At 60.1% G+C, this 96,495-nt stretch carries 78 protein-coding genes and 2 pseudogenes; 34 read left to right on the forward strand and 46 right to left on the reverse strand.

Translation table 11 applies throughout. The features are described 5' to 3' along the window. The 6 genes and pseudogenes from N5D22_RS22255 to N5D22_RS22280 all read left to right on the forward strand — a co-directional run. Positions 1 to 826 (forward strand): annotated as a pseudogene (locus tag N5D22_RS22255) (ice nucleation-like protein); the annotation flags it as partial. Positions 827 to 928: 102 nt separating this feature from the next. Then, positions 929 to 1,894: a glycosyltransferase family 2 protein gene (locus N5D22_RS22260; protein WP_279657547.1), complete on the forward strand. Its 966-nt coding sequence runs from the start codon at positions 929 to 931 to the stop codon at positions 1,892 to 1,894. A gap of 222 nt (positions 1,895 to 2,116) precedes the next feature. Continuing rightward, a complete protein-coding gene (locus N5D22_RS22265; RefSeq protein WP_279657548.1) occupies positions 2,117 to 4,162 on the forward strand; it encodes a glycosyl transferase in 2,046 nt (681 codons plus the stop codon). A 102-nt stretch (positions 4,163 to 4,264) separates the two neighbouring features. After that, positions 4,265 to 5,422: a UDP-galactopyranose mutase gene (gene glf, locus N5D22_RS22270; protein ID WP_279657549.1), complete on the forward strand. Its 1,158-nt coding sequence runs from the start codon at positions 4,265 to 4,267 to the stop codon at positions 5,420 to 5,422. 258 nt (positions 5,423 to 5,680) lie between these two features. Next, entirely contained in the window at positions 5,681 to 10,873 is a 5,193-nt protein-coding gene (locus N5D22_RS22275; protein ID WP_279657550.1) for an ice nucleation-like protein, read from the forward strand. 122 nt (positions 10,874 to 10,995) lie between these two features. Then, on the forward strand, positions 10,996 to 11,838 hold the full coding sequence (locus N5D22_RS22280) for an oxidoreductase (protein ID WP_279657551.1): 843 nt from the start codon (positions 10,996 to 10,998) through the stop codon (positions 11,836 to 11,838). Positions 11,839 to 11,932: 94 nt separating this feature from the next. Here the strand turns inward: N5D22_RS22280 and N5D22_RS22285 are convergent, their stop codons facing one another. From N5D22_RS22285 to N5D22_RS22315, 7 genes are all read right to left on the reverse strand, one after another. Beyond that, a complete protein-coding gene (locus tag N5D22_RS22285) occupies positions 11,933 to 12,433 on the reverse strand; it encodes an AraC family transcriptional regulator (protein WP_279657552.1) in 501 nt (166 codons plus the stop codon). Then, a complete protein-coding gene (locus N5D22_RS22290) occupies positions 12,331 to 12,831 on the reverse strand; it encodes a hypothetical protein (protein WP_279657646.1) in 501 nt (166 codons plus the stop codon). The genes N5D22_RS22285 and N5D22_RS22290 overlap by 103 nt, the downstream gene beginning before the upstream one ends. Positions 12,832 to 13,024: 193 nt before the next feature. Next, entirely contained in the window at positions 13,025 to 14,617 is a 1,593-nt protein-coding gene (locus tag N5D22_RS22295; RefSeq protein WP_279657553.1) for an MFS transporter, read from the reverse strand. Next, a complete protein-coding gene (locus N5D22_RS22300) occupies positions 14,614 to 15,684 on the reverse strand; it encodes an HlyD family secretion protein (protein ID WP_279657554.1) in 1,071 nt (356 codons plus the stop codon). The genes N5D22_RS22295 and N5D22_RS22300 overlap by 4 nt, the downstream gene beginning before the upstream one ends. A 4-nt stretch (positions 15,685 to 15,688) precedes the next feature. Further along, on the reverse strand, positions 15,689 to 16,444 hold the full coding sequence (locus tag N5D22_RS22305) for an SDR family oxidoreductase (RefSeq protein ID WP_279657555.1): 756 nt from the start codon (positions 16,442 to 16,444) through the stop codon (positions 15,689 to 15,691). 288 nt (positions 16,445 to 16,732) lie between these two features. Next, complete coding sequence (locus N5D22_RS22310; RefSeq protein WP_279657556.1) at positions 16,733 to 18,301, reverse strand: winged helix-turn-helix domain-containing tetratricopeptide repeat protein; 1,569 nt, start codon at positions 18,299 to 18,301, stop codon at positions 16,733 to 16,735. Positions 18,302 to 18,589: 288 nt separating this feature from the next. Further along, positions 18,590 to 19,036, reverse strand: coding sequence for a MarR family transcriptional regulator (locus N5D22_RS22315; RefSeq protein ID WP_279657557.1), 447 nt, complete (start codon positions 19,034 to 19,036; stop codon positions 18,590 to 18,592). Between the two features lie 148 nt (positions 19,037 to 19,184). Here N5D22_RS22315 and N5D22_RS22320 point away from each other — a divergent pair, with 148 nt between their 5' ends. After that, positions 19,185 to 19,949, forward strand: coding sequence for an alpha/beta hydrolase (locus N5D22_RS22320; RefSeq protein WP_279657643.1), 765 nt, complete (start codon positions 19,185 to 19,187; stop codon positions 19,947 to 19,949). A 71-nt stretch (positions 19,950 to 20,020) separates the two neighbouring features. Here the strand turns inward: N5D22_RS22320 and N5D22_RS22325 are convergent, their stop codons facing one another. Beyond that, positions 20,021 to 20,308: an ester cyclase gene (locus N5D22_RS22325; RefSeq protein ID WP_279657558.1), complete on the reverse strand. Its 288-nt coding sequence runs from the start codon at positions 20,306 to 20,308 to the stop codon at positions 20,021 to 20,023. 198 nt (positions 20,309 to 20,506) lie between these two features. Between N5D22_RS22325 and N5D22_RS22330 the strand changes: the two genes are divergently transcribed. From N5D22_RS22330 to N5D22_RS22340, 3 genes are all read left to right on the forward strand, one after another. Beyond that, complete coding sequence (locus N5D22_RS22330) at positions 20,507 to 21,055, forward strand: TRAP transporter small permease subunit (protein WP_279657559.1); 549 nt, start codon at positions 20,507 to 20,509, stop codon at positions 21,053 to 21,055. Between the two features lie 18 nt (positions 21,056 to 21,073). After that, a complete protein-coding gene (locus tag N5D22_RS22335; RefSeq protein ID WP_279657560.1) occupies positions 21,074 to 22,579 on the forward strand; it encodes a TRAP transporter large permease subunit in 1,506 nt (501 codons plus the stop codon). Positions 22,580 to 22,647: 68 nt separating this feature from the next. Then, entirely contained in the window at positions 22,648 to 23,760 is a 1,113-nt protein-coding gene (locus N5D22_RS22340; RefSeq protein WP_279657561.1) for a TRAP transporter substrate-binding protein, read from the forward strand. A gap of 66 nt (positions 23,761 to 23,826) precedes the next feature. On the opposite strand, the gene N5D22_RS22345 is transcribed toward N5D22_RS22340, so the two are convergent. The 8 genes from N5D22_RS22345 to N5D22_RS22380 form a co-directional block, all read right to left on the reverse strand. Further along, positions 23,827 to 24,459, reverse strand: a complete 633-nt coding sequence (locus tag N5D22_RS22345; protein WP_279657562.1) for a response regulator transcription factor — start codon at positions 24,457 to 24,459, stop codon at positions 23,827 to 23,829. Continuing rightward, entirely contained in the window at positions 24,456 to 25,853 is a 1,398-nt protein-coding gene (locus N5D22_RS22350; RefSeq protein ID WP_279657563.1) for a cache domain-containing protein, read from the reverse strand. Before N5D22_RS22350 ends, N5D22_RS22345 begins: the two co-directional genes overlap by 4 nt. A 115-nt stretch (positions 25,854 to 25,968) precedes the next feature. Next, a complete protein-coding gene (locus N5D22_RS22355) occupies positions 25,969 to 26,388 on the reverse strand; it encodes an SMI1/KNR4 family protein (protein ID WP_279657564.1) in 420 nt (139 codons plus the stop codon). A 74-nt stretch (positions 26,389 to 26,462) separates the two neighbouring features. Beyond that, positions 26,463 to 27,374 (reverse strand): HNH endonuclease, encoded by a 912-nt coding sequence (locus N5D22_RS22360; protein ID WP_279657565.1) that lies wholly within the window; start codon positions 27,372 to 27,374, stop codon positions 26,463 to 26,465. Positions 27,375 to 27,453: 79 nt separating this feature from the next. Beyond that, positions 27,454 to 29,403: an ABC transporter ATP-binding protein/permease gene (locus N5D22_RS22365; RefSeq protein WP_279657566.1), complete on the reverse strand. Its 1,950-nt coding sequence runs from the start codon at positions 29,401 to 29,403 to the stop codon at positions 27,454 to 27,456. 47 nt (positions 29,404 to 29,450) lie between these two features. Beyond that, a complete protein-coding gene (locus tag N5D22_RS22370) occupies positions 29,451 to 29,651 on the reverse strand; it encodes a hypothetical protein (RefSeq protein ID WP_279657567.1) in 201 nt (66 codons plus the stop codon). A gap of 124 nt (positions 29,652 to 29,775) precedes the next feature. Beyond that, entirely contained in the window at positions 29,776 to 31,134 is a 1,359-nt protein-coding gene (locus tag N5D22_RS22375; RefSeq protein ID WP_279657568.1) for an ATP-binding protein, read from the reverse strand. Continuing rightward, positions 31,134 to 31,793 carry a response regulator transcription factor gene (locus N5D22_RS22380; protein WP_279657569.1) on the reverse strand — a complete coding sequence of 220 codons (660 nt, stop codon included), beginning with the start codon at positions 31,791 to 31,793 and terminating at the stop codon, positions 31,134 to 31,136. Before N5D22_RS22380 ends, N5D22_RS22375 begins: the two co-directional genes overlap by 1 nt. Before the next feature lie 124 nt (positions 31,794 to 31,917). Here N5D22_RS22380 and dsbD point away from each other — a divergent pair, with 124 nt between their 5' ends. Both dsbD and N5D22_RS22390 read left to right on the forward strand, forming a co-directional pair. After that, positions 31,918 to 33,729, forward strand: coding sequence for a protein-disulfide reductase DsbD (dsbD, locus tag N5D22_RS22385; RefSeq protein WP_279657570.1), 1,812 nt, complete (start codon positions 31,918 to 31,920; stop codon positions 33,727 to 33,729). Positions 33,730 to 33,832: 103 nt separating this feature from the next. Next, on the forward strand, positions 33,833 to 34,441 hold the full coding sequence (locus N5D22_RS22390; RefSeq protein ID WP_279657571.1) for a DsbA family protein: 609 nt from the start codon (positions 33,833 to 33,835) through the stop codon (positions 34,439 to 34,441). Between the two features lie 67 nt (positions 34,442 to 34,508). On the opposite strand, the gene prpB is transcribed toward N5D22_RS22390, so the two are convergent. Genes prpB through N5D22_RS22420 form a run of 6 tightly spaced genes read right to left on the reverse strand, consistent with a single transcriptional unit; the run spans position 34,509 to position 40,558 of the window. Further along, positions 34,509 to 35,426 carry a methylisocitrate lyase gene (prpB, locus tag N5D22_RS22395; protein ID WP_279657574.1) on the reverse strand — a complete coding sequence of 306 codons (918 nt, stop codon included), beginning with the start codon at positions 35,424 to 35,426 and terminating at the stop codon, positions 34,509 to 34,511. Between the two features lie 5 nt (positions 35,427 to 35,431). Continuing rightward, positions 35,432 to 36,961, reverse strand: a complete 1,530-nt coding sequence (locus N5D22_RS22400; RefSeq protein ID WP_279657576.1) for a tripartite tricarboxylate transporter permease — start codon at positions 36,959 to 36,961, stop codon at positions 35,432 to 35,434. Beyond that, positions 36,961 to 37,398 (reverse strand): tripartite tricarboxylate transporter TctB family protein, encoded by a 438-nt coding sequence (locus N5D22_RS22405; protein ID WP_279657577.1) that lies wholly within the window; start codon positions 37,396 to 37,398, stop codon positions 36,961 to 36,963. Before N5D22_RS22405 ends, N5D22_RS22400 begins: the two co-directional genes overlap by 1 nt. Positions 37,399 to 37,409: 11 nt before the next feature. Then, positions 37,410 to 38,405: a tripartite tricarboxylate transporter substrate-binding protein gene (locus N5D22_RS22410; RefSeq protein WP_279657578.1), complete on the reverse strand. Its 996-nt coding sequence runs from the start codon at positions 38,403 to 38,405 to the stop codon at positions 37,410 to 37,412. A 60-nt stretch (positions 38,406 to 38,465) separates the two neighbouring features. Continuing rightward, positions 38,466 to 39,890, reverse strand: a complete 1,425-nt coding sequence (locus tag N5D22_RS22415; RefSeq protein ID WP_279657579.1) for a sensor histidine kinase — start codon at positions 39,888 to 39,890, stop codon at positions 38,466 to 38,468. Beyond that, positions 39,887 to 40,558: a response regulator gene (locus tag N5D22_RS22420; protein ID WP_279657580.1), complete on the reverse strand. Its 672-nt coding sequence runs from the start codon at positions 40,556 to 40,558 to the stop codon at positions 39,887 to 39,889. Before N5D22_RS22420 ends, N5D22_RS22415 begins: the two co-directional genes overlap by 4 nt. A gap of 447 nt (positions 40,559 to 41,005) precedes the next feature. On the opposite strand from N5D22_RS22420, the gene N5D22_RS22425 reads away from it, so the two are divergent. From N5D22_RS22425 to N5D22_RS22440, 4 genes are read left to right on the forward strand one after another with little or no spacing between them, the layout of a single operon-like run. Beyond that, positions 41,006 to 42,601: a peptide ABC transporter substrate-binding protein gene (locus N5D22_RS22425; RefSeq protein ID WP_279657581.1), complete on the forward strand. Its 1,596-nt coding sequence runs from the start codon at positions 41,006 to 41,008 to the stop codon at positions 42,599 to 42,601. A 54-nt stretch (positions 42,602 to 42,655) separates the two neighbouring features. Beyond that, the gene (oppB, locus tag N5D22_RS22430; protein WP_279657582.1) at positions 42,656 to 43,579 is read left to right on the forward strand and encodes an oligopeptide ABC transporter permease OppB; all 924 of its coding nucleotides are present in this window, start codon (positions 42,656 to 42,658) and stop codon (positions 43,577 to 43,579) included. Next, the gene (locus N5D22_RS22435) at positions 43,572 to 44,702 is read left to right on the forward strand and encodes an ABC transporter permease subunit (RefSeq protein ID WP_279657583.1); all 1,131 of its coding nucleotides are present in this window, start codon (positions 43,572 to 43,574) and stop codon (positions 44,700 to 44,702) included. The genes oppB and N5D22_RS22435 overlap by 8 nt, the downstream gene beginning before the upstream one ends. Before the next feature lie 3 nt (positions 44,703 to 44,705). Further along, positions 44,706 to 46,316, forward strand: a complete 1,611-nt coding sequence (locus tag N5D22_RS22440; protein WP_279657584.1) for an ABC transporter ATP-binding protein — start codon at positions 44,706 to 44,708, stop codon at positions 46,314 to 46,316. Positions 46,317 to 46,420: 104 nt separating this feature from the next. On the opposite strand, the gene N5D22_RS22445 is transcribed toward N5D22_RS22440, so the two are convergent. The 12 genes and pseudogenes from N5D22_RS22445 to dnaK all read right to left on the reverse strand — a co-directional run bounded on the left by N5D22_RS22445 (position 46,421) and on the right by dnaK (position 62,164). Next, positions 46,421 to 48,688 (reverse strand): FdhF/YdeP family oxidoreductase, encoded by a 2,268-nt coding sequence (locus tag N5D22_RS22445; protein WP_279657585.1) that lies wholly within the window; start codon positions 48,686 to 48,688, stop codon positions 46,421 to 46,423. Positions 48,689 to 48,969: 281 nt separating this feature from the next. Next, on the reverse strand, positions 48,970 to 49,770 hold the full coding sequence (locus N5D22_RS22450; RefSeq protein ID WP_279659063.1) for a family 1 encapsulin nanocompartment shell protein: 801 nt from the start codon (positions 49,768 to 49,770) through the stop codon (positions 48,970 to 48,972). A gap of 1 nt (position 49,771) precedes the next feature. After that, positions 49,772 to 50,851, reverse strand: a pseudogene (locus N5D22_RS22455) (Dyp-type peroxidase). Between the two features lie 232 nt (positions 50,852 to 51,083). Then, positions 51,084 to 51,353: a DUF2171 domain-containing protein gene (locus N5D22_RS22460; RefSeq protein ID WP_279657586.1), complete on the reverse strand. Its 270-nt coding sequence runs from the start codon at positions 51,351 to 51,353 to the stop codon at positions 51,084 to 51,086. A gap of 98 nt (positions 51,354 to 51,451) precedes the next feature. Beyond that, a complete protein-coding gene (gene clpB, locus N5D22_RS22465) occupies positions 51,452 to 54,055 on the reverse strand; it encodes an ATP-dependent chaperone ClpB (protein WP_279657587.1) in 2,604 nt (867 codons plus the stop codon). Between the two features lie 56 nt (positions 54,056 to 54,111). Beyond that, a complete protein-coding gene (locus N5D22_RS22470) occupies positions 54,112 to 54,645 on the reverse strand; it encodes a DUF1269 domain-containing protein (RefSeq protein WP_279657588.1) in 534 nt (177 codons plus the stop codon). A 183-nt stretch (positions 54,646 to 54,828) separates the two neighbouring features. Next, entirely contained in the window at positions 54,829 to 55,212 is a 384-nt protein-coding gene (locus N5D22_RS22475; protein WP_279657589.1) for a hypothetical protein, read from the reverse strand. 228 nt (positions 55,213 to 55,440) lie between these two features. Further along, positions 55,441 to 57,459, reverse strand: a complete 2,019-nt coding sequence (locus tag N5D22_RS22480) for a HAMP domain-containing sensor histidine kinase (protein WP_279657590.1) — start codon at positions 57,457 to 57,459, stop codon at positions 55,441 to 55,443. Further along, the gene (locus tag N5D22_RS22485; RefSeq protein ID WP_279657591.1) at positions 57,452 to 58,849 is read right to left on the reverse strand and encodes a sigma-54 dependent transcriptional regulator; all 1,398 of its coding nucleotides are present in this window, start codon (positions 58,847 to 58,849) and stop codon (positions 57,452 to 57,454) included. The genes N5D22_RS22480 and N5D22_RS22485 overlap by 8 nt, the downstream gene beginning before the upstream one ends. 4 nt (positions 58,850 to 58,853) lie before the next feature. Further along, complete coding sequence (locus tag N5D22_RS22490) at positions 58,854 to 59,138, reverse strand: chaperone modulator CbpM (protein ID WP_347881157.1); 285 nt, start codon at positions 59,136 to 59,138, stop codon at positions 58,854 to 58,856. Beyond that, positions 59,135 to 60,034, reverse strand: coding sequence for a J domain-containing protein (locus N5D22_RS22495; protein ID WP_279657592.1), 900 nt, complete (start codon positions 60,032 to 60,034; stop codon positions 59,135 to 59,137). The genes N5D22_RS22490 and N5D22_RS22495 overlap by 4 nt, the downstream gene beginning before the upstream one ends. Positions 60,035 to 60,265: 231 nt before the next feature. Continuing rightward, the gene (dnaK, locus tag N5D22_RS22500) at positions 60,266 to 62,164 is read right to left on the reverse strand and encodes a molecular chaperone DnaK (protein WP_279657593.1); all 1,899 of its coding nucleotides are present in this window, start codon (positions 62,162 to 62,164) and stop codon (positions 60,266 to 60,268) included. A gap of 549 nt (positions 62,165 to 62,713) precedes the next feature. Between dnaK and N5D22_RS22505 the strand changes: the two genes are divergently transcribed. Genes N5D22_RS22505 through grpE form a run of 4 tightly spaced genes read left to right on the forward strand, consistent with a single transcriptional unit; the run spans position 62,714 to position 64,524 of the window. Continuing rightward, positions 62,714 to 62,908, forward strand: coding sequence for a hypothetical protein (locus tag N5D22_RS22505; RefSeq protein WP_279657594.1), 195 nt, complete (start codon positions 62,714 to 62,716; stop codon positions 62,906 to 62,908). Positions 62,909 to 62,951: 43 nt separating this feature from the next. Further along, positions 62,952 to 63,323 carry an AtpZ/AtpI family protein gene (locus N5D22_RS22510; RefSeq protein ID WP_279657595.1) on the forward strand — a complete coding sequence of 124 codons (372 nt, stop codon included), beginning with the start codon at positions 62,952 to 62,954 and terminating at the stop codon, positions 63,321 to 63,323. Continuing rightward, positions 63,324 to 63,914, forward strand: coding sequence for an HdeD family acid-resistance protein (locus N5D22_RS22515; protein ID WP_279657596.1), 591 nt, complete (start codon positions 63,324 to 63,326; stop codon positions 63,912 to 63,914). A 19-nt stretch (positions 63,915 to 63,933) separates the two neighbouring features. Further along, positions 63,934 to 64,524, forward strand: coding sequence for a nucleotide exchange factor GrpE (gene grpE, locus N5D22_RS22520; protein WP_279657597.1), 591 nt, complete (start codon positions 63,934 to 63,936; stop codon positions 64,522 to 64,524). A 264-nt stretch (positions 64,525 to 64,788) separates the two neighbouring features. Here grpE and N5D22_RS22525 read toward each other — a convergent pair whose 3' ends face one another. From N5D22_RS22525 to N5D22_RS22555, 7 genes are all read right to left on the reverse strand, one after another. Beyond that, the gene (locus N5D22_RS22525; RefSeq protein WP_279657598.1) at positions 64,789 to 65,517 is read right to left on the reverse strand and encodes an SDR family oxidoreductase; all 729 of its coding nucleotides are present in this window, start codon (positions 65,515 to 65,517) and stop codon (positions 64,789 to 64,791) included. Between the two features lie 52 nt (positions 65,518 to 65,569). Beyond that, positions 65,570 to 66,694 carry a sn-glycerol-3-phosphate ABC transporter ATP-binding protein UgpC gene (ugpC, locus tag N5D22_RS22530; protein WP_279657599.1) on the reverse strand — a complete coding sequence of 375 codons (1,125 nt, stop codon included), beginning with the start codon at positions 66,692 to 66,694 and terminating at the stop codon, positions 65,570 to 65,572. A 4-nt stretch (positions 66,695 to 66,698) separates the two neighbouring features. Further along, on the reverse strand, positions 66,699 to 67,532 hold the full coding sequence (locus N5D22_RS22535; RefSeq protein ID WP_279657600.1) for a carbohydrate ABC transporter permease: 834 nt from the start codon (positions 67,530 to 67,532) through the stop codon (positions 66,699 to 66,701). Beyond that, positions 67,529 to 68,467 (reverse strand): sugar ABC transporter permease, encoded by a 939-nt coding sequence (locus N5D22_RS22540; protein WP_279659065.1) that lies wholly within the window; start codon positions 68,465 to 68,467, stop codon positions 67,529 to 67,531. The genes N5D22_RS22535 and N5D22_RS22540 overlap by 4 nt, the downstream gene beginning before the upstream one ends. A gap of 145 nt (positions 68,468 to 68,612) precedes the next feature. Further along, positions 68,613 to 69,899: an extracellular solute-binding protein gene (locus N5D22_RS22545; RefSeq protein WP_279657601.1), complete on the reverse strand. Its 1,287-nt coding sequence runs from the start codon at positions 69,897 to 69,899 to the stop codon at positions 68,613 to 68,615. 115 nt (positions 69,900 to 70,014) lie between these two features. Continuing rightward, positions 70,015 to 71,031, reverse strand: a complete 1,017-nt coding sequence (locus tag N5D22_RS22550; protein WP_279657602.1) for a hypothetical protein — start codon at positions 71,029 to 71,031, stop codon at positions 70,015 to 70,017. Positions 71,032 to 71,225: 194 nt separating this feature from the next. Continuing rightward, the gene (locus N5D22_RS22555; RefSeq protein ID WP_279657603.1) at positions 71,226 to 71,420 is read right to left on the reverse strand and encodes a hypothetical protein; all 195 of its coding nucleotides are present in this window, start codon (positions 71,418 to 71,420) and stop codon (positions 71,226 to 71,228) included. Positions 71,421 to 71,528: 108 nt separating this feature from the next. Between N5D22_RS22555 and N5D22_RS22560 the strand changes: the two genes are divergently transcribed. The 3 genes from N5D22_RS22560 to N5D22_RS22570 are packed head-to-tail and all read left to right on the forward strand — an operon-like array spanning position 71,529 to position 74,463. Further along, the gene (locus tag N5D22_RS22560; protein ID WP_279657604.1) at positions 71,529 to 72,797 is read left to right on the forward strand and encodes an ADP-dependent glucokinase/phosphofructokinase; all 1,269 of its coding nucleotides are present in this window, start codon (positions 71,529 to 71,531) and stop codon (positions 72,795 to 72,797) included. A 10-nt stretch (positions 72,798 to 72,807) separates the two neighbouring features. After that, on the forward strand, positions 72,808 to 73,581 hold the full coding sequence (locus N5D22_RS22565) for an SDR family oxidoreductase (RefSeq protein ID WP_279657606.1): 774 nt from the start codon (positions 72,808 to 72,810) through the stop codon (positions 73,579 to 73,581). Between the two features lie 60 nt (positions 73,582 to 73,641). Further along, positions 73,642 to 74,463: a DeoR/GlpR family DNA-binding transcription regulator gene (locus N5D22_RS22570; protein WP_003504407.1), complete on the forward strand. Its 822-nt coding sequence runs from the start codon at positions 73,642 to 73,644 to the stop codon at positions 74,461 to 74,463. A gap of 25 nt (positions 74,464 to 74,488) precedes the next feature. Here N5D22_RS22570 and N5D22_RS22575 read toward each other — a convergent pair whose 3' ends face one another. The 4 genes from N5D22_RS22575 to N5D22_RS22590 form a co-directional block, all read right to left on the reverse strand. Beyond that, on the reverse strand, positions 74,489 to 76,093 hold the full coding sequence (locus tag N5D22_RS22575; RefSeq protein ID WP_279657607.1) for an FGGY-family carbohydrate kinase: 1,605 nt from the start codon (positions 76,091 to 76,093) through the stop codon (positions 74,489 to 74,491). Positions 76,094 to 76,191: 98 nt separating this feature from the next. After that, on the reverse strand, positions 76,192 to 77,007 hold the full coding sequence (locus tag N5D22_RS22580; RefSeq protein WP_279657608.1) for an ATP-binding cassette domain-containing protein: 816 nt from the start codon (positions 77,005 to 77,007) through the stop codon (positions 76,192 to 76,194). Continuing rightward, positions 77,004 to 78,089: an ABC transporter permease gene (locus N5D22_RS22585; protein WP_279657609.1), complete on the reverse strand. Its 1,086-nt coding sequence runs from the start codon at positions 78,087 to 78,089 to the stop codon at positions 77,004 to 77,006. The genes N5D22_RS22580 and N5D22_RS22585 overlap by 4 nt, the downstream gene beginning before the upstream one ends. Positions 78,090 to 78,360: 271 nt before the next feature. Further along, entirely contained in the window at positions 78,361 to 79,326 is a 966-nt protein-coding gene (locus N5D22_RS22590; RefSeq protein ID WP_279657645.1) for a substrate-binding domain-containing protein, read from the reverse strand. Positions 79,327 to 79,689: 363 nt separating this feature from the next. On the opposite strand from N5D22_RS22590, the gene N5D22_RS22595 reads away from it, so the two are divergent. Further along, positions 79,690 to 80,931: an ROK family transcriptional regulator gene (locus N5D22_RS22595; RefSeq protein WP_279657610.1), complete on the forward strand. Its 1,242-nt coding sequence runs from the start codon at positions 79,690 to 79,692 to the stop codon at positions 80,929 to 80,931. An 18-nt stretch (positions 80,932 to 80,949) separates the two neighbouring features. Here N5D22_RS22595 and N5D22_RS22600 read toward each other — a convergent pair whose 3' ends face one another. Further along, a complete protein-coding gene (locus N5D22_RS22600) occupies positions 80,950 to 81,963 on the reverse strand; it encodes a nitroreductase family protein (protein WP_279657611.1) in 1,014 nt (337 codons plus the stop codon). A 391-nt stretch (positions 81,964 to 82,354) separates the two neighbouring features. Here N5D22_RS22600 and N5D22_RS22605 point away from each other — a divergent pair, with 391 nt between their 5' ends. From N5D22_RS22605 to N5D22_RS22650, 10 genes are all read left to right on the forward strand, one after another. Further along, positions 82,355 to 83,128, forward strand: a complete 774-nt coding sequence (locus N5D22_RS22605) for an aspartate/glutamate racemase family protein (RefSeq protein ID WP_279657612.1) — start codon at positions 82,355 to 82,357, stop codon at positions 83,126 to 83,128. Between the two features lie 24 nt (positions 83,129 to 83,152). Then, positions 83,153 to 84,085 carry an ABC transporter permease gene (locus N5D22_RS22610; protein ID WP_279657613.1) on the forward strand — a complete coding sequence of 311 codons (933 nt, stop codon included), beginning with the start codon at positions 83,153 to 83,155 and terminating at the stop codon, positions 84,083 to 84,085. Next, positions 84,085 to 84,888, forward strand: a complete 804-nt coding sequence (locus tag N5D22_RS22615; RefSeq protein ID WP_279659067.1) for an ABC transporter permease — start codon at positions 84,085 to 84,087, stop codon at positions 84,886 to 84,888. Before N5D22_RS22610 ends, N5D22_RS22615 begins: the two co-directional genes overlap by 1 nt. Positions 84,889 to 84,943: 55 nt before the next feature. Beyond that, entirely contained in the window at positions 84,944 to 86,047 is a 1,104-nt protein-coding gene (locus tag N5D22_RS22620) for an ABC transporter substrate-binding protein (protein WP_279657615.1), read from the forward strand. A 65-nt stretch (positions 86,048 to 86,112) separates the two neighbouring features. Further along, positions 86,113 to 87,171, forward strand: a complete 1,059-nt coding sequence (locus tag N5D22_RS22625) for an ABC transporter ATP-binding protein (protein ID WP_279657616.1) — start codon at positions 86,113 to 86,115, stop codon at positions 87,169 to 87,171. 99 nt (positions 87,172 to 87,270) lie between these two features. Then, complete coding sequence (locus N5D22_RS22630) at positions 87,271 to 88,812, forward strand: hydantoinase/oxoprolinase family protein (protein WP_279657617.1); 1,542 nt, start codon at positions 87,271 to 87,273, stop codon at positions 88,810 to 88,812. Positions 88,813 to 88,822: 10 nt separating this feature from the next. Then, positions 88,823 to 89,911, forward strand: a complete 1,089-nt coding sequence (locus N5D22_RS22635; protein WP_279657618.1) for a DUF917 domain-containing protein — start codon at positions 88,823 to 88,825, stop codon at positions 89,909 to 89,911. Position 89,912: 1 nt separating this feature from the next. Continuing rightward, positions 89,913 to 91,001, forward strand: a complete 1,089-nt coding sequence (locus tag N5D22_RS22640; RefSeq protein ID WP_279657619.1) for a DUF917 domain-containing protein — start codon at positions 89,913 to 89,915, stop codon at positions 90,999 to 91,001. Positions 91,002 to 91,175: 174 nt separating this feature from the next. Continuing rightward, entirely contained in the window at positions 91,176 to 93,836 is a 2,661-nt protein-coding gene (locus N5D22_RS22645; protein WP_279657620.1) for a LuxR C-terminal-related transcriptional regulator, read from the forward strand. Positions 93,837 to 94,091: 255 nt separating this feature from the next. Continuing rightward, positions 94,092 to 96,495, forward strand: a 2,404-nt coding sequence (locus N5D22_RS22650) for a TonB-dependent receptor (protein WP_279703371.1), incomplete at its 3' end; no start/stop codon positions are given.

Raw genomic sequence — 96,495 nt, forward strand, 5'->3', positions numbered from 1 at the left:
CCTGACCTCCGATACTCTCGCCACCTTCTCCACCGACGAGATCAAGGCCATCAGCGCCAAGGCGCTCGCCGGCCTCGATGTCACCAAGCTGAGCACCGGTAATGTCGCCGCGCTGAGCAAGGCACAGGCCACCGCACTCTCTTCGGCACAGTTCGCAGCCCTGTCGACCGACCAGATCAAGGCCCTCGGTTCCGATCAGGTCGCCGGCCTCAGCTCCGCCCAGATCGCCACGCTGAGCAGCGACGAACTGGCGCTCTTCTCAACCGACGAGATCAAGGCCATCAGCGCTAACGCCATGGCCGGCCTTTCCGCTGCCACCCTGACTGCTCTCAGCACCGAGAATGTTGCGGCACTGACGAAGACGCAGATCGCAACGCTGTCTTCGACGCAGCTGGGCGCCCTGACCTCCGATGCTCTCTCCACCTTCTCCACCGACGAGATCAAGGCCATCAGCGCCAAGGCGCTTGCCGGCATCGACGTCACCAAGCTGAGCACCGGCAATGTCGCCGCGCTGAGCAAGGCACAGGCCACGGCGCTCTCCGCGGCGCAGTTCGCAGCCCTGTCGACCGACCAGCTCAAGGCCCTCGGCTCCGATCAGGTCGCAGGCCTCAGCTCCGCCCAGATCGGGACACTGAGCAGCGACGAACTGGCGCTCTTCTCCACCGATGAGATCAAGGCCATCGCCGCTAACGCGGTCGCCGGTCTTTCCACGGCCGCCCTGGCTGGTCTCAGCAGCGCCCAGGCCGGTGCACTTTCGGCCCAGCAGCTGAAGGTGATGAACGATGCGCAGGTCGAAGCGATCATCAAAGCCTATAAGGCTGTGTAAAAATTAAAGAACCGAGCAAATTGCGACGCGGCCCCCGGGCCGCGTCGTATCGTAGATACATTCAAATTGCAGAATGCTCCAAAAGGACATTCAGTATCTCTCATGGCAAAAATATCCATCATCATTCCGGCCTTCAACATGGCCAATCTTATCGGCGAGACACTCGACAGTGTTCTGCGCAATGAAACCGAGATGGATATCGTCGTCGTCGACGACGCCTCCACCGACCATACCTGCGACATCGTTGAGCAATACATGGCGCGGCACGCCAACATAAAGCTGATGCGCAGCGAGACGAACACCGGGCCGGGCGTTGCCCGCAACAGGGCGCTGGCGACCATCGACAGCGAATATTGCCTGTTTCACGATGCCGACGACCTTCTGCATGAAGGAGCCGTCGATACCGTTCTGCCCCTGATGGATGACACGGATATCGATGTCGCGTCCTTCAGATATAGCGTGCTGAGAACGGCAGGAGGCGATGCCGGCGAGATGCCGCCCATCGACAAGAATATCTGGGATACCGTCCTCGGCAACCGCGATACGGCGCTGATCGATCTCGATTCGACCGCGCAGTTCCTGGTGACGATCAATTACCCCTGGAACAAGATATTACGGACATCTTTCATTCACCGGACGAACTGGCGTTTCTCCACGGCGCGGATCAACGAGGACATCCTGCCGCATTGGGCGGCCTATATGAATGCCGGGCGTTTTCTCGCCATTAACAGCAGCCTGACAACGCACCGTCTCGTCCCCGGACGCGAGCAGCACACCAGCACTTTTGACGAACGCCGGCTTGAAATGTTCGCAGCGCTGAAAGACACCGAGAAGCTTTTCCTGGAAAACCCGATCTTCAGGGCGAAATATTACCCGATCTTCGTCGTCTTCAAGGCAGGTCTGCTGGAGTGGGCCGGCAAGCAGATGCGGCAGGACCTGCACGGCCTTTTCCGCGAATATGTCGCGCATTCCTATCAATACTTCACGGATGAAGATTTCGACAGTGTCTATCGCATCAATCCGTCAATTGCTTTGGCGAGCTACAGGATGAAACATTCCCGCCGCTAGAACAGGTAAGCAGTCCCTGCTTCCGGCGTGACAGCATCAATACCTCAGGAACCGGCGTCTGACTGGGAAGAAACTTCGCCCCACCCGGCCGCCGGCTGATCTGCACAGGCAATCCCGCCTCAAACACATCCAGCCACAGGCAAGTTACCTGCGATAGCAAAGGACGGCCCATCAACAGGCTGTTTCCATCTTCGACCCTTTGTCGCCTTGCCGCAGGATGTCATGACCGCCAACCACGTCTCTCCTTCAAACGACGCCGCCGCTCCCAGTGCACTCGATCTCGCGCGGAGCCAACGGTTGAGTCTCATGGACCTGCTGAGTGTGACGGAGGCGCTGAATGTTGCCGGTCAGCGAGCCGCGGCCGCCGAGCTCTACAAGACCTGGGTCGCATTCAACGACAACAATCCCACAATTCATCTCGCCTACTTCAACTATGCCGTCGTGCTCAATCAGCTTGGCGATCGCGCGGGCGCCGTGCAGGCGTTCCGCGCCTGCCTGAAGGCCAATCCGGAATTCGCTCCCGGCCACATCAATCTCGGCCGTGCGCTTGAAGACGCCGGGTTGATCGGCCAGGCGGTGGAGCAATGGTCGCATTATGCCGAGGCGACGAAACAGCTCGACGCCGAGGCGGTCGGCCATCGGCATATGACCCTGCAGAACATCGGCCGGGTGCTTGAGGGCGCCGGAAGGCTTGATGACGCCGAAAACGCCTTGCTGCAGGCGTTCGAGCTGCGGCCGGAACTGCCGGAATCCGGCCAGCACTGGGTGTCGCTGCGACAGCGCCAGTGCAAGTGGCCAGTGCTTGCGCCGTCAAGCCATATCCCCGTCCGCAAGATGCTCGACGCCATGTCCTCGCTGACGCTGAGCTGTTATGCCGACGATCCGATGTTCCAGCTGGCCAAGGCATATCGCCTCAGCAAGACGCTGATCGGCGCGCGTCCGGACCTCAGCCGTTTCCCGCGCAGATCGCCGAAGCAGAAATCCGGAACCGGCGAGCGCCTGCGCGTCGGCTATCTCTCCTCGGATCTTCGCGACCACGCCGTGGGCTTTGCTCTCTGCGAGGTTCTGGAACTGCATGACAGGAACAGTCTTGAGGTTTTCGCCTATTACTGCGGCAATGTCCGCAGCACTGACAGTACGCAGGAGCGCATCAAGGCAGCGGTTCATTGCTGGCGGGATATTCACGGTCTGGACGATGCCGCCGCCGCCTCGCAGATCATCTCCGACGAAATCGACATACTGATCGATGTGAACGGCTACACCAAGGATGCGCGCACAAAGATTTTCGCTTATCGCCCCGCGCCGGTCATCGTCAGTTTCTGCGGTTACCCCGGATCGATGGGGAGCCCGTTTCATCAGTACCTGATCTCGGACGGGTACATGATCCCGCCGGAGAACGAAATCTACTATTCCGAAAAGGTCCTGCGCATCGCCTGCGACCAGCCGCTCGACCGGAAGCGGCCCATTGCCGCCCGGCCAAGCCGGGCCGAGGTCGGACTGCCGGAAGATGCGTTCGTATATGCCAGCTTTAACGGCATGCAGAAAATTACCGAAAGCTGCTTCGCACGGTGGATGACGATCCTGCTGCAGACGCCCGGCAGCCTTTTATGGCTGCTGACGGGCGATGACGACGTCAATCAACGCCTGAGAGAGCTCGCGGAAAAAAGCGGCGTCGCAGCCGAACGGCTGGTGTTTGCACCGAAGGCTCCGAATCCGCAGCACATTGCCCGCATCGGCGTTGCCGATCTGTTTCTCGACACCTTCCCCTATGGCGCACATTCCACGGCAGCGGATGCGATAACATCCGGCCTGCCTGTCCTGACCATGTCCGGCAAGACCTTTGCCGCACGTTTCTGCGGCAGCATCGTCACCGCAGCGGGCGTTCCGGAAATGCTTTGCGCTTCGCCGGAAGATTATGTCGCCCGCGCCATCGGTTTCGAACGCGACCGCAAGAGCCTTCTGGCGGTCAGGGAATCGATCGCCCGGCAACGCGAGACGAGCGTATTGCGGGATATTCCCGCTCTGGCGCGCCGCCTGGAAGAGCTGTTCTGGCAAATGCAGGGCGAATGCGAACGCGGCGAGACCCCGGTGCCGGATCTCAGCAATCTCGACATTTATTATGAAGTGGGTGTCGAAGCCCTGCTGGAAAACATCGAGTTCGAAGACGAACAGAGCTACCGGAACCGCTATCTGAAGAAACTCAATCAGTGGCACGACTATGCGCCGATCCCCTATGACCGTCGTCTCTGGCAAAAGCCGGAGAACTGAACACGAGATATTCGCGTTCGGGCCGGGCATGCGTTCAGCGGCAACTCTTCGATGCAAATCTTGACCGCCCGCAGGGCGGCATATGAACAGGACTGATTATCAATGTTCGCCGACGAAAGAATTGTCATTGTTGGCGCCGGGCTTTCCGGCGCGGTCATCGGGCGCGAACTCGCGCTGGCCGGCCATATGGTCGACATCGTCGATGCCCGCGATCACATTGCCGGCAATTGCCACACCGAACGCGACGGCGAAACTGGCGTCATGGTGCATGTTTACGGTCCGCATATTTTCCATACCGACGACAAGGAAGTCTGGGACTATGTGAACGGTTTCCAGACCTTCATGCCTTACAAGAACCGCGTCAAGACGACGAGCAGCGAGCGCGTCTACTCCCTTCCGGTCAACCTGCACACGATCAACCAGTTCTTCGGCAGGAACTTCCGGCCCGATGAAGCCCGAACCTTCATCGAGGAAAAGGCCGACAGGTCGATTACCGATCCGCAGACCTTCGAGGAGCAGGCGCTGCGCTTCGTCGGACGCGATCTCTACGAAGCCTTCTTCAAGGGATATACCGAGAAACAATGGGGCTGCTCACCGACGGAGCTGCCAGCCTCCATCCTGAAACGCCTGCCCGTGCGCTTCAACTACGACGACAATTATTTCTTCCACAAATATCAGGGCATGCCGGAAACCGGCTATACCGACATGATCGAACGCATCCTCGATCACCCCAACATAACGGTGACGCTCGGCACGCATTTCCGCCGCGCCGAAGCGCCGGCATCCAGACACGTCTTCTATTCGGGTCCGCTCGATGGTTATTTCGACTTCGAATTCGGCCGCCTGGCATACCGGACGCTCGATTTCGAACGCTTCACCTATGACGGTGACTATCAAGGCTGCGCGGTGATGAATTACGGCGACGTTTCCGTACCCTTTACCCGCATCACCGAACACAAGCACTTTTCCCCGTGGGAAGAACATAAAGGCTCGGTCTGCTACAGGGAGTTCTCCCGTGAATGCGGCCCGCAGGACATTCCCTATTATCCCATCCGGCTGGTCGAGGACAAAGAACAGCTTGCCGAATATGTGGCGCGTGCCGAACGGGAAGCGTCGGTCACCTTTGTCGGGCGGCTCGGGACGTATCGTTATCTCGATATGGATGCGACCATCCGCGAAGCGCTCGACACCGCCCGCCTCTATCTCGCGAAGCTGTCAGGCGGCGGCACGATGCCGGCCTTCCTGCATTCGCCCGTCTGAGCCCGATCCCGCATTTTATACACTTGCGATGAACGCATGCGGCACGCGCAGCCAGCGGCGGCTTGGCGCCTCCGATGTTTTGCGGCGTTAATGGCAGTATCGTTAAGGGAGATCGACGGCGACATAGCAACTTCAGGTTCAGGCAAGCCCGATTGCGTACTCAATATCTGAAAAATGGTGGAGTTGAGTGACCGACGCCCTTCGGGGCCCTGGGCAGAAAATCCATCTGTCGCGCTTAGGCTTTAGGATTTTTCGGACATGACGTCGATCATCTCTTCCCTGAATGTCAATCAGATCAGATATCTCTCGACAGAGGCGGTCGCAGCCTGGACGACCGAAGACGTGGCGTCGCTTTCCACAGCCCAGATCAAGGCGCTCTCCTCGGCTCAGATCGCCGCATTGGATACTGAGGACGTCAAAGTCCTCAACTCTCAACAGTTGAGCGCCATTTCACAGGGCGCCATCGTTGGTCTGACGCTGGATCAACTCAATATTCTCGATCAATACGCCATCAAAAGCCTGAGCTCGATACAGGTTTCCGCACTGACGACCACCCAGCTTCATGGCCTGACGACGGATCAGGCGGAGGCCTTGACCTCCTCCCAGGTGCGTGTCCTGAGCGCGGTGCAGCTTGCGGCCCTGAGCGTGGAGGATGTCGCAACATTTTCAACCGCCGACATGGCGGCGATTACGGCCAGAGCCATGCCGGGCCTCAGCACGGAGGTGATCGCAGGGCTGACCCCGGACCAGATCGCCGCCCTCAGCCCAAGCACTGTTGCCGGCCTGACGACCGATCAGATCGCGGTGTTGAGCCCGGATCAGGCCGAAGCCCTGTCGCCGGCGCAGATCAGGGTATTGAGCTCGTTGCAAATCGCTGCCCTCGGCACGGATGATATCGCCACCTTCTCGACGGCCGACCTTGCCGCGATTTCCATCAAGGCCATGCCTGGCCTGAGCATCGCAGCAATCGCCGATCTTGCTCCGGAGCGTATCGCCGCCCTCAACGCAAGCGCGATTGCGGGCCTGACGACCGAGCAGATCGAGACCTTGAGCACCGATCAGATCGCCGCATTGACCACGGCCCAGATTGCCGCACTCAAGACGACACATATCGCCGCCCTTAGCACGAACCAGGTCGAAGCCCTGTCTCCGGAACAGGTGAGATCGCTGAATGCGGCGCAACTTGCGGTCCTGAGTGCTGACGATATCGCAACTTTCTCGACCGCCGATATCGCGGCGATCACGAGCGGGGCGATGCCGCGTCTTGGCACGGAGGCGATCAGCCTGCTCACGAAAGATCAGATCGCGGCGTTGACGACGGGCCAGATGCGCGCGCTCGGCGCCGCGCAATTCCAGGCCTTGAGCGCTGGTCAGATCGAGGCCCTGTCAGCCGCCCAGATTGTCGCCCTGAACACCGGCGTGATCGCGAGCCTGATCGCCGATCAGATCGAGGCCCTGAGCACCCAACAGGTCGAAGCCCTGTCTGCAGCGCAGGTGAAGGTGCTGAGCACGATGCAACTCGCAGCCCTGAGCGCCGAAGACATAGCGACATTTTCGACCGCCGATATCGCGGCAATCACCGGCAAGGCAATGTCCGGTCTCAGCCCGGATGCAATCGCGGCGCTGACCACGGCGCAGATCGCCGCCCTGACCACCAGCGCCATCGCCGGGCTGACGGCCGATCAGATCGAAGCCCTGAACACCCAACAGGTCGAAACCCTGTCGGCGACACAGGTGAGGTCCCTGAGCTCAGCGCAGCTTGCGGCGCTGAGCGTCGAAGACCTGGCGACATTTTCGACCGCCGACATCGCGGCGATCACAAATAAGGCCGTGTCGGGCTTGAACACGGATGTCATCGCAGCGCTTACCGCGGCTCAAATCGCCGCTCTGAGCACCAGTGCGGTTACCGGTCTGACGCCCGACCAGGTCGAAGCCCTGAGCGGTAATCAGGTCAGCCTTTTATCCTCCGCGCAGATCAAGGCGCTGAGTTCGGCGCAAGTGGCCGCCCTGGGTGAGGATGTTGCAGTCCTGTCCACCAGCCAGACCGCCGTGTTGAGCGCATTAGGCGTCAAGGGTCTGACCCTTGACCAGATTGCAGCCCTGCGCATCGACCAGTTCGCGGCCTTGACCACCGTTCAGATCGCGTCCCTCAGCGCGGGACAGATCGCGGCCATGGGTACGGGGAACATAACATCGCTTTCAGTAACCCAGATTGCAGCCATAAGCACCTCCGGTATCGCCGGACTTTCAACCGGCCAGATCGCCGCCCTCGGCACCGGCCAGATTTCCATGCTGTCGACCAGGCAGATGGCGACGTTGACCGCAGCACAAGTCGCTTCGCTTGGAACAGACGACATAGCCGCTCTTTCAACGGCCCAGATTGCCGCGCTGGGCACCGCAGGCATTGCCGGACTTAGCGCACAACAGCTTGCGACCCTCAGCACCGCGCAAGTTGAAGCCCTGACGAGCACGCAGATCCTCAATCTCGACTCCACACAGATTTCAGCATTGGGGACGGAGGACCTGGCACGCTTCACGACCAAGGACATCGCCGCGATCAGTTCGAGTGCGATCCCGGGATTGTCGGCGGAGATCATCGCGTCACTGACGACAGCCCAGATTGCCGCCCTGAATACGCAAAGCGTCGGCGCGCTGAGCACCGCCCAGATCGCCGCATTGACGGCAGCTCAGGTCGAGGCCTTGACCACCACCCAGGTTGGCGCTCTCACCTCGAAACAGATAGCGGTCCTGAGCGCGGACGACATTGCGACATTCTCGACCAAGGACATTGCCGCAATCAGCTCGAATGCGATACCCGGCTTGTCAACGGAGACCATGGCGTCGCTGACAGTGGCGCAAATCTCAGCCCTGAGCACAAGAAGCATCGGAGTGCTCAGTACCGCGCAGATCGCCGCCCTGAGCACCGCTCAGGCCGAGGCCCTGACCACCGCACAGGTCGGTGCGTTGAGTTCGGCGCAGATAGCGGCTCTGGGCGCGGATGATATAGCGACCTTCTCGACCAGGGACATTGCGGCGATCGGTTCGAATGCGATACCGGGTCTTTCAACGGAAACCATAGCATCACTGACGACAGCGCAGATCGCGGCGCTGAGTCCGGCCGGTGTGAGTGGACTGGGCACCGGGCAGATCGCGGCGCTCACGAGCGACCAGGTGAACGCCCTCACCAATACCCAGATCGGCACCCTCACCTCCCGGCAGGTTGCGGCGTTGCAGGTGACCGACATCGCCTCGCTTTCCACAACCCAGATCGGCGCCTTTAGCGCTGCGGGCATCACGGGCCTGACCACCGATCAGATCGCGGCCCTCAGCACCGATCAGGTCGAGGCGCTGAACAGTAATCAGGTCGGCGCGCTCAGCTCGAAACAGATCGCGGCCCTGGGTACGGACGACATTGCGACCTTCTCGACCAGGGACATTGCCGCACTCGGCTCGAGTGCTATCGCGGGCCTGTCTGCGGAAACCATAGCGTCAATGAGCACGGCCCAGATTGCCGCGCTGAGCGTGGCCGGCATTGGCGGGCTGAGCACGGCGCAGGTTGCCGTCTTGACCGGCGATCAAGTGGACGCCCTGACCAGTGCGCAGGTCGGCGCTCTCACCTCGAAGCAGCTTGCGGCGCTGAGCGTGGCGAGCATCGCCTCGCTTTCAGCAGCCCAGATAGCTGCGCTCAGCGCGGCGGGCATGGCCGGCCTGACCACCGACCAGATCGCCGCCTTGAACACCAGCCAGGTCGAGGCCCTGACCAGTGCCCAGATCGGCGTTCTCAGCTCGAAACAGATCGCGGCGCTCAAGGCCGAAGGTCTTGACACCTTCACCGCCGCAGAGCTGGCCGCAATCAGCGCCAGTGCGGTCGCGGGCCTGTCGACGGCGATGATCGCTTCACTGACAACAGCCCAGATCGCGGCTCTCGGCACGGCGGCGATATCGGGCCTGACCACCGACCAGATCGTCGCCCTCGGCACCGGTCAGGTGGATGCCCTCACCACCGCACAGGTCGCTGCACTCACCTCCAGGCAGGTTGCCGCCCTCAGTCCAGCCGACATCGCCTCCCTGGCAGCGACCCAGATAGCCGCACTCAGCACGGCAGGCGTGGCGGGTCTGACCACCGATCAGCTCGCGGCCCTCAACACCGAGCAGGTCGAGGCCCTGACGAGCGCGCAGATCGGTGCGCTCAGCTCGAAGCAGCTTGCCGCACTCAATGCCGATGATCTTGATACGTTTACCGCAGCAGAGCTGGCTGCAATCAGTTCCAGCGCGGTCTCCGGCTTGTCGCTGGCAGCGATCGCTTCTCTGACGACGGCCCAGATCGCGGCCCTCGGCGCGGCGGCGATACCAGGTCTGACCACCGACCAGATAGCGATCCTCAGCACCGGCCAGATGGACGCGCTGACCAATGCCCAGATCGGTGCGCTCACCTCGAGACAGGTCGCAGCCCTGAGCGAGGCCGGCATCGCCTCCCTCTCCACCGCGCAGATCGCCGCCCTGGACGCCAAGGCTGTTGCCGGTCTCGGCAGCGCCCAGACCGGCGCCTTGAGCGCTGAACAGGTCGAGGCATTGTCCACCCGTCAGATAGGCGCATTGAATTCGGACGCGCTTAAGGGTCTGTCCACGGAAATGCTGGGAACCTTCTCGGCGGAGGAGCTTGCCGCAATCGGCTCAAGCGCGATAAAGGGCCTGTCTACGGACTTCGTTGCCGCTCTTTCGACCGCAAAGGTCGCAGCGCTGAGCACGGCTGGCGTCGCCGGACTGACCAGCGATCAGATCAGCGCCCTTGGCAAGGACCAGATCGAAGCTTTCTCTACCAGCCAGATCGCCGCAATGAGTTCGGCTGGACTTGCCGGACTGACGACGGAAGATATCGCGACGTTCTCGACCGGGGAAATCGCTGTCATCAGTTCGGCGGCGATCAGGGGACTGTCCACCAGCGTCGTGGCGTCGCTATCCCCGGAGAAGATCGCCGCTTTGACGACGGGTCAGGTGGCCTCGCTGAGCTATGGCCAGGTGGCGGCAATGGGCGCCACACAAATCGGAGCATTGTCCCTGTCGCAGGTCGGTGCCCTCAGCTCGATGCAGGCGGCCGCGCTTGGCGGCGACGATCTCGCAGCATTTTCCGCCGAGCAGATCATCAGCCTGAACTCGAGCGCGATCCTGGGATTGAGCACCGGTACGCTTGCGGCCTTGACGTCATCCCAGGCGGCCGCCTTCACGCCCGGACAGGTCGCCGCCATGACTTCGGCGCAGGTTGCGGCATTGAATAGCAGCAAGTCCGCAAACAGCTCGGTCCAGGATATCGCCTCCCTTCTCTCAGCCGCCGGACCGGAGGCTGCGGCGCAGGACAATACGAGCGAGAGCGACGGGCAGGTGGACGCTTCGGCTGGGACGCAGGCGTCGCCTGACGTAACCGCCACCATTCTGTCCTATCTCGACGTGTGACGGTCGCCGACATCGTTCAATTGCGCAATATTGCGATAGTCGCCGAAATCTGCGAACGGCGTGCCTGAGCCAGGTTCGATAGTAATTTCTGAGCAGCAAGGTGCTGCAAAGGAGTACTCATCATGAAAACCTGGTTCATAACGGGCGCATCGCGGGGGTTCGGCCTTCGCATCGCGAAACTGGCATTGGAGCGCGGCGACAATGTCGTCGCAACCGCACGGCGCGCCGACGCCGTGATCGAAGCTCTCGGCGAACATCCCCGGCTGCTTGCCGTCCCGCTCGACGTCACGGATGAAGCGCAGGCGCAGGAGGCGGCAAAGGCAGCAATCTCACGCTTCGGCCGCATCGACCTGCTCCTGAACAATGCCGGTTTCGGCCTTCTTGGTGCTGTGGAGGAGGCAACGGCAGAAGAGGTGGAGAGGCTGTATCGCACGAATGTCTTCGGTTTATTGGCTGTTACCCGCGCCGTTCTTCCGCAAATGCGCGCCCAGCGTTCGGGACGCATTCTCAATATCTCGTCGATCGGCGGTTATCGCGGCGCGGCAGGCTTCGGCGTCTACAGTTCGACCAAGTTCGCGGTCGAAGGGTTGTCCGAGGCGCTACACGCCGAACTGGCCCCGCTTGGGATTCATGTGACGGTGGTCGAACCCGGCTATTTCCGCACGGACTTTCTGGACTCCACGTCATTGTCCATCAGCGGAAATGGCATTCCCGACTACAACGGCACGGCTGGACACGTCCGCCAGATCGCGAGCGATCTCAATCACGGCCAGCCCGGTGATCCGGACAGACTTGCGAAAGTTCTCGTGGAGTTCGCGGATGCACCGAATCCCCCGGTCCGTCTCCCGCTCGGCAGCGATACAGTGCAGGCCATCGAGGCCAAACACGCAGCCGATGCGGCAATTCTGGCGGAATGGCGCGAGACATCGATTTCGACTGACTTCGCGCCATTAAGGGCCATGTAGACCGACGAATGTCCAATCGGGGACTCCGATCAGGAAGGTTCCCAGCGAATGCCCGCCTCGGCGCCCCGCACGGGCGCCGTTGCCCTTCGTCTTTCTACATAATCTGCCGACGATATTCGCTTGGTGTCATTCCCACCAGTTTTCGGAATGCTGCGGCGAAGGACGACGGGGTCTGATACCCCACCATCAGTGCAATATCGGTAACAGCCAGCATTCGTTCATTCAGGTGGCGTCGAGCCTCCTCAATCCGCAATGCGACAAGCCAATTATGCGGCGTATGGCCGGTTGCCTTCCGAAAGGCGGTACAAAAATGAAACCGGCTGAGGCTCACCAGCGCAGCAAGCTCGTCCAGGCCAATCTCCTCACCAAGATGTTCCTGCATATAGCGTGTGACCCGCCGCACCTGCCAGTCGGCAAGTCCGCCGCGCGGCGCTTCTCGTTCCAGCGCGTTGACGCTGCTGTGGGCGCGCACGAGCTGGATGCAAAGCAGGTCTATCGCCTGATCGACAAAAAGTCGCGATGCTGGATCGTTGCGAGACGCTTCGCGGCCGAGCAGCTCCAGAATGCGTGCGGCACAGGGGTCTTCAAATCCCACTCTGCCAACAAGTTCAACGCGGCCACCGCCGGTGAATTGAGCGGCGCCAGCCTGAAGCCGGTGATCGGGAAGATAACATGATTGACCTCGATGGAGCCGCCGATGTCCCAACGCCCGTCATGCCCTTCAGGAATGAGCGTGATCGTGCCGCTACGCGTTCGAGACGCCAGCCGCTTCCCCTCGGTGCGCCAGACAATATCCCGGTCAACGCCATAATAGGTCATGATGACATGTTCAGGCAGGGCCGGCAGGGAATCATGAAGGGCACCGTGTCCCCATCGGTTCGTAACGCGAACTGCATCCCTGAACGGCTCGCCAGCGATTTCCGGCGGACGATCGAGAATACGCCCTATCCCGGCAACCGCATCGTCCACTGAAATATGGGCCGTGACAGCCAATCCGCCCTCCATCCACAATATAGGTCTACGAACTCGTCCGGTTGCAGTGTATGCGAAGCGAAACCGACAGGCACTTGAAAAAAGCCGTTCTTCGTCACCGGGAAAGAATACGCTCCGTCGATGACGGCCATGCCGGGAATCTTCTCCCGCAGATCAAGTTAAACGCCGGTGAGGACAACCGTTCATGAAACCATCAGGAAATGGCCGTTGACTGCGCCCGGTGGTCACGTTTGGCGAGCGCGATCTTGATTGCAACCAGCACCGGCGCAGCGACGAGAAAAAGAAGCGCGACCGCGGCGAAAGCGGTGTCGAAGGCAATCACGATCGACTGGCCGGTCACGCTGCGCCCCAGAAGGCCGGTCGCTGCCCGGCCGGCGGCAGCGGCATCCAGGCCCTTCGCGCTGAACAGCGCCGTCATCGCGGTCAACCGATCCAGGACCGCGGGCGTTCCCGCGGTGACGCTGGCGCCGAGCACCGTAGTGTTCGCCACCGTTGCGTGGTCGATCAGCGTCTGAAGCCCGGCTACCCCCATAAGCCCGCCAAGCTGACGGCCGGTATTGAAGAGGCCGATGCCGCCCGCAAGGTTCCGGGCGTCGAGCTTGCCGAAGGCGATCAGGTTGATCGACAGGAACAGGAAGCCGAGCCCGAGGCCGCGCAGCAGGATCGCCGCCATCATGTCGCCCGCACCGCTCTCGCCGCTCGAGCCCGACAGCATCCACATCGCCGCCATGATCATGAGGATGCCGAACGGCACGGTGGCGAAGGGCGCCACGCCCCGGGCCTGTATGAGAAAGGCTGCGAGAAGCAGCGCGGCAACGAACAGCGCACCGCTCGGCAGGAGGAGTGCGCCGGCATCCGTGGGCGTGAAGGCAAGCACGGAGACGGCAAAAGACGGTATCAGGAACGCGCTGCCGAAGAGCGCGGCGCCGGCCACAAAACTCACGATGAAGGCAAAGGTAAAATCCGACGATCCGAACAGGGTGACATCGATGAGACCCCGACCTCCGGCAAGCACTTGCCGGCCAAGGAACGCCAGCAGGGCGGAAGCGGCTATGACCGCCAGCCACAGGATATGCCGCGCCTCGAACCAGTCCCATCGGCTGCCCTGGCTGAAGAGATAGGTCAGGCAGAACAGCGCCACGGCGAGGAGCGTAAAACCTGTCCAGTCGAACGGGCGCGACGCGGGCCCGGCCGGGATCGGATCATCCGCGTAGACCAGAATCCCGGCCGCCGCCAGGGCGACGGGAACCACAAAGAAGAATATCCATGACCATGACTGGCTGTCGAGCAGCCAGCCCTCCAGGGCCGGCGCGACCGTCGCGGGGGCGACAACGGAGCCGATGGCGAACAGGCATTGCAGGAAAGGCTGGCGAGACGCCGGATAGGCGAGAAAGATCGCGGCCTGACCCGCCACGAGCAGGACACCGCCGGAAAAACCCTGCATGAGCCGGAGCGCGATCAGCAGATCCAGGCGCGCCGTGACGGCGGCGAGACCACATGCGCCGCCCATGACAAGGGTCGCGCCGAGAACCAGGTTGCGCGGACTGGAACGCGCCATCAATCCGGCCGCTGCCATGAACCCGATCAATTTGAACGCGGTATAGCCGATATCCAGCCAGGCGAATTCATCGGGTGTAGCATGGGTATCGCCGGCCATGTCGGCGCGCCCGAGTGCAAGGACGGTGCTGGCGACCGCCTCGGTGAGGGCGGCCAGCACGATGCCGGTGATGAACAGCGGCCCGGCCGCCGACCGCTCGCGCGGCGCTTCTGCAACGATGACGGTCATTGCCCGCTCCTGAGATCGACTTCGACGCGGGCGGACAGGCCAGGCACAAGCCGGCCGGGCAGCGGATTGCCGGCAAAGCGGATTTTTACCGGAACACGCTGGACCACGCGAACGAAGTTGCCGGTGGCATTATCAGCGGGAAGCAGGCTGAAGGCCGAACCGCTGCCGGGAGCAAAACTATCGACCACGCCTTCCAGTGTCTCATGAGGATAGCCGTCGACGGTGATGTGTACACGCTGGCCCGAGCGGATCTGTTCAAGCTGCGTTTCCTTGAAATTCGCCACCAGCCAGACGTCATTGACGGGAACTATATCGAGCAGTGAAACCCCGGGCGCAACGAGCCGGCCAACACGGACCTGCCGATTGCCGACGACGCCGCCAACCGGCGCGCGGACGACGGTGCTGTCGAGGTCGATTTCGGCGAGATCGCGCGCGGCCTTCGCCTGCGCCACGGCGGCAACCGCCGCTTCGCGCTGGGCGGCAAGCACGGCGGTACGCTGCTGCTGGGCTTCGACCGTCGAGGTCGCCGCGGCAAGACTTGCCTCCGCCCGCGCCAGCGCCGAATCGCTCTCATCGACGCGGGCCTGGCTGACAGCACTGCTGCGGATGAGGCTGCGTTGCCGGCCGAATGCCTTGGTCGCCAGATCAAGCTCCGCGATCGCCGCGCGACGCTGAGCCTCGGCCTGCCGGATGAGGACATCCTGAAGCCGAACCTCCGCATCGACATTGGCCAGCCGGGCGTCTGCGGCGTCGACATTCGCCGCCGCCTGCGCCAGCCGGGCAAGATAGTCCCGGTCATCGATGCGAAACAGCACGTCGCCTGCGCGAACCGTCTGGTTGTCACGAACATCGACCCCGGTTACATAGCCCGAAATCTTCGGCGCAAGAGAAGTGACGTCGCCGCGCACATAAGCGTTGTCGGTGGATGCCGCATCGCCCGCGCGGCTCCAGGCCCATCCGCCCGCCCCAACCGCGACGGCGGCAAGGCAGAGGAGCAGGCCGGCGATCTTCCTGCCTCTGCTCGGCTTCACCTTCTGCGTGGCGGTCGCTTCCTGATGTGGGTCCATGGTCTCAGTTCCCCCGCGCCTGCTGGTCAAGCCAGTCGGCAAGGTCGATCGTGCCGAGACGCGGGTTCTCGCCCGGCGTCAGCGAGCGGTCATCGAGAATAGCGCCGAAATAGCGGGCCCGGATATCGGCCACAATCCTGCGCGTGTCTCCCGTCGCCTGCGCGAAGCTTCGGACCGCCTCGTCGAGCGGAATGGCGCGTGGGCCGGCGACTTCGACGATCCCGTTCAGGGGCGGCGCCAGCGCAAGATCGGCCAGCGCGGCGACGACATCGTCGGATGCAATCGGCCGGAACAGCGCCGGAGACACGCGAATTTCGTCACTGCCGGGAGTAGGTTGGGCGATGCCGCCGACGAATTCAAAAAACTGCGTGGCGCGCAAAATGGTGTAGGCGATGCCGGCAGCCTTGATAAGATCCTCCTGAGCGACCTTCGCCCGGAAATAACCGCTGCCCGGCAGCCGCTCGCTGCCGACAACCGACAGGGCGAGGTGATGGCGAACCCCGGCGGCTGCCTCCGCTGCGAGGAGGTTGCGCCCTGACGTCTCAAAAAAGTCGAGCACGGCCGCATCCTCCCAGACCGGCGCATTGGCCACGTCGACAACGACGTCGGCGCCGTCAAGCGATTCTGCGAGGCCTTTGCGGGTAATGGTATCGACCCCTGTTCTGGGCGAAGCGGCAAGCGCCTCGTGGCCGCGTTCGCGAAGGGTTTTCACGAGTTTCGATCCGATGAGGCCCGAGCCTCCGATCACGACGATCTTCATGGTTTTTCTCCATCCTGTGCCGACCGCTGGATTGCTGTCGAGATGACGGGAGAATGCCGGCCGGCCGCCGTGAAGTCCTTGGCGCCGGCTTGAATTGAACTTGAAGCAATCTTGATTCTTCGTCCAAGGCGACGTTTGTTTTTGCACCCGCCTGCCCGGCAACCCGCGCCCGGAGCCGGCCGGCACGATGCGGCCATGACCGCCTGACACAGCCGGAACAGCTGGCAACGCCACCCTCTGCCTCTTCGCTTCATGTCAACGCGGCGGCCTTACGCAGCCGCTGGCGGTTCATTCGGGCAGGCCCGCCTTGCGCAGACCATCGGCGAATTGCGCAAGATCTTCGGAGCGATGGATAGGAAGCCACTCCTTGAGGTTGGAGAGGCGCGCGGCGGGCAAGACCCCGTTCAATCGCTGCATCACCTCATGCGCTTCCGCCAGCCGGCCCGCAAGCGCATGGCTTGCCGCCAGAAGGGTGAGGGCGATCAGGAGATCGGGCAGGTTTCCCAGGGCTTTTTCCGCGGCGATGGCGGCGGCGTCGAAACGTCCGGCGCAGAAATGCGCCAGTGCGATGCCAGCCTGCATGCGAAACATTTCCGGATCGAGTGGACTCAGACGGACCGCATGGGCAAGATCTTCCAGGGCATTCTCGGTCTCGCCGCGGAAAATGCGCAGAAAGCCGCCGAGGAACCAGGCCGGGGCGAAATTGGGGTTGAGCAGGCGCGCCCGATCGATGAGCGCGATGCCACCATCGAGATCGCCAGCGAGATGGCCGAGCGCATGCCCGGCTCTGGTCAGGGCCACGGCGTCATCCCGCCCGAACTGCACCGCCAGCCGCGCCAGCCGCACAGCCTCGGCGGTTTCCTCGACGGGATTATCCATCCAGCCGTTCAGCTTGCGCCAGAAATGGCACCAGGCCGCGCCGCTATAGGCCGACGCAAATTCTGGGTCGAGTTCCATTGCCCGATGGAACAGGGGCAATGCCGCTCCAATGGCGTCGCGGGTGCCGTTGTGCAGCCTGGCCATGCCCCGCAGATAATAGTCATAGGCATCGAGGCTGTCCGTCGGTTTGCGCTTGGCACGCTCGATCTCGGCCCGTTCGAGTTGCGGCGAGATCGCGCCAACGACACTTTCGGCGATCTGGTCCTGGAGTTCGAAGAGGTTTCCGAGCGTCCCCTCGAAACGTTCGGCCCAGAGATGCGCACCGGTCGAGGAATCGATCAGCTGCCCGGTGATGCGCACCTTGTCTCCCGCCTTGCGCAGGCTTCCCTCCAGCACATAGCGCACGCCGAGCTTGCGGCCGACCTCCTTCACATCGACCGCCTGCCCCTTGTAGGTGAAACTGGAGTTGCGGGCGATGACGAACAGCCAGCGCAAACGCGACAGCGCAGTAATGATGTCCTCGACCACGCCGTCAGCGAAATAATCCTGTTCCGGATCGCCACTCAGATTTTGAAATGGCAGAACGGTGATGGAGGGCTTGTCCGGCATTGCAAGCACCGGATCCGGTTCGCCGAACCCGGTGCGGATATGGTCACCGGCCTCGGGCTCATTTGTCGCGATGTCGCCGACGAAGCGGAACCCCTTGCGCGCGACCGTGCGAATGAGGCGTTGTTCCTCACCATTGTCGCCGACCGCCTTGCGCACGGCGTTGATGTGACTGGTAATGGTGGATTCCGAGACAATTCGCCCACCCCACACTGCCTCCAGCAAATCATCCTTGCTGACGACGCGATCGCGGTTCGCAACAAGGTACAGCAGCAAGTCGAAAACCTGCGGTCCGACAGCCACGACCTCGCCGCGCCGGGTCAACTCCCTCCGCTGTTGGTCGAGCAGGTAGTCTCCAAATATAAAATCCATGATCGGCCCCCTTGCACGATGGCCGTCCGCGCCCTGCCATGTGCAGGCAATCCTCCGGCATTGTTAGCATATTATCGCGTAGCGTGCCCGTCCGCCCACGGCAAGGGTTTCGGTCGTGCCAAACGGGCGGCTCCATAATTCACCCATTTAATTCCACAACGGCTGTTGCGGGCAAGATCAGGCACAGGAGGCAAGCCCTGGACCAACCGGCCGTTCGCGGTCACGTGAAGGATGGGACGGGTGTCGTCAACAGCGTGTATCGGCGCTTTGGCGCCGATGAAGGTGGTCTCAGTCGGCCAGAGGCGCGGCGAGCGCATCGCGAAGCTTCTGGATGCGGGTGTTGAGAGCGATGATCTCTTCCACCGTCATGCCGGAACGCTGCAGCAGCGTATCGGTGAGGCAGCCGGTCTTCGCCTGCAGGTCTCTTCCCTTGTCCGTCAGGTGAACGCCGACGAGCCGTTCGTCCAGCTTCGAGCGCTGGCGGGTAACGAAGCCTCCCGCTTCAAGCCGCTTGACCAACGGCGTGATGGTGCTCGGCTCCAGAGCCAGGCGATCAGCAATCGCCGAGATCGTCTGGCCATCCCCCTCCCATAAGGTGCTCAGCACGAGATATTGCGGATAGGTAACGCCGAGTGCGTCAAGCATCGGCTTGTAGGTGCGATTGATGGCGATGCTCGTGCCGTAAAGCGAAAAGCAGAGCTGGCTATCGAGAGGGATCGGCTGCGAGTCGGTCATGGCGGTCTCTGATTTATTGTCCTGAGAACACCATATCACAAAATTCATTATCGCAATAAAAAATATCTGGACAAAAGTTTTCATCGCTGCTACGTTTAATTATCGCGATAATGGTTATCGCAATAAAACAAGGAGAGATACAATGTCCATGCTCAACACCCTGCTCGCTTCCGCAGCCTCCCTCGTCCTGGCCGCCGCCGTCGTACCGGCAGCCCAGGCGCAGTCCGCCCCCACCAAGTCCATCGTCCTCGTCCACGGCGGTTTCGTCGACGGTTCCGGATGGCAGGGCGTCTATAATATCCTGAAGAAAGACGGCTACGACGTCACCATCGTCCAGAACCCCACCCTCTCGCTGGCCGATGATGTCGCCGTCACCAAACGCGCCATCGCCGCCGCCAAAGGCGATGTCATCCTCGTCGGTCATTCCTATGGTGGCGTCGTCGTTTCCGAAGCCGGTACCGATCCCAAGGTAAAGGGTCTCGTCTATATCGCCGCCTTTGCACCCGACGCCGGCGAATCCATCGCAAAGCTCATCGCCAACCCGCCGGAAGGTGCGGCCGTTCCCCCGATCCTGCCGCCGCAGGATGGTTTCCTGTTCCTCGACAAGCAGAAATTCGCGGCTGCCTTTGCCGCGGACGTCGAGCCGGAACTCGCCGCCTTCATGGCGGACTCGCAGGTTCCGTGGGGTGTCGAAGCCCTTCAGGGTGAAGTGACCGCTCCGGCCTGGAAGAAAAAGCCCAGCTGGTATCTCGTCGCCACCGAAGATCACATGATCCCTCCGGAAGCCCAGCGCGGCATGGCGAAACGCGCCGGCGCAACCGTCGTCGATCAGGCCGGATCCCACGCGGTCTACGTTTCCCAGCCGAAAGCAGTCGCCAAACTCATCGAGGATGCGGCTGGCGGCCTGAAATAAACCGCCGAATGCCGAGTGAATGACAAAACCCCGGCTGCGGAGGCAGCCGGGGTTTTCTGTTACGCACCACCTCAAAGGAGGCGCAGGAGCCCCATGACCGACACACCGATGACGAGCCCGAGGCCAAGTGCGAACCACACCCGATATCCGGCAAGCCACATGGCGGCGAGCTTGCCCATGCTAAAACCCCGACCGCCGATCTGGGCCATCAGCGTCAGCGTATCCGAGCAGATCCATTCCTCGACAATTTTCCCGTCGGCGATGCGGTAAATCTCGCTGCTCTCATACTCCACATGCTTGCCCTTAGGCTGAGCGCCGAGGAATTTGCTGCTTTCACAGGCACTAACAAGGGACGCCAAGGATGGCTCCGGAGTGATGCTGGAAGCGAAACTATCGGCTCAATTGTGGGTTTTGATCTGGCCCATACCCAGTTCTCGGTACGCCTGGGGAAATTCGCCCGCGCTCGCCCTTGAGCTGCAGGCCGCCGTGGTTATCCTGTCCTGATTATGGCGGCCACACGTATTGAGGAGTACGCGGCCGCTTCCGGGGAGGATATCATGAAGTTTCTGCTGGCCGTTTCGCGCGCCATCGACGCCGCCAATTCAGCCATTGGCAAAGGTATTTCCTGGCTGCTTCTCGCGGCCATTTTTATCAGCGCCATCAACGCCGTCATGCGCAAGGCGTTTTCGATGAGCTCGAACGCCTGGCTTGAATCGCAGTGGTATCTGTTTTCCGCCGTGTTTCTGATCGCCGCCGCCTACACGCTTCTTAACAACGAGCACGTCAAGGTCGATCTGGTCTATGGAAATCTCCCGCGCAAAGGCCAGCTGTGGGTCGATATTCTTGGGACCATCTTCTTTCTCATGCCCTTCTGCCTCATCACGGTCTATCTCTCCTGGCCGGTGTTCCTGCAGAAACTTGCTTCCGGTGAGGTTTCAAACAACACGGGCGGCCTCATTCAATGGCCCGTCTGGGCGCTGATACCGATTGGCTTCAGCCTTCTCGCCATTCAGGGCGTTTCGGAACTCATCAAGCGTATCGCGATCCTGCGCGGCGATATCCCCGATCCGGTTGCAGCGGCCGATGCCGCAGCGGCACTGCTCTGATCGAAGGAAAAAACAACAATGGCATTCATTGCGGAAAATCTCGCGCCCATCATGTTCGCGGCGCTCATCATCGTGCTTTTGCTCGGTTATCCCGTGGCTTTCGCCCTGGCCTTTGTCGGCTTCTTCTTCGGTTTCATCGGGATTGAACTCGGGCTGCTGCCGGCGACGTTGTTCCAGGCCATCCCCGACCGCATATTCGGCCAGATGTCGAACGAAACGCTACTGGCCATACCGTTCTTCACCTTCATGGGGCTCATTCTTGAAAAGAGCGGCATGGCGGAGGATCTGCTGGACACGATCGGCCAGCTGTTCGGACCGGTCCGCGGCGGCATCGCGTTTGCCGTCATCTTCGTCGGGGCAATTCTGGCCGCTACCACCGGCGTCGTCGCCGCCTCGGTTATATCGATGGGCCTCATCTCGCTTCCGATCATGTTGCGCTACGGTTATGACCGCAAGGTCGCCGCCGGCACGATTGCGGCTTCCGGCACGCTGGCGCAGATCATCCCGCCCAGTCTCGTTCTGATCGTGCTGGCTGACCAGCTCGGCCGTTCGGTGGGGGATATGTACAAGGGTGCGCTCGTTCCAGGCCTGATGCTTGTGGCGGCCTATGCGCTCTATATCATCGTGACCTCGATCATCAGCCCGACAAAAGTCCCGGCCCTGCCGCTGGAGGCGCGGACCCTGCGCGGCACCAAGCTGCTGCTCAAGGTCATCACCTCGCTCGTGCCGCCGCTGGTCCTGATATTCCTCGTGCTCGGCACGATCTTCCTCGGGATCGCCACCCCGACGGAAGGCGGCGCCATGGGTGCTGTCGGCGCGCTCGCGCTTGCGCTTGCCAACCGCAAGCTCAATTTCGGCCTGATCCAGCAGTCGCTTTACGCCACCGCAAAGCTGTCGTCCTTCGTTCTGCTCATCCTGCTCGGCGCCCGCGTCTTTTCCCTGACCTTCTACGGCGTGAACGGCCACGTCTGGGTCGAGCATCTGATGACATCTATTCCGGGCGGCGAGATCGGCTTCCTGATCGTCGCCAACCTGCTGGTCTTTTTCCTGGCCTTCTTCCTCGACTATTTCGAGCTGGCCTTCATCATCATCCCGCTGCTGGCGCCGGTCGCCGATGCGCTTGGCATCGACCTGATCTGGTTTGGCGTGATGCTGGCGGTCAACATGCAGACGTCGTTCATGCACCCGCCCTTCGGTTTTTCGCTGTTCTTCCTGCGATCCGTCGCACCGACGCGTGCCTATAAGGACCGGATCACGGGACAGACCATCCAGCCGGTCACCTCGTCCCAGATCTATCTGGGCGCCATTCCCTATCTGTTCATCCAGCTGACCATGGTCGTCATCATCATCGCCTTCCCCGGCATCGTGATGCACTACAAGTCAGGCGCAAAACAGGTCGATCCTTCCGCCGTCCATATCAATGTACCGATGCCCAGCATCGGCACGGACGCCGATCCGTTCGCCAATCCTTTCTCGACACCCGGCAACAGCGCACCGAGCTTCGGAAAGCCGGCCACCCCATGACAATCGGCCGGGCGCAAAAGCGCCCGCCGCAACAAAGATCGCTGACGTTCAATAGGAGGAGGTAAACTATGAAGGTCAACCCAGGTCGCAGACAACTCTTGTCGGGCGGCGTACTTGCAGGGGCGGCCGCGGCTGCTTCGGCACTTGCGACACCCGCCATAGCCCAGTCTTTGCCAACTATTCGCTGGCGTCTTACGTCCGGCTTCCCGAACAATCTGGACACGATCTATGGCGGCGCCGTCGTCATGGCCAACGCATTGAAGGCGATTACAGGCGGCAAGTTCGAGATCCAGGTCTTCCAGGCCGGTGAAATCGTTCCCGGCGCCCAGGCCATCGACGCCGTAAAAGCCAATACCGTCGAGATTTCCCATACCTGCGGCTACTATTTCACGGGGAAGGATCCGACATTCGCCATCGGCTCGACCATCCCCTTCGGCCTGAACGCCCGCCAGCAGAACGCATGGCTCTACCATGGCGGCGGCAACGAAGCTTACAATGAATTCCTTTCCGACTACGGCGTCATCGGCATTCCCGGCGGAGCGACGGGCGCCCAGATGGGCGGCTGGTATCGCAAGGAGATCAAGAGCGTCGAGGATATCAAGGGCCTCAAGATGCGTATTGCCGGCGTTGCCGGGCAGGTGCTCGCCAAGCTTGGCGCCGTGCCGCAGCAGTTGCCGGGCGGCGACATCTATCCGGCGCTGGAACGCGGCACCATTGATGCCGCGGAATGGGTCGGTCCCTATGACGACGAAAAGCTCGGCTTCTACCAGATCGCGCCATACTACTATTATCCGGCGTTCTGGGAGGGCGGACTGACGATCCACTTCTTCGTCAACAAGGATCAATATGCCGCACTGCCTGATGAATACAAGGCAGCGCTCGACACCGCCTGCAAGGCCGCCAACATCAACATGCAGGCGCTTTACGACGTCAAGAACAAGGATGCGATCCGCTCGCTGGTTTCCAAGGGCACGCAGCTTCGCCCGCTGCCCCGCGATGTGCTCGACGCCGCCTATAAAGCGACCTTCGAGCTTTATGACGAGTACACGCAGAAGCACCCCGCATGGGCCAAGATCTATCCGGGCTGGAAGAAGTTCCGCGACGAGAGCTTCGAATGGTTCCGCGTCGCCGAATATACCTATGACAGCTATGGCTATGCCATGCAGACGGCCGGCAAATAAGCCGACATAGACTTTACCGAGGCCCCTGGATGGCGACATTCCGGGGCCTCGGGCCTTTGGCCGCTGCTATTCTTTGATAAGCCCGTTATCGATCGCATAACGGATGAGACCGGCAGTCGTCGCTATATCCAGTTTCCTCTTGATGTTCTTGCGATGGGTTTCCATCGTTCGCTCGGCGATATCAAGCGCCAGGGCAGCGTCCCGATTGCTTTTTCCGCGCGCGATCAGCAGCAGAACTTCCTGCTCGCGTGTCGTCAGCGCCTTCAGGCTGCCGGATGAACCCTCCATCAGAACGTCACGAACACCCGAGGAAAAATAGGTGCCGCCGGCAGCCACGGTTTCGATTGCGGCGACTATTTCTTCGGTCGCCACATCCTTCAGAATGTAACCGGCCGCACCATACATCACCGAGGTCGATATATATTCCCGGCTGTCATGCATCGACAGCATCAGCACCCGGGCGGAAAGCTGCTTTTCCTTGAACAGCTCCAGGGCATCGATGCCATTGATCTGCGGCATGTTGATATCCATCAGCACCACATCGGGCCGCGTGGCGACAGCCGCGTCGATACCGGCCATGGCGGATACCGCCGTTCCGACGACGGCGAGATGCTCGTAAGTCTCGAGGACGGCCCTCAACCCATCCAGAACCAGAGGATGGTTGTCGATCAACAACACACGGATCGGATGAACGGTCACTCGGCGGCCTCCTGCAAGCCGCGATTGCGATCCTTCATGGCGGTGATGGGCAGCACGGCCCGTAGAACGGTTCCCCTGGCGGAACTTTCGACATCCAGCCTGCCTCCGAAATGCGTCATACGCTCCTGCATGTTTCTCAAACCGAGCCCCTTGCTAGCCGGCATCCCGTTCTCCGTGCGAACGGCCGGAAAGCCGCGGCCGTTGTCGCTGACATCCATCTGCACCCGTTCATCGCGGCTGGAAAACCGGATGGCGACCTGCGTCGCACCGGCATGGCGCTCGATATTGGTCAACGCTTCCTGTGCGACACGGTAAAGGGCAACGCGCGCCTCCGGGACAAGCATATGCTTGAAGGCCACGGATTCAAGCGTCGCCGCGATTCCCGTGCGTTCGGAAAAACTCGAGATCAGGGATTCCAGAGCCGCCGTCAGCCCCAGATCGTCGAGGACATGCGGGCGAAGATCGTGCGAGATGCGGCGGACTTCCTTGATCGCTTCGTTGAGCGCAATGGCGCCTTTGCCGATCGCCTCAACGGCGCCGATATTATCCGGCGTAACCTTGCGCCGCGCGAGATCGATTGCAAAACGCACGCCGACGAGATTTTGGGAAATGCCGTCATGCAGCTCCCGGGCAATGCGCAGGCGCTCCTCCTCCTGGGTATCGATGATCCTTTGCATCAACTCCTTCAGCCGGCCATCCGCCAGCCGCTGCTGGCGCAGATTGAGCAGCATGCAGGTGGCAAACACCAGCAGCACGGCGGGAACCGCAAACAGGGCGACGATCAGGAAGTTCCAGGTGATTGAATGCCGCAACTCCTCCTTCGCCGCCGCTGTGGTAGCAAAAACATCATCGAGATAAACGCCGGTACCGATCATCCAGCGCCATTTGTCGAGGCCGGCGGCAAAGGAAAGCTTGTCGGCCATTTTTTTGGTGGAAGGCTTTTCCCACTTGTACTGAACGAGCCCTCCCCCCTTTTTCGCCTCGACGATCAGATCGTAGATCACCCGGTTGCCATCGGGATCGTAAAGATCCAGCCAGTTATTTCCCGGACGGAAATTCTGTCGCGGATGGACCACGTTCAGCCCGTCATAGTCATAAACGAAGAAATAGCCGTCAGTGCCATAATCGAGACCGGTCAGGATGCGCTTGACCTCCTCCTTCGCGGCCTCGTCATCGGGCCCTGCCCGATCATAGACGGAGCGGATCGCCGAAAGGGCAAGATTGGTGAGGTTGAGGAGTTCAGCCTCTTTTGCAGCGAGCATGTTTCGTTCGAACGCATCGATGCTCGTGCGCGCCAGCGTCATCGACTGCCAGGTGATCAGCGCGGTGATGACGATAATCGCAAGAACGAGAGGCCCGATGGCCAATGCGAGAATCTGGCTCCTGAGTTTCATGCCCCCTCCGACACATTCATCGTTTATCGTTCCGGCAAAGTCCCCCTACGCCGGAAAAAAATGGGGCGATGGCGGAAGCGCCGAGCACCCATGTGATGTGTTGTATTTACCTATGTCAGGTTTTTCGCCGCAAACCAGAAAGAAATTCTGCAAAATCTACAGCGATACGACGAATGTATTGGTAGGAATTCGACTCCGGATCCGGCTCCTCACTCCAGGCCCAATAGTAGATATGGCCGCTGTCTCTTCCGCTCAACGAGATGACAATGCGGTCGTGGTTGGCAACCAGCGCGATTGGCAGGAGGTTGCGCGGCAACAATTGGCTCAACGATATCTGTTCATATTCAGACGCATAGCTGGTATCGCCATCGGATTGCACAGGGAAGAACTCGGTTATCCAGCCTGCAACTTTGTGATCCTGTGTTTCGAACATCACATTCTCATCCGGAATGACACCGCCGAGCAATGCTTCTCGCAACCGGGCGGGCAATTCCAGTGTGAACCGGCGCTCGAATTCCTGGATTGCTTTCTCCATTCCGTCCTGCTCTCTCGGATTCGATAGCCTCGCAGATGCCCGGCTCGAATGCGATGCCGGCCATGATGAAATATTCAGGCCTTGAAGCAGTTTTGTCTATGCCATTGGAGAAAATGAGGATGCGGGCGCTCAAATGATCGAGACGGCACAATTGCTCTTCCCGTCTTGTTGATCAAACCGCGGATGCTTTCACGGTCATTGGCTTGCCGTGAGATCAGTATCTCAAGTTCGTCGGAGAGACCGATCAGCCCACGATCAAACATCCAGTGTGCCGTACCCGAGAGAGCGATACCATTGCAAAGTATATCAGGACCATTTGCCTCCACGGGACGGATATGCGCAGCATCGACTTCCGCGCGTCCACCACCATTGATAAGCTTCAGGCCAGTGATTGCGCATCTTTTGTCGTAGGCCTGCAGAACGAGTTGGCGAAACAAGCGATTTCGTACAATCCGGGACGAAAGCTGTGCGACGCGCTCACGCTCTTTCTCGAACGCAAAGGGTTCCTGATCCCGGTCGTCAAATCTGTCTGGAACTCGCGTTTCTCCAGGCTCATCCAAGCGAGGCAACTCAGGCTCAAGCTCATCCAGGCCAATCGACACGATACGGTCGAAATCTGCCGCGGATATCGGGCGCACTGCCGCCTGTGCTCTGCCGGAAATTCGGCCCTTTTCGTTCAGCAACCCGCGCTCAACGATGCCGTCCGGCCCACCGAACGGTACAGGATTGATAAAATCAAGATAGCTTCCCGGCTCGATCAACGCCAGATACATGCCGGCCACCTTCGGGTCCGGAATCACCTGCGCGACCTTGGCGATAGCAAAATAGCCGCGGGTAAACGCCACCTTGCGTGGCTCATAATAGAGGATCCAATCGCCAAGACAGGCTTGCACACGACCGAGATATTGGCCAGGAAACTGATACTGCTCCGCCGGACTGTCGTCGTAAATTGAATCTGAACGATGAATGAAAACCCCGAATCCCATGTCTGAATATTAGCATGATCAGGGTACTGCAGCGCAAGACACCTTCGCCGATCCTGATGCCCGGTTCGCCTGTGACGGTTTACCGCCGTTTGACCATGCGACGGAGCAGCGAGCGGGATCGGGCCTTGCGGGGAACGAGGTCGATGTCGCTGACCAGCTTTGCCCCACCTTCCCGGCGTTCCAGGGTGATCTTCCGGCTGTGAAAGGCTTCAAGTTCGGCACGATGCGCCACGCTGACGATTGTTGCACCGGGCAATTCATCGACCACCGTCTGCATCATCCTGTCCTGACTCCTGTCGTCCAGAGCCGCGGTCGCTTCGTCCATGACGATGATGTCGGGATCGTTCAGCAACAGGCGGGCAAAGGTCAGCCGCTGTTTTTCGCCGCCCGACAGCGTCTGGTCCCACGGCGCCTCCTCTTCCACCTTGTCTTTGAGATGGCCAAGTCCAACCTTGTCGAGAGCCGCCCCTATCTCGTCGAGAGTCCAGCTCTCGGCCGGTTGCGGATAGCAGACCGCCCGGCGCAGCGTGCCGGACGGAATATATGGCCGCTGCGGCAGCATGAAAAGCCGGCTGCCGGCGCGAAAACCGACACTGCCCCCGCCCCATGGCCACAGGCCGGCAATCGCCCGAACAAGCGTGCTTTTGCCGGACCCGGATTCCCCCGCCACCAGCACCCTTTCTCCGGGCCCGATTTCGACATCCGTCTCTTTGACGACAGCCGTTCCATCGCCCAGCGAAACGGAAACATCCCTGAGGCTCAGCATCGTGTCGCCTTCGGTTTCTCCGCGCACGATCCGGCCAAGCGTATCGCTCTGCTCGGCCCGCTCGAGACCATCAAGCGACATCATCAGGGATGCGACGCGCCGAGCGCAGGCATTCCAGTCCGCCAGCCGCGGATAGTTGTCGACCAGCCAGCCGAAGGCGGACTGAACGATGGTGAAGGCGGAAGCGGCCTGCATGACCTCACCGAGGGACATGCTTCCATCGAGAAATTTCGGCGCACAGAGCAAAACGGGCACAACCGGCGCAATCAGCATCGATCCATGCGATACAACGGTGGTGCGCATATATTGCTGCGCCATCAGCCGCCACTGCCGCCGGACATTGCCGAACCGCTTGTCGAGGTCGCTTCGCTCCTCCTCTTCGCCACCGAGCAGGGCGATACTCTCGCCATTTTCCCTGACACGCGTCAGCGTGTAGCGGAACTCCGCCTCGAGCTGGTTCTTGACCTCGGATACCCTGACGAAGTTCCGGCCAATCAACGCTATGGAGCTCGATGTGATAAGCGCATAGATCACCGCCGCAACCACGAGAAAGCCGGGTATGGTGATCCATACCCCTCCAATCGGCAGCGTCAGCGCCCCGCCGATCGTCCAAAGGACGACGATAAAGGTCGAAGCCGACACGAAGGCGGCGATGACGCCTGCGATGAAATCCACGGGTGCCTCGGTGGCGATCCGCATATCTTCCGAAAGCCTCGCCTCGGGATTTTGATGGTCGCCGTCGATCAGGTTGAGCTGATAATAGCGGCCATTTGCAATCCATCGCGAGACCAGCACCTTCGTCAACCATGACCGCCAGCGCCGCTGGATCCGCATTCTGACATAGACCTGCGACGTCACGATCAGGACGCTTCCCAGAACGAGCGGCGGGAATATGGAGCCGAGAAAATAAACCGTGGAAGCGTCCCGCTTTTCAATGGCGTCGAAAATCCCGCGGTTCCAGACATTGATGCCATATTGGAAACCGACATTGATGCCGATCATCGCCAGCAGCCCGATTGAAAACGGCCATGCCAGCCCATCGCCACGGCGGCTCCAGAAACCTCGCGCACTGATCCAGAAACGCTTCAGCAGATATCGCTTGCGAGCCTGTTCAGCCTCTTCAGGCGTCAAACCCGCGGAGGGCTCTATTTCCTCCGGCGGCAGGGGTTCATCAGCCTCATGGGCATCGGTCGCCTGTGCATTTTTTGCACCGTTCTGGCCGGTGCCATCGACTGGTTTCGGATTTGCGTCAGCATCGGTCATGGATGCTTAAACGAATGAGGATTTGAAAGGTTGCCGGGGACGCCGCCCTAGCGGCCTCCGGTTTTCCGCCACTTCAGCAGATAGCCAAATCCCGGCCCGATCAGAACGCCGGCAATGACCCACTCCATCAGGCTGAGTGGACGCTCATCCGGATCGTGGCCGGTGAGATAGAGAAAGAGGAAAAAAGCCATCACGCCACCGATGATGAGGGTGGCGGCGATCATCAGGCCTCGGGAGGAATTCGACATGGCATTCGTCTCCAAATGGCTGCATCTACCGTTCATCTAGCACATTCAGGCCGCGTTGATTCACGCCCCTGGTTCCGGTGTGAATATTTTCGTTTCACTCGTCGGGCCGCATGCGGGCCCGCGGTCACGCCCGTGGCAAGATAAGCGTCACGACAAATCCGGAATCGGCCTGGCGAAAGGCGAGCTCCCCGCCAAGCTTGCGCATGGCCATGTCGACGATCGCAAGGCCGAGACCGCTACCCTCGCCGCGGGCCGAATGTCCCCGCTTGAACCGCTCCCTGACTGTCACCTGATCATCCGGATCTATGCCCTGTCCCTGATCCTTCACCTCGATTTCGATCCTCGGCCCGTTCCCCAGGACAGAGATCTCAACGCCCGAGCCGTCGGGCGAATACTGAATGGCATTCTCGATCACGTTTCGCAGGGCCAGACGCAGGAGATTGACGTCTCTCAAGGTCACCATTTCATCCGGTCGCAGGCAAAACGTCACGGGAATGGCGCGCCTGCTGCTCAGGGCCTCAAGGTCGGAACGGATATCTTCCATGATCCCCGCAAGCCGCACCGTCTCGCGACCGCTATCGCGGTCGGTCGAATCGACCAGCGCCAGATCGATAAGCTGACGGACAAGACGCCCGGTCCGGTCGACGCTCGTCGAAATATGCGCCAGCGCCTTGTCCCGCACATTGTCCTCTTTGCTCCGCAGCGCCACCTGTGCCTGGGTCTTCAATCCGGCAAGCGGGGTCTTCAACTCATGGGCGGCATAGGCAATGAAGGTCTTTTCACGCTCGCGCGCCGCCTCCACCCGCAGGAAGAGGGAGTTCAAGGAGCTGAGCAATGGCTTGATTTCGCTGGGCGTATCCCGGTTCTCTATGGCATGCAGTTCGTCTGCAGACCTTAACCCCAGCGACATGGCGATCCTCTTGAGCGGCCCTAGCCCCTGTCCTACGCTCAGCCAGATCAGCACCGCCAGGATCGGCAGGATAGCCAGGGCCGGAACGAGCTGTCCCTTGACCACATCGGCAACCAGCCTGTCGCGTATCTCCAGGCTGTCGCCTATGAGAACGCGGAGATTGAGCTCCGGATTAACAACCGCGAAAACACGCCAGCGAACGCCATCGACGCTGGTTTCGCTGAAGCCGTCGCGGCTGTCGGTAAGCGATTCATGCGGGGCACTTTCCGACCGGCTGACAAGCTGCCCCTGGAGCGACCAGATCTGGCAAGAGAGCTGCCGCCTGTAATCGCCCTGGAGATCGAATGGCAGGCCGGCGTCATCGGCTTTCGTATTGTCCACGGCGCCGGCGACCGCGATATGGTGGTTGGTGAGGAGCGAGCTGACCATGCGGGCGGCTTCCATCAACCGCGCATCCAGCACCCGTTCAACCTGATGCTGCACGCTGAAATAGGTCCACATGACGGCAAACAGCCAGACGGCGCCCGTCGTCGCCAGCAGGATCGCAAAAAGGCGCAGGCGGATCGAACGCATCAGGGCATCCCCAGCCTATAGCCGACCCCGCGCACGGTTTCGATGGAAGCGCTGCCAAGCTTGGCGCGCAGCTTGTGCACATGCACTTCTATCGTGTTGCTCTCCACATCCTCCTGCCAGCCGTAAAGGCGCTCTTCCAGCGCCTGTTTGGAGTGAATTGCCTGGGGGTTCGCCATGAGCGCATGAAGGATCGAGAACTCGCGGCGCGACAGGATTATGGCCGAACCTTCCCGAAGAACCTGCATGGAAGCAGGATCGAGCGTCAGTCCGCGCAGGCTGATCTGCGCACTCGCCCGCCCGGCGGCGCGGCGCGTGATCGCGCGCAGGCGGGCGGCAACCTCATCCAGATCGAAGGGTTTGCCAAGGTAATCGTCGGCACCCGCATCCAGACCGTCGATACGATCTCCGACTTCATCCTTGGCGGTCAGCAGCAGCACAGGCACCCGGTTCCCGGCACGGCGTATGCCGTTAAGGACATCCAGCCCCGAGCCATCCGGAAGCATTCGATCAAGAACCACCGCATCGAAATTACCCGTCGCGAGCGCCTCTGATGCATCGGCGGCCGTCGTCACGCCGTCAGCGACAAAACCGCCCAGCTTCAAACCTTCCCGCAATCCGTCGAGCAGGATCGGATCATCTTCGACAATGAGAATTCGCAATCGCGCCTCCGTAAAAGGTCTATCCAGTTTCGTCATGCGATCCCCAGCTTAAGCCTGCCTTAAGCTCCCGACGAGATCAGTCCGGCACAGAAGAATACACGAAAGGCTATGCCGGATGCGCATATTGACGTTCACACTTGTGATTCTGGCGTTTTTCAGGGCGCTCTCCCCGGTATCGGCGGCCGAAACCCCGCTTGCCATGGATCAGGCGTTCAGGGCGACCGTCGAACGGGGACATGACGGCCGCGCAATCATTCGCTGGGTAATCAATGACGGCTATTACCTCTACCGGGATTATCTGAGCGCGGAAAACGACGGCGGCCGCAAGCTGGAAATCCAGTCCCTCCCCGGCGAGATGAAAGAGGACCCCAATTTCGGCGTCACCGAGATCTACTACAAGACCGCGACGGCATCGATCGCCGAAGCTCCGGCAAAATTTCGCCTCACCTATCAGGGCTGTCAGGACAAAGGGCTCTGCTATCCGCCGACCACCAAAGCGGTCGATATGGCAAATCTCACCATAAGCGCCGGAGGCTTGTTTTCCCAGAACAGCCTCGCCGGCACCATAGAGGCTCCGTCCGGCTTCTCCAGCGTCGCCACGCAGGAAGAATTCTCACTGGCGGATGACCACGCCCAGACGACGGTCGATCAACTGCTGGCGGATGGCGGACTGATCCTGCTCCTTGCCGGATTTCTCGGTTTCGGATTGTTGCTCGCCTTCACGCCATGCGTTTTCCCGATGTATCCGATCGTTGCCGCCATGCTCGCCCGGGACGGTGAAAAACTGACGGCCCGACGCGGCTTCCTGCTGTCCCTGTCCTATGTGCTGGCGCTCGCATCCGCCTTCGGGCTGATGGGCATGGCAGCCGCATGGTCGGGGCAAAACCTGCAGATCGCCCTGCAGTCAACCTATGCCGTCGCGGCCATATCCATCCTGTTCGCGGCTCTTGCCCTTGCAAATTTCGGGCTTTTCCACATTCAGCTTCCGGCCTCGATCTCAGCCCGGTTTGCGAAATCGCCGCAAGGCGCGAGCACGATACCGGGCGCAATGCTGCTCGGCTTCTCCTCGGCATTGCTTATCGGACCTTGCGTCACGGCTCCCCTGGCGGGCGCGCTTCTCTATATTGCCCGCACGGGCGATGTCGTTGTCGGCGCCGCCGCACTATTTGCCCTTGGGTTGGGTAAAGGGATCCCGCTCGTCATCGTGGCGACGGCAAGCGGCAAGACCTTGCCGAAAGCAGGGCTGTGGATGGAAAAGATACGCCAGATTTTCGGCTTCCTGTTCCTGGCCACCGCCCTTTGGCTGGCAACACCGCTCATTCCGGAACGGTTGATGGTGCTTGGCTGGGCAGTGCTTGCGCTTTCCTTTGGTGTTTTTGCCTTCAGCGCAGCCGCCGGCAATTCAAAGTCGGGCGTAAGCGTGCTTTCCCGAACGACGGGTCTCGCATCCATCATCTGGGCAATTCTGATCTTTGTCGGTCTCGGCATCGGCGCGACGGACCCGCTCACTCCCCTGAAGCCGCTGAACGCCGGCAATGGGGCAGGATCGCTCGTCTCGATAAAGAAAAGCGACTTCCAGAAGCTCTCTTCTATCGCAGATCTTCGCCTCCGGCTCGACAACTCGGCGCCCAGGGAACCGACACTCCTCTATGTGACAGCGGACTGGTGTGTGACCTGCCGTACAATCGAGCGCTCGCTTCTGACCTCGCCGGACGTGGTTGAAGCGCTGAAGGGAATGAACCTCGTCAGCCTGGACCTGACGACACTCGATGAAGACAAGCAGGCGCTGCTCTCGACATTGAAGGTGGTCGGGCCGCCGACGATGGTTTTTCTCGACAGCAACCGAAAGGAGCCGGAAGCAACGCGGCTGATCGGCGAATTCTCGGCGATAGATCTCGCGGCATCGGCCCGCAGCGCGCGGGCATCACCTCCATGAACGATATCCTGATCGTTGCTGCCGCATTCGGGCATGCGGCTGCCGGCAATCGCCGGCATTCCCCGCAGGCCCCCATTCCAACAACCCAACAGGGAGAATTTTGATGTTTTCACGGCGCGATTTCATGATCGGCGGCCTGGCGGCTTTCAGCGGAACGCTGGTCTCTGCGGGCGAAAGCTTCGCACAGCAAATCAGCACGGAAGAGGTGTTCTTCGACAAGGATGCACCCGTGCTTGGAAATCCCAAGGGCAAGGTCACCATCGTCGAATATTTCGATTATCAATGCCCCTACTGCAAGACATCCCATGCCATGGTGAAAAAGGTTGTCGCAAATGATGGCGACGTCAGGCTTGTCCTCAAGGACTGGCCAATTTTGGGGCCTGCATCTGTCTTTGCGGCACAGGCGGTTCTGGGCGCCGCCCAGATCGGCAAATATCAGGTCGCCATGGAAGCGCTGATGAAAACCAAAGCGCGCCTTTCCGAAGACGAGATCAAAGACGCCTTCACCGGCGCAGGGTTGGCGATGAAGGACATCGCCGCAGCGGTGAACCGGAACAACGGGAAGATCTCCGCCCTGCTCGATCGCAACTATCGCCAGGCGCTCGCCTTCAATTTCGTCGGCACGCCCTCATTCGTCATCGGCAAGACGATCTACCCCGGCGTTCTGGATGAAAAGGGCCTTGTGGCCGCCATCAAGCAGGCCCGGGCATAGGCCGCCTATCGCTCCGAAACAACACATCCCCTCACCTTGATTGTGAGGGGAGCATCAGCCGAAACCTTTACCGGGACCCTGTCGACGGGAGGCTGCTTGCAACGATACTGGCATCGAGCGCTTCATAACCCGCGAGGTCGATCAGACCGTAGAGTTCGGCACGGGTCTGCATCCTGTGGATGGCGTCCGTCACCGCGCCTTGCCGGGCAAGCTCGGCATAAAGTTCCTGCTGCGCCCTGTTGGCGACCCGGAGCGACGACACCGGCCAGATGACCATGCGGTAACCGAGCGCCTGCAGCGCATCGGCCGCCAGGGGAGGGGAACGGCCGAATTCCGTCATATTGGCCAGAAGAGGCACACCGTTCATGGCGGCGGCAAATTCGGCGAACATGGCCTCGGTCGTCAGGGCCTCGGGGAAGATGGCGTCCGCCCCGGCCTGCACATAGAGGCGGGCACGGTCGATCGCCCGTGCCATTCCTTCATCGGCTACCGCGTCCGTCCGCGCGACGATCACAAGAAATCGCCGGGCCCGGGCCGCCGCCGCAATCTTGGCGGCCATGTCTTCCGGAGCGGCAAGCTTCTTGTCGTTGAGATGGCCGCATTTCTTCGGCAGCACCTGATCTTCGATCTGGATGGCCGCGGCACCGGCCTCCTCGAGACAGTGCACCGTGTTCATGACATTGAGAACCTCACCAAAGCCGGTATCTCCGTCCACCAGCAGCGGAAGGCCCGAGGCCCTGACGATCTGTCGGGTGAAGAACAATACGTCTTCCAGCGTCAGGATACCGAGGTCGGGAAGCCCCATGGATGCGCTCATCGCCGCTCCGGACAGATACAGCGCCTTAAAACCTGCTGCTTTTGCCTGGAGGGCCGCAAGGCCGTTATGCGCGCCCGGCATTCTGACAATGTCAGGCACGCGCAGGAGGGTTCGTAACCTTTCGCCCGCCGGCGTTCGACCCTGATCTGTGGGAATGAGATAATTCATTGCGGTCAATCCATCTGGAGCGATGTTTTCTGCCGCCACTTCGCGAGCCTCGGCAGAAGCAGCGGAACGAGAAGAACTGCGGCGGCCATGCCCCAAAGGGTGATGGAAATCGGACTTGACCAGAGAATGGCAACATCTCCGGCAGAAAGGGACAGGGCCCGCCGCAGGCTTTGCTCCAGTATCTTGCCGAGCACGAGACCGAGGATGAGCGGCGCCATCGGCACACCCAGACGACGCAGAACATAGCCTCCAACGCCGAGGGCCACCATCAGCACAAGGTCAAAAGTCGTGGACTTGCCCGAATAGACACCGATCGCGCTGACGACGACGATGAACGGCACGAGCACCCAGGCCGGAACGGAAAGCATTCTGGCAAAAACGCCAACGAGCGGAATGTTGATCGCCAGAAGGATGAAGTTGCCAATGAAGAGCGAAGCGATAAGGCCCCAGACCAGATCAGGTTGCGAGCGGAAAAGTGCCGGACCTGGTGTCAGATTGTAAAGTGTCAGAACGCCAAGCATGATTGCCGTCGTACCGGAACTGGGGATGCCCAGCGTGAGCATGGGAATGAAATTGGAATTGGAAGCGCTGTTATTGGCTGCCTCAACGGATGCAAGACCGCGCATGTCACCCTGGCCGAAGCGGCTTCCTTCAGGATCGTTCTTTTCAACCACGCGCTTTTCTGTCGTATACGCCAGCGCGGAGGCGACCGTGCCCCCGGCGCCCGGCAGGATGCCCACGAAAAACCCGATCAGCGATCCGCGAAACGTGGCCATATTGGTGAAGCGCATCTCGGCCCGATTGAATAGCGAGCGACCCAATTGCTCGATACGGACAGTCAGGCCCCCATGCATGGTGTCGAGCATGATCAGCAATTCGCTGATCGCGAACAGACCAATGACCACGGTCGCGAACTGGACGCCATCGACCAGGTTCGGCGAACCGAACGTATAACGATAGACCCCGGAATTGGCATCGATGCCGATCGTGGAGATCGCCAGACCCAGCCCGATCGCAAGCATCGCCTTCACCGGCTGGTCGGTAAGCAGGCCCGTCAGGCAGGCGAAAGCGAATACCATGAGGGCCACATATTCGACCGGTCCGAATGCCAGCGCCCATGTCGCAAGGATCGGAGCGGCGACCACGATACCCAGGGTCGCGATGGCCGAGCCGACAAAGGAGGTCCAGGCCGAGAGGGAAAGGGCGATCCCGGCTTTCCCCTGGCGCGCAAGCGGATAACCCTCCAGAGCGGTCATCACGGCCGAAGCTTCGCCGGGCACGTTGAGCAGTATGGCGCTGATCCGGCCTCCATATTCGGATCCGATATAGATCGCCGCCATCAGGATCAGCGAGCCTTCCGGAGGCAGTCCAAGGGCAAATACCACCGGCACAAGCATGGCGACAGCGTTGATTGGTCCGAGACCCGGCAGAACGCCAACCATCGTCCCGACAACGGCGCCAAGGGTGGCAAGAAGGAGATTGGTGGGCGAAAGGGCAACCCCAAACCCGTGCATGAGATAATTGAGAGTATCCATCAGACGATACCTCCGAAGGGACCGGCAGGAAGAACAACCTCCAGAACCTGGTCGAAGAGCAAATACGACGAAACGGCCAGCACCACGCCGGTCAGCGCGCCCTGCCACCATTTGGCTCCGAAGATCATCGCAATCGGGATCGTGAAGATCGTGGTCGCGACCACGAAGCCAAGCGGCTGGAAAAGAAGGGCATATCCGGCAAGGCAGCCGGACAGGGCGGCGATGGTCGCGATGGGACCCGCCGGTTCGGCGGCAGATTCGCCCGGCTTCAGAAGCAGGATGACACCGCAGAGCCCGATCATCACTGCCGCGATGATCGGAAACACGCGTGGTCCAACCGGTTCATAAGCAAAAGGCGCCTGCAACTCATATCCGAACAGGAGCATGATCGCTGCGACCGCGATTGCGGCCGCTCCCAGGAGACGGTCGGTCGTCATTGTTCAGGCCCTTATTTGGTCGTCGCGAGGCCGAAATCGGTGGCAAGCTTCTTGTAGGCGGCCACCTGCTCTTCGACGAAAGTCTTCGTTTCTTCGCCCGTCATCGGAAAAGGAAAAAGGTTCCGCTTCTGAAGCTCGGCAGCGTAGTCGGGAGACTGCATGGCCTTGGCGAAGGCGTCGGCCCACCACTGATAGTCCGCCTCGGTGACCTCGGGGCCGACATAAAAGCCGCGCACGATCGGCCACTTGATGTCGAAGCCCTGCTCGATGGCGGTCGGCACCGGAGAAAGCTTGCCGGGAAGGCGCTCCTCCGAGAAGATTGCGAGCAGCTTCAGCGGGGCGCCGCCATCGATTGCCGCCTGGCTGTCGCCGACGTCGTTCATGCAGATATGGACATGTCCGCCCTGAAGAGCGGTCGCACAGTCTCCGCCGCCTTCAAAAGCAACAAAACGCATGGCTTTGTAATCGATGCCCGCAGCGCGCGCGGCCATCGCGGCTTTCATCCAGTCCTGGCTGCCGATGGTGCCGCCGGCCCCGATGATGACGGACTTCGGATCCTTCTTGATCGCTGCCATCAGGTCCGTCAGGGAGTTGTATTCGCTGCTTTCCTGAACGACGACAGCGCCGTAATCTGTACCGACACTTGCAACCCAGCGGACGTCCTTTTCAGAATATGCGCCAAATTTGCCCTGGGCGAGGTTGAGAAGCGATCCGGCGGAAAAGGCCACGACGACATTCGGTTCCGCACGGCGCTGGCCGACAATGGCGTTATAGGCAACCGCGCCGATACCGCCGGGCATATAGGAGACGCGCATGGGCGATTTTACCGCGCCCGATTGCTGAAGCGTCGCCTGCGCAAGCTTGCAGGTGATGTCAAAGCCGCCGCCGGGCTGGGCGGGAGCGATGCATTCCGGATTTTTGGGCTCGGCATGAGCGATGGTCGAGGAGACGGAAAATACCGTAACCGAAAGGGCGGCGCCGAGAGCGGCGCGAAATGCGAATGTCATTGATGTTCCTCCAGAAAGTGACGCAGACCTCCTATCTGCGAAGCACCTCATATATCGCTCTCAAGCTTTCAACTGGCTTTCAGCCGCCAATGGCAGGCGAATGGAGACCACGAGGCCAGTCCGATCCTCCCTATTCCGGACCGTCAGCGAACCACCGCTGGCGCGGGCGACGGTCAGCGCAATGGCCAGCCCCAGGCCGCTGCCGCTTGCCGCCCGATGTCCGCTGCGGAAGCGTGTTCCCGCATGCGCCAGCTCGTCTTCCTCCATGCCCGGACCTTCGTCCATGATATCCACAACAACCCATCCGTCGTCGCGCAACAGCCTCACCGTCACCAGACCGCCCTCGGGAGAATATTTCACCGCATTATCGAGAACGTTCATCATCGCTTCCTGGAGAAACCCCTCATTGGCGCGGATGACCAGTCCATCGTCGTGAGCGTCGATCGCGCAGTCCATGCGACGGCCGCGAATGCGCGGCCACAGCATCCTGACGCTCTCGGCCACCGTCTCGGCGACATTCAGGAAAACCTGCGGATATATTTCCGTACCCTGGGAGGTGCGGGCCTTGGCGAGCGCCAGAAGCTGGTTCGTGGTCCGGATCGAACGATCCAGAACGTCCTTGGACGACTCCAGGGTCATGCGGACTTCGTCGGGGTTTGCCTGGTGCAGCGCGTAGTCGATCTGGGTTCGCAGGATCGTCATCGGGGTCCGGAGCTGGTGCGAGGCATCGTCCAGGAACCGTCGCTGCTGTTCCGCCTGCTCGACAGCTCTTTCCATCAGGCGATTCATCGCCTCCACGGCCGGGCGAACCTCCCTTGGAAGATCGGCAATCTCGAGCGGCTGCAAATCCTCGGGTTCACGGGCATCGATCGCCTCCCGCAGCCTGCTGAGCGGTTTCAGGGCCATGAAGACGCCGATGCCGATGAGCATTCCCAAAACCACCACGACGAGAACGTCCCGAAGGATGGCGCGGATGATCAACTCGTTCTGGAACATGGTGCGCGACAATTTCGTCTCGGCAACCTGAATGGTGATCTGCGTCCCATCCGGCTTGGCGGGATCGAGTGGCCGGCTGAATGCTCCGACACGGATGACCTCGCCGAAGTAGTCGCCGTCATGGAAACGGAGCTGTCCCGGCAGGAGATTCGGCGTCTCCGGCAGGAGGACATCGCCGATCTGGACGAGGCCGTCGCTCGTGGACACATTGAAATAGACCTTCCCCTGCGCCGTCAGCTGGAAGAACTCGAAGAGATTGTAGGGGAGCTCGACCCCGATACCGCCGCTTTCCGTGGAAATATTCGCATCGATCGCCCGGACTGCCCCGGCAAGCGATCGATCATAGGCGCTGTCGGCCATTTCCTGAACGGTCGTCGCACTGAGCAACAGCGTGGACGCCATTGCCAGGATGATGGCCGGCACAATCCAGAGGCCGAGGGTGAGGGCGAGCGGATGTCCCGGCTTGCCGAACCTTCCCGCGCCGCTCATGCCGCGCCCGCTTCGAGCACGTATCCCAGCCCACGCAATGTTCTTATCTGGACCGAGTGCGAAAGCTTCTTCCTCAGCCGATGCGCGATGACCTCGATTGCCTCCAGCTGGATATCGGCGTCATAGGAAAACATCCGGTCGACAATCTTCTGTTTCGACATGGGTTCTCCCGCATGCTGCACGAGGATACGAAGGAGCGAATGCTCACGAGGCGTCAGGTCGAGCGGATCGCCGCACAGGGTGAAGCGCTGCTCGGCCGAATAATAGGTAAGGTCACCACAAGAAAAGGTGCCCACATTGCGCCCATGGGCGCGGCGCACCAGCGCGACCAGCCGCGCCTCCAGTTCCTCGATCGCAAACGGCTTGGCGAGAAAATCATCCGCGCCTTCGTGAAGCGTGCCTATCCGTTCGCTGAGCGTATCGCGCGCGGTCAGGATGAGAGCCGGCGTGTTGTCGCCGCGCACCCTCATTGCGGAGAGAACGGCGCGTCCGCCCATCTTCGGCAATCCCAGGTCCAGAATGACCGCGTCGAACTCCTCCTGCCGAAGCCGCTGGTCTGCAACGGTTCCGTCATCCGCCCAATCGATCATGAATTCGTAGCGCTGCTTCAGCGCCTTTATCAGCCACTGCGCCAGTTCTGCATCGTCTTCGACCAGCAGTAGTTTCAACTCTAGACCTCCGCTTGCATGGCCGCACGGCCAGCCATGGCAAGATGAACCAAATCATCGTCTGCCTGAAGCCGGGGCCGGCACACCGTTCCTCACCGGTGTACAGGTAACGATCTACGATGATCTCGTTTTCCCCAGGCCGTTTCTGATAAATTATCGCGGCGCGCGGGATCAAGGGATAATACCTCAACGAGGTGGCGGCACGAACCGCCCTGGCGCTGCGAGCCGGCATCCTTGCTGTGGATAGTTTGACGCCGGATGGGCTCACGCCAGAGTTTTTTACAAGAAATTGCCGCGTCAGGCGCGGGACACCGGATACGTCAACCCAAGTGAAACTCTTGGTTTGCGCATGAACTCACAATTTATTGTGGTTGCGTTATTGTGGTTGCGCTCCGGAGCGATTTGGCCTTGTTTGTGGAATCAAAATACTCACGGGGAGAGAAAACAATGTCGATAACAACAATAGCGCGCGCCACTCTGCTGGCAGGATCGTTTCTGATTGGCGTCAGTTCCGCATTTGCGGAAACAGTTCTGCATCGTGGCAATGCTGGCGAACCGCAGACGCTCGATCAGGCGCAGACCTCGATCAACATCGAAGCCTTTATCCTGAAAGACCTTTATGAAGGTCTCACCATTTACGATGCTGCCGGCAAGATCGTTCCCGGTACGGCGGAAAGCTGGACACTGTCTGAGGACGGCACCGTCTACACCTTCAAACTGCGTGCGGATGCGAAGTGGTCGGATGGCACTCCGGTGACGGCCGGCGATTTTGTGTTCTCCTACCAGCGCGTCGAAGACCCGAAGACCGCCGCAAAATACGCGAATATCCTCTACCCGATCAAGAACGCCGAAAAGATCAACAAGGGCGAAACGCCGGTTGATCAGCTCGGCGTGAAGGCAGTGGATGACAAGACCCTTGAGATCACCCTCGAGCGCCCGACACCTTTCTTCCTTGAACTCCTTTCTCACCAGGCGGCTCTGCCGATCTCCAAGGCAAGCTATGAGAAGAACGGCACCAACTTCGTAAAGCCGGGCGTCATGGTCTCGAACGGCGCTTACAAGCTCGAAGCACATGTTCCCAATGACAGCCTGACCGTCGTCAAGAACACCAATTTCTGGGACGCGTCGAACACCAAGATCGACAAGGTCATCTTCTACCCGATCGACGACCAGGCCGCATCCGTCCGTCGTTTCGAAGCGAAGGAAATGGACCTCGCCTACAACTTCTCCGCGGACCAGATCGACCGTCTGCGCAAGGCCTATGGCGAACAGGTTCACGTCTCGCCGACGCTTGCCACCTATTATTATACGTTCGACACGCGCGAAGCGCCGTATGACGATGTCCGCGTCCGCCAAGCCCTGTCGATGGCCGTAGACCGCGATTTCCTCGCCAAGGAAATCTACAGCGGCTCGCAGATTCCGGCTTACTCCATGGTTCCCCCGGGCATGGAAGCCTATGGCGAGCCTGCAAGAGCCGATTTTGGGACGCTGTCCCAGCTCGATCGTGAAGACGAGGCCCTCAAGCTGATGAAGGAAGCCGGTTACGGCGAGGGCGGCAAGCCGCTTTCCGTCGAAATCCGCTACAACACCAACCCGAACCATGAGCGTGTCGCCACCGCCATTGCGGACATGTGGAAGAACACCTTCGGCGCGAAGGTGTCGCTGGTGAACCTCGACGTCGCCTCGCACTACGGCTACCTCCAGGAAGGCGGCAAGTTCAATGTGGCGCGCGCCGGCTGGGTTGCCGACTATGCGGATGCGGAAAACTTCCTCGCCCTTTCGGTATCCTCCAACAAGACCTTCAACTACTCGAAGTTCAACAACGCGGAATATGACGCGCTGATGCAGAAGTCCTATGAAGAAAAGGATCCTGCAGCGCGCTCCAAGCTGCTGCATGAGGCGGAAACCATCCTCATGAAGGAACAGCCGGTCGCTCCGCTTCTGACGCAGGCCGATCTCTGGCTGGTTTCCAACCGCGTCAAGGGTTGGGTCGACAATGCTGCCAACGCACACCTCAGCCGCTTCCTGAGCGTTTCCGAATAAGCAGCACTGGCACGGCGGCAAAAACCGCCGTGCCATGCCGGAGCCAGAAGAATCATGATCTCGTTTATTCTGCGCCGTTTGGCGAGCGCCGTGCCGACCCTGTTCATCGTCGTCACGATTTCGTTTTTCCTGATGCGTTTTGCACCGGGCGGTCCGTTCAATCTCGAGCGGCCCCTGCCGCCGCAGACGATGGAAAACCTGATGAGAACCTATCATCTGGATGAACCGTTGTGGCGCCAGTATCTCATCTATCTCGGCAACGCCGTCACCGGCGATTTCGGTCCGAGCTATATCTACAAGGACAACACCGTCGCCCAGCTGATCGGCAAGGGCCTGCCTTATTCGCTGGAACTTGGCAGCTACGCCCTTCTGCTCGCGCTGGTGGGCGGCGTTCTTGCCGGCACCCTGGCGGCGCTCCGGCAGAACAGCGTCTTCGATTTTTCGATCATGTCCGTTTCGACGGTCGGCGTCACCGTGCCGAACTTCGTTGTCGCACCTGTGCTCACGCTGATCTTCGCCGTCCTGCTCGGGCTTCTGCCGGCAGGCAGCTGGGGCGACGGATCGCTGCGATATCTGATCCTTCCGATGATCGCGCTCGCTTTGCCGCAGCTTGCGGTGATCGCGCGTCTGACGCGCGGTGCGATGATCGAGGCACTGCGGATGGACCATATCCGCACCGCCAGGGCTTATGGTCTTCCGGCCCGCAGCGTGGTGGTGTTCCACGCCATGCGCGCCGCCATGCTGCCGGTCGTTTCTTATCTCGCTCCCTGCGCTGCAGCCCTGCTGACGGGTTCGGCGGTCATCGAGACGATCTTCACGATCCCCGGTGTCGGCCGCTACTTCGTTCTTGGCGCCATCAATCGTGACTATACGCTGGTGATGGGAACCGTCGTTCTCATCGCCATTTTCGTCATCGTGTTCAATCTCGTGGTCGATATCCTCTACGGCCTGCTTGATCCGAGGGTCAGACATGACTGATATCCCTGGCAATATTGCCCCTCAACCCCTGGTGAAAAGCCGAAGCCTGTTCCAGCTGGCGGCCCTGCGTTTCAAACGAAACAAGGCTGCCATGGCCGGTTCGGTCATGCTCCTGCTGATTACGCTTTTCTCATTTATCGGCCCGCATTTCCTCACGCACACCTATGATCAGGTGTTCTCGTCCTACGTCTCGGTGGCCCCAAGTCTCGAGCCACGCCCGGATGTGAACAACCTCCAGGGCGTGATGGAGGGCGTCGCCGGCCGGGCGCGCGTGGAACTGAAGGAGTTTTCCGTCGAAGGACAGACCTTCACGGCGACCATCACCTCCAGCAGCCCGATCGACCCGCGCACGACGCGTTATTTCGACCGCGCCAACGAATTTGAAAACACAAAGGTCGTGGCCACCGAAGACAAGGGCCGAACGCTGAAGCTGGAAGGCGAGGTCAACCGGGAATACTTCTTCTTCGGTACGGATTCGAACGGCCGCGACATGCTGGCCCGCGTGATGCTGGGCGGGCAGATCTCGATTGCCGTCGGTGTTTTGGCCAGCCTCGTTTCGCTGGGGATAGGCGTTCTCTACGGCGCCACGGCCGGATATATCGGAGGGCGTGTCGACAATGTGATGATGCGTTTCGTCGAGATCCTCTATTCGCTGCCTTTCGTTTTTCTGGTGGTCGTTCTGGTGGTCTTTTTCGGCCGCAGCTTCATCCTGATCTTCCTGGTCATCGGTGCAGTGGAGTGGCTTGATATGGCGCGTATCGTGCGCGGCCAGACGCTCGCCTTGAAACGGCGGGAATTTGTGAGCGCCGCACAGGCTTTGGGTTTGAGCGACTGGCAGATCATCCGCCGCCATATCATCCCGAACACGATCGGGCCCGTCGTCGTATTCGTCACGGTCGTCGTGCCAAAGGTCATTCTTCTGGAAAGCTTCCTCTCCTTCCTCGGTCTTGGCGTGCAGGCGCCGTTGACGAGCTGGGGCGCGCTGATTTCCGAAGGCGCCAACAATATCCAGTCGGCCCCATGGCTGCTGATATTTCCGGCGATCTTCTTCGTGCTGACCCTGTTTTCGCTCAATTTTGTGGGCGATGGGTTGCGTGATGCACTCGATCCCAAGGATCGTTGACATATGAATACGACATCTGAAACCATCCTCACCGTCCGCAATCTCAAGGTCGATTTCACCACGCCGGACGGCACGGTGAATGCCGTCAAGGGCATCGATCTTGAGGTCAGACAGGGTGAAACGCTTGCCGTTGTCGGAGAATCCGGTTCCGGCAAAAGCCAGACCATGATGGGCATCATGGGCCTGCTGGCATCCAACGGCATGATTGAAGGCTCGGCAAAATATCGCGGACGCGAGCTGATCGGCCTGCCCGTCGGCGAGCTGAACACTATCCGCGGTTCGAAAATCACCATGATTTTCCAGGAGCCGATGACCTCGCTCGATCCTCTCTACCGGATCGGCGCGCAAATCGCCGAACCGATCATCCACCACAGGGGCGGCAGCAAAAAGGAAGCGCGTGCACGCGTTCTGGAACTCCTGAAGCTTGTGGGAATCCCCGATCCGGAGCGGCGTATAGACAGCTATCCGCATGAGCTTTCCGGCGGCCAGCGCCAGCGTGTCATGATCGCCATGGCCCTCGCAAACGAACCGGACATTCTGATTGCCGATGAGCCGACCACGGCGCTTGACGTGACGATCCAGGCGCAGATCCTCGACCTCCTGAAGTCGTTACAGCAACGCTTCGGCATGGCCATCGTCCTCATCACACACGATCTCGGCGTGGTCCGCCATTTCGCCGATCGTGTCGCCGTCATGCGCCGCGGGGAGATTGTCGAGTCCGGTTCGACGGAAGATATCTTCGATCGCCCGCAGGCGGATTACACCAGGATGCTTCTCGATGCCGAACCCCGTGGGCACAAGCCGGCAGTCGACGCAGAGGCGCCGGTCGTCCTCTCCGGCCAGAACGTGACGATCGATTATACAATTCCGGGTGGCTTCCTGTCGAAATCCAGCAGGTTCCGCGCCGTTGACGGCGTCAATGTCAACCTTCACCAGGGACAGACCATCGGCATCGTCGGTGAATCCGGGTCAGGCAAGTCGACCCTTGGTCGTGCGCTTCTGCGTCTAATCGCGGCGGATGGCCGTATTTTCTTCGGCGAGCGGGAAATCACCGGACTGGACCGGAAGGCAATGCAGCCATTGCGGCGGCATCTGCAGCTCGTGTTCCAGGACCCCTATGGCTCGCTTTCACCGAGGCAGACGGTCGGCGAGATCATCACGGAAGGCCTGTTCGTGCATGAGCAGGCGCTCAGCCGGGCGGAGCGGGACAAGCGGGCAATCGAAGCGCTGCAGGAAGTCGACCTCGATCCCGCCGCCCGCAACCGTTACCCTCACGAGTTTTCAGGCGGCCAACGTCAGCGTATCGCAATCGCCCGCGCGATCATCCTCAAGCCCGATGTCGTCATTCTCGACGAACCTACATCCGCCCTGGACCGATCCGTTCAAGGACAAGTCATCGACCTGCTGCGTGACCTGCAGAAGACGCATGGCCTCTCCTACATCTTCATTAGCCACGACCTTTCCGTCATCAAGGCCATTTCGGACTACGTCATCGTCATGAGAAACGGGAAGATTGTGGAGGAGGGAGAAACGGACGCCATCTTCAGCAGACCGGCGGCTGAATATACCGAAACGCTCATCAAATCCGCATTCTCGGCGGGCGTGGCGCCATAAATTATCGCCCGGGCGCCCCGGGCGATACGTTCCCTCATGGTTGCTCATGCGGAAAATTTGCTGTCCGTTGTGCCGCAATGAGTTCGACGTCTGCGCTGTTGCCCCTATGCCGCCAGAATTCTGACCGGGATCGATTTTGCCGCCGGCGTGCCGCTGATCCGGTCGTAATATTCAAGCGGAAGGAGCGGGTTGAGTTCCGGATAATATCCGGCGACCGAACCGCGCGGCATCGGGTAATCAAGGACCGTCAGCCCGTCGATCCGGCGCTCTACACCGTCGTCCGCGATCGTTTCGATGGAGATGCGCGCGCCGGCTTCCAGCTTGCGTTCCCTGCGGTCGTCCTCGTTCATGAACAGCACCATGCGGTCATTGTAAACGCCGCGATAGCGGTCGTTGTAGCTGTAGATCGTCGTGTTGAACTGGTCGTGAGACCGCACCGTCGCAAGCCTCAGCATGGCGGGATCGCTGACCGGTGCATTGACCTCAAGACCGGGCAGCAGCAGGAAATTCGCCTTGCCGTTCGGCGTCGGCCAGACAAGCCGCCGCGGCGGAATGTCCAGGTGAAATCCTTTGGGATTTTTGATCTTCTCATTGAAATCGGTGTAAATCTCGGGATAAACGGCCGCGATCTTGTCGCGGATCGGGTTATAGTCGTGAATATAGGTCTCCCACGGAACCCTGCTGTCGGGAAGCGTCGCCATCGCCATGCGACAGACGATCTCCACCTCCGGCTTCAGATGTTCGCTGGCCGGCGTCAATACGCCGCGCGAGGCGGTGACGTTCGACATGGAATCCTCAATCGTAACGAATTGTTCGCCGGCCGATGTGCGTATCCACTCTGACCGCGCGATCACCGGAAGGATCAGCGCATCCTTGCCATGAACGAGATGGCCGCGGTTCAGCTTGGTCGTAATCCCCACGGTGAGCTCAAGCTTGCTCATGGCCGCATAGGAGCGCTCGGTATCGGGAATGGCGCGAACGAAGTTGCCGCCCATGCCGATGAAGACCTTGGCCGTGCCGTTTTCCATCGCCGCGACGGATTCGACCGTATGATGGCCGTGTTCCCGCGGCGGTTCGAACCCGAACACGTCACGAACGCGGTCGAGATATGTCTGCGTCGGTTTTTCATCGATGCCGACGGTGCGATCGCCCTGCACGTTCGAATGACCCCGGATCGGGGAAATGCCGGCGCCCGGCTTTCCGAAGTTTCCCTTCAGCAACAGAAGGTTGGCGACCTGCTGCAGCAGGCGTGAGCCGTCCTGATGTTGGGTAAGCCCCATGCCGTAACAGATCATTGTCGCTTTCGAGCGAATGTAGATCTCGGCGCAGCGGCGGATCTGGTCTTCCTCCAGCCCCGACGCCTTGACGAGTTCTGGCCAGTCATGGGTCATGACCTCGTCGCGAATACCATCGAGACCGACGGTATGTTTGGCGATGAAATCATGGTCGAGGATCGTTTCACCCTTCGCCTCGCGCTCGAACATCACCCTCATGATGCCCTTCAGGAAAGCGAGATCACCACCGATCTTCATATGGACGAATTCGCTGGCGATCGGCGTGGAACCGAATGTCGCCATCTGGACCATGTCCTGCGGTTCAGTGAAGCGTATCAGCGCACGTTCGGGCATGGGGTTGACGGCGACAATCGGAACGCCGCGCTTTCGTGCTTCAACCAGGTTCGTCATCATGCGCGGTGAGTTCGTGCCGGTATTCTGCCCGATCACGAAGATCGCTTCGGCATGCTCGAAGTCTTCGAGCACCACCGTCCCTTTCCCGACACCGATTGCAGGCGGCAGACCGCGGCTCGTCGGCTCATGGCACATGTTGGAACAGTCCGGGAAATTATTGGTGCCGAATTCCCGGATAAAGATGGCATAGAGGAAGGCGGCCTCGTTCGGCGTCCGGCCGGACGTGTAAAATTCCGCCTCATGGGGGCTTTCCAGCGCCCTCAAATGTTTGCCGATCAGCGCAAAGGCGCTGTCCCAGTCGCAGGGAACGTATTTATCCGTGGTCGCATCGTAGCGCATCGGCTCGGTCAGGCGCCCCTGCATCTCCAACCAATAATCGGACTGTTCCATAAGTTCGGCAACGGTGTGATTGGCGAAGAATTCCCGTGTGACCCGAAATTTGGTCGCCTCATGCGCCAGCGCCTTCGCGCCGTTTTCGCAGAATTCCAGCGTCTTCTTGCAGTCGGCGTCCGGAAAGGCGCAGCTTGGACATTTGAAGCCACCCGGCTGGTTCATCGCGAGCAGCGCGCGTGACCCCTTCGTCACGACACTTTGCTCCAGCAGGACCTTGGCGGTCGCAGCAGCGGCTCCCCACCCTCCGGCCGGATGATTGTATGTCTTGTATTCTGCTCTTTTGTCAGCCATGGCCCACACTCCACAAGTGCTATCCCTGCCATAGTAAATCACGTTATACCCTTGTTTTCCATGGACAATATGTCCATGACAACCGGACAGCCTGTCCGTTTTCCGTGCCCCAACTCCTGCTAACTCATTGACAATCATCGATATCCGGAATGGTACGGCGCTTGCAGTCAATATCTGCATCAGGGGGATGGCCACGCCCGCAAAGACAGATGACGACGTGCGGCAGACGGTTGGGCATGGTCGCCAAGCCCCTCGATCCTTGGTACCCGTAGTGCTTGGATCTAGGAAGGCAGCAACACAACCGCCGCTTCCGCTGTCAGCACTCGGAAGGTGAAGCTTTCCTGCAGATAAAGCTCGACCGTCGTCGCCGTATGACTGAGATAGCCGATCGAGATGTCCTGGCCGATATCCATGTCGAAGTCGCCGCCCCGGGTGCTCAGAACGAAGCCGCCCTCGATTGCCGGCGCCCAGATGATCCCGCCATTGACGATTCGCTCGATATGATGGAACACCGGGTAGCCTTCGTCGCTGCCACCGCTGGCTGCCGTATAGGCCTTTGCACCCAGAACCAGTGCGTAGGGGCCCTCGACACCGGCAAGACGCAAATCGCCGACAGCCCTGGCGACAATATCCGGGTAGTTCTTGATGCTCGAAGAGAGCGTCAGCGCGGAATTGCTGCTGCCTTGCCGTATTCCCTGGATACCTGCCGCTGGAAAACCTTCGAAGACCGCCCGGTCTTCGGCGAAAGCCAGTTTTCTTGCGGCGTCCTTGAGCGGCCCCCAGTCGGAATCTTCCGAACCTCTTTCCACGTCATCGATGGCGGCGCGCGTAAGTTCAAACGGAATACGCAGTTCAACGACCGCTTTCACCTCCCGCTGAGACGCTTGTACCCCCTCGACCGGGCTTTCGAGGGACCTGAGATGTCCTGTGCCGGTCGCTGAGTAGTCGAAGCCTTTCGGCCCATCGACATCCACGACACGGCGTGCCGCCAGATGACGCTTGAGCGTCCGTTTGGCTTCCTGCTCGATCTGCTCCCACGCCTGATCGGATACAGGGGCGAGTTCCCGGTGAAGATTGTTCATGTCAAACCTCTGTCTTTAACGAACCGATCCCGAGGGAAGCGTCCGGATTGCGATTGCGGGAAACAGCTTGCGTCTCTTCCGGCACGGCGGATGGCCGTGCATCGGCGATGGGTGAAGGCGCGACTGCGGGATCGACATCCTCCAGAAACGTCGCCGTGGGCACGAAAAAGAGGCTGCCGGTAATCGCCCGGCTGACATCGAGCAGCCGGTCATAGTTTCACGGCGGCTTGCCGACAAACATGTTGGTCAGCATCTGCTCCATCCGGGCCGGTGAACGGGCATAACCAATGAAATAGGTTCCGTACTCCCCCTTGCCGACATCGCCGAACGGCATATTGTCCCTGACGATATCCAGCTCCTTGCCGTTTTCGACAATCGTGGTCAGGGCATTGTGGGCAAAGCTGGGTTTGACGCTGTCATCGAGTTCGATGTCGGTAAACTTCTTCCGGCCGACAATGCCTTCCTGCACCTCGACGGGAATGGCATTCCATTTTTTGAGGTCATGCAGATATTTTTGGACAATGACATAACTGCCGCCCGCAAAAGCGGGATCCTCGTCGCCGATTATCGCGGCTTCGATCGCCGCATCGTCCACGGGATTTTCGGTCCCATCGACAAAGCCGATCAGATCGCGATCGTCGAAATAGTTGAACCCCTGAACCTGGTCCGCCGTGTCGACCGCATCGCCGAGCCGTGACATGATTTGCATGGCGAGCTCGAAACAGAGATCCATGCGGGCCGCGCGAATGTGAAACAGCAGATCACCGGCTGTGGAAACCGCATGATGCACGCCGTGGATTTCCCTGAAGGGATGAAGATCCTTCGGTCTCTGGCCGCCGAACAGGCGGTCCCATGCATCGGAACCGATGCCCATGACGCAGGTGAGCCTGCCTTCGAGGTCGCGGAAGCCCACCGCGCGCAGCAAACCGCCGAGATCGGCACAGAGCGCTCGGACGGCGGTTTCATTGTCTCGACCCGGATGAATGGTAAGGACAAGGAATATCGCGGCGCGGGTGAGGCGTGCCACAACCGGCTGCGACGTCGGCTTGGGCTCGGCGGCTGTGATGTCCAATCTTGTCATCCCTTCAAGTCATTGCCTGGTCGGATCAGGTCAGTTGGCAGAACTGTAGGTCGGGGTCGGCCCCAGGATATCAATACCTGGAAAACTCTGCCCACCGCATGGGTCAAAGGTCCATCCCGGAAGATCCCACGCTTCGAAGACGAGGGCGGCCGCCGGGATGGCGGCTTGGCCAGATCACCGAAACGATATCGGCTTTCACATCGAAATCCAGTCGAGAAACCTGTCTGCGGACCTATTCGATTTCAGGAACGGGACGGCCAGACCGTTCTTCCTCAAGCGTCACCGCAATATCGGCGTTGGCGGAAAGGCGGACCTTGTCACCTTCAACACCCGCGACGAAACCGAGCTCGATGTAATGGTGATGCCTGCCCTTGTGAAAAGCGTCACCGCTGTCGCTCTTGATGAGCCTGATCCGCTTGCCTTCCAGTTCATCGACAGTGCCGACGTGGACGCCGTCGGCCCCGATCACTTCCATTCCCTGTTTGATCTTGTGTTCCGTCATGTTTCTTCTCCTTTGCTGTTAGACTGGGACTCCGGGATAACTGCGCTGGGATCAGCAATATTGGCTGCAAGATGGAATGCGGCGGCAGTCTACAACCTCTATTCGTCTTCGTCGTCCATGATCTTGACGGTCTTGCCGTTAAAGGTGAGCCCGTCTTTTCCAACCGAGAGTTTCACGGCTGAATCATCGCGGACTTCTCCTGAAAGAAGCAGTTCGGCGAGCGGGTCCTGTACATAACGCTGAATGGCCCGCTTCAGCGGCCGCGCTCCGAAAGCGGGATCCCACCCCTTCTCCGCAAGCCAGTTCTGCGCCTTCGTATCGAGCGACAGGTTGATTTTTCGATCGCTGAGAAGCTTCTTGAGACGCCCGAACTGGATATCGACGATACGGCCCATCTCGTTCTTCTGGAGCCGATGAAACAGGATGATCGCGTCGATGCGATTGAGAAATTCCGGGCGGAAATGGACGCGAACCATTGCCATGACCTCTTCGCGCACCACGCTTGTCTTTTCTCCTTCAGGCTGGTTGACCAGATATTCGGCGCCGATATTCGAGGTCATGATGATCAGCGTGTTGCGAAAATCGACCGTCCGGCCCTGACCGTCGGTGAGACGCCCATCGTCAAGCACCTGAAGCAGGACGTTGAACACATCCGGATGCGCCTTCTCGATCTCGTCGAAAAGAACGACCTGATAAGGCCTTCGGCGGACGGCTTCGGTCAGGACGCCGCCCTCATCATAGCCGACATAACCGGGAGGCGCGCCGATCAACCGCGAGACCGAGTGTTTCTCCATGAATTCAGACATGTCGATGCGAACCATGGCAGTTTCGTCATCGAAGAGAAATTCCGCGAGCGCCTTGGCGAGTTCGGTCTTGCCGACGCCGGTCGGCCCGAGGAACATGAAGGAGCCGATCGGGCGATTGGGATCCTGCAAACCGGCGCGGGCACGGCGCACGGCGGTCGATACCGCGCGCACGGCCTGCGCCTGACCGACGACGCGCTCACCGAGCTTTTCCTCCATGTGGAGCAGCTTGTCCTTTTCGCCCTCCAGCATCTTTGTAACAGGCACGCCGGTCCATCGCGACACGACCTGGGCGATATTGTCCGCGGTTACCGTTTCGCTGATCGAAGATGTTTCATTCGCCTCGATTGCGGCAAGCTTCTTCTCCAGTTCCGGAATAGTGCTGTAGGAAAGCTCGCCCGCACGCTGGAACTCGCCTTTGCGCTGGGCATTCGCAAGCTCGGTGCGATATTGCTCAAGTTCACTCTTTATCTTCTGCGCATCGGAAAGCTTGCCCTTTTCCGCCTGCCATTTCGATGTCATATCCGCCGATCGTTTTTCCAGGTCGGCCAGTTCCTTTTCCAGCGCCTGAAGCCGGGTCTTCGATCCCTTGTCGCTTTCCTTTTTCAAGGCTTCCTGTTCGATCTTCAGACGAATGACATCGCGATCAATCGTATCCAGCTCTTCCGGTTTAGAATCGACCTGCATCTTCAGACGTGCTGCGGCTTCATCGATGAGATCGATTGCCTTGTCGGGCAGGAAACGATCCGTAATGTATCGATTGGACAGGGTGGCAGCAGCCACAAGGGCCGCATCCGAAATCCGGACGCCATGATGCAGCTCGTATTTTTCCTTCAGCCCACGCAGGATCGAGATCGTATCTTCCACACTCGGCTCCGGTACGAAAACCGGCTGAAAGCGCCGCGCCAGCGCCGGATCCTTCTCAACATGCTTGCGGTATTCATCGAGTGTGGTCGCACCGACGCAGTGTAGTTCGCCACGCGCCAGAGCCGGCTTCAGCAGATTGGAAGCATCCATGGCGCCATCGGTCTTGCCGGCGCCGATCAATGTGTGCATTTCATCGATGAAGAGAATGATCCCGCCCTCGGCGGAGGTCACTTCCTGCAAGACGGCTTTCAGGCGTTCCTCGAACTCACCCCGGTATTTCGCGCCGGCAATCAGCGCGCCAAGATCGAGCGCCAGCAGCTTTTTGTTGTGCAGGCTTTCGGGCACGTCGCCATTGACGATGCGAAGCGCCAGCCCCTCGACGATCGCGGTCTTGCCGACACCCGGCTCGCCGATCAGGACAGGATTATTCTTGGTCCGGCGCGACAGGACCTGAACCGTGCGCCGGATTTCCTCATCGCGACCGATCACAGGATCCAGTTTTCCGTCCCGCGCTGCCTTCGTTAGATCGCGGGCGTATTTTTTCAGCGCGTCATAGGCATTCTCGGCCGAGGCGTTATCGGCAGTCCGCCCCTTGCGCAGCGCGCCGATTGCCGCCGTGATCGCCTGAAGGTTCACCCCGGTATCGGAAAGGACCTTGCCCGCATCGCTATTGCGATCCTCAACCAATGCCTGGAACAGCCGCTCCACGGTCACGAAGCTATCGCCGGATTTCTCCGCGATCTTTTCAGCAGCGTCGAATATGCGCGCAAGCTCGGACGCCATATAGACCTGCCCTGCCCCGGAACCCGAGACCTTCGGCAATTTTGCAAGCGCATCCTCGGTCGCGCCGAGAACGGTGCGGGAACTGCCGCCGGAACGATCGGCGAGGCCGGAAACCAGACCTTCATTGTCGTCCAGCAATACTTTCAGGAGATGCAGGCTTTTAAACTGCGGATTACCGTCCCGCATGGCGAGCGATTGAGCCGACTGTATGAAGCCCTTCGCACGGTCCGTGAATTTTTCAATGTTCATTTTGGCCACCTTCTACAACGGCATTGGATGACTGGAACAAGCTGGAACAGATCGGGTCAGTTGCGCGAGGCGGTCTCTGCGGGCGACGGGGTCCCTCCGAAGCCGGGCGATGCGGCCAGCGCGTCGCGCAGCGCCTGTTCCTTGGTGTGATCCAGCGATGTTCTAAGGACCGTTCCGCCGGTGCCCTTGAGTTCATCGAGGACCTTGTCGGCGGTCATCTTGCGGATCAGCAGGAACAGCGCGGCGTTCTCCGGCTTCAGGTTTATTGCAAGCTCGCGCATGAAACCGTCATTGATACCGTAGTCGGTCAATGCTCCGCCAAGCGCGCCCGAAGCGGCCCCGATCGACGCACCAAGGAGCGGCATAAGGAAAATGGACCCGATCAGCAGCCCCCAGAAACCGCCGGAAATCGCGCCGACAGCCGTCGTATTCATCGATTGAATGAGCTTGATCCTGCCATTGTCCTGCCTGACAGCAATCACGGCGTCGGAAAGCTCGATCAGATATTCCTGCTGAAGGTTCACCAGCTTCTGCCTTATGGCTTCAGCCTTGTCTTCGGTCGGATAAACGATAACGATCAGATCGGGCACAACTCTCTCCCTCGTTCCAGGACCGTCGGTTCGGGTCGCAATAGTCGGAGCAACCTCCGTGCCAGACGGAAAATTACCTGAAAATCAAATCTTTAGTCGCAAAACACACTGCCGTCGGAGACAATGTGTCGGCTTGCGCCGGACAAATTGTCGTTTCATTGGAGTGTTTTTTGCCGGTCCCGGCTACGAGCCGTACAGGATTTGAAGTGCCGCAAGCGCTGTCAGGATATAGGTCCCGTTGGAATCCATATCTTCATCGGTCGAGAGATCGAGCTGCTCCCAGACGCCATCCAGATAACCGGCTTGCCGTTCTGAGATAACCTTGCTGGCGATCTGGCCGATGGCATCGAACTGCGCGAGATCGTAATTCAGTCCGTGATCGTCCAGAAAGAGGCCGTGCTGCTGCAGAAGATCGGCCATGGGCATGGAAGTTCCCGTCAGGTAGAAGAGCAGGTCATTCGCGTTGATCGGCTGATCCTGCGATTGCGGAACGAGCCCTGCCGCTTCCAGCTGCTGGACGCGCGATTGCATGTCTTTGGAAAGCTGCTCGGTCGATACTGCCGTCATCGGTTGTCTCCGTGGTTCATTCAGCTCCGGCATTCACGGATCGGCGTCCATTTTTGAAGGACACAATGTCCGCAATAATCACCAGCAACAAATATGCCATCGCCTGTTTTGAATGACTTCAATGGCTTACTCGGCTTGTCGGCGATAAAGGCAGGTCAATTTGTCCGCCGCCGAAGACGACTTGTCCTCACTGCGAGGGAACGTCCCCTACAAAGCTTCTTTCTCGTTTTATGCTTCCGGCAGCCAGACGGTAAAGGTCGTCCCCTTGCCCGGCTCGCTGTTCACCGAAATCGTGCCATCCTGCCGCGTCACCAGCATCTGGCAGATGGACAGGCCAAGCCCGGTGCCTTCGCGGCGTTTGGTGGTAAAGAAGGCGTCAAAGACCTTGGCGATGACCTCCGGCTCCATACCGCTTCCGGTGTCCGAGACTTCGAGGGCCACGCCCGCTGTCCCGTTCAATTCAGAGTCGACCGTGCTGAGATGGAGTTTACCTCCCCGCGGCATGGCATGAATGGCATTGACGATCAGATTGACGAGGACCTGCTGCAGCTCGGTACGGGGCATGGCAATCAGCCGGGACGTCGTGTCCGCACGTTCGATGGCGATGGTGGTTTTCTTTAAAAGATGCTGTACCAGCGGCAGCGTGTCATTGATGACATCGGCGATACGGTAACGCTCAAGGGTTCCCGCATATTCCTGTGGCTTGGAGAACTTCAGAAGATTGGTGACCATTTCGCTGATACGCGCCAATTGCTGGTCTATCAGCTGGAATTCACCCTTCACGCTGTCGGCCCCCGATCCCATGATGCTGTAAATGACTTCCAGGTTACCCTGGATGACAGCGATGGGATTGTTGATCTCATGCGCGACACCGGCGGTTATTTCGCCGATTGCCGCAAGCTTTTCAGACGTGATCAACTGTTTGGTCGTCGTTTCGAGCTGTTCGTTTGCCACCTGCAGTTCACGCGCCCTCTCCTCCACCCGCCGGTTGAGGCTCGAATTCCAAAGCCGCAATTCCGCATCACGCTCCTGAACCTGATCGAGGAGATGGTCGAGTTCCGATGCGACCTGACCGATCTCGTCTTTCATGTCGGGAAGGCCGGTTCGCGCAGCCAGGTCGCCGGTTTCGACCGCGCCGATCGTCTGCGTCATGCGCTCAAGCGGTCGAAAAATATTGGCTGCCCAGACAAGGAACAGCGGTACTGTCGCGGCGACCGCCACGCCGAAAGCGATGACAATGGCGATCAGCGATTCCCGTTTTGCGTCGGTAAATGGTTTCTGGAGGAAGCCGACATAGAGCATTCCGACTCGGCGATTGTAGCTGTCCAGCAATGGCTGGTATGCGGAAATATACCAGTCACTGACGACAAAAGCCTGTTCTCTCCAGGTCCTGCCGTATTTGAGCACCGCCTCACCAACTTCAGGTGAAACTCTGGTGCCAATGGAACGCTTCCCTTCAAATAGTCCAACATTCGTACTGATCCGCACATCCGAGAGGAAAACCGTCGCAGTCCCCCGGCTGTCGGTGGGCAAGCTGTTTTCATTGTAGATCAATGCGTTGATCGTATCGACAAATGAGGTGTTGTTGTTGAGCAGGATGCCGGCAACCAGCGCCCCTTTCTCTCCATTGTCAAGGATGGCCGCGCTCGCCGAATGAACGACAAGGCCGCGTGTCTCCTGTTCGGCCGTTTCGGCAGCACCGTTGGGCTGAACGAGATCGATACGGGCCTGTGCGGCAAGCTCCGGAGACAGAGCCGTCAGCTCACGCCGATCAAATACATCGAAGCGCGCGGCGCCACGGCCATCAAGTGCATCCTTCACGACCGGCCAGTCCCAACGGGGTGAACCGGTGGAGAGCGGACGGCTACTGGCCACGACCTTTCCGGAACCGTTTATCAGATAGAGAAAATCCAGCTTTCGGGAGGCCGCTACCTCCTTCAGGAAATCACTGAGATGGACATTCGATATTGCGCCGGCGCTCACAACCTCCTGAAAACGGGCGGACTGGCTGATTGCCGCGAGACGTTCTTCAGTGCCTTCCAGCATCCTGTTCACGTAAAGATGCGCGATCGTCAGGTCATCGCTGACTTTCGAGATGGCGAGGGCATCGAACCGATTGTTCCACCTGTAGACCGTGATGCCGATCAGGACAGGCAGGATGACCAGCATCGGAACGAGCGCAATGGCCAGAAGCCGGTAGCGGATCGACCCTCGGCGCGGCCGCCCTGCGCCCATTTTCTCAGACATTCCAGCTTACACATTTGCGGTCGATCGTCTTGCGTGAAATCCCGAGCCGGCGGGCCGCCTCTTCGCGGTCCCCACCGGTCTCGCGCAATATTGACAGGATATGACGTTTTTCAAAGGCGGCGAGGCTCTGCCCCTCTGCCTGTTCGGTCGGAAGCGGCAATCGTGCAATACCCTCGGGAAAGCCTCCAAGAATGACGGCGCGCTCGATGAAATTCCTGAGTTCGCGGATGTTGCCGGGCCAATCATACCGCAACATATAGGATCGCACGCGTTCGTCGATATCGACAGCCGGCATGCCGGCTTGCTGCACGACTTCACGCATGAACAGGGATGCCAGTTCAAGCACGTCATTGCCGCGGTCCTTCAATGGCGGCAATTGGATCTGGACGACATTGATGCGGAAGAACAGGTCGGCACGAAATGTCCCTTCCGCGACGCGCCTTTCCAGGTCGACATTCGTCGCGAAGATAAATCTCGCCTCGAAGGGAATTTCGCGTTCCGAGCCAACGGGGCGTACGCGCCGATCCTCCAGCACCCGCAATAATTTGGTCTGGAGCGGCAGGGGCATCTCACCGATCTCATCAAGGAAGATCGTCCCTCCCTGCGCATGCAGGAACAGGCCTTCGCGCGTGCGGTTGGCGCCGGTGAATGCGCCCTTCAGATGGCCGAACAGCTCGCTTTCGATCATGTCTGCCGGTATGGCGCCGCAATTGATCGGCACGAACAGCTCGTCCGCCCGACCGGACAGCGAGTGTATCGAACGGGCCGCGATTTCCTTTCCAGTGCCCGAAGGGCCGGTCAACAGGACAGATGTTGCAATCGGAGCGACGCGGGCGATCATCGCCCTCACCTTTTCCATGACCGGGGAATGACCGACAAAGGTATTTCGAAGAAAGACCTGATGTGCCGGAAAGTTAAGCTGATGTCGCAAAACATCATTTTCCCGCTGCAACCGGCTGCGATCGAGGCAGCGGGCAATTGCGTTCAACAACTGGTTTGACCGGAATGGCTTCAGCACAAAATCGACCACGCCAACCCGGACTGCGTTGATGGCCGTGTCGAGATCGGCATAGGCGGTCATCAGGATCACGTCCGCGAAAAAACCGGCCGCGCGTTGTTCCGCCAGCCATTCCAGACCATTTTTGTTCGGCATGATATTGTCGAGAATGACGACATCGAAATGCTGTTCGTCGAGCTTGCGGGTTGCCTCCGCCGTGTTCTCCGCCTCCTCGATAATCTTGCAGCGGGGTCCGAGCGTCTTGACAAGGAAGTTTCTCATGCCCGGCTCATCATCAACGACGAGAATGGAGGCCTGGGCAAGCCATGGTCCGAACTCCGGATCTCTTACCGGTTCGGACAGATCGCCCGTATCCCCTGACGCTGCGGCCATCGGCTCAGATTCCCTTGTCTCTCAGTTCAGATTGCAACTGCTCGAAAGCGCGGCGCATACCGTGCATCTGATCGATGAGGTGAAGGATAACGTCGATCCCCGCATCGTTTGCGCCAACCTTCTCGCTCAGTTCGCGGATGAGATGCGCACGCGCGACATCGGCATCGGAAAAACCCGGGCCGGACGGCGTTTCCGCCGGCACGACCCATTCCTGCTCGATCCAGAGTTCGAGTGTCTGGACCTGCAGCCCCGAACGGATCAGAAACTCCTTCTTGGTGATGATCATCATCTGTCCTCGCGTGGGTTGAAATCCATCCCGGCCGCCCAGTTGGAAACGAATGTTTCCAGTTCAGGACTTGCCTGCTTCGGCAGCACGATCCTGAGTTTGACGAACTCGTCGCCATGCCCGCCTCCCCGGCGCGGCGCGCCCTTGCCGCGCAGGCGCAGGGTCGTGCCCGTATTCGATCCTTTCGGGATGGACATCGAAACATCGCCGGTGGGTGTCGGAACACGGATCTTGCCGCCGAGCACGGCCTCGTTCAGCGAAATGGGAAGCTCGATGGATATGTCGTCTCCGTCACGCTGAAATCGCGGATCTGGCAGGACCTCAACCTGGATCAAAGCGTCGCCGGGCCCACCGGCGCCCGCGCCCGGCGCTCCCTTGCCTTTTAGGCGGAGGGTCTTGCCGTCCACGAGACCGGGTGGAATTGTGACATCGAGCGTGTCGCCGCCAGGGAGGGTGAGGCGCTTATTCGCGCCGGTGATCGATTCGACGAAACTGATGGCCAGACTATAGTGGAGATCTTCGCCCCGCCGATTGGCACGACCACGCTGGGCCCGCCTGAGAAGATCGGCAAAGGCGTCGTCGGAATCCATGAAGTCCGCGAAGCCCGATGCATCCGCATAGGGGTTACCGCCATCCGAATGGGCAAAGTCCCTGTAATAATGCTGTTGCGGTCGCTCGGCTCCGGACGCATCGATCTCGCCGGCATCGAAGCGCTTGCGTTTGTCCGCATCGCTTAGCAGATCATAGGCGCCCGCAACTTCCTTGAACTTTTCCTCTGCCGACTTGTCGCCGGGATTGAGATCAGGATGCAGCTTCTTGGCGAGCTTTCGATAGGCGGACTGGAGCTCCGCCGAAGACGCGGTCGGACTGACCCCGAGGACCTCATAAGGATTTTTCACGTCTTACTCCGGCTGTTTGTTGCATTGCCCGATTGCTGTCGAAAAATCTCTCCGGCATTTAAACCCCCATTCCCGGGATCGGGCAAGATACTGAAATATATTCATTTAGTGACACGATTGCCCCCGATTCCGAGGAGCCAGCCTGAATGCGACGGCTGAGGCTGGTTTCCCCGCTTTCATGGGAGAGTAAAGGACCGGGGCGGAACAATGTTCCCCGGCCCCTGAATATGGTCAGCTTGACTTCTTCTGATCGTCGTCGAGCTCGGTGAATTCGGCATCAACGACATCGTCGCCATCTGGCGAGGGCGGCGTTGTCCCGGAGGGCTGCGATTGCGAATAGACCGCTTCGGCAAGTTTTACGCTTGCCTCCTGAAGTATGTTCATCTTGCCGGCGATTGCCTCACCGTCATTACCCTTCAGCGCCTCGCGCAGATCGGACAGGGCGTCCTCGATCGTTTTCCGGTCCGTATCCGCGAGTTTTGAACCATGTTCCGCCAACGCCTTTTCCGTGTCGTGAACCAGCGCATCTCCGGCATTTTTGGTCTCAATGGTTTCCCGTCGCTTCCGGTCCTCGGCCGCATGGGTTTCGGCATCCTTGACCATCCGGTCGATATCCGCATCCGAAAGGCCGCCCGATGCCTGTATCTGGATATTCTGTTCCTTGCCGGTTCCCTTGTCCTTGGCGGATACGTTGACGATGCCGTTGGCATCGATGTCGAAGGTAACATCGATCTGCGGCGTGCCGCGCGGCGCCGGCGGGATGCCCATGAGGTCGAACTGGCCAAGAAGCTTGTTGTCCGCAGCCAGTTCCCGCTCGCCCTGGAAGACGCGGATCGTCACGGCGCTCTGGTTGTCCTCGGCAGTGGAAAAGGTCTGGCTTTTCTTTGCCGGCACGGTGGTATTGCGCTCGATGAGCCGGGTGAACACGCCGCCCAAAGTTTCAAGCCCGAGCGACAGTGGCGTCACGTCGAGGAGGAGCACATCCTTGACGTCGCCCTGCAGGACGCCCGCCTGGATCGCGGCGCCCACGGCGACGACTTCGTCCGGATTTACCCCCTTATGCGGCTCCTTGCCGAAAATCTTTTCCACGACCTCCTGGATTTTCGGCATTCTGGTCATGCCGCCGACGAGGACGACCTCGCTCACATCCTTCGCCGTGAGGCCTGCGTCCTTCAGGGCGTTGAGGCAAGGCTCGATGGTCCGCTGGACCAGGTCCTCGACGAGGGATTCGAACTTGGCGCGGGTGATTTTCACCTGAAGATGCTTCGGGCCTGTCGCATCCGCCGTGATGAAGGGAAGATTGACCTCGGTCTGCGTTGTCGTCGACAATTCGATTTTAGCCTCCTCGGCGGCCTCCTTCAGCCGCTGAAGGGCAAGCTTGTCAGTCTTCAGATCGATGCCCTGATCTTTCTTGAATTCGGACGAAATATATTCGACGAGCCGCATGTCGAAATCTTCGCCACCGAGAAAGGTGTCGCCGTTCGTTGATTTCACTTCGAAGACGCCGTCGCCAATATCGAGGATCGAGACGTCGAACGTTCCGCCGCCAAGGTCGTAGACCGCGATCTTTGCCTGTTTCTTCTTCTCAAGCCCGTAAGCGAGCGCCGCCGCGGTCGGCTCGTTGATGATGCGCAGCACTTCGAGGCCGGCAATCTTGCCGGCGTCCTTGGTCGCCTGCCGTTGGGCATCGTTGAAATAGGCCGGTACGGTAATAACGGCCTGCGTGATCTTTTCCCCGAGATTCGCTTCGGCCGTCTCCTTCATTTTCTGCAGAATGAACGCGGAAATCTGTGACGGTGAATAGGTTTTTCCTTCGGCCTCCACCCAGGCGTCACCATTTGCGGCCTTCACGATTGCGTAGGGAACAAGACCTTTGTCCTTCTCGACCGTCGGATCGTCATAGCGGCGGCCAATCAGGCGCTTGACGGCAAAAATTGTGTTGACCGGGTTCGTTACAGCCTGTCGGCGTGCCGGCTGGCCAACCAGACGCTCGCCGTCGGCCGTAAACGCGACGATCGAGGGCGTCGTTCGCGCGCCTTCCGAGTTTTCGATGATTTTTGTCGCCTTGCCGTCCATGACGGCAACGCAGGAGTTGGTCGTGCCCAGATCGATTCCGATAACTTTACTCACCGCGATACTCCTCTGTTTGCTTCCGGATTAATGCGCGTGTCCCGGGCTTTCCGTCCGGAACCGTCACTCCTGTCCCAACTTGTCGAAGCGTCGAAATCGAACTTCAGTCTCGACAATCAGCCACATCTGATCGCCACCGACTTGCCCTTTCCGACCGGCAGGCTGTGCTACGCTAAAGATCAGCAACACTCGTGCCAGTTTTTGATATCAATAAAAATCAGTGACTTAGGGAGTATTTTTCCGCATTTGCAGACAGGATGTCCGTGGTCGCCGAGACAAAATGTCTCGAACTGCGCCGCCTGCTTCAAGGGAGGCCGCCGCGCGCCGTTCAACAATCAGCGCAAACATCCCGCACCCGTTTCGGACAATTTGTCTCCGGAAATACCGACATATTGTCGCGCGCTTCCGGCTCCTTCCAGCCCATCGCATTGAAAAGGCGGTTGTTTTCCAACTGGCACGGTCATTGCGTGCCGTATGTCAGCCGCCGAATCGGGCCGGAAAGCCTGTTCGAAGGCAGTTTTGCGACGTTCCAAGACGAGGGTCCTGCCGATGCAAGAATACGATCTCTACATAAATGAAAAAAAGCCCGCCATCGGGCTCTATGTCTGCTCCGGAGCAAGTCTTCCGGATTTTGCCGATCCCAAGGAATGGCTGTTCGACGGCACCTGCGCGGCCGATCTTCTTCCTCCAAGCGTCTTGGAGGGGGTTGCAGCCGCCGGTCACGCATTCCGGGACATGGACTAGGAGCGGCCAGACATTGGCCTTTCGATCCACGGGGAGACAGGACATGCGCGATATTGGAAACGGCCGCGAGAATATCGGTCAATCGTCTGGTCGCAGCGACATTCCGACAGAAGAGAGAAGCCGCCTCGGTCAGAACATAGAGGCCGCGAAACGCCGTCTCGCCGAGCATGAGGCGGAGCCTGACGCTCTGATCGCTTCAGCGTCCAGTGCATCGGCAATGGCGTTCGGTGTACGGCTGTCGTCCGCGTTCGTCGGCGCCATCCTCGCGGGTGCAATTATCGGATGGTTGGCCGACCATTTCTTTGCGGTCTCTCCCTGGGGGCTGATAACGGGTCTGATTGTCGGTTTCATCATCGGTTTCTTCAACTTGCTGAGGGTGCTCCGGCAGACGAGTTCGGCGAGGTCGAGAGGTTAGATGACATCGATTGGTCAAATTGCCGGCCGGCCGGAAGCGTTTGCGGACGCACGCAAGAACTGGGGCTGGTTTTTCGCGCTTGGCGTGATGTTTCTTACCCTGGGCGCCATCGCGGCCGGGAACCTGTTCTATTCAACGATTGCGGCGGTTCTCTACGCGGGCGTCTTCATGATGCTGGCGGGAGCCCTGCAACTGCTCCACGCCTTCCGTATTAGATCATGGGGCGGTTTTTTCCTCTGGTTCGCGAGCGGTGCTCTATACACCGGCGCCGGCGCGGCAACACTTGTCAATCCCGGTTTCGCATCGGTCATCCTCACCCTGCTGCTTGCCCTCCTGACGATAATGTCTGGTGCGGGCCGGCTGGTTCTTGGATGGCAGGCAAGGCAAACCAAAGCATGGGGCTGGCTTATCGCCTCGGGCGGCGTCACGACCGTCGCCGGGCTGGTGTTCCTTCTTGGGTGGCCAATCAACAGCGTCTGGCTGCTTGGCCTTCTGCTCACGCTCGACCTGATGTTCCAGGGTGTCATGCTGATCGGCTTCGCATGCCAATGGGGAACTGTATCGACGGTTCCGGACAACAATTTCAAATAATGGAAATCGGGAGGTTCAGATGAGCAATGGCGGAGACAGGGGCCATAGTGAAAAGAAACCCGGCCCCGGCGACTTGCGCGCTGACACCGCGGCCGGCGGAGGCGATGAGGGTGAGGACCGCGAACAGAAGACCGGGCACAACACGCCGCCCGACGAGATATCCGTCAACAGGATCGACAGGCTGGAAGCGGAAAACGAAAGCCTCCGCAAACGCGCCGAGCGCGATGTCGCCGACGCAAAACAATACGCCGTCACCCAGTTTGCCCGGGACATGACCCGGGTGGCAGACAATCTGGAACGCGCACTTGGCAGCCTTCCGCATGAAATGCGCAAGCAGGAGGGACCCGCCAAAACCCTGATCGAGGGTGTAGAACTCACGGGGAAGGAACTTCTGCATATTCTGGAGAAACACGGCGTCACCCGGCATGACCCGACCGGGCAGGCGTTCGACCCGAACTTTCATGAAGCGATGTTCGAAACGGAAGATAAGACCCTGCCTAACGGCACGGTAACAATGGTGGCCGAGCCAGGCTATTCGATAGGCTCACGCCCGCTTCGGCCCGCCAAAGTCGCCGTTTCCCGTGGCGGTCCTCCACGCGGGCAAGGTTGACGATGACTATCGGAAAAGGCATCGCTCCAATCTGCTTTATCGTTCTCGCAACCGTATCCTAACCAACCTCCAGATCTAACGTCACCGCGGTGTTCCCTGCCAGCCCGAGATATTACCGAGCTATGGCAGCATTGCCGAAGATCATTTGTCAGGTGATTTGGCGCGACGAAACGATGGTCGCACTCGTTTCCTGGCATGAAGTCGAAACGCCAGAAATGGTGGGCGCGCCACCCTATTCGGATTGTCGCCGAATAAACTTGCCAATCAGCAGCAGGTGAAACCGCCGTCGATGGGCAAAGAAACACCCGTGATCATCGAGGCTGCGTCACTGAGCAGGAAGACGATGGGTGCGGCGATTTCCGCTTCGCTGGCCCACCGGCCGAGCGGCATCTGCTTCAGGAATGGCTCGGCCACATGCGGCTGGCTCCAGTGGCCGGACGAAATCGGCGTCATGACAACGGTTGGATTGACGCTGTTGACGCGGATATTGTAGCGGCCGAGCTCCAGCGCCGAGCAGCGGGTGATGTTGTCGAGAGCAGCCTTGGAAGACCCGTAGGAGATATGGCCCGGCAGCGCCACAAGGGCTGCCTGGCTGGACACGTTGACGATGGCGCCGCCCTTGCCGAGCCTCACCATGGACTGGCTGGCATATTTCGTCACCAGCAGCGCCCCGCGCGCATTGATGGTGATGACCTTGTCGAAAATAGCGATATCCGTGTCCATCGGCGTGGCGATCTCGCCGCCGAAACCGCCGCAATTGACGACGCCCCACAGATCCAGCCCCTCCAGCGCGGCGCGGATTTCCTCGTCGCGGGCGAGATCGAACGCCAATGTGCGGCAACCGGTTTCCTTCGCGATGGCCTCGAGCGCCTGTTGCGAACGCCCTGCCGCGATGACATTGGCATTGGCGCGCACGAGATGGCGAACCGTTTCGCCGCCAATACCGCCGCTGCCGCCCGTTACAAGGATCGTTCTGCCCTGAAAATCCGTCATTTCCCGTCTTCCTCCCTCATGGCGCCGAAGATTCCGCACCCTTCACAACGTTTCAATTGATCCGCACCGGTCCATTTTCCTGCGGGGTCTTCATATCCCGCGACACTCTCTGCCCGTTCGCATCGAACAGATGGCAGGCGGCGGCCGGGAACGACACGGCTATGCGGTCGCCCGCGCGCGCCATGCGGCCAAGACTGTCTCTTATCGTGATGGTTTCCTCGCCCTCGCGGACATGGATGAAAGTATCGCTGCCGAGCAGTTCGACCATCGTCGCTTTCATCGAATAGGACTGTCCGCCCTGCCCGTCGCCGATTGCAATATGTTCGGGACGGATGCCGAGGGTTACGATGTCGCCAGGCTCAAGCGGCCTTGAAACCGCAATATCGAGGGAGGGACCGGCGGCGAGAGACACGGTGGCGATGCCTTCTGCGACGGCGACAACGCGCGCTTTCAGAAGGTTCATGGCGGGCGAGCCGATGAAGCCCGCGACGAAAAGATTGGCGGGGCGCTGGTAGAGCGCAAGCGGTGAGCCGATCTGCTCGATACGGCCGCCATTCATGACGACGATCTTGTCGGCAAGCGTCATCGCTTCCACCTGGTCGTGTGTGACATAGATCATCGTGCAGCCGAGTTCCGCCTTCAGCCGCGCGATTTCCACCCGCATGCCGACGCGCAGGGCCGCATCGAGGTTGGAAAGCGGTTCATCGAGCAGGAAAAGCTTTGGCTTGCGCGTCATCGCCCGGCCGATGGCGACACGCTGGCGCTGACCGCCGGACAATTCGCGTGGTTTGCGTTTCAGATAGCTCGAAAGCTTGAGTTTGCCGGCCGCCCGGCCCACCCGCTCGCCGATTTCGGCTGTGGGCGTCCGGGCGATTTCCAGCCCGAAGCCGATATTGCGGGCAACATTCATATGCGGATAAAGCGCGTAGGACTGGAAAACCATGGCCACGCCGCGTTCGGGCGGCTCGGCATCGCTCATATCCGCGCCGTCCACCAGCACGCGGCCCGAGCTGATCGGCTCCAGCCCGGCGATGATGCGCAGCAGCGTGGATTTTCCGCAACCGGAAGGGCCGACCAGCACGCAGAATTCGCCATCCTCTATGGTCAGCGACAATTCGGGAATGACCGTCAGGCTGCCGAAGGCCTTGGTGATTTTATCGATCGAAAGCGTCGCCATGGGTCTAGCCTTTCACCGCGCCGGCAGTCAGGCCACGCACGAAGGCGCGCTGCACCAGCACATAAAGAAGAATGAGGGGAAGCGCGATCAGCGTCAGCACCGCAAACAGCGCGCCGGGATTGGCCATGTAGAGGCCGGAATATTGCATCGGCACGATGGTGAGCGTCTTCATCTCGCTTTTCGTCAGCACGATCAGCGCCAGGAAAAACTCGTTCCAGGTGACGATGAACTGCCAGATGGTGACGAAAACCAGCGCCGGGCGCACCAGCGGCAGCGCCACATGCCAGTAGGTCTGCCAGGCGTTGCAGCCATCCACCTTGGCCGCCTCGAACAGTTCACGCGGCGCGTCTTCCATGAAGGATTTCAGGATGACCATGGCGAAGGGCACGCCAAGGGCGGCATAGGGCAATATGAGGCCGATATAGGTGTTCACCCAGCCGAAATTCTTCAGGAGAATGGCAAGCGGCAACACCATCGAAGCGAGCGGCACCATCAGCGTGGTCAGAAGCGTCGTGTAGAGAAACAGCGTGCCTCTGAGCCGAAGGATGGCGATGGAAAAGGCAAAAAGCGAGGATACGGCGACCACGATCGCCACCGTCGCGACAGTGACGATCAGGCTGTTCAGAAAGATGCCACCGAGCGGATTGTCGCGGATGACGGTGATGAAATTGTCGAAGGTCACCGGCCATGTGAAGAGCGCCGCGTCGAAAGCCTGGGCCGGCGTTCTCAGACCCACGGACAGCATATAGACCTGCGGGACCATCCAGATGCCGAGCACGATGAACAGCACCGCATGAACGAGAATGCCGCGTGTGCGGTTGCGGGCAAGAGCCGTCATGACCGATCCTTTCCGGCAGGCGTCAGCCGCGCGCCCAGCGCCGCGATCTGCAGCAGCGAGAGGCCAAGCGCCACGACAAGAACAATCACGGAAAGCGCCGCACCGCTGCCGGTATCGCCCAGCACAAAGCTCTGCTTGAAGATGAAGGTGCCGAAAACCTCGCTTGCCCGGTTCGGGCCGCCGCCTGTCATCAGATGCACGATGGGAAAGGTCTGAAGCGTGCCGATGACGCCGAGAAGCAGCAACGATTTCGTGGCGGGCGCCAGCATGGGAACCACGACATGGGCGGCGAGTTTCAACCCCTTCGCGCCATCGATGCGCGCCGCATCCAGCACTTCAGACGGCATGTTGGCGATGCCGGCGATATACATCAGCATGGAAAACCCGGTCCATTGCCAGATGTTGACAACGATGAGGGCATAGATCGCCGTTTTGGGATCGCCGATCGGCGAGGTCGACATGACGATGCCGGCATATTTAAGATATTCCTGCGCGATGCCGTAATAGGGCGCGTAAATCTGCACCCAGACAAGGCTGACCACCGAAACGGAGGTGACGACGGGCAGGAAGAACATGGTGCGAAAGAAACCGCGCAGCCGGTCGGTGTGCCGTTCGATGAACCAGGCGAGCACCCCGCCCACCAGCATCTGAACCGGAATGGTGATGACACCCCAGAGCACCATGTTGCGCACGACGATCCAGAAGGTGGGGTCACCAAGAACGGTGGCGTAGTTCGAAAATCCCGCAAAGCTGCGTGCCTCGCCGGAAGCCGCATAGAAGCTCTGTCCCGTCACCCAAAGGATTGGATAGGCAATGAAAACGACAAACAGCAGAACGGCAGGAAGGGCGAAGACATAGAGCATGGACGTCCTCGAAACGCTGCTGCGTTCAATGATAACAGGCGTAGTACCGGCCCTTAAAACTTCTGCACGCATGGGTTCTCACCGATTGATAATCACGCCGCCCTCAAACGAAACGGCATCGAAAGGTGTTGAAGCGCACCCGGGAGGTCTTGTCGTGGTCGATGCGCTTCAACCCGCCGGGCGCATTTGGCAACGCCCGGCATCTTGAGATCGCCTGTCACTTGGACGCGAGCGCTTTTTTGGTCGCCTCGTCCACCTTGGCCAGCGCGGCCTCGGCTTCGATGCTGCCGGCGGCTACGCCCGCCAGAGCGTTGTCCAGCGCCTCGGCCACGGCCGGCGAAGAAAAGCGCTGGTTTTCAGCCTTGGGCAGATCTGCCATGAACCGCGCCGACAGTTGCTTGACGTGGTCGGTAATATCGCCCTTCGGCGTATGGCCTTCGAAGGCCGGAAGATCGTTCAGGTCGTTCAGCGCTTCCTGCAGACCGACACCGTTGGTCAGTTCGGCAAGGAAGGTCCATGCGGCGTCATTCTTGCCGCCATTCTTCGCCAGGCCGTAACCGATGTCGATGCCGCCGACCGGCGGGCTTGCCTTGTTGCCCTCCTTGACGGGAGGCATGTAGAAAAAGTCGAACCCGTCCATGTTCTGCACATATTCGGAGAGTGGCGGCGGGAACTTGCTTTCCTGCATCCACCAGGAGCCAAGCGCCATCATGCCCACCTTGCCCTGTGCGAAGAGCTGTGCGCCGGTCGGATAGGCATGTGCGCCAAGCGCACCCTGCTGGAAGATGCCGTCATCGAAGAGGCCCTTCCACGCCTTCATGGCAGCCACCAGCTCAGGCGCGGTCCACGGCGTTTCACCCGCCTGCGCCTTGTCGACGATGCCGGGGGAAAACTGGTTGGCGAGCATCAGGAAGACGTTTTCGTTCTGCCAGCCGTCCGCGGCACCCTGAAACATCGGGATGAGGCCGTTATCGCTCAGCGTCTTGGCTGCAGCCTTCAGTTCCGCATAGGTCTTCGGCACAGCGATATTGTGTTTTTCGAAGAGCTTGCGGTTGTACCAGATGCACAGAACCTGCGATTCCTGGGGAATGATGTAGAAATTCTTGTCGCCGGCGGGATTGCCCATCAACATCTGTTTGCGGTTGACGGGGAAAATCTTCTCCTCCCATGTTGCACCCCATTGTTTGGCGGCGCGGTCGTTTACGGGCTCCAGATTATCGCGATATTGCTGTGTGAGGGACCCCGGCTGCAGACCGATGATGTCAGGCAAACTCCCGGATGCCGCCGCCGCCTTCAGCGCGGTAATATATTCCGGCGAGTAATTGTAATAGGTGTAGTTCACCTTCACGTCTGGATGGGCCTTCTCGAAGGCCGCAATCGACTTCTTCATGGTGCTTTGCACAAACCATGACCATACGGTCACTTCTTTCTGCGCAGCACTCGCGACAGCAGCGGACAGAACGGCAGTCAGAACTGTCGTTGCAAGAAACAACGTCTTCCTCATCATATTCCTCCCTTTATTGTTTAAAGACGCATTGTTTAAAGACGCCGGCGGACCTGCCGCCCGATTTTGTCGCGGCCCTCCCCAGAGCCGCGTTCACTCGAAATCCCGGCAGCTATCAGGCCGCCTTGGCCGCCGCCGCTTTCAGCACGTCCTCGGTAATGACGCGGTCGTCGGCAAGCGGGCGTACCGGGGAAAGCCCCAGTGTCTGCAGCTCGCCATGATAGGCGCGAACCGCCTCTTCCGGTTTCAGGGCGCCGTCGGCAACCGCGCGCATCAGCACGATCAGATTGAGCGGCGCTTCAGCCAGATTGATCTTGCGCCCGAACAGCGCGAGCCGCGCACCGTAACGCTCCGACTGCGCCACCAGCTCGAACGTATCGCGGGTGGTGCCCGCTCCGCCGCCAAGCACCCCGACGATCAGCTCGGAATCGAACGAGGCGAGTTCCTCCAGCGCCTTCGGCCCGTTATAGGGCATCTTGAGAAACAGCGGCCGTTCGGCACGCGGCACGCTCGCCAGTGACTTGATGATGTGGTCATTGACAAACTCGCCGGTCTGTTCGCGCGTCAGGCCGATATCGACGTTCGGATTGAAGACCTCGTAGAAATATTTGAAATTGTGCCTCGACGCTTCGGCGCGGAACTCGGCGAAAGCTTTCAGCGTGCATATGTCGCGGTCGAGATCGTTGGTGAAGCACACCGAATAAAGGCAGAGATCGGTGCCCGAGGTCGGGTAGTTGGCGATGGCGCGGGCAAGGCCGGTATCGCGGAACGGCACGGATGGCGACTGTGTATAGGTGCCATGCCGCACGCCACCCCAGCACATGCTTTCGAGATTGCCGCGAATGGCAGGTTTCACCTCGCTGCCGGAAAACGCGCCGCGCTCGTCCAGCAGATCGAGATTGGACTGCGACACCAACATGATGTCGACCACATCCTGATCGATGATCTCCTCGATCTGGGTGATGAATTCCTGGCGGCTGCGACGGCGGGGCGGCTTGACGGAATAATCGAAACCGGTGGCGGAGACACCCGCGCCGACATCGCTGTCCTTTGCATCGGCAATGATAAAATCAGTCGGTTTGTAACGCCCTGCGCGAATATTCGCCAGTTTTCTGTCGAGTCTCGTGACCATCGTAGCCCTCAATGAATGTTGGAGTTCGGCTGCCAGCGCTTCGATTGCGACCGCAGACTTGCATTTATAAACGGCCACTTCTCATATTCTGTCAATAGCTATCTTTTTCTCTCTAAAAGAAGGTGGCTCGCCCCATATTCTTGACCGAAGGATGGGATTCAAAGTTTCCAAACTTCGAGCTTTATAAAAAGAAATCAATATTTTAAATTGCTCATCCAGACGTCTTCCAGTGTCTTTTCATGCCACATCAACGAAACATCAGCGCCACAATCGGCGCCCGCCCACACGCTTGAAATGTCTTTATTTTTGGCGAATTTGCGGTCAATACGCTGCCCAAGACGTTCGCATGCGCAAAACATGTGCTGCGCCGCTTTAAAAATGCGCTGCATTGCGCAAATTCTGGCAAAATAGCATTTTCAGCGCAAAATCCCGTTGACGATTTGAGAGATAATGGTAGCAATTGACATCATTGCCGCGTGAGGAGGAGATACTCGGCTATGGGTGACGTTTTTACAGGCGACTGGGGGGAGCGTTATGTCGCGCTTGCCGATCCGCGCTCCGGCCCGATTGGAACATCGGCGCTTTCGCGGGCGGGGCTGTTTTTGTGCGGCATGTCCACCTGTGTCGATGCACGGGTCGACATGCACAATATGCAGCCGCTTCTCGATGCTCCAGCCGAAACGCCGGCGGGTCACTTCGCCGCCATGTTGCTGGCGCGCGCCGCAAAGGGTATCGGCGGTGAAGTACGCGCCGACTGGGTGGACGGCCCGCAATGGCTGCGCGATCATCTGGATGTTCGCTACGCGCTGGGCGGCACCGGTCCGCAAGCCGCCTGGGTGCTTTCGCGGCTCGGCGTCGCCTCTCTGGTGGCGCTGGAGGACCGCCACGAGCAGCAGCTTCGACAGATCCCGCCGGGCGTTTTACTGGCCGAAGGCAACGCGCTCAAAACGGCAGCGGAAGTGACGCCGACAGAACGGCATATCCCTGAAATATTCATCTTCGAATTCACCGCGGGCAAACCTATCGGTGCGCTCATCCCCAATCGTTCGACACGCATCATCGTGCGGTTTTGCGATCGCGGTATCCAGCATGATACGGCATTTGAGGCAGCATCACGAAAGCGCGCCTCCACCGCCGCTGCCGGCCTTCTGTCCGGCCTCAACGATGAGGCCGCGGAAAATGTCGGCGACGCCGCCCGCCATGTCTTTGCGCTCAGCCGCGACTGGATGGATGCGGGCTTGAAGACGGTGCATTTCGAGCTTGCCGGTTATGCTTCGCAGGACGCCGTGCGCGAGCTGCTCGATCAGGCCAGGGGTGCAATCAGTTCACTCGGCATGAGTCATTCGGAACTGCTGGCGATGGATGGCACCGCCCAGCATCCGATGGAGGCGCTGATCGCTCTTGGGGACAGGCTGGATATAGACCGTGTCTGCGTGCATGCCGACACCTGGGCAGCCGCTGTGACACGCAACGACCCCGACGAGGAGGAACTGGCGCTGATGGCCGGATGCGCCATTGCCAGCGCCCGGGCCGCCAATGGGGAGCCGGCAAACGCGATCCGTACCGATGCGCTGGCGCAGTTCCACGCGTTGCCCTTCGATAATCGCGTGCGGAAAGGCCGCTGGACCTTTGTTGCCTGCGCTTCGCCCTATGTTGAAAAGCCCGCCACCACGCTTGGCCTCGGCGACAGTTTCACCGCCGGGTGCCTTCTCGTTCTCGGAAATCCCGGCGTCGCGACCGCCCCCGCCGCCCTCAAACAGGCCTGAAGGAAAAACGATGTTTCTCGAACGATTTCGTCTGGATGGAAAAACTGCCTTCATCACCGGCGGCGGGCGCGGCATCGGCCTTGCGACGGCGCAAGCGCTGGCGGAAGCAGGCGCGCATGTCATCATTTCCGACATGAATGCCGAGGTGCTGGAGGCGGGTCTCTCGGAACTCAAGGCACAAGGCCATGCGGCGGATGCCATGCAGCTGGACGTAACGGATGCGAAAGCCGTCGCCGGGGCCGCGCGGGCCGCCAACGACCGCTTCGGCGCCGTCGACATCCTGATCGCCAATGCCGGCATCGCCTGGCCGGACACGCCGGGCGAAGAGATGAGCGACGAGGTCTGGCTGAAGGTGGTGGATGTCGATCTCAACGGCGCTTACTGGTCATGCCGTGAATTCGCCCGCCCGATGCTGGCGCGGGGACACGGCTCCATCGTCACCCTCGGTTCGATGTCCGGACTGATTTCCAACAAGCCGCAGCGGCAGGTGCATTACAACGCGGCCAAGGCCGCCGTTCACCACATGACGCGGTGCCTCGCGGGCGAATGGGCTGAGCGCGGCGTTCGGGTCAATTGCGTTGCGCCCACCTATGTCGACACCGTCATGTCGCGCGGCGGCTTTTCAGATGAAACGCTGATGCCGGTCTGGATGGAGATGACGCCGATGAAGCGCGTCGCAAGGCCCGATGAGATCGCCGCGCCCATTCTGTTTCTGGCTTCGGACGCCGCCAGCGCCATGACGGGTACAATCGTTGCGGTGGATTGCGGATACACGATTTGGTAGAGCTTGACGGACATTGGAGAGAATCGGCGCGTTTTTGCGGGCCGAAAACCGGGTGATTGTATGGAGTCTTCGAGCAAGCGTGTTGATATGGTTCCCGCCAAAAGACGGGCGCTCATTCTGGAGCACCTGCGCATCAATGGCGCGGCGGGCATTCAGGAGCTCGCGGATACGATCGGCGGATCGCAATCGACCGTGCGGCGTGATCTCGAGCATCTGGTGGAAAAAGGCTATCTCGAGCGCACCCACGGCGGTGCGCATCTGCTGCAGCCGATGCGTGCGACCTTCGAACGGGAGATGACGGTCAATGCCGCGCTTCAGCACGCGGAAAAGGTTGCGATCGGCCGCGAGGCGGCGGAGCGGCTGAGTGCCGGCGACAGCGTCATCTTCGACAGCTCATCGACGGTGATGGAGGCGGTGCGGGCCGCCGCCGAACGCGACCTTCCATTGACGGTGGTGACCAACAGCCTACAGATCGCCGATTTCGCCGCCGACATCAAATCCTGGCGCACCATCCTGCCGGGCGGCACGGTGCGGCCGGGGCATCGCCATCTTGCTGGCGAACCGGGGGAAAGCTTCATCAAAACGCTGCACGCCGATATCTGTATGACGGGGGCTTCTGCGGTTACCGGCACGCTGCTGACGGAAACCTCACTGGAAGTGGCCTCGCTCAAGCGCGCCATGATCGCCGCGGCCCGCAGGACCGTGCTTCTGGTCGACAGCTCGAAATTCGCAGCGCCCGGTTTCTGCACGCTTTCGGATATTTCGCAGATAGATGAGGTCATCACCGATAACGGCATTTCGCAGGATGCGATGACCTCGCTCAAAGCGACGGAGTGCAAGGTGACGCTGGTTTCGCCCGCTGCCCCTGCGCCACTCACCTGACGAACCGCCATTTCCGTCGCCAAATTCACTGTGCCGCCTCAGCGTTCGGCGACTGCGGTTGCGAATGTGCATTTTTACGTGCGGCAAACAGATGAAGCGAGCGCATGGCCCGCCGGAGCTCCTCGTCCGCCGCAAGCCGGCGATATTCGGCATAAAGCGTCTCGTATTTTTCGAAATGGCGCAGGTTCGGCACAAATTCGCGAAGGCTGCGCGCACCGAGCCTTTCCGCACCCTCGGCAAAAGAGCCAACGATCCCGGCCGCCACCGCCGCATGGATTGCCGCGCCGAGCGCCGTCGGGTTCTCCACGTCAGGAACCTCGATCGTACGTCCGAACACATCTGCCATCGTCTGCACCAGAAACGGATTGCTGCGGGCCAGACCGCTCGTCATCACGATACGGCTGATCGGCACGCCACCCGCTATCGCCATGTCCAGAATGGATCGCGTGCCGAAACACAGCGCCTCGATCAGAGCCCGGTAGATCCCGGCCGAGGTCGACTTCAGGCTGAGGCCCACCAGCAACCCCGACAGCATGGAGTCGGCCAGCGGAATGCGGTTGCCCGCAAACCAGTCGAGCGCGAGAACACCGCCCTCACCCGGACTGACCGCCTGCGCCGCCTCATTGTGCAGGGCGAAGTTGCAGGAAAGCTCGTCATCGCGCGGGAAAGTCTTCACATACCAGGCCAGCATATCGCCGAACGCCGCCTGCCCCGCCTCGTAACACCACAGATCCGGCAGGGCGGCACCGAAGGCCGCCCCTTCGAGCCCGGGCGGCAGGCCGCGTCCCTCGCCGTCCAGAATGAGAAAACCGGCAGAGGTTCCGAGCGCGCCGACAAAAACACCGGGACCGACGGCGCCGACCGCAGGCAGCACGACATGGCTGTCGATAACCGAAACCGCAACGACGGCGTCACCTGTAATCCCGGTACGGCGACGCCACTCCGGCGCAAGGGAGCCAGCCGGGCTACCTACCTGAAGCGGTTTTGAAAGACGGTCCGCAAGCCCCGGCACCACGTCTTCCGGATAGCCGGTTTCCCGTGAGAATTGCGCCTTGTAGGAGGCGAAGTCGAGGCTTCGCGCCTCGTTGCCGGTAAGCTGCCAGACCAGCCAGTCTCCCGCCTCGATGAAGCGCCCGGTTTCGGCCCACAATGCGGGTGCTTCAGCGCGCATTTGCGCCGCCTTGGCAAGCATCCATTCGCCGGAGAGCTTTCCGCCGAAGTTTCCAAGGTAATCACCGCCCAAGGCATTGATCGCATCCGCATGAGCCTGCGCCGAATGTTTCCAGAGCTTCACATAGGCATGCGGCTCATCCGGATAAAGCACCGAAAGCGCCGTGCCGTCGGCGCGTGCGGGCATGGGGGAGGATGCGGTGAAATCGATACCTATCCCCGCAACGTTGCGGCCCTTGCCGAGCGCCGACAGAATGATCTCGGCGGCTTCCGTGTAATCGCCTGCGACCTGAAGCACGAAATTGGCGGGCAGGCTTCGACCGCGCAGCGAATGCGTCAGAATGCCGTTGCGATACGGATGGACATGGTGGCCTTCCTGCGCGCCGGTGCGGGCATTGACGAGAATGCCGCGCGCCGATTCCGAACCGAAATCCATGCCGATCATATAGGTATCGGTCATGCTCTCACGCCCCTTCGCGACTGCTGACAAGTATGGTGTGGGCATCATTCAGGGGCATGGGATCTCGCAATTGAGGGAAAGTGAAACACTGCCATTCTTCACATCGTCGGGCTGGCGGCGGCATGGGCGCGCCGGCCCGGCGGATCGAGATCGGCAGCAGCCATGGCGCCGGTCATGATCGCCACGGCATCCGACATGGTGACGTCTCCCGGACTGACGACGGCCGCCCGCCTGCCGAGCCTGTGGATATGGATACGGTCGGCGATTTCAAACACATGCGGCATGTTGTGGCTGATAAGCACGATCGACAGACCCTTGTCGCGAATGCTAAGGATCATGTCGAGAACCTTGCGGGATTCCTTGACCCCGAGAGCTGCGGTCGGCTCATCGAGAATGACGACGCGCCCACCGAACGCGCAGGCACGGGCGACGGCAATACCCTGCCGCTGCCCGCCAGACAGCGTTTCAACGCTCTGGTGAATATCCTGCACCGTCATCAGACCGAGGTTCGACAGATGTCGCCGCGCTTCGCTCGCCATGCGGGCGCGATCGAGCAGCCGAAACACCGATCCGTTGACGCCGGACACACGCAACTCACGCCCAAGAAACAGGTTATCGGCGATCGAAAGCGCTGGCGAGAGCGCAAGGTTCTGAAACACCGTTTCGATGCCGGCGGAGCGCGCATCCATCGGCGTTCTGAAATCGACGCGCTTGCCTTCCAGCCGGATTTCACCGCTATCGGGTATCACCGCACCCGCAAGCGCCTTGATGAGGGTGGATTTTCCGGCACCGTTGTCACCGATCACGGCGAGAATTTCGCCACGGCGCAATTCGAAATCCGCACCGTTGAGGGCAACGACATTGCCGTATCGCTTGGTCAGGCCGCGCCCTTCGAGCGCAAGTTCGCGCGTCATGTCGAAACCCTCCGGATCCACTGGTCGACGCCGACGGCCGCCACGATCAGAATGCCCACCGAAAATTCCTGCCACAACGCATCGAGACCGGCGAGCGCGAGGCCATTGCGAAAGACCCCGACGATCAGGGCGCCGATCAAGGTTCCGACGATGGTGCCACGCCCACCGAACAGCGACGTTCCGCCGATCACCGCCGCGGTGATCGAATCCAGATTGGCGGTCGATCCGGAGGTCGGGCTGATTGCACCGACACGGCCGATCAACGCCCAGGCGCCGATGGCGGAGATGAGACCCGCACAGGCATAAACGGCCAGCAGCACGCGGCGCGTATCGATGCCCGCAAGCGCCGCCGCATCCGGGTCGTCACCCGTTGCATAGACATGGCGGCCGAAGGCCGTGCGGTTGAGCACATACCAGGCGAGAGCGGCAAGAGCCAGCATCAGCACGGTGCCGAGCGTGATACGCGCGCCGCCGAACTGCATCGCGGCTCCCATCCATTGCAGGATTGGCGCAACCTCAGCCACTTCCTGGCTGCGGATGGTCTGGCTGCCGGAATACCAGAGGTTCAGCGCACCGAAGACGCTCCAACTCCCGAGGGTGACGATGAAAGGCGGCAGACGCACATAGGTGATGAGAAACCCGTTGATGAGGCCGCAGCCCAGCCCGCCGCCAAGGCCGATAAGGAAGGCAAGTTCCGGTGGCAACCCGGCCGTAACGGCAAGGCGGCCCATCAGTGTGGAGGTCAATACCATGATGGCACCGACGGACAGGTCGATGCCCGCCGTCAGGATCACCAGCGTCTGGGCGATGCCGATAATGCCGATGATGGTAACCTGCTGGAGGATGAGCGAAAGATTGAAAGGCTGAAAGAACCGGGAGCCGACCACCATGGAAAAGACCACGATGCTGGCTGCCAGCACGATGAACGGCACCACTGTCGGATTGCCGTGCAGGAAGCGTTGCAACCTGCGAAGCGGGTTCGTGTCCTGATCCTCGAACACGGCATGCGATGTCTCGCTTCCTGTCAGACCGGCCTCAAAGCCTGCCGTGCCAGTCGAAGCATGTTTGCTGGGTTCATTCATGGGGATACCACCCTTCGCAGGTCCGCGGCATCGGCCCGGATATCGGATCGCCTGCCGGAAAGCGCAATGCACAGATTCAACACGTTTTAGCGCCTTTTTTCACATCCACGGGGATATGCGACATTCTGTTACGGTAAAGTTTGCAAGACATGGCCGTTCCGCTTCGAGAACGAAAAGCCATGCCTTGCTCCCGGGAGCTGTCTGGCAAGGACACAAATCTGGCCGGGAATGACGCCCCGCGGGCAGAGAGAGGACGGGGCGTCAAAGCCGCTCAACCCCAGCAGGCCTTCAGAGCCTCGTCGGAGGTGATCGATTCAACGCCGGCGACCGGTTTGTCGGTGACGAGCGTGACGCCGGTGTCGAAGAACGGCAGGCCGGGGCTGGCTTCAGGCTTCTTGCCGGATTTCACATATTCGACGATCGCCTCGACACCGAGAGACGCCATCTTCAACGGGTATTGCATCGAGGTCGCGCCGATGACGCCCGCCTTGACGTTTTTCACACCGGGGCAACCGCCATCCACGGAGGTGATTATGACGGAGTCCTGCTTGCCCGTTGCCTTCAATGCTTCGTAAGCGCCAGCGGCGGTCGGCTCGTTGATGGTGTAAACGACGGACAGATCGCTGTCTTTCTGAAGAAGGGTTTCCATGCCCGTGCGGCCGCCCTCTTCCGATCCCTGCCCCCACTGGTGACCCACGATGCGCGCGTCGTCTTCATCGAGGTAACGCGTCACGTCCTTGGGATCGATACCGAAGCCTTTCATGAAGCCCTGGTCGCGGGCGACATCCACCGTCGGCTGGTTTTCAAGCGCATCGATAAAGGCGACCCTGGCCTTGGAAGCATCGGCGACCGTCTTGGCGGCCCAGGAACCGATCAGCTCACCAGCCTTGAAGTTGTCTGTGGCAAAGGTCGCGTCTGCGGCATCGGCAGGTTCGAGTGGCGTATCGAGCGCGATGACGAGGATACCTGCCTTGCGGGCCTGCTCGACCACCGGCACCACAGCCTTGGTGTCGCTCGCCACCATCAGAATACCCTTTGCGCCGGCGGAGATCAGGTTTTCCACGGCGGCAACCTGACTTTCATTGTCACCGTCGAACTTGCCGGCAAAACTCTGGATCTTCACACCGCCGAGTTCCTTGGCCTTCGACGTCGCGCCTTCGCGGATCTTGGCAAAAAACGGATTGGCTTCGGTTTTGGTGATGACGCCGATAAGGATGTCTTCGGCCTGTGCGCTCATGGGGACAAAGGCGAGGCTCGCACCAAATGCGAGCGCGGCAGGACCGAGACGTCTGGACATGGCAAAGTTGCCCGCAGAAGCGGGTTTTACAAAAAACTTCATGTGAAATCCTCCCAGATTGCCAAGCGCTCCCTCCCGTTCGGAGGACGTAATCGGTCTTGGCACGATTATTACTGACCGCAATTATGCATAGTGTCAACATTATCTACTTATTGTTTTGTATTTTTTTATACATATATCATGCGCAGAATTATGAATTCCGGAATATGTCTGGATTTTGCGCGAAATCCTGGCAGGCAGCCTCGCAAATCGCTCGGCCACGTGCCAGACACTCGGAGACGCCCTGAGGAACGGGAAAAGGCAATGGCAAGCACAACCTCCGGACAAGGGTCAACTGCCCGCGAATGGCAAGGCGATCTCAACGCGATCAAGACAAGCGCGGCGCTCTTGTCGCTTGTCGGATCGGGTCGTGCCCGCTCGCGAAGCGCCCTGACCGAACTTTCCGGTCTTTCGCGGGCGACCGTACATCAGAAACTCGCAGGCCTGATCGATGCGGGGCTGATCCGCGAGACGGAAGAAACCCTTCCGAGCGGTGGCCGCCCCACACGCGCCCTCGACCTCAACCGTGACTTTGCTGTCGTCCTGTGCGCCGACATTGGCGAGCAGCATATCCGCGTCGCCGTCACCGACCTGCAACCGCGCATCCTGGCGGAAATCTCGGAAACCTTCGATATTCTGCTCGGCCCTGCGGTGGTTCTCAGCTGGATCGAAGAGCAATTCGAGGCGCTTCTGTCGAGGATCGGCAAAACGACCGGCGACGTGCTGGGCATCGGCATAGGCCTGCCCGCTCCTGTCGATTACGCCAACGGCCGGGTCGTTGGCCCTTCCGTGATGGTGGGATGGGACAATTTTGAAATCCGGCAATATCTTGAAGAGAAATTCAGCGTTCCCGTCTACGCCGAAAACGACGTAAACCTTCTGGCCTTGAGCGACCATCGGCAACGACGGACGAATGTCAGCGAGATGGTGTTCGTAAAGGTCGGGACAGGCATTGGCAGCGGCATCATCACGGAAGGCCGCCTTTATCGCGGCGCACAGGGTGCGGCGGGCGATATCGGCCATATCCAGTTCGCGCGCGAGCCGGCACCGCTCTGCCGTTGCGGCAAGATCGGCTGTGTCGAGGCGCGCGCCGCCGGCTGGGCGATCGCACGCGAATTGCGGAAAGAGGGCATCGAGGCGCACACAGCCCGTGACGTGACACGGCTGGTCGAGCTTGGCCAACCGCTTGCCATTCACCTCGTCAGGGAATCCGGCCGAATTCTCGGTGAGGTCATGACGAGCCTCGTCAGCATCCTGAACCCGCAGATGATCGTCATCGGCGGTACTCTTGCCGTCGTCAACGACCACCTTCTGGCCGGCATACGCGAGCTGGTCTACAAGCGCTCGCTTCCCCTGGCGACCAGGGAGCTGGAGCTGGTGATCTCGCCCCCTGACCCTGATGCGGGCATCATGGGCGCTGCTATTCTCGTGGTCGAGGAACAGATGAAGGCGCAGAACGTCGAAACGGTGATTTTGCGTCACAGTGCGCACCCGGCGCTCAAGTGAACGAGAAGGCGTGCGCCGTCACGCATTGGACAACGGCGGCTCGCACAGCAGGACTTGTTCGATTGGCCGGCGTCGGGAAACCGGCACCGAAAAACTCTCGACCATGTGACCAAAGCCGATCAGCGTGATTATGACATGCGATTGGCCCAGGCCAAGAAGGCTGCGCATGGCGCGATCTTCCTCCATTGTCGCACTCCAGTTCAGCATGCAGGCGCCGAGACCTTCCGCGTGCAGCCCAAGCGCAAGCGTCATGGCAAACATGCCGCCATCCACCCATCCCTGATTTCTCTCGCCGATCGTGTTCCAGTTCCGGAGATCGACCGTGACGACAAAGACCCCGCCAAGCTGGTCTCCGAAACCGCGATTGCCCTGATGATGCGAAAGTACCCGCTGGATAGACCCCCTGTCCGTAAAGGCGAGAATTTTCGTCGTCTGCCGATTGCAGCTTGAGGGCGATTGCATGGCCGCCATCACCGCCCGCTCGATTTTCTCCGGCTCTACCGGTCTTGACCGATCATACTGACGAATGCTGTGACGCGCACCCATGAACCCCATGAAATCGCAGGCCGCCGCCGCACGAATGGCGTGCGCCGAAACAGCTTCGCTTCCGGCGGCACAGGGAGAAGACATGGTGTTTAATTCAAGCAGGTCATCGAGAAGCTTTTGCGCCTCCCGTACATCGGCTCCGTTTGCGGCATTGTAGGCCACATAGGCCATCAATACGCCAAGCCCGTTATTGGTCGCCGCATCGGGACCGTAACTTTCGATGTAGCGGGAGACTTCCGCCGCCAGCAAACGCACCTTGTCGATCCCGAAACCGGCGCGGGGATCACTGAGCGACAGGCCGTATTCCAGCATATGGGACAGCAGCCTGATGTGCGCTTCCAGATTTTGACGCTCGCGCGGACCGTCAATGAAGCTGGAGGCCCTGTACCTGCGAAAATCATAAACGAAATTCCGCACAAGCGTGACGAAGCTTTGCAAACGCGACAAAGTTCCGAAGCTGGCCGGCGCGATCCTGGCAACTGGCATCTGGGCCTCCATGAAAGGGTTCACTCTGGATGTGGAGAACCATCACCACGCTCTCTTCCGCTGTCAAATGACGCGAAAACGTCAAAAAATGCCTTGTTTCGCGACTTTGTGCGGCCAATATTTAATCAAACGCCGGAAATGCATCTGTTTTATGCATCAATACCTATCCAAAAGGATAGGAAACTTGCTTTGCAGCCACCCATACTACCCACCCGAAAGAGCGAAGACCCTATTCGCCAAAACCCTTCCGTCCGACGGCAAGCCGATGCACCGTAAGACATCGAACCAAGGCCCGGCGCCCGGCTTTTCAATGCGCCGGATACGCAATTTTCAAGGCTTGAGTTCTGCCGCGCATAAGCGGGCTGTTGCGGCACCAGAGGAGGTATCGAGAATGCGTGACAATATCGTCCATGTTCGTGTCGTATCCCCCATTGTCACGCGAGGTTTTCGCAAGCTGGCGGATCTCAGGGCGCTGGAATATCCGGGCATCAGCCTCTCCCATGCCGAAATAGCCACAGGGCCCGGCTCGATCGAAAGCGAGTTCGAGGCGGCGATCTCGGTTCCGGGCACGCTGCTGGAAGTGATACGGGCTGAGCGTGAAGGCGTCGACGCGGTGATCATAGACTGCATGGGTGACCCCGGCCTTCGTCCGGCCCGTGAGGTTTCCGGCACGCTCGTCCTCGGTCCATGTCAAACCGGCATGCATGTTGCGTCCATGCTGGGACACAAGTTCTCGGTGATCACCGTCATGCGCCGCCTGATACCGTCCTTTGAAAATACCGCCGCCCTTTGTGGCCTTTCCAGCAAACTGGCATCCGTGCGCAGTGTCGATATTCCCGTGCTCGATCTTGAGGCGGACCTTGCGGCCACCGCCCGTCGCCTGGTGGAGGAAGGCAGGAAGGCTGTCGAGGAAGACGGCGCGGAAGCCTTGATCTTTGGCTGCACCGGTTTGATGGGATGCGCCACGGGACTGCGCGAGGGGCTGCTGGAAAAAGGCATCGACGTTCCCGTCATCGATCCCATCCCGACGGCAGTTTCGATGGCCGCTGGCCTTGTGCGGGCAGGCCTCACGCAAAGCCGGACGACTTACCCCGCCCCGCCTCACAAGGAGTTGCTGGGCTATGATGAGCTGCGCGGCGTTATGATGCCGCAGGCGGCGGAATAAGCATCAGGGAGTGAGACAGGGCAGATGGCGGCAACGGCAATAACGACGGCATCCACAAAAGAACAGGAGGTATCGGCGACCACGAGCCAACGACGGGGTTTCACCAATGGTGCGGGCTTCTGGTTGCTGGTTTTGCCTGCATTGCTGTTCTTCATCGTGTTTTTCGTCGTCCCGACGGCGTCGCTGTTCGGCCTTGCCTTCAACAAATCCGTGGCGGGCGTCATTACACTTTCCAGCGACATTACCTTCGATAATTTCGTTCGTATTTTCACCCGTTCCATTTATTACGAGTCGATCCTGCGTTCGGCCGGTATTTCGGCGGCGGTGGCGCTCGTTTGCCTCGTGTTCGGTTATCCGCTGGCCTATGTCATTGCCAAGGCGGTCAATCCCGGCCGCAATACGCTGCTGATGATCCTCGTCTTGTCGTCGATGCAGCTCGACATGGTCATCCGGCTTTACGGCTTGATGGTGCTGCTGGGCGACAACGGCCTCATCAACGGCGTGCTCTTACGCCTCGGCGTCATTTCTGAGCCGCTGCCGCTGATGTATAATATCTTCGGCGTCATTGTCGGGCTGGTGCAGATCACCTTGCCTTTCATGATCCTCTCGCTGATCGGCATCATCAAATCCATTCACCCCTCGCTGGAAGAAGCAGCCAGATCCCTCGGCGCCTCCCGCACCAAAGCGTTCTTCTCCGTCGTGCTGCCCCTGTCGATGCCCGGTATTCTGGCGGGTACCCTCCTCGTCTTCGCGCTCGCCATTTCATCCTATGTCGTGCCGGCGCTGATGGGCGGCTGGAAGGTCATGGTCATGCCGATCCATATCTATCAGCAGGTCGCGGAAACCGGGCGCTGGCAGTTCGGCGCGTCGATCGCGGTCGTGCTCTTCGTCACCAGCCTGATGGCGATCGCCGTTTACCACCGCGCCGCCATGCGCACCACGGGAGGACGCAGCTGATGCGCGAAGAGACTTCCATTCCGCTCGTCTTCAAACTCCTCTCGGCATTGACGCTCACCGTCCTTTTGACACCGGTCGTCATCGTCATCCTGTCCGGTCTCAATTCCGGCGACTATCTCACCTTCCCGCCGCAGGGCTTCTCGTTACGCTGGGTCTACGCCTTTCTGACCTCGCCAACCTTCCTTTCCGCCTATGGCGTCTCCTTTCTGGTGGCGGGCATATCGACCGCGATTTCCACCGTACTCGGCACCATGGCGGCGCTGTTCCTGACACGTTCGACCAGCATCGTCGTTGGGCCGTTGCGCGCCTTTTTCATGATGCCAATCGTGCTGCCCGGCGTCGTGCTCGGCCTCGCACTTTATGTTTTCTATGTCACAAGCGGCATCGGACTTGCCCGCAGCATGGCCGGGCTGGTGATCGGCCACGTCATCGTCACCTGCCCCTTCGTCATCGCCACAGTTACGGCGGCACTGGTGGGTTTCGACCGCAGCCTGGAAGAGGCTGCCCGCTCGCTTGGCGCCTCGCCCTTCACCGCATTCCGGCTGGTGACGCTGAAGATCATTTCTCCCGCCATCTCGGCGGGCACGATCTTCGCATTCATCATTTCATTCGGGCAGTTCGAGGTGACGCTGTTTCTCTCCACGCCGAACCTGCAGACGCTGCCGATGGCGATGTATGTGGCGCTGCGCTACGCCTTCGAACCGACTGCGGCAGCCGCAGGCATCTTCGCCATCATTCTCGTCGTCGTTTCGATGGTGGCAACGTCCAAGCTCGTCAATCTGAAACGCATTTTCGGCGGCTGAAACCGCCGGGGATATGACCGTATCCATAAGTTCGAACAACAAGGGGAACATGGACATGACCGTAAAGACATTCGATCCCAACCGCCGCAAGCTTCTGAAGCTCGGTGCGGCGGCGGCAACCCTGCCGCTCTTCAACATCAACCACGCCTTCTCCCAGGATGTGACCTATGATGGCTCCGTCTTCGACGCCGGCGGTGCGGTGCTGCGCATCGGCGAATGGGGCGGCCCGTGGGGTGAACTGGTGCACAAATATCTGCTGACCGACTTCGCAAAAGATTTCAATTGCAAGATCGAGTACGATTCCACCTGGCCGTGGTTTCCGAAATTCGTCGCCAATGGCCCGAAAAAGCCGCCGCTCGACATCACCAACTGGAACCTGCCGGAAATGTTCAAGACGGCGGGCGCCGGTGATTTCTTCCATACCATCGATGAAATCCTGCCCAATGTTCCGAATGGCAAGAATCTCTGGCCTTTCGCCACCTCGAACGGCGTCGGCGTCACCTGGGCTTTCAACCAGTATGTGCACGCCTACCGCACCGACCTCGTCAACCCGCCGCCTTCGAGCTTCAAGGATATGTGGAAGCCGGAATTTGCGGGCAAACGCGGCACCTACATCACCTCCAACACGTTGCAGATGGACTTTTTCCTGGTCGCCTGCTCGCTGTTCGGCAAGGATCAGTACGATCTGAAGGCCGGTTACGCGGCGATGAAGGAATTGATGCCCGCGAAGATCTCCGACTTCACCGGCAACATGCAGACACTGATGGATCGCGGCGAAGTCGTGATGGCGGTGCAGAGCGATGCCGAACCGATGCAGGCGCGCGACAAGGGCGCTCCGTTCGCCGTCATGTACTGGAAGGAACTTCAGCCGATCCTCACCCAGACCTACACCGTCAGCCGCTATTCGGAGCCGACCCAGAAGAAGCTCGCCTATGCGCTGCTGAACCGGGCGCTGGAGCCCTCCTTCATGACCAACATGGGCAAGGAATTCTACCTGCGCCCCACCGTCTCCAATGCCGTCCTGCCGGACAATCTCGTCAAGGCAGGTATCGTCAACAGCGCCGACGCCACCAAGAGTTTCTGGCTGCCGGACTGGAAGGCCTATCTCGAAAACGAGGATGAAATCGTCGAAACCGTGAACGAGATTTTCGCGGGCTGATACCGAAACAGGCGGGCGGCCGGAAAGGCCGTCCGTCAGGGCGACATGAAGGATAATCGGATACGATGTCGGATATTCAACTCAAAAATCTCGTCAAGTCCTATGGCGAAAACGTCGCGGTCGCCGGTATCGATCTGCATATCGAACAGGGCGAATTCTTTTCGCTGTTGGGACCGTCCGGCTGCGGCAAGTCCACCACACTGCGCATGATTGCCGGCTTCATCCGGCCAAGCTCCGGCCATATATTGATCGGCTCGGACGATGTGACGTTCCTTCCTCCGGAAAAGCGCGATATCGGCATCGTCTTCCAGAATTATGCGATCTTCCCGCATATGAATGTCGCAGAAAACATCGCCTTCGGGCTGAAACTCCGGAAAAAATCGCCTGCCGAGATCGACAGGGCGGTCGGCTCGGCGCTGCGGCAGGTTGGCCTCGTCGGTTATGAAAACCGCTATCAGCGCCAGTTATCGGGCGGTGAGCAACAACGCGTCGCACTTGCCCGCGTGCTGGTCACGCAACCGCGCATCCTGCTTCTGGATGAGCCGCTGTCGGCCCTCGACAAGGCGCTGCGGGAAGAAATGAAATACTGGATCAAGGAGTTGCAAAAAACGCTCGGCATCACGACCGTCTACGTCACCCACGATCAGGACGAGGCGCTGACCATGTCGGACCGGATAGGCGTGATGCAGAAGGCGCGCGTCGAGCAGGTCGGCACGCCGCAGGAAATCTACGAGCGACCGAAAACCCTGTTCGTCACGACGTTCATCGGCCAGTCCAACGTCATCGACGCCACGGTAAAGGGCCGCGACGGCGATCGTCTGGCGGTCGGCTTCGGCGAAAGCACGGCACTGACGCGTCTGCCTGCGGAGGACCTCACCGCCGGTTCGCCGGTCAAGCTGGTGGTTCGCCCGGAAAACGTCATCATCGGTGACCCCGGCACCGGCCTTCCGGCCACCGTCGTCTCGGAAACCTATCAGGGCGCGCTGGTGCGCTACCGCCTTTCGGTCAGCGGCCAGGAAATCGTCGCAGAGCGGCAGAACCAGTCCCATGTCGCAAGGCTCTCACCGGGTCAGGCGATCGGCGTGAGCTGGGACCCGGAAAGATCGGAGGTGCTGGTAGCCTGACGGCCCGGCGCTTCGAAACCAGAAACCGAACGAAACGAAGACGTGCGCGGAGAAGCCTCCGCGGCGACGGGTTTCCTTTGCCAGTGACAGGAGAAAGACATGCGTATAGGCATTGACGTTGGCGGCACGAATACGGACGCCGCCCTTATGGACGGCGCGGCGGTACTTGGCGCCTGCAAAAGCCCGACGACCGCCGATGTTGGTTCGGGCATCGTAGCCGTGCTCAAGAAGCTGCTTGGCATGACCGGCGTTTCAGTGTCGCAAATCCAGGCGGTGATGATCGGCACCACTCATTTCACCAACGCGGTGGTAGAGCGCAAACGGCTCCTGGAAGTGGCGGCCATCCGTCTTGGCCTGCCCGCTACCAAGGGTTTGCCGCCGCTTACCGATTGGCCGAAAGATCTTGCCGATACGCTTGGTCGCCACACCTTCATGCTGCGCGGCGGCCACGAATTCGATGGCCGCACCATCGCGCCGCTCGATGAAGCGGGCCTGCTGGAGGTTGCCCGCACGGTGCGCGAACGCGGACTGAAGACGGCCGCCATTACATCGGTCTTTTCACCGGTCACGCCCGAAATGGAATTGCGCGCGGTGGAAATCCTCAAGAACGAGGTTCCGGACATTTCCGTTTCCCTCAGCCACGAAATCGGCCGCGTCGGGTTTCTGGAGCGTGAGAATGCCTCGATCATGAATGCTTCGCTGGCGGAACTGTCCAGAAAGGTCGTTTCGTCCTTCCGCCAAGCATTGAAGGAACTGGACATCAAGGCACCCTTTTTCATCAGCCAGAACGACGGGACCCTGATGTCGCCCGATTATGTCGAGCGATATCCCGTGCTGACCTTCGCCTCCGGCCCCACCAATTCCATGCGCGGCGCGGCGATGCTGGCGGGCGTCAAGGAAGCGATGGTGGTCGATATTGGCGGCACCACCTCGGATGTCGGCATGCTGGTGCATGGTTTCCCGCGCGAATCCGCCGTCGCTGTCGATATCGGCGGCGTGCGCACCAATTTCCGCATGCCTGACGTACTGGCCATCGGGCTTGGCGGCGGTTCGCTGGTGCGCGACGATGGCGAGCGCATCGGTCCGGATTCCGTGGGCTATGAAATCACCACCAAGGCCTTGGTCTTTGGCGGCGACACGCTGACGACAACGGATATCGTGGTGGCAGCAGGGCTGGAAGATATAGGCGACCGTTCCCGCGTCGCGCATATCCCCGCAAAGACCATCGAAGCCGCGCTCGACACCATGCACCGCATGGTCGATGAGGCGGTGGATCGCATGAAGACCAGCGCCGAGCCTTTGCCCGTCATCCTCGTCGGCGGCGGCTCCATCCTTGTCTCGCGCGATCTGCCCTCCGCCTCGAAGGTCCTGCGGCCGGAAAACGCTTCCGTCGCCAATGCCATCGGTGCGGCCATCGCGCAGGTCGGCGGCGAAGTGGACCGTATCTTCTCACTGGAAGGCACTTCGCGCGATGCAGTTCTGGCCGATGCGAAAGCGGAAGCATCCGACCGCGCCGTCAAGGCGGGCGCCAATCCAGCATCGGTCAAGATCATGGATATCGAGGAGGTGCCCCTCGCCTATCTGCCTGGAAGCGCCACCCGCATCCGGGTCAAGGCAGTCGGCGATCTGGTGATTGGTTGAGGACACCGCGATGAAACTCACACGTGAACATTTGGCTGATCTTGCCGTCGGGGCCGCGTTTCTCGGTACGGGCGGGGGCGGCGACCCCTATGTCGGGCGCATGATGGTGCAGCAATGCCTGGATGAAGGCTGCGAGGTCGAACTAATCGACCCCAGGGATATTTCCGATGATTGCCTTGTCATACCCACCGCGATGATGGGCGCGCCGACCGTTCTGGTGGAAAAAATCCCCTCCGGCGACGAGGCGGTCGCTTCTCTGCGGCGGCTGGAAAAGCGCCTCGGCAAAAAGGCGTCCTACACCATGCCGATCGAGATCGGCGGCATCAACTCCACCATCCCGCTTGTTGTCGGCGCGCGGCTTGGGCTGCCCATCGTCGATGCGGACGGCATGGGCCGTGCTTTCCCTTTCCTCGAAATGGAAACCTTCGGCGTTTACGGCATCTCCGGATCTCCGATGGCGGTCAGCAACGAATGGGGCGACTGCGCCCTGATCGAAGCGGTCGACAACCGCCAGATGGAATGGCTGTCACGTGCGGTTGCGATCCGCATGGGCGGCTGCGCCTACATCGCCGAATATGCGATGAGCGGCGCGGAGGTGAAGCGCACCGCCATTCCCAACACGCTGACACTCGCGATCCGCATCGGTGAAGTGCTGCGCAAGGCGCATGACGAGCATCGCAATCCCATAGAAGCCCTGCTCGGTTTCCTGCCGTCCACGCTCTATCGATACGGCCGCATCATCTTCAAGGGCAAGATCACCGATGTGTTGCGCGAGACCAAGGCCGGTTTCACCATCGGCCGGGCGCGCATAGACGGCATTGCGCCATTCTCCTCGCAGATGGAGATCGAGATCCAGAACGAGAACCTGATTGCAAGGCAGGACGGCAAGGTGCGGGCCATCGTGCCGGACCTGATATCGATCATGAACACCGAAACCGCCGAACCGATCACCAGCGAAAACCTGCGTTATGGCCAGCGTGTCACGGTCGTCGCGGTTTCCGTTCCGGAGATCATGCGAACGCCCGAGGCGCTCGACGTTTTCGGGCCTGCCTGCTTTGGCCTGAAGGAACCCTTTACCTCCATTGAGGAGATTGACTGACATGGCGATCATCACCGATCAGGACATAGACGATCTGGCCGTGGGGGCCGCAGTGCTCGGCACCGGCGGCGGTGGCGATCCCTATATCGGCAAGCTTCTGGCCAAGGCGGCAATCGAAAAATACGGCCCCGTCGATCTATTGGCGCTCGAAGACGTAGCGGATGGTGCTGCCGTCGTCGCCTGTGGCGCCATGGGGGCGCCAACCATTCTCATCGAGAAGATCCCCTCCGGTGACGAAGGCGATATGGCGCTGGAAACCTATGAAGATCATACCGGCATCAACGTCGATGCGATCATTCCTTTCGAGGCGGGCGGCATCAACTCCATGGTGCCGATCATCCTTGCCGCCAAAAAACGCGTCCCGGTCATAGATGCCGACGGCATGGGCCGCGCCTTTCCGCAACTCGAAATGGAAACCTTCAACGTCTACGGCGTGCCCGCAAGCCCCGTCGCCGTGGCGGACGAACGTGGCAACCGCGTGCTGATCGAGACCGACGACGCGGCCAAGGCCGAATGGCTGGCGCGCGGCGTAACGATCCGCATGGGCGGACAGGCCTATATCGTCAATTACGGCATGGACGGCCGGACGGCGAAGAGGGTTTCCGTTCCCGCCACCATGTCGCTCGCTATCGGCATAGGCCGCACGCTGCGGGAAGCGGCGGCAGAGCACCGCAATCCTGTCGAAGCGCTGATTTCGTTTTTCTCCGGTACACATTACGGCCATGCGGAAATCATCACATCCGGCAAGGTTTCCGATGTTGCGCGCAAGGAGCAAAACGGCTGGTCCGTGGGGATTGCCACCATCGAGCCCTTCGATCCATCGAAACCGAAAGTCAAAATCCGTATCCAGAACGAAAATCTTGTGGCGGAGGAAGAGTCCGGCCGCGTTCTTGCCATCGTGCCCGACCTCATCACGATTTTGGATATCGACACGGCCGAAGCGATCACCACCGAGAGATTGCGTTACGGACAGCGGGTGAACGTGCTGGCCGTGCGTGTGCCGCCGATCATGCGCACGCCAGAGGCTCTGGCCGTCTTCGGCCCCGGCGCATTCGGCCTGACACAGCCCTACCAGCCACTCGGCTCTTGACGAATGGCTGACATCGGGCACTGATAATATCCCGCCCTTTTCGAACGACCTTCCGGCAAGGGCGGGTCGTTCACTGGCGAAAGAGAACCGATGCCGAGCCGTGTCTTGCGTGAAAAGCCATCGCATGCCGTAAGAACGTTTACCGGTGCAGGATTGCGGTTCAGCCCGCCGCGAATGCTTTTTTCAAGCATCGAGAGACCTTACCTCCTGTCAAAACTGGCCGCAGGGCTCGCAAGGCAGATTGTGGTCCTGCGGGCGCCGCCCGGTTTCGGCAAGACCGCCATGATGAAGGCGGCCTATGAACGTCTGGTGGACGGCACGCTGATCCTGCCCGGCCTGCACGAGACGGCCGTTTCCCATTGTTCCTGGCTCAACGCTTCAGGCATTGCTTCGCCTGAGCGCTTCGTCAGCGAATTGCTCCAGTCGCTTGGCCTCGCCGCAATGACCGACAAGCAGGATGCCCTGATGAATGCGATGGAAGCCATCGCGCGACGTGACGGTCTCACCATTCTCTTCATCGACAACATTGACGAAATCGACACCGGCGAACAGCACCGGCTGCTGGAGCGGCTCATCCTTTCCGCACCGGACAAGCTGCGCATCGCATTTTCATCTTCCTTTCCTGCGCAATTGCCGCTTGCGCGGTTGAAGGCCCGTGGCGTGCTGGCGGAATTGACTGTCCGGGACCTCGAGTTCGGACGATCGGAACTCCGGCGGCTTCTGTCGCGCGGTGCAACCTCGGCACTTGTCGATCCGCTGATGGAGATCACCCGCGGCTGGCCGGCACTGGCGCAACTCGCAGCCGGCATCATGGCCGGAAACCCGGCAGAAGAGGAGCGTCGCGCGCTTCTCGCCGGAACACACGCCGACCTGACCGATTACGTGCGCGAAACCGTCATCAACCAGCTTTCCCCGGCGCTTCTGTCCATGCTGCGCCGCTTGTCACCGTTTCTGGAATTTCGCCTCGATCTCGCGTCCGATCTCGGTTTGGGCAACCTGCCGAAGGACGATCTGGCGATGCTGGAGGCCATGCATCCCATCATAGAAAACGGGCAGAACGGCTGGCTATCCCTGCATCCGGTGCTTCGCATCTGCCTGGAGCGTGATACCGCATTCGTTTCGGAAGAAGAAAAAAAGTCGCTTCATCGGCAGGCCGCTGCCTGGTTCGCAACACGTGCCCATCTGGAGCGCGCCGTTTCGCATGCGGCCCAGAGCGGTGATTTCCATATGGCGGGAGAGATCATCGGAAAGGCCGGCGGCGTCGATATTTTCCTGAGGGCGGGTCATCAGGTACTGGAGCATCTGATCGACAACTTTCCACCGGAAATCCTGCATGCCTCACCAGGCCTGATGGTCTGCTATGCCGTGGTGCTTTCCAAGCGCGGAAATGCGGCGGCCGGGCGCGAGCGGCTCGATATTCTGAAACATGACGGCGAATGGTCCGCTGCAGCACTCGCGGCCGTCGACCGCAGCGTCCTCGACCATATCGACAGCCTGATCGACGTTTACGAGGACCGGCGGATGAGCGCCGCCGAGGCCCAACGGCTGGAACGCGCCGCCGCCGCCTTGCCGCCGCATGCGACATGGGAGCTGGCCTGGCTCTTCAACCACCTGTGCATCATCTATACCCGCACGGGTGAACTGGAGCAGGCACGCCGGGCGGCGTTGAAGGCTCTCGGATATTATCGCGAGGAAAAGACGCCCTATGCACAGGTCTTTATGCTCATCCACCTCGGCCTCGTCAGCACTCTGACGGGCGAATTTTCGGCGGCCCTGCAGTTTTGCCGGGAGGCCGAGGAGCTGGTGGAACGGGTGCACTGGACAGACCGCAACCTGCTCGCCATCGTTCATCTCGCAACAGCCGATGTGCTTTATCAGCAAGGTGAGGTCCTTCATGTCGAACAGACCTTAACGGAATGCGTGGAGCCGCTGATCCGTGGGGAAAGCTGGGTGGACCTGTTCACACGCCTGTTCTGGCTACTGGCCCGCAGCCGCCTTCAGGTCAGCGGCTTTGACGCCGCCGCCACGGCACTGGACAAAGCCGAGGAAGTGGCGGTGGAACGTAATCTGCCACGGCTCAAGACGGCGGCTGCGATCATGCGTGTCGACCTGCTTGTCAGGGCTGGCATGATAGAGTCGGCAACGCAGGCCATGGAGCGGGCAAAATCCCTCCAACAGGCAGGCGGTAGCGACAACTGGACCTGGCGCGAGGCATATGATCTTGAAATCGCGGCCGCCCGGCTGGCACTTGCGCAGGGACAGACGCTGCCGGCGCTGCAAACACTCGAAACCCTGATCGTTTCCGCCAAGGCGTCAGGCCGGGCGTATCACCGCATGCTGGCCGAAATCATGGCGGTACAGGCCTCATGGAAGGCGGGCCGGCAACAGCACGCCTTCGCCTATCTGCAATCGGCCATCGCTCTTGCCCGCGCTCATGAAGCGACGCAGCTCTTTACGGACGAGGGGCATGATCTGGCGACCACATTGCGCGCCATTGTGCGCCGTTTCGGACTGAAGGTATTCAGCCCCGACGCCGTGGAATTCATGAGCCGCATCGTCGGACACGGCCTCGGCCGCCAGCCGCGCACGGTACCTTCGCTGCGTCATAATGAAGATGGCGCCGCCCACGCCGCCGGTCTGTTGAGCAGCCGCGAAATCACTGTTCTAAAACTTCTCTCCGAAGGCCGCAGCAACAAGGAAATCGCCCGCGACCTGGGACTTTCGGAAGCGACTGTGAAATTCCACCTGAAAAACATCTATGCGAAACTCGGGGTCAGCCGTCGCGGCATGGCGGTCTCTGTAAGCAAACACCTTAAGTTGACTGAACGCGAGTGACGGGTCAGCGTCACCTTTCTAATCAACGACATAGCGAAGAAAACAGCCTTCGCGCGCAGGCCGCAAAAGCTCCATCGACTTTTGTGGGTCAGCTGCACGCTCGAGGCGAATCCCTCTTCTTTTTTCAAGCTCGATAATTTTTTCAACAGAACGTCCCAGATCCCGAAACCCAAACGTCTATTTCACAAGCGAGTGTTTCGCACGCATTTGACAATGAGTTGCGCGTGTCGACTGCCGCAGGATTTGGGGGTTTTGATGAACAAGATAATTTCCGTACCACAAGCGGCCAGATCGGCCCTGCGGGCGGTGCTTCTGGCCGGCGCTGCGATTGCTGTGAGCCCGGCTCTACCGGCGATGGTGAACGCGGCAAGGGCGCAATCGGCTGAACGGGCGATTTCGGTCCCTGCCGGACCTCTCACTCCGGCATTGAACAGTCTTGCCGCACAGACGGGACTGCAAATCCTCTTCGACGCATCCGTCGCCGCGGGCAAGAGAACCGCCGGCGTCACCGGCACCCTCACCCCGGAACGGGCGCTGAACGCCGTGCTGGCGGGCACCAGTGTCACTGCCCGCTTTGCCGGCAGCAACCAGGTAACCCTGTCGAGCGGCCCCGGCCTTTCGGCCGAAGGCATCGCACAGGACGGCACGACCGTACTGGATGCCATCACCATTTACGGCGCGCGCGACGCGACGACGCTGAACAACACGACGGCGAGCGTCGGCATCGTCACCGCAAAGGCCATAGAGGACGGCCAGATCAGATATACGCAGGATGCTTACCGGCGGCTTGCCAACGTGCTCGACAGCGCGACAGTCAATGCCGGTTTCGTCATTCGCGGCATGAGTTCCGAAGGTTTCGTCCCCGGCGGCGCGCCGGTCGGGTCGCTTTACGTCGATGGCATTCTCCAGACCCGTTATAATGCCCGCTTCGGTGCGCGAAGCCTCTGGGATGTGGAACAGGTCGAAGTTTATCGTGGCCCGCAATCGACGCTCTCCGGCCGCGCCGCCATGTCGGGCGCGATCTACATCAAGTCGAAGGATCCGACCTTCGACAAGGGCCTGGAACTGTCCAGCACCGTCGGCAACAACAACCGGGTCGGCTCCGGCTTCGTCGTCAATACGCCGGTTGTCGAGGATCAGGTGGCATTGCGCATTTCCGGTGCGTTCGAGCGTTCCCGTTCGGATGTTTCCTATTCGAATTTCAGAGACTACGCCGGCTATGACGACCTGACCACGGATATCAGCCGCAACATTCGCGCGAAGGTGCTCGTAACCCCGTCCGAGATGCCGGATACACGCGCCCTATTGACCTACGCCTATTCGAAAGATCGCCCGAATGACCGGCTGGTCGGCCTCTATGACGGGCGCGGCGATTTCAACAACAATCCCGATACCTACACGGAGTTCCGCTGGACCGAGGTTCATAATGTCGGTCTCGAAATAACCCATGACTTCTCCGACAGCCTGCGATTCACCTCCCAGACCGGCTTTCAATACGGCATAAACACACGCCGCTCCGTCGATGCGGGCACGCCCGGTCTGGTCACCGGTATCTGGGGTACCGATGACGATTCGATATTCACCCAGGAACTTCGCCTGAACTACGAAGGAGAACGGTGGAAGTGGGTCGCTGGCCTTTTTGGCAGCCGTCAGGTCTTCGAAGGCTGGTCGCGTTTTGTCGCGGAAGTACCGGGCATACCCATGCCCGCGCAGCTTGACGACCAGCAGAATCGCAAGACCTCGAACCTCGCCGCTTTCGGCGAGGCGACCTATGAGTTCGCGCCGAGCTGGTTCATCACCGCCGGCGGTCGTCTGGACTATCTCGAGGAAACAAATACGGAGCTGAACTCCTTCGTCTTTTACGGAATGGATCCCTTCTTTTCCGGAGGACCCGCATCCTTCGACGAGTTGAATTTCGTACCCAAGATCGGCCTCTCCAAGGAATTCGGCGACAACCAAACCGTCGGCTTCACCTACACACAGGGTTTCCGTTCGGGAGGCTCCTATGTCAATCGCAGCGATCCCGCCTTCCCCCTCGTGACCTACGAACCGGAATATTCCCAGAGCTACGAGCTTTCTTATAAGGGAACCCTGCTGGACGACCGGCTCACCCTCAATGCCAATCTTTTTTATACCAAATATGAAGATCAGCAGATCGAAATCCGTCCCCCGTCTCTCATTCCGGGATATCGCATAACGGAAAATGCCGCGTCATCGCGCGCGTGGGGTTTTGAAATCGAGCCGACCTATCAGGTGACCGACCAGTTCTCGGCTTTCGCCTCGATCGGTTATCTGAACACAAGGTTCCTCGAATTCGATCACGGCGGTCTGGGCGAGCAGTCCGGAAAATCCTTCCCCGAAGCGCCGGAATGGACCCTCGGCTTCGGCGGGCGTTATGAGTTCGAGAACGGCGTCTATGTCGGCGCGGATGCCAAATATACCACGGAATATAATTCACGCTTCGGCACACGCGGCATGTACGAAATCGACTCCCGCTTCATCGTCAACGCCCAGCTCGGCTTCAAGAAGGACAATTGGGAGATAACCGCCTTTGCGGAAAACCTCACCGACGAAAAATACTTCACCGTTGTTGATCCGGACGCGGCCCTGCCATTCGGGCAGGCCGGCCAAAGACGGTCGTTCGGGGTCAATCTCCGTG

The sequence above is a fragment of the Agrobacterium sp. GD03872 genome, assembly GCF_029840625.1.
Taxonomy (GTDB): domain Bacteria; phylum Pseudomonadota; class Alphaproteobacteria; order Rhizobiales; family Rhizobiaceae; genus Agrobacterium; species Agrobacterium fabrum_A.

Excerpts from the sequence above, each read along its gene's own strand:
- N5D22_RS22610 (WP_279657613.1), top strand. The coding sequence starts at position 83,153 with ATGGCGGCAACGGCAATAACGACGGCATCCACAAAAGAACAGGAGGTA.
- N5D22_RS22445 (WP_279657585.1), bottom strand. The coding sequence starts at position 48,688 with ATGGCTGACAAAAGAGCAGAATACAAGACATACAATCATCCGGCCGGA.
- N5D22_RS22565 (WP_279657606.1), top strand. The coding sequence starts at position 72,808 with ATGTTTCTCGAACGATTTCGTCTGGATGGAAAAACTGCCTTCATCACC.
- N5D22_RS22605 (WP_279657612.1), top strand. The coding sequence starts at position 82,355 with ATGCGTGACAATATCGTCCATGTTCGTGTCGTATCCCCCATTGTCACG.
- N5D22_RS22275 (WP_279657550.1), top strand. The coding sequence starts at position 5,681 with ATGACGTCGATCATCTCTTCCCTGAATGTCAATCAGATCAGATATCTC.
- N5D22_RS22330 (WP_279657559.1), top strand. The coding sequence starts at position 20,507 with ATGAAGTTTCTGCTGGCCGTTTCGCGCGCCATCGACGCCGCCAATTCA.
- N5D22_RS22630 (WP_279657617.1), top strand. The coding sequence starts at position 87,271 with ATGCGTATAGGCATTGACGTTGGCGGCACGAATACGGACGCCGCCCTT.
- N5D22_RS22340 (WP_279657561.1), top strand. The coding sequence starts at position 22,648 with ATGAAGGTCAACCCAGGTCGCAGACAACTCTTGTCGGGCGGCGTACTT.
- N5D22_RS22615 (WP_279659067.1), top strand. The coding sequence starts at position 84,085 with ATGCGCGAAGAGACTTCCATTCCGCTCGTCTTCAAACTCCTCTCGGCA.
- N5D22_RS22540 (WP_279659065.1), bottom strand. The coding sequence starts at position 68,467 with ATGCGTGCAGAAGTTTTAAGGGCCGGTACTACGCCTGTTATCATTGAA.
- N5D22_RS22550 (WP_279657602.1), bottom strand. The coding sequence starts at position 71,031 with ATGGTCACGAGACTCGACAGAAAACTGGCGAATATTCGCGCAGGGCGT.
- N5D22_RS22545 (WP_279657601.1), bottom strand. The coding sequence starts at position 69,899 with ATGAGGAAGACGTTGTTTCTTGCAACGACAGTTCTGACTGCCGTTCTG.
- ugpC (WP_279657599.1), bottom strand. The coding sequence starts at position 66,694 with ATGGCGACGCTTTCGATCGATAAAATCACCAAGGCCTTCGGCAGCCTG.
- N5D22_RS22415 (WP_279657579.1), bottom strand. The coding sequence starts at position 39,890 with ATGAGCGGCGCGGGAAGGTTCGGCAAGCCGGGACATCCGCTCGCCCTC.
- N5D22_RS22355 (WP_279657564.1), bottom strand. The coding sequence starts at position 26,388 with ATGGAGAAAGCAATCCAGGAATTCGAGCGCCGGTTCACACTGGAATTG.
- N5D22_RS22490 (WP_347881157.1), bottom strand. The coding sequence starts at position 59,138 with ATGATGATCATCACCAAGAAGGAGTTTCTGATCCGTTCGGGGCTGCAG.
- N5D22_RS22265 (WP_279657548.1), top strand. The coding sequence starts at position 2,117 with ATGACCGCCAACCACGTCTCTCCTTCAAACGACGCCGCCGCTCCCAGT.
- N5D22_RS22515 (WP_279657596.1), top strand. The coding sequence starts at position 63,324 with ATGACATCGATTGGTCAAATTGCCGGCCGGCCGGAAGCGTTTGCGGAC.
- N5D22_RS22315 (WP_279657557.1), bottom strand. The coding sequence starts at position 19,036 with ATGACCGACTCGCAGCCGATCCCTCTCGATAGCCAGCTCTGCTTTTCG.
- N5D22_RS22635 (WP_279657618.1), top strand. The coding sequence starts at position 88,823 with ATGAAACTCACACGTGAACATTTGGCTGATCTTGCCGTCGGGGCCGCG.
- N5D22_RS22555 (WP_279657603.1), bottom strand. The coding sequence starts at position 71,420 with ATGCAGCGCATTTTTAAAGCGGCGCAGCACATGTTTTGCGCATGCGAA.
- prpB (WP_279657574.1), bottom strand. The coding sequence starts at position 35,426 with ATGAATTATCTCATTCCCACAGATCAGGGTCGAACGCCGGCGGGCGAA.
- N5D22_RS22405 (WP_279657577.1), bottom strand. The coding sequence starts at position 37,398 with ATGACGACCGACCGTCTCCTGGGAGCGGCCGCAATCGCGGTCGCAGCG.
- N5D22_RS22360 (WP_279657565.1), bottom strand. The coding sequence starts at position 27,374 with ATGGGATTCGGGGTTTTCATTCATCGTTCAGATTCAATTTACGACGAC.
- N5D22_RS22600 (WP_279657611.1), bottom strand. The coding sequence starts at position 81,963 with ATGCCAGTTGCCAGGATCGCGCCGGCCAGCTTCGGAACTTTGTCGCGT.
- N5D22_RS22505 (WP_279657594.1), top strand. The coding sequence starts at position 62,714 with ATGCAAGAATACGATCTCTACATAAATGAAAAAAAGCCCGCCATCGGG.
- N5D22_RS22280 (WP_279657551.1), top strand. The coding sequence starts at position 10,996 with ATGAAAACCTGGTTCATAACGGGCGCATCGCGGGGGTTCGGCCTTCGC.
- N5D22_RS22620 (WP_279657615.1), top strand. The coding sequence starts at position 84,944 with ATGACCGTAAAGACATTCGATCCCAACCGCCGCAAGCTTCTGAAGCTC.
- oppB (WP_279657582.1), top strand. The coding sequence starts at position 42,656 with ATGATCTCGTTTATTCTGCGCCGTTTGGCGAGCGCCGTGCCGACCCTG.
- N5D22_RS22335 (WP_279657560.1), top strand. The coding sequence starts at position 21,074 with ATGGCATTCATTGCGGAAAATCTCGCGCCCATCATGTTCGCGGCGCTC.
- N5D22_RS22410 (WP_279657578.1), bottom strand. The coding sequence starts at position 38,405 with ATGACATTCGCATTTCGCGCCGCTCTCGGCGCCGCCCTTTCGGTTACG.
- N5D22_RS22510 (WP_279657595.1), top strand. The coding sequence starts at position 62,952 with ATGCGCGATATTGGAAACGGCCGCGAGAATATCGGTCAATCGTCTGGT.
- N5D22_RS22570 (WP_003504407.1), top strand. The coding sequence starts at position 73,642 with ATGGAGTCTTCGAGCAAGCGTGTTGATATGGTTCCCGCCAAAAGACGG.
- N5D22_RS22440 (WP_279657584.1), top strand. The coding sequence starts at position 44,706 with ATGAATACGACATCTGAAACCATCCTCACCGTCCGCAATCTCAAGGTC.
- N5D22_RS22350 (WP_279657563.1), bottom strand. The coding sequence starts at position 25,853 with ATGAAACTCAGGAGCCAGATTCTCGCATTGGCCATCGGGCCTCTCGTT.
- N5D22_RS22365 (WP_279657566.1), bottom strand. The coding sequence starts at position 29,403 with ATGACCGATGCTGACGCAAATCCGAAACCAGTCGATGGCACCGGCCAG.
- N5D22_RS22305 (WP_279657555.1), bottom strand. The coding sequence starts at position 16,444 with ATGAAGATCGTCGTGATCGGAGGCTCGGGCCTCATCGGATCGAAACTC.
- grpE (WP_279657597.1), top strand. The coding sequence starts at position 63,934 with ATGAGCAATGGCGGAGACAGGGGCCATAGTGAAAAGAAACCCGGCCCC.
- N5D22_RS22475 (WP_279657589.1), bottom strand. The coding sequence starts at position 55,212 with ATGACGGCAGTATCGACCGAGCAGCTTTCCAAAGACATGCAATCGCGC.
- N5D22_RS22390 (WP_279657571.1), top strand. The coding sequence starts at position 33,833 with ATGTTTTCACGGCGCGATTTCATGATCGGCGGCCTGGCGGCTTTCAGC.
- N5D22_RS22400 (WP_279657576.1), bottom strand. The coding sequence starts at position 36,961 with ATGGATACTCTCAATTATCTCATGCACGGGTTTGGGGTTGCCCTTTCG.
- N5D22_RS22295 (WP_279657553.1), bottom strand. The coding sequence starts at position 14,617 with ATGACCGTCATCGTTGCAGAAGCGCCGCGCGAGCGGTCGGCGGCCGGG.
- N5D22_RS22450 (WP_279659063.1), bottom strand. The coding sequence starts at position 49,770 with ATGAACAATCTTCACCGGGAACTCGCCCCTGTATCCGATCAGGCGTGG.
- N5D22_RS22575 (WP_279657607.1), bottom strand. The coding sequence starts at position 76,093 with ATGACCGATACCTATATGATCGGCATGGATTTCGGTTCGGAATCGGCG.
- N5D22_RS22590 (WP_279657645.1), bottom strand. The coding sequence starts at position 79,326 with ATGAGCGCACAGGCCGAAGACATCCTTATCGGCGTCATCACCAAAACC.
- N5D22_RS22580 (WP_279657608.1), bottom strand. The coding sequence starts at position 77,007 with ATGACGCGCGAACTTGCGCTCGAAGGGCGCGGCCTGACCAAGCGATAC.
- N5D22_RS22595 (WP_279657610.1), top strand. The coding sequence starts at position 79,690 with ATGGCAAGCACAACCTCCGGACAAGGGTCAACTGCCCGCGAATGGCAA.
- N5D22_RS22300 (WP_279657554.1), bottom strand. The coding sequence starts at position 15,684 with ATGGACCCACATCAGGAAGCGACCGCCACGCAGAAGGTGAAGCCGAGC.
- N5D22_RS22560 (WP_279657604.1), top strand. The coding sequence starts at position 71,529 with ATGGGTGACGTTTTTACAGGCGACTGGGGGGAGCGTTATGTCGCGCTT.
- N5D22_RS22320 (WP_279657643.1), top strand. The coding sequence starts at position 19,185 with ATGCTCAACACCCTGCTCGCTTCCGCAGCCTCCCTCGTCCTGGCCGCC.
- N5D22_RS22310 (WP_279657556.1), bottom strand. The coding sequence starts at position 18,301 with ATGGATTTTATATTTGGAGACTACCTGCTCGACCAACAGCGGAGGGAG.
- N5D22_RS22645 (WP_279657620.1), top strand. The coding sequence starts at position 91,176 with ATGCTTTTTTCAAGCATCGAGAGACCTTACCTCCTGTCAAAACTGGCC.
- N5D22_RS22425 (WP_279657581.1), top strand. The coding sequence starts at position 41,006 with ATGTCGATAACAACAATAGCGCGCGCCACTCTGCTGGCAGGATCGTTT.
- N5D22_RS22480 (WP_279657590.1), bottom strand. The coding sequence starts at position 57,459 with ATGTCTGAGAAAATGGGCGCAGGGCGGCCGCGCCGAGGGTCGATCCGC.
- N5D22_RS22435 (WP_279657583.1), top strand. The coding sequence starts at position 43,572 with ATGACTGATATCCCTGGCAATATTGCCCCTCAACCCCTGGTGAAAAGC.
- N5D22_RS22375 (WP_279657568.1), bottom strand. The coding sequence starts at position 31,134 with ATGCGTTCGATCCGCCTGCGCCTTTTTGCGATCCTGCTGGCGACGACG.
- N5D22_RS22485 (WP_279657591.1), bottom strand. The coding sequence starts at position 58,849 with ATGGCCGCAGCGTCAGGGGATACGGGCGATCTGTCCGAACCGGTAAGA.
- glf (WP_279657549.1), top strand. The coding sequence starts at position 4,265 with ATGTTCGCCGACGAAAGAATTGTCATTGTTGGCGCCGGGCTTTCCGGC.
- N5D22_RS22460 (WP_279657586.1), bottom strand. The coding sequence starts at position 51,353 with ATGACGGAACACAAGATCAAACAGGGAATGGAAGTGATCGGGGCCGAC.
- N5D22_RS22640 (WP_279657619.1), top strand. The coding sequence starts at position 89,913 with ATGGCGATCATCACCGATCAGGACATAGACGATCTGGCCGTGGGGGCC.
- N5D22_RS22535 (WP_279657600.1), bottom strand. The coding sequence starts at position 67,532 with ATGACGGCTCTTGCCCGCAACCGCACACGCGGCATTCTCGTTCATGCG.
- clpB (WP_279657587.1), bottom strand. The coding sequence starts at position 54,055 with ATGAACATTGAAAAATTCACGGACCGTGCGAAGGGCTTCATACAGTCG.
- N5D22_RS22585 (WP_279657609.1), bottom strand. The coding sequence starts at position 78,089 with ATGAATGAACCCAGCAAACATGCTTCGACTGGCACGGCAGGCTTTGAG.
- N5D22_RS22260 (WP_279657547.1), top strand. The coding sequence starts at position 929 with ATGGCAAAAATATCCATCATCATTCCGGCCTTCAACATGGCCAATCTT.
- N5D22_RS22625 (WP_279657616.1), top strand. The coding sequence starts at position 86,113 with ATGTCGGATATTCAACTCAAAAATCTCGTCAAGTCCTATGGCGAAAAC.
- N5D22_RS22370 (WP_279657567.1), bottom strand. The coding sequence starts at position 29,651 with ATGTCGAATTCCTCCCGAGGCCTGATGATCGCCGCCACCCTCATCATC.
- N5D22_RS22525 (WP_279657598.1), bottom strand. The coding sequence starts at position 65,517 with ATGACGGATTTTCAGGGCAGAACGATCCTTGTAACGGGCGGCAGCGGC.